Source organism: Nostoc sp. (assembly GCF_036919815.1).
In the GTDB taxonomy this organism is placed as follows: Bacteria; Cyanobacteriota; Cyanobacteriia; order Cyanobacteriales; family Nostocaceae; genus Nostoc.
Window position 1 is genome coordinate 1 of record NZ_JBALCE010000128.1, and the last position, 89,957, is coordinate 89,957.

Annotated in this window: 83 protein-coding genes, 2 tRNA genes, 3 pseudogenes, 1 CRISPR repeat array and 1 riboswitch; of the genes and pseudogenes, 48 read left to right on the forward strand and 40 right to left on the reverse strand. The window is 41.9% G+C overall.

Annotated features, from left to right (window positions below):
- The first annotated feature begins 135 nt into the window (after window positions 1-135).
- Together V7K15_RS29045 and rnc are read left to right on the forward strand one after the other, a co-directional pair.
- Window positions 136-744 carry a hypothetical protein gene (locus V7K15_RS29045; protein ID WP_334911344.1) on the forward strand — a complete coding sequence of 203 codons (609 nt, stop codon included), beginning with the start codon at window positions 136-138 and terminating at the stop codon, window positions 742-744.
- A 75-nt stretch (window positions 745-819) separates the two neighbouring features.
- Window positions 820-1,494 (forward strand): ribonuclease III, encoded by a 675-nt coding sequence (rnc, locus tag V7K15_RS29050; RefSeq protein ID WP_334911345.1) that lies wholly within the window; start codon window positions 820-822, stop codon window positions 1,492-1,494.
- Between the two features lie 216 nt (window positions 1,495-1,710).
- Here rnc and V7K15_RS29055 read toward each other — a convergent pair whose 3' ends face one another.
- Window positions 1,711-2,925 (reverse strand): sensor histidine kinase, encoded by a 1,215-nt coding sequence (locus V7K15_RS29055; RefSeq protein ID WP_334911347.1) that lies wholly within the window; start codon window positions 2,923-2,925, stop codon window positions 1,711-1,713.
- Window positions 2,926-3,168: 243 nt separating this feature from the next.
- On the opposite strand from V7K15_RS29055, the pseudogene V7K15_RS29060 reads away from it, so the two are divergent.
- Both V7K15_RS29060 and V7K15_RS29065 read left to right on the forward strand, forming a co-directional pair.
- Window positions 3,169-3,677: pseudogene (locus V7K15_RS29060) on the forward strand (ATP-binding cassette domain-containing protein); the annotation flags it as partial.
- Window positions 3,678-3,770: 93 nt separating this feature from the next.
- Window positions 3,771-3,964: riboswitch (cyclic di-AMP (ydaO/yuaA leader) on the forward strand.
- A gap of 200 nt (window positions 3,965-4,164) precedes the next feature.
- Entirely contained in the window at window positions 4,165-4,785 is a 621-nt protein-coding gene (locus V7K15_RS29065; RefSeq protein ID WP_334911487.1) for a universal stress protein, read from the forward strand.
- A gap of 395 nt (window positions 4,786-5,180) precedes the next feature.
- Here the strand turns inward: V7K15_RS29065 and V7K15_RS29070 are convergent, their stop codons facing one another.
- Complete coding sequence (locus tag V7K15_RS29070) at window positions 5,181-5,393, reverse strand: high light inducible protein (protein ID WP_292790206.1); 213 nt, start codon at window positions 5,391-5,393, stop codon at window positions 5,181-5,183.
- A gap of 42 nt (window positions 5,394-5,435) precedes the next feature.
- A complete protein-coding gene (locus tag V7K15_RS29075) occupies window positions 5,436-5,648 on the reverse strand; it encodes a high light inducible protein (protein ID WP_292790205.1) in 213 nt (70 codons plus the stop codon).
- A 591-nt stretch (window positions 5,649-6,239) separates the two neighbouring features.
- Here V7K15_RS29075 and V7K15_RS29080 point away from each other — a divergent pair.
- From V7K15_RS29080 to V7K15_RS29090, 3 genes are all read left to right on the forward strand, one after another.
- Complete coding sequence (locus V7K15_RS29080; RefSeq protein ID WP_334911349.1) at window positions 6,240-9,362, forward strand: MFS transporter; 3,123 nt, start codon at window positions 6,240-6,242, stop codon at window positions 9,360-9,362.
- Window positions 9,363-9,639: 277 nt separating this feature from the next.
- Entirely contained in the window at window positions 9,640-9,882 is a 243-nt protein-coding gene (locus V7K15_RS29085) for a hypothetical protein (protein WP_334911351.1), read from the forward strand.
- 373 nt (window positions 9,883-10,255) lie between these two features.
- Complete coding sequence (locus V7K15_RS29090) at window positions 10,256-11,131, forward strand: extracellular catalytic domain type 1 short-chain-length polyhydroxyalkanoate depolymerase (protein ID WP_334911353.1); 876 nt, start codon at window positions 10,256-10,258, stop codon at window positions 11,129-11,131.
- A gap of 29 nt (window positions 11,132-11,160) precedes the next feature.
- On the opposite strand, the gene V7K15_RS29095 is transcribed toward V7K15_RS29090, so the two are convergent.
- The 7 genes from V7K15_RS29095 to V7K15_RS29125 form a co-directional block, all read right to left on the reverse strand.
- On the reverse strand, window positions 11,161-11,991 hold the full coding sequence (locus V7K15_RS29095) for a dienelactone hydrolase family protein (RefSeq protein ID WP_334911491.1): 831 nt from the start codon (window positions 11,989-11,991) through the stop codon (window positions 11,161-11,163).
- Between the two features lie 232 nt (window positions 11,992-12,223).
- On the reverse strand, window positions 12,224-12,352 hold the full coding sequence (locus V7K15_RS29100) for a hypothetical protein (protein WP_334911355.1): 129 nt from the start codon (window positions 12,350-12,352) through the stop codon (window positions 12,224-12,226).
- Window positions 12,353-12,479: 127 nt separating this feature from the next.
- A CRISPR array of direct repeats spans window positions 12,480-14,062; the repeat unit is 37 nt; unit sequence ATTGCAATTGATCAAAATCCCTATCAGGGATTGAAAC.
- Between the two features lie 91 nt (window positions 14,063-14,153).
- Window positions 14,154-14,657 carry a DUF29 family protein gene (locus tag V7K15_RS29105; RefSeq protein WP_334911357.1) on the reverse strand — a complete coding sequence of 168 codons (504 nt, stop codon included), beginning with the start codon at window positions 14,655-14,657 and terminating at the stop codon, window positions 14,154-14,156.
- 5 nt (window positions 14,658-14,662) lie between these two features.
- Entirely contained in the window at window positions 14,663-15,184 is a 522-nt protein-coding gene (locus tag V7K15_RS29110; protein WP_334911359.1) for a DUF29 family protein, read from the reverse strand.
- Window positions 15,185-15,189: 5 nt separating this feature from the next.
- Window positions 15,190-15,711 (reverse strand): DUF29 family protein, encoded by a 522-nt coding sequence (locus V7K15_RS29115; protein WP_334911361.1) that lies wholly within the window; start codon window positions 15,709-15,711, stop codon window positions 15,190-15,192.
- A gap of 5 nt (window positions 15,712-15,716) precedes the next feature.
- Window positions 15,717-16,235, reverse strand: coding sequence for a DUF29 family protein (locus tag V7K15_RS29120; protein WP_334911363.1), 519 nt, complete (start codon window positions 16,233-16,235; stop codon window positions 15,717-15,719).
- A 201-nt stretch (window positions 16,236-16,436) separates the two neighbouring features.
- Window positions 16,437-17,060, reverse strand: a complete 624-nt coding sequence (locus tag V7K15_RS29125; protein ID WP_334911365.1) for a class I SAM-dependent methyltransferase — start codon at window positions 17,058-17,060, stop codon at window positions 16,437-16,439.
- 93 nt (window positions 17,061-17,153) lie between these two features.
- Between V7K15_RS29125 and hemH the strand changes: the two genes are divergently transcribed.
- Window positions 17,154-18,320: a ferrochelatase gene (gene hemH, locus V7K15_RS29130; protein ID WP_334911367.1), complete on the forward strand. Its 1,167-nt coding sequence runs from the start codon at window positions 17,154-17,156 to the stop codon at window positions 18,318-18,320.
- Between the two features lie 46 nt (window positions 18,321-18,366).
- On the opposite strand, the gene V7K15_RS29135 is transcribed toward hemH, so the two are convergent.
- Entirely contained in the window at window positions 18,367-18,906 is a 540-nt protein-coding gene (locus tag V7K15_RS29135) for a DUF4126 domain-containing protein (RefSeq protein ID WP_334911369.1), read from the reverse strand.
- Window positions 18,907-19,041: 135 nt separating this feature from the next.
- Between V7K15_RS29135 and V7K15_RS29140 the strand changes: the two are divergent.
- Together V7K15_RS29140 and V7K15_RS29145 are read left to right on the forward strand one after the other, a co-directional pair.
- Window positions 19,042-19,232 (forward strand): annotated as a pseudogene (locus tag V7K15_RS29140) (type II toxin-antitoxin system HicA family toxin); the annotation flags it as partial.
- Complete coding sequence (locus tag V7K15_RS29145; protein ID WP_334911371.1) at window positions 19,219-19,542, forward strand: type II toxin-antitoxin system HicB family antitoxin; 324 nt, start codon at window positions 19,219-19,221, stop codon at window positions 19,540-19,542. The pseudogene V7K15_RS29140 and the gene V7K15_RS29145, both read left to right, overlap by 14 nt.
- A gap of 81 nt (window positions 19,543-19,623) precedes the next feature.
- Here V7K15_RS29145 and purB read toward each other — a convergent pair whose 3' ends face one another.
- The 3 genes from purB to V7K15_RS29160 form a co-directional block, all read right to left on the reverse strand.
- Window positions 19,624-20,919: an adenylosuccinate lyase gene (gene purB / locus V7K15_RS29150; RefSeq protein ID WP_334911373.1), complete on the reverse strand. Its 1,296-nt coding sequence runs from the start codon at window positions 20,917-20,919 to the stop codon at window positions 19,624-19,626.
- 40 nt (window positions 20,920-20,959) lie between these two features.
- Window positions 20,960-21,511 carry a DUF421 domain-containing protein gene (locus tag V7K15_RS29155; RefSeq protein ID WP_334911375.1) on the reverse strand — a complete coding sequence of 184 codons (552 nt, stop codon included), beginning with the start codon at window positions 21,509-21,511 and terminating at the stop codon, window positions 20,960-20,962.
- Window positions 21,512-21,699: 188 nt separating this feature from the next.
- Window positions 21,700-22,710 (reverse strand): YihY/virulence factor BrkB family protein, encoded by a 1,011-nt coding sequence (locus V7K15_RS29160; RefSeq protein ID WP_334911377.1) that lies wholly within the window; start codon window positions 22,708-22,710, stop codon window positions 21,700-21,702.
- Window positions 22,711-23,088: 378 nt separating this feature from the next.
- Here V7K15_RS29160 and V7K15_RS29165 point away from each other — a divergent pair, with 378 nt between their 5' ends.
- The 3 genes from V7K15_RS29165 (at window position 23,089) to V7K15_RS29175 (ending at window position 26,873) form a co-directional block, all read left to right on the forward strand.
- Window positions 23,089-23,550 carry a tRNA (cytidine(34)-2'-O)-methyltransferase gene (locus V7K15_RS29165; protein ID WP_292802794.1) on the forward strand — a complete coding sequence of 154 codons (462 nt, stop codon included), beginning with the start codon at window positions 23,089-23,091 and terminating at the stop codon, window positions 23,548-23,550.
- Window positions 23,551-24,341: 791 nt separating this feature from the next.
- Window positions 24,342-26,633: a peptidoglycan DD-metalloendopeptidase family protein gene (locus V7K15_RS29170; protein ID WP_334911379.1), complete on the forward strand. Its 2,292-nt coding sequence runs from the start codon at window positions 24,342-24,344 to the stop codon at window positions 26,631-26,633.
- A gap of 166 nt (window positions 26,634-26,799) precedes the next feature.
- Window positions 26,800-26,873 (forward strand) — tRNA-Met (locus V7K15_RS29175).
- A 143-nt stretch (window positions 26,874-27,016) separates the two neighbouring features.
- On the opposite strand, the gene V7K15_RS29180 is transcribed toward V7K15_RS29175, so the two are convergent.
- Window positions 27,017-27,934, reverse strand: coding sequence for a DUF4351 domain-containing protein (locus tag V7K15_RS29180; protein ID WP_334911493.1), 918 nt, complete (start codon window positions 27,932-27,934; stop codon window positions 27,017-27,019).
- Between the two features lie 69 nt (window positions 27,935-28,003).
- Complete coding sequence (locus V7K15_RS29185; RefSeq protein WP_334911381.1) at window positions 28,004-30,148, reverse strand: amylo-alpha-1,6-glucosidase; 2,145 nt, start codon at window positions 30,146-30,148, stop codon at window positions 28,004-28,006.
- Between the two features lie 131 nt (window positions 30,149-30,279).
- Here V7K15_RS29185 and V7K15_RS29190 point away from each other — a divergent pair, with 131 nt between their 5' ends.
- From V7K15_RS29190 to V7K15_RS29200, 3 genes are all read left to right on the forward strand, one after another.
- Window positions 30,280-30,891 (forward strand): peroxiredoxin, encoded by a 612-nt coding sequence (locus tag V7K15_RS29190; protein WP_334911383.1) that lies wholly within the window; start codon window positions 30,280-30,282, stop codon window positions 30,889-30,891.
- A gap of 158 nt (window positions 30,892-31,049) precedes the next feature.
- Window positions 31,050-31,586 (forward strand): peroxiredoxin family protein, encoded by a 537-nt coding sequence (locus V7K15_RS29195; protein WP_334911385.1) that lies wholly within the window; start codon window positions 31,050-31,052, stop codon window positions 31,584-31,586.
- Between the two features lie 57 nt (window positions 31,587-31,643).
- Window positions 31,644-32,297: a glutathione S-transferase family protein gene (locus V7K15_RS29200; RefSeq protein WP_334911387.1), complete on the forward strand. Its 654-nt coding sequence runs from the start codon at window positions 31,644-31,646 to the stop codon at window positions 32,295-32,297.
- A 57-nt stretch (window positions 32,298-32,354) separates the two neighbouring features.
- Here the strand turns inward: V7K15_RS29200 and V7K15_RS29205 are convergent, their stop codons facing one another.
- The 6 genes from V7K15_RS29205 to V7K15_RS29230 form a co-directional block, all read right to left on the reverse strand.
- Complete coding sequence (locus V7K15_RS29205; protein ID WP_334911389.1) at window positions 32,355-33,350, reverse strand: DnaJ C-terminal domain-containing protein; 996 nt, start codon at window positions 33,348-33,350, stop codon at window positions 32,355-32,357.
- 120 nt (window positions 33,351-33,470) lie between these two features.
- The gene (locus V7K15_RS29210; RefSeq protein WP_334911391.1) at window positions 33,471-34,040 is read right to left on the reverse strand and encodes an AAA family ATPase; all 570 of its coding nucleotides are present in this window, start codon (window positions 34,038-34,040) and stop codon (window positions 33,471-33,473) included.
- A gap of 33 nt (window positions 34,041-34,073) precedes the next feature.
- Window positions 34,074-35,363, reverse strand: coding sequence for a glucose-1-phosphate adenylyltransferase (locus tag V7K15_RS29215; protein ID WP_334911393.1), 1,290 nt, complete (start codon window positions 35,361-35,363; stop codon window positions 34,074-34,076).
- Between the two features lie 258 nt (window positions 35,364-35,621).
- Window positions 35,622-35,921 carry a hypothetical protein gene (locus V7K15_RS29220; RefSeq protein WP_334911395.1) on the reverse strand — a complete coding sequence of 100 codons (300 nt, stop codon included), beginning with the start codon at window positions 35,919-35,921 and terminating at the stop codon, window positions 35,622-35,624.
- 633 nt (window positions 35,922-36,554) lie between these two features.
- Entirely contained in the window at window positions 36,555-38,282 is a 1,728-nt protein-coding gene (locus V7K15_RS29225) for a S8 family serine peptidase (RefSeq protein ID WP_334911397.1), read from the reverse strand.
- 274 nt (window positions 38,283-38,556) lie between these two features.
- Window positions 38,557-38,781, reverse strand: coding sequence for a hypothetical protein (locus tag V7K15_RS29230; protein WP_334911399.1), 225 nt, complete (start codon window positions 38,779-38,781; stop codon window positions 38,557-38,559).
- A gap of 155 nt (window positions 38,782-38,936) precedes the next feature.
- Between V7K15_RS29230 and V7K15_RS29235 the strand changes: the two genes are divergently transcribed.
- The 3 genes from V7K15_RS29235 (at window position 38,937) to V7K15_RS29245 (ending at window position 42,061) form a co-directional block, all read left to right on the forward strand.
- Window positions 38,937-39,332 carry a hypothetical protein gene (locus V7K15_RS29235; protein WP_334911401.1) on the forward strand — a complete coding sequence of 132 codons (396 nt, stop codon included), beginning with the start codon at window positions 38,937-38,939 and terminating at the stop codon, window positions 39,330-39,332.
- A gap of 331 nt (window positions 39,333-39,663) precedes the next feature.
- Window positions 39,664-40,431: an SDR family oxidoreductase gene (locus V7K15_RS29240; RefSeq protein ID WP_334911403.1), complete on the forward strand. Its 768-nt coding sequence runs from the start codon at window positions 39,664-39,666 to the stop codon at window positions 40,429-40,431.
- 157 nt (window positions 40,432-40,588) lie between these two features.
- Window positions 40,589-42,061 carry a glycoside hydrolase family 13 protein gene (locus tag V7K15_RS29245; protein WP_334911405.1) on the forward strand — a complete coding sequence of 491 codons (1,473 nt, stop codon included), beginning with the start codon at window positions 40,589-40,591 and terminating at the stop codon, window positions 42,059-42,061.
- Between the two features lie 204 nt (window positions 42,062-42,265).
- Here V7K15_RS29245 and V7K15_RS29250 read toward each other — a convergent pair whose 3' ends face one another.
- The gene (locus V7K15_RS29250; protein ID WP_334911407.1) at window positions 42,266-42,685 is read right to left on the reverse strand and encodes a fasciclin domain-containing protein; all 420 of its coding nucleotides are present in this window, start codon (window positions 42,683-42,685) and stop codon (window positions 42,266-42,268) included.
- 157 nt (window positions 42,686-42,842) lie between these two features.
- On the opposite strand from V7K15_RS29250, the gene V7K15_RS29255 reads away from it, so the two are divergent.
- The 7 genes and pseudogenes from V7K15_RS29255 (at window position 42,843) to V7K15_RS29285 (ending at window position 49,512) form a co-directional block, all read left to right on the forward strand.
- Window positions 42,843-43,079, forward strand: a complete 237-nt coding sequence (locus V7K15_RS29255; protein ID WP_292799821.1) for a DNA-directed RNA polymerase subunit omega — start codon at window positions 42,843-42,845, stop codon at window positions 43,077-43,079.
- A 23-nt stretch (window positions 43,080-43,102) separates the two neighbouring features.
- Complete coding sequence (locus tag V7K15_RS29260; protein WP_334911409.1) at window positions 43,103-43,735, forward strand: hypothetical protein; 633 nt, start codon at window positions 43,103-43,105, stop codon at window positions 43,733-43,735.
- Between the two features lie 64 nt (window positions 43,736-43,799).
- Window positions 43,800-44,165 carry a DUF1818 family protein gene (locus tag V7K15_RS29265; RefSeq protein ID WP_334911411.1) on the forward strand — a complete coding sequence of 122 codons (366 nt, stop codon included), beginning with the start codon at window positions 43,800-43,802 and terminating at the stop codon, window positions 44,163-44,165.
- 50 nt (window positions 44,166-44,215) lie between these two features.
- A tRNA-Pro gene (locus V7K15_RS29270) sits at window positions 44,216-44,289 on the forward strand.
- Window positions 44,290-44,615: 326 nt separating this feature from the next.
- A pseudogene (locus V7K15_RS29275) lies at window positions 44,616-46,003 on the forward strand (IS701 family transposase).
- Between the two features lie 177 nt (window positions 46,004-46,180).
- The gene (locus V7K15_RS29280; protein ID WP_334911413.1) at window positions 46,181-47,821 is read left to right on the forward strand and encodes a metallophosphoesterase family protein; all 1,641 of its coding nucleotides are present in this window, start codon (window positions 46,181-46,183) and stop codon (window positions 47,819-47,821) included.
- A 788-nt stretch (window positions 47,822-48,609) separates the two neighbouring features.
- Complete coding sequence (locus tag V7K15_RS29285) at window positions 48,610-49,512, forward strand: alpha/beta fold hydrolase (protein WP_334911415.1); 903 nt, start codon at window positions 48,610-48,612, stop codon at window positions 49,510-49,512.
- A gap of 30 nt (window positions 49,513-49,542) precedes the next feature.
- On the opposite strand, the gene V7K15_RS29290 is transcribed toward V7K15_RS29285, so the two are convergent.
- Both V7K15_RS29290 and V7K15_RS29295 read right to left on the reverse strand, forming a co-directional pair.
- A complete protein-coding gene (locus tag V7K15_RS29290) occupies window positions 49,543-49,884 on the reverse strand; it encodes a hypothetical protein (RefSeq protein WP_334911417.1) in 342 nt (113 codons plus the stop codon).
- Between the two features lie 57 nt (window positions 49,885-49,941).
- Complete coding sequence (locus tag V7K15_RS29295; protein ID WP_334911419.1) at window positions 49,942-50,754, reverse strand: Uma2 family endonuclease; 813 nt, start codon at window positions 50,752-50,754, stop codon at window positions 49,942-49,944.
- 120 nt (window positions 50,755-50,874) lie between these two features.
- Here V7K15_RS29295 and uvrA point away from each other — a divergent pair, with 120 nt between their 5' ends.
- A complete protein-coding gene (uvrA, locus tag V7K15_RS29300) occupies window positions 50,875-53,763 on the forward strand; it encodes an excinuclease ABC subunit UvrA (RefSeq protein ID WP_334911421.1) in 2,889 nt (962 codons plus the stop codon).
- Between the two features lie 89 nt (window positions 53,764-53,852).
- Window positions 53,853-54,032 carry a DUF4926 domain-containing protein gene (locus V7K15_RS29305; RefSeq protein WP_334911423.1) on the forward strand — a complete coding sequence of 60 codons (180 nt, stop codon included), beginning with the start codon at window positions 53,853-53,855 and terminating at the stop codon, window positions 54,030-54,032.
- Window positions 54,033-54,222: 190 nt separating this feature from the next.
- Here V7K15_RS29305 and V7K15_RS29310 read toward each other — a convergent pair whose 3' ends face one another.
- From V7K15_RS29310 to V7K15_RS29330, 5 genes are all read right to left on the reverse strand, one after another.
- Window positions 54,223-54,624, reverse strand: coding sequence for a helix-turn-helix domain-containing protein (locus tag V7K15_RS29310; RefSeq protein ID WP_334911424.1), 402 nt, complete (start codon window positions 54,622-54,624; stop codon window positions 54,223-54,225).
- A 43-nt stretch (window positions 54,625-54,667) separates the two neighbouring features.
- Entirely contained in the window at window positions 54,668-55,069 is a 402-nt protein-coding gene (locus tag V7K15_RS29315) for a type II toxin-antitoxin system VapC family toxin (protein ID WP_334911426.1), read from the reverse strand.
- Window positions 55,069-55,305 (reverse strand): hypothetical protein, encoded by a 237-nt coding sequence (locus V7K15_RS29320; protein ID WP_334911428.1) that lies wholly within the window; start codon window positions 55,303-55,305, stop codon window positions 55,069-55,071. Before V7K15_RS29320 ends, V7K15_RS29315 begins: the two co-directional genes overlap by 1 nt.
- 132 nt (window positions 55,306-55,437) lie before the next feature.
- A complete protein-coding gene (locus V7K15_RS29325; RefSeq protein ID WP_442949727.1) occupies window positions 55,438-55,872 on the reverse strand; it encodes a DUF2358 domain-containing protein in 435 nt (144 codons plus the stop codon).
- 6 nt (window positions 55,873-55,878) lie between these two features.
- Window positions 55,879-57,033, reverse strand: a complete 1,155-nt coding sequence (locus V7K15_RS29330; RefSeq protein ID WP_334911432.1) for a glycoside hydrolase family 10 protein — start codon at window positions 57,031-57,033, stop codon at window positions 55,879-55,881.
- A gap of 112 nt (window positions 57,034-57,145) precedes the next feature.
- Between V7K15_RS29330 and V7K15_RS29335 the strand changes: the two genes are divergently transcribed.
- The 3 genes from V7K15_RS29335 to V7K15_RS29345 all read left to right on the forward strand — a co-directional run bounded on the left by V7K15_RS29335 (window position 57,146) and on the right by V7K15_RS29345 (window position 59,814).
- Entirely contained in the window at window positions 57,146-58,009 is an 864-nt protein-coding gene (locus V7K15_RS29335) for an alpha/beta fold hydrolase (RefSeq protein WP_334911434.1), read from the forward strand.
- 306 nt (window positions 58,010-58,315) lie between these two features.
- A complete protein-coding gene (locus V7K15_RS29340) occupies window positions 58,316-58,771 on the forward strand; it encodes a pentapeptide repeat-containing protein (protein ID WP_334911436.1) in 456 nt (151 codons plus the stop codon).
- A gap of 230 nt (window positions 58,772-59,001) precedes the next feature.
- Window positions 59,002-59,814, forward strand: a complete 813-nt coding sequence (locus V7K15_RS29345) for a Uma2 family endonuclease (protein ID WP_334911438.1) — start codon at window positions 59,002-59,004, stop codon at window positions 59,812-59,814.
- 460 nt (window positions 59,815-60,274) lie between these two features.
- Here the strand turns inward: V7K15_RS29345 and pirA are convergent, their stop codons facing one another.
- On the reverse strand, window positions 60,275-60,430 hold the full coding sequence (gene pirA / locus V7K15_RS29350; RefSeq protein ID WP_292804990.1) for an arginine synthesis PII-interacting regulator PirA: 156 nt from the start codon (window positions 60,428-60,430) through the stop codon (window positions 60,275-60,277).
- 110 nt (window positions 60,431-60,540) lie between these two features.
- Between pirA and V7K15_RS29355 the strand changes: the two genes are divergently transcribed.
- Window positions 60,541-61,344 (forward strand): SAM hydrolase/SAM-dependent halogenase family protein, encoded by an 804-nt coding sequence (locus V7K15_RS29355; RefSeq protein WP_334911440.1) that lies wholly within the window; start codon window positions 60,541-60,543, stop codon window positions 61,342-61,344.
- A gap of 228 nt (window positions 61,345-61,572) precedes the next feature.
- Here V7K15_RS29355 and V7K15_RS29360 read toward each other — a convergent pair whose 3' ends face one another.
- Window positions 61,573-63,174, reverse strand: coding sequence for a peptide ligase PGM1-related protein (locus tag V7K15_RS29360; protein ID WP_334911442.1), 1,602 nt, complete (start codon window positions 63,172-63,174; stop codon window positions 61,573-61,575).
- 401 nt (window positions 63,175-63,575) lie between these two features.
- On the opposite strand from V7K15_RS29360, the gene V7K15_RS29365 reads away from it, so the two are divergent.
- Window positions 63,576-64,448, forward strand: a complete 873-nt coding sequence (locus tag V7K15_RS29365; RefSeq protein ID WP_334911444.1) for an SDR family oxidoreductase — start codon at window positions 63,576-63,578, stop codon at window positions 64,446-64,448.
- A 154-nt stretch (window positions 64,449-64,602) separates the two neighbouring features.
- Window positions 64,603-64,860 carry a hypothetical protein gene (locus V7K15_RS29370; RefSeq protein ID WP_334911446.1) on the forward strand — a complete coding sequence of 86 codons (258 nt, stop codon included), beginning with the start codon at window positions 64,603-64,605 and terminating at the stop codon, window positions 64,858-64,860.
- Between the two features lie 465 nt (window positions 64,861-65,325).
- On the opposite strand, the gene V7K15_RS29375 is transcribed toward V7K15_RS29370, so the two are convergent.
- The 3 genes from V7K15_RS29375 to V7K15_RS29385 all read right to left on the reverse strand — a co-directional run bounded on the left by V7K15_RS29375 (window position 65,326) and on the right by V7K15_RS29385 (window position 68,642).
- Window positions 65,326-66,876, reverse strand: a complete 1,551-nt coding sequence (locus tag V7K15_RS29375; protein ID WP_334911448.1) for a mercuric reductase — start codon at window positions 66,874-66,876, stop codon at window positions 65,326-65,328.
- A 235-nt stretch (window positions 66,877-67,111) separates the two neighbouring features.
- The gene (locus V7K15_RS29380; RefSeq protein ID WP_334911450.1) at window positions 67,112-67,885 is read right to left on the reverse strand and encodes a TVP38/TMEM64 family protein; all 774 of its coding nucleotides are present in this window, start codon (window positions 67,883-67,885) and stop codon (window positions 67,112-67,114) included.
- 46 nt (window positions 67,886-67,931) lie between these two features.
- Complete coding sequence (locus tag V7K15_RS29385; RefSeq protein WP_334911452.1) at window positions 67,932-68,642, reverse strand: TIGR04283 family arsenosugar biosynthesis glycosyltransferase; 711 nt, start codon at window positions 68,640-68,642, stop codon at window positions 67,932-67,934.
- Window positions 68,643-68,933: 291 nt separating this feature from the next.
- Here V7K15_RS29385 and V7K15_RS29390 point away from each other — a divergent pair, with 291 nt between their 5' ends.
- The gene (locus V7K15_RS29390) at window positions 68,934-69,512 is read left to right on the forward strand and encodes a Uma2 family endonuclease (protein ID WP_334911454.1); all 579 of its coding nucleotides are present in this window, start codon (window positions 68,934-68,936) and stop codon (window positions 69,510-69,512) included.
- Window positions 69,513-69,522: 10 nt separating this feature from the next.
- Complete coding sequence (locus V7K15_RS29395) at window positions 69,523-70,101, forward strand: Uma2 family endonuclease (RefSeq protein ID WP_334911456.1); 579 nt, start codon at window positions 69,523-69,525, stop codon at window positions 70,099-70,101.
- Window positions 70,102-70,104: 3 nt separating this feature from the next.
- Here the strand turns inward: V7K15_RS29395 and V7K15_RS29400 are convergent, their stop codons facing one another.
- From V7K15_RS29400 to V7K15_RS29410, 3 genes are all read right to left on the reverse strand, one after another.
- A complete protein-coding gene (locus V7K15_RS29400; protein WP_334911458.1) occupies window positions 70,105-70,695 on the reverse strand; it encodes a Uma2 family endonuclease in 591 nt (196 codons plus the stop codon).
- Between the two features lie 233 nt (window positions 70,696-70,928).
- The gene (locus V7K15_RS29405) at window positions 70,929-71,513 is read right to left on the reverse strand and encodes a DUF2808 domain-containing protein (protein ID WP_334911460.1); all 585 of its coding nucleotides are present in this window, start codon (window positions 71,511-71,513) and stop codon (window positions 70,929-70,931) included.
- 23 nt (window positions 71,514-71,536) lie between these two features.
- Window positions 71,537-71,974: a DoxX family protein gene (locus V7K15_RS29410; protein WP_334911462.1), complete on the reverse strand. Its 438-nt coding sequence runs from the start codon at window positions 71,972-71,974 to the stop codon at window positions 71,537-71,539.
- A 284-nt stretch (window positions 71,975-72,258) separates the two neighbouring features.
- On the opposite strand from V7K15_RS29410, the gene V7K15_RS29415 reads away from it, so the two are divergent.
- The 3 genes from V7K15_RS29415 (at window position 72,259) to V7K15_RS29425 (ending at window position 78,529) form a co-directional block, all read left to right on the forward strand.
- Entirely contained in the window at window positions 72,259-74,448 is a 2,190-nt protein-coding gene (locus V7K15_RS29415; protein ID WP_334911464.1) for a DEAD/DEAH box helicase, read from the forward strand.
- 560 nt (window positions 74,449-75,008) lie between these two features.
- Window positions 75,009-76,706 carry an ABC transporter ATP-binding protein gene (locus tag V7K15_RS29420; protein WP_334911495.1) on the forward strand — a complete coding sequence of 566 codons (1,698 nt, stop codon included), beginning with the start codon at window positions 75,009-75,011 and terminating at the stop codon, window positions 76,704-76,706.
- A 50-nt stretch (window positions 76,707-76,756) separates the two neighbouring features.
- On the forward strand, window positions 76,757-78,529 hold the full coding sequence (locus tag V7K15_RS29425; protein ID WP_334911466.1) for an ABC transporter ATP-binding protein: 1,773 nt from the start codon (window positions 76,757-76,759) through the stop codon (window positions 78,527-78,529).
- A gap of 467 nt (window positions 78,530-78,996) precedes the next feature.
- On the opposite strand, the gene V7K15_RS29430 is transcribed toward V7K15_RS29425, so the two are convergent.
- Window positions 78,997-79,935: an NAD-dependent epimerase/dehydratase family protein gene (locus V7K15_RS29430; protein ID WP_334911468.1), complete on the reverse strand. Its 939-nt coding sequence runs from the start codon at window positions 79,933-79,935 to the stop codon at window positions 78,997-78,999.
- A 259-nt stretch (window positions 79,936-80,194) separates the two neighbouring features.
- Here V7K15_RS29430 and V7K15_RS29435 point away from each other — a divergent pair, with 259 nt between their 5' ends.
- The 9 genes from V7K15_RS29435 to V7K15_RS29475 all read left to right on the forward strand — a co-directional run bounded on the left by V7K15_RS29435 (window position 80,195) and on the right by V7K15_RS29475 (window position 88,903).
- On the forward strand, window positions 80,195-81,337 hold the full coding sequence (locus V7K15_RS29435; protein ID WP_334911470.1) for a glycosyltransferase: 1,143 nt from the start codon (window positions 80,195-80,197) through the stop codon (window positions 81,335-81,337).
- Window positions 81,338-81,449: 112 nt separating this feature from the next.
- A complete protein-coding gene (locus V7K15_RS29440) occupies window positions 81,450-82,208 on the forward strand; it encodes a sugar transferase (protein ID WP_334911497.1) in 759 nt (252 codons plus the stop codon).
- A 243-nt stretch (window positions 82,209-82,451) separates the two neighbouring features.
- On the forward strand, window positions 82,452-83,678 hold the full coding sequence (locus tag V7K15_RS29445; RefSeq protein WP_334911472.1) for an RNA-guided endonuclease InsQ/TnpB family protein: 1,227 nt from the start codon (window positions 82,452-82,454) through the stop codon (window positions 83,676-83,678).
- A 625-nt stretch (window positions 83,679-84,303) separates the two neighbouring features.
- Window positions 84,304-85,383, forward strand: coding sequence for a GDP-mannose 4,6-dehydratase (gmd, locus tag V7K15_RS29450; RefSeq protein ID WP_334911474.1), 1,080 nt, complete (start codon window positions 84,304-84,306; stop codon window positions 85,381-85,383).
- Window positions 85,384-85,406: 23 nt separating this feature from the next.
- The gene (locus V7K15_RS29455; protein WP_334911476.1) at window positions 85,407-86,351 is read left to right on the forward strand and encodes a GDP-L-fucose synthase family protein; all 945 of its coding nucleotides are present in this window, start codon (window positions 85,407-85,409) and stop codon (window positions 86,349-86,351) included.
- 72 nt (window positions 86,352-86,423) lie between these two features.
- Window positions 86,424-86,999 carry a 5-formyltetrahydrofolate cyclo-ligase gene (locus V7K15_RS29460; RefSeq protein WP_334911478.1) on the forward strand — a complete coding sequence of 192 codons (576 nt, stop codon included), beginning with the start codon at window positions 86,424-86,426 and terminating at the stop codon, window positions 86,997-86,999.
- Window positions 87,000-87,146: 147 nt separating this feature from the next.
- Window positions 87,147-87,308, forward strand: coding sequence for a hypothetical protein (locus V7K15_RS29465; protein WP_334911480.1), 162 nt, complete (start codon window positions 87,147-87,149; stop codon window positions 87,306-87,308).
- Window positions 87,309-87,678: 370 nt separating this feature from the next.
- Complete coding sequence (locus V7K15_RS29470) at window positions 87,679-88,020, forward strand: hypothetical protein (RefSeq protein WP_334911481.1); 342 nt, start codon at window positions 87,679-87,681, stop codon at window positions 88,018-88,020.
- 46 nt (window positions 88,021-88,066) lie between these two features.
- Entirely contained in the window at window positions 88,067-88,903 is an 837-nt protein-coding gene (locus V7K15_RS29475) for a carbohydrate ABC transporter permease (protein ID WP_334911483.1), read from the forward strand.
- Window positions 88,904-88,948: 45 nt separating this feature from the next.
- Here V7K15_RS29475 and V7K15_RS29480 read toward each other — a convergent pair whose 3' ends face one another.
- A complete protein-coding gene (locus V7K15_RS29480; RefSeq protein ID WP_334911485.1) occupies window positions 88,949-89,602 on the reverse strand; it encodes a sugar transferase in 654 nt (217 codons plus the stop codon).
- Window positions 89,603-89,957: the final 355 nt, after the last annotated feature.

The window sequence follows — 89,957 nt, forward strand, 5'->3', positions numbered from 1 at the left end:
TACTTTTTAGTTTTCACCTAAAATCAGTGATATGGAAAAAGTTTTTGCCAAAAAGCTAGGGTTTTGCCGATACCAGAGATCCAAGTTATTAATTTGGGATAAAGTCGAGCTAAGACCAAGCAAAGAGTAATTTTTATGACTTATAGTGATTTCAAACTTATTGAAGTTATTGATTCTTTTGGTTTAGTTATTCACGAATCATCTGGACTATTTGCAAATATACAGGAGCAAGAATGTAGTGATTTATTATCTAGTATTCTTAAGGAAAATGTTGATTTAGCAGTAGCGATAAGTACAGAAAAAGCTCGAAGTGAAATGATAATTAGTCCAATTTTGTTAGAAATCAGACGCAAATTTAATTATGAAATCAGCTTTTTTTCTGGAGTTGATTTTACTGTTGATAGCCAACGAGGATTAAATGGCTTTTGTGATTTTATTTTGAGTCTTTCTTCAGAGCAGTTGCTTGTACGTAGTCCGGTGATTGTCTTAGTAGAAAGCAAAAATGAGAATTTAAGGTCTGGTTTAGCGCAATGTATTGCCGAAATGGTAGCTGCTCAGTTATTTAACGAGAGAGGTGGAAATCAAATCAAAGCTATATATGGTGCTGTTACTATCGGTACTATTTGGCAATTTCTCAAACTTGAAGGCAATGTAGTTTCGATTGATTTGAGTGAGTATTATATTAAGGATATTAAGAAAATTTTAGGTATTTTATATAGTGCGATCGCGCAAAGTAAACCGTAACCTATTGAAGAGAAAATAATCAAATGCTATGTAAACTTAGGGTAATTAATTCCTCTAACAATTGGAAACATAAAAATGTCCGAACTTCCAAAATTCGCTGATTCAACACTTCTAGTTCAAGCGCTTACTCACCGTTCTTATGTTAACGAACATCCCACAAGTAAGCATAATGAACGCCTAGAGTTTCTCGGTGATGCTTTACTTAATTTTTTAAGTGGCGAATATCTCTATAATAAACACCGAGAAAAGGGAGAAGATGAATTAACTCGTCGTCGTTCTGCATTGGTCGATGAGAAACAATTGGCAAAGTTTGCTGAGGATTTAGGACTAAATTCCAAGATGCGACTAGGGAATGGTGCTATTCGAGATGGAGGCCGTCAAAATCCTAATTTACTTAGCAGTACCTTTGAAGCAATCATTGGTGCTTATTATGAGGATAAAAAGTTCGATATTGAACCAGTTCGTCATTTTGTACAACAGTTCTTTAATTCTGTACCTGAGAATATTGTTGTGTCTCGCTCTAATGTAGATTCAAAAAATCGCTTTCAGGAATGGGTGCAAAGCAGAGGTATCACTACTCCACCGATATATAATACAAGACAAATAGGTGGTGAATCTCACGCGCCAAAGTACCAATCTGACGTATTTGTGGATGGACACGAAGAAGCATTTGGAACGGGTGAGGGACGCAATAAAAAAGATGCAGAAAAAGCTGCTGCTGAGGATGCGTTAGATAATTTGAAAAAATAAGGTTTCTTGTAGAGATGATTTTTATCTCACGTCTTACTGCAAAAACGATGCAGATAGCTAGACTCTGTGAAATACAAAATTTCAGTCCCCTTAAGTGGGCTTTAGCTATTAGCCCCGAACTTCAGTTCTGGGCGGGATATCGGTTAGCGCGACACTTTGACTATTAACATACAAGATATGCTGTTTCATCAGTTTTAAAAAAATACTATAAACTTTTCAAATCTTCACTTCTAAGGGCAAAATTACCGTAAAAGTAGAACCAACCCCTACCTCAGAGACGAGGTTAATTTGACCTTGCAATAGTTTTACTAACCGCGAGACGATCGCTAACCCCAATCCAGTACTATCAGGAAGATAGGAACGATCGCTAGAACTTACGCGAAAGTAGGGTTCAAATATCTGGGCTTGGTTTTCTGGTGCAATGCCAATTCCAGTGTCAGAAACTGCGATCGCCCATCTCTGATTCTCCAACACCTTACACCTTATAATAATAGTCCCCGACTCTGTATAGCGAATCGCATTACTAATAAGATTTGTAACAATCTGTTGGAATTTAAAAGAATCTGTGATTAATTCTTTAGGAGCGCGTTCGCCTTTGGCGTTGGCGAAGCCATCGCAATCTACTACGATTTTTAAATTTTTCTCAGCAGCTAAAGGTTCCAACATTTCACATACATTATTAATTAATTCACATACATCGGTAGGCCTTAGTTGGAATTTTATCTGGCCTGGATCATCCCGCGAGAATTCTAGTACATTATTAATTAGGTGCAGTAATTGTCTACCATTCCGTAACACGCGCTCAATGTGTTCTAAATTGGCAGAAGTGTCTTTCACCTGAGTCCTTCGCCGTTGTTGGCGTAAAAACAGATCCGAGTAACCAATAATAGAAGTTAGAGGTTGTTTAAATTCATGGGCTAAGTGAGAAAGATACTCTTGATTTGCGGTAACTAAGCGCGTAAGTTCCTCATTATGGAGCGTAACTACTGACTGCAACTGCTGTAATTCTCGCAACCGCTCTTCAACATAACTTTTAAAACATCGAGCGATCGCTTCATCTATGATAGCGTCAATCAAACGCATAGAACGAATTATCTCTACAGGTGTTCCACTCAATAAATCTACTTGTATAGCATCAAATATTAATGTTCGTAACAAATGATATTCTCTAGCTATTTCGATTGGCTCAAACCCTTGTTCGGCTCGAATAGCTCCATGCTGAAAACTCGCAGTAACTATCGACTGAATATCATTATCCTGAGATTTTGAAAGCACCGTTACCATTGCTTTCAAAACATCAGGGATGTGATCCTTTACGGCTGTATAAGATAAGTCATCAGCACTTTCAATCCGTCTATCCTTGCGAACTGCTGTAATCCATTTATCAAGGATGGTGTCCGCTTTTTCAGCCAGTACTTGACTAAAATCCATTATCTTAAATTCAGCGAGGAGATCGATGAGTAAACTTCACTACTATATGCAATTAGTTTACCGAGTGCAGGGGTTTTTTTTGCAAAATTAGCGATTTAATTAATCTACCAAAAGAAATAGATTTTATATTTTCTTTTACTTAATTAACTATCCGTATATAAAATTTACAAAAAAGTATAATATAGTTTTCATCTGAACGAGGAATTACAATAATCATTTGGTCTGCAAGTTTGGCGGATATTTTTTTATAACTATTCGCTGTTACCTTACTTAACAGTGCAATAAAATATCCGTTTAGCCGTGGATGAAGTGTTAAAAAATGCCAATACGGCTGAAGAAATCAGCATTGTAAATCAACACTTGGCAATGGTAAACTTGACGGCGGCGGCTGACAAATATCCTGATGAAATTTCTGGAGGTATGAAACAAGGAGTAGGTATTGCCAGAGCTTTAGCAATTCGTCCCAAAATGTTACTGATGGATGAATCTTTTGGGGCACTAGATGCGCTAACTTGTGGCAAATTGCAGCACCAAGTATTGGATATTTGGGAAAATAATCGTCAACCAGCGATGATGATTACCCACAATGTAGATGAAGCAATTTATATGCCCATCGCATCGTCTTGATGACCAATAGCCCAGATGCTAATATAGGAGAGGTATTAGAAGTTTCTTTTGAGCATCCACACGTTAGCGAAACTGCTCTGGAAGAGGTTTGCGCCGCCATGCGAAACTTAAAAGAGTATTTTTAACTCCGCAACCACGCACTGAATTCCCTTGATCGATATTTTGCCCAAGACGACTAAATTTAGATTATCATTTTTTCTAGTGGGTAGCCTAATTTAAATTCATGAAAGCTGAATTTGAAGCGGAGGAACCATATTGTGGGGCGTATCTCATAGAAAGTGAGGAGTTAAGAGTTAGGAGTTAGGAATCTATTAATCTTTAACTCAGCACTCACAACTCAGCACTCCTAAGAGAGAGACACCTTCCAGTCTTAGCCCGTCAGCTAACTCCGTAGGCAATGGAAGGAACCCCCAAGCCTTTGGCTGTAATACAGTTATTATTGGGGTTTCCTTGACTTATTTCAGATTTGAGATTTTGGTTATCGTCACTCAATCTAAAATCCAAAATCGTTCCACTGAGCGTAGCCGAAGTCCCAAAATCTCAAATTTCTCCCCCTGCTTCTCATGAGTAATTCATTTCATAAGGAGAAGTAAAGCTGTGCAAATTAAGCCAATGTTAGCACGTCTGCAAAGTGCCACAGGACGAGATGACTTAATTGAACAAATGGTACTGCTGCCAGAACCAAAAAAACCTTTTTCTAAAAAACCTCAAACAGAAAAAGCCGTTAACTTGATTGTTGCCTATGACGCATCTCCTAACAGTCATACGGCACTAGATATTGCCTTTTGGATTGCTCATCAAACGCGTTTAGCCACTAATGCCCAAGTCACAGTTCAACCCGTTTATGTGGTACAAGATAATCAAAGCAGTCAGTATCCAAATATCTTGAGCTTTCCAGAAAAACAGCCTTCATTGGAGTGTCAAATCAGTGAAGTATCAAAGTCTGTTACACTGGTATTAACTCAACCCAAATTGCAGACAGTGGTAACTCCCCTGCAACAAGCAGATATAATTCTCTGGCAAGCCCGAAGTCTAGCTGAAGAATGGCAGGGTTCTTTCAAATCTCATTTGCGGTTTGGCTGCATTGCCACAGAACTTAAGAAAGTTGTTGAATCAGAAGCTGCCGATATTTTGTTTCTAGGATGCACATCTGTCAATCATCCGATGATTGAAGCATTAGGTTCTAATTTCCCCTGTGCTGTTTTGGGCATTCCTAGTTGTATTGATGAATAATCGCTGTTCAGAATTTCAGTAATTTTGATCATAGATGAGTCACCTATAACTAGGTGGCTTTTTTTCGCTACTAAATAAACCTAATAGGTATTAAGCAATTAGAATCCTGGCAGGAAGTCCTTAAAATATCTTTAGATAAAGTTAATAAGGCTGAATAGAGCTAGCTCCATTAGCCATAGGCTCGAATATTTTTATTTTTACACCAGTCTCTTACATCGGCAACAGTAATGGAAAACTCGATTTTGGTTTCGCCTACCAAAACCGAGATTAATCAGGAGTTAAGAATTATCAGTTTTGAATTTTTAATTAATAGTATGTTCAAACTGATCAACACCAGCTGTTACAAGGGAGGAACCCCTGCAACGCAGTGGCTCATCCTAACTCCTTAGCTATTGCTAATATTTAATGATGTGTAGCACGTCACGAACAACGCTATAACCAGCTAAATCCCAAAGTAAATAGGCGAGAAAGCCAATAGCTGCCAAGCGACCATTCCAAATTTCGGTTTGGGGAGTCCAGCCAAACAAAAATGCATTCCGATCTACACCGTTGTATTCCGTTGCAACAGGTGGTAAATCAGTAGAAGGGCGAGTTTCTTGATTTGCCATTTTTTCCCTCCAAAATCTAATAGGTTTTCAGGTGTTAAATTTCTAATAGCCAATCAGATGTAAAACGTCACGCAGAACGCTATAACCAGCTAAATCCCAAAGTAAATAGGCGAGAAAGCCAATAGCTGCCAAGCGACCATTCCAAATTTCGGCTTGGGGAGTCCAGCCAAACAAAAATGCATTGCGATCTACGCCGTTGTATTCGGTTGCAACAGGTGGTAAACCACTAGAAGGGCGAGTTTCTGGAACTGCCATTTTTTTTGTCCTCAACGATTTGTTTGTTAAGTTTAATGTAGCTATCTACAACTCAGATCCTTTCTGTCTGTAGGCATAAACTACAGGCACTTCTTACGGAGGATAATCAACAACGCCTTGCTGCTGACAAATCCACCCTGAGAGGGTGATAAAAATCTAATTATAAATAAATGTAAAGTTATCGTGATTAAACTGCAATTTTTGCAAAATAAATAGTTGTTAGGACTTACGCACAAGTCTACGGAATAACGAACCACTCCAGGCGCAGAGGACACAGAGAAATCAGAGTTTGAGAGATATTTTGGGTAAGTCCTAGTTGTGACTTAAGTAATTAAAAATTAAAACGTAGCAGCCAATAATTAGCCAAGTTTTTCATCTGCTCAGAAATATTTTCCGCGTTAGATAGAAAAGTTATATCTTTGGCTGGATACGGTTTTCAACCTTGGGAGAGATGCTTTAAACAGGTAAATTCTACGATTCTGAGCTAACAGAGTTAGGTATTGCCATAGGTACAGACATAAATACATACTAAGAGTTGCTTCTCAAGAAATTCTTAATTCCCTAAATTTAAACTTAGAACAAGGAAATACAATGTTCCAAAGTACGGAAATCATGGTGGGACTCTACAAATCACTATTGTGGATAGCACAGATTCAAGGAGATGGCTCAAACGTCACGCCAGCACAGGCATCGGTTATCACTTCCGGTCCACGCTTTTTTGTGGCTTTAATCTCCGGTGTGATCTTAGCCTTTGCTTTCCAATTAGTTCTAACTAATCTCTCCCTAGCAGCCGGTATTTCCTACCTGGGGCACTCATCTGACTCGGATTCAGATAATAGTGGGGAAGTGGGAAGTTTAGGCGGTACTATTCGCAAAATTGGTACAGCAGTAGGGATTTGGACAGTAGTAACTGTAGCGATCGCCTTATTAATCGCTTCTTTCCTCGCGGTAAAATTGAGCCTTGTAATCTTAGATCCAGCATTGGGAGCAATTCTCGGCTTGGTGATTTGGGGTGCTTACTTCTTAATCCTCGTTTGGGTAAGTTCTACCACCGTAGGTTCCTTAATTGGCTCAGTCGTCAATACGGCAACTTCCGGGTTTCAGGCGATTATGGGGACAGCCACCGCCGCACTGGGCGCAAAAGCTGTAAATAACCAAGTGGTAGCAACGGCTGAAGCCGCCGCCGCCGCTATCCGTCGGGAGCTAGGAAGCGCCATCGACCCTACGAGTATCCGGGAGAATATAGAGGATTACCTAGATAAGGTACGTCCTCCAGAACTAGATGTGTCGAAAATTCGGAGCGATTTTGAAAATTTACTCAACGATCCGCAATTAAAAGCGATCGCAGGAACTCCAGATATTCGCAACATCGACCGGGAAAAGTTCATTGAGTTAGTCAGCAGTCGCACCGATCTTTCCAAAAAAGACGTTAGCCGAATTGCTGATACGTTGTATAAAGTTTGGCAGCAAGTGGTCAGTCAGCAACCACCCACGGAAGACCGTATGGGTGAGTTAATGGATTATCTGAAATCACTCCCAGCCGGACAAGCTAAAACAGATGAACTCAACGCCAAGCTTGATCGCTTAGTAACAGAAACACGTAATTCCAAAGAAGGTGAGCAAAAGGCGGCTCCAGGGGCAATTCAAAGTACAGTCCAACAAGGACTAGCTGCCTTAACCAGCATGGTGTTGGGACGCGCCGATTTGCCTGATTTGGATGTGGAAAAAATCTTGGGTAGCCTCACCACTGCCAAAGAAAAAGTCACCCAACAAGCAGATAAGCTAGGGTTGCCAACACCAGCACAACCCTATAGCCCAATTCGCGCTGATGTCGAAAACTATCTGCACAACACTTATGCTTGGCAACTAAGCCCAGAAAAAATCGCTCAGGAATTTCGTGATGTCATTTACGATCCAGCAGCTGACCCCGGAATAGTCAAGAGAGAAATAGAGCGACTATCCCGCAACGATTTTGTCAACATCCTGCAACAACGGGGACTGCTTACCCAAACCCAAATTCACCGCATTGCAGATCAGTTAGAAGCTGTCCGCCAAGATGTGCTGGCGACAGTGAAAGTTGTCGAAGAAACAGAGATAGTCCAAGACTTGCAACGTGCAGTCGAAAGTTATCTGCTCGTTACCCCGAAAGCAGATTTGACTCCCGAAGGCATTGAGCAAAATTTCAAACCACTGTTGCAAGACTCAGATGCAGATGATGAAACCCTGACATTGCGGCTGGCGCACCTGGAACGTCAGGAAATTCGGGAGATATTGCTGCAACGTAATGATGTCCAGCTATATGAAGTAGACAGCATTCTTGATGAGTTGGAAAAACAGCGCGATCGCGTCTTGGTAGAATCCAAAGGATTAGCAGAGCAGGCACAATATCAAGCAGAAACCCTGTGGCTAAATGTAGAATCATATCTGCGTAACACCGGAAAAGCCGAACTGAATCCTGATGCCATCCGCGCGGAGTTCAAAAAGTTACTGGAAGATCCCCAAGCTGGAATTAGCTCAATTCGCGCGCGTTTGTCTCGCTTTGACCGCGATACCTTGGTACAATTGTTGAGTCAACGGCAAGATTTGAGTGAAGATCAAGTTAATCAAATCATCAGTTCTGCTGAAGAGTCATGGCATAATATCCGCCACACGCCCCAAGCTGTAGTGGATAAAGCCAAAGATCAATACGACTCAGTTACCACCACGATCGCAGATTATCTGCGGAATACTGGTAAACAAGAACTCAACCCAGAAGGTATTGGGCGAGATTTGACCAGATTGTTTGAAAATCCCAAAGAGGGAGCTGTCGCACTGCGCCGTCGGTTGTCGCAGGTAGACCGAGATACACTCGTAAAGTTGCTCAGTCAACGCCAAGACTTGAGTGAAGAACAAGTCAATCAAATCATTGATTCCACGCAAACTTCGATTCGCAACTTTGTGCGTGCGCCTCGTCGCCTAGCTACCCGTACACAGCAAAGAATGGAAACATTCAAAGGTTATGTGGAAGAGTATCTGCGGCAAACGGGCAAAGAAGAACTTAACCCTGAAGGTATAAAGCGCGACTTACAACTACTGTTGCATGATCCGCGAGCCGGGGTAGAAACTTTTAGCGATCGCCTTTCCCATTTTGACCGTTCTACGATCATCGCCCTGCTGAAAATTCGGGAAGATATTTCTGATGAAGAAGCAGCACGGATTGCCGATAACATGGTATCCGTAAGGGAGCAATTTGTAGAACAAGTGCGGAACATCCAACGAGGGATTCAAGATGCAATTGACGGAGTTTTCGGCCGCATTCGCAACTATCTCAACGCCCTGGATCGCCCGGAACTCAACTATGATAGTATCAAGCGCGATGTTCGCACATTTTTTGACGATCCCCAGGCAGGGTTTGATGCCCTGCGCGATCGCCTGTCCTCTTTTGACCGTGATACCCTAGTGGCAATTATGAGTTCTCGTGAGGATATCTCTGAGGCAGATGCCAACCGGATTATCGACCAAATTGAACGGGCACGCAACACAGTATTGCAACGTGCAGAACGCATACAGCAAGAAGCCCAACGCCGCCTAGAAGACGTGAAGCGTCAAGCACAACGCCAAGCGGAAGAAACCCGCAAAGCCGCAGCTACAGCAGCGTGGTGGTTGTTTGCCACAGCATCCGTCTCGGCGATTTTCTCGGCATTAGGAGGAGCGCTGGGTGTACGTACATTGTAGTTTAACAAGCTGTCTCCGCTAACTTTTGAGCCTCCCGCAATGGGAGGCTTTTTTATATTTGGGATGTCTAAAATGTGACTAAAGTCATACTTAAATTGTGACTTTATTCCACTGTATCTTTTAATTTAGTATTTTAAACTGAGAGCAATACAGCGAATAAATGGAGTTGTGTAACAAATAAAACTTCCTGTAAAGCTAATAGGTAAGAATATGTGTTCACAAATTATTGATAAATGCTGTAGAAAACTCAAGTAAATTAATTGATGGAGATTTGAAGATGAAACGTATTCTATTAGGTACATTACTTGCTCTCCCATTTGCAATTTCCTCCTTGCCGTCACAGGCATCGGCAGCAGAAATCATTATCAGACCCAATGTTCATCAAGCTGGTATTGTGCATAAAACTGTTGTTGCCCGATTTCAACGAAAGTTAATTCCTGCACATTGGGAAAAAGTCCGACGCGGTAACAGGTGGGTTAAGGTTCGAGTTCCTGCTCGTTATGTAAATGTAAGAGTTTAAGATATAAATAGAGGCTAACAACCCTACTTAAGTTGTTAGCTTCTATTAGGTAGGTAAAAATTTGTTGCTAAACCGCGTCTATCTTGAAATCTGTAGTTCTTTCTTCGGTGATGAAAAGGATTTGCCCTCATCCCCCAACCCCTTCTCCCATATCTGGGATTCGGGGAGCCAGAATTTCAAAGACCCTCTCCCAGATATGGGAGAGGGATTTAGGGTGAGGGCAAAACTACGCTTCTCAACTTAGATGAGGTTTAAATAAGAATTGGAAAGGAAATAAAATTATCTGACATAAGTCAATTTAATTGACATGAATATATATCAAAATTCTCGGCTTTTTAAAAAACTTCTGATATTTCTACTGGGAATGACTTTAGTGACAGCCTGCAATTCAATTCAGGCTGAAGAAAAAAGTATAGTTAAAGAAAAAATCCTGAGTGGTGATAATTATGGAGAATTACATGACCAAGGAAAGTTACGTACTTACTATTTTTACACTCCAAAATCTTATAATCCAGACCGCCCGATGCCGTTAGTTTTAGTGTTTCATGGAGATGATGGTAATGGTCGGTCTATCAGTAATGTGACTCGCTTCAATGAATTAGCAGAACAAAAAGGATTTATTGTTGTTTATCCAGATGGAATTGACCAAAAATGGAGTCTTAGAGGTAACGTTCAAGGAAGGGTAGATGATGTTTTGTTTGTCAGTGCTTTGATTGATCATCTTCAGCAGCAAATCAATATTGATAGTCATAAAGTTTATGCCACCGGTTTTTCTAGAGGTGGCATACTTACCCAAGCACTGGCTTGTAAGTTACCTAATAAAATTGCTGGTTTTGCATCAGTAGCTGGTTCGCTTCCAGTTAGACTCAAACCTAATTGCCAGCCGAAAACTTCCGTATCAATATTAATGCTCAACGGTACAAACGATCGCGATGTACTTTATGAAGGTAATGACCACACTCAACGAGGAGCGCTGGTTTCTATCTCAGACATGGTAAATTTTTGGCGATCGCACGATCAATGTACCTCATCAAAAGAATCTCCGAAGTTTTCTAAAGATAAAGTGAAAACCGCTCTCTACACAGGTTGTAATGGCAACTCAGAAGTCTGGCAACTGGCGGTAGTAAACGGTGGACATTTCTGGCCTGGTGGTTCCTCAACTGACGAGAGCCTAAACAAATTCAATGCCAAGCTGGGGCTGAACGCCAGTGAAGCAATTTGGAACTTTTTTGAACGTCACAGTTCATAGACCGAAAACTTTTGCGAGTAGCTAATTTTTTAAACACCATTTTGCTTAAACCAAGCCAAAAGACGTTTCCAACCTTCTTTGGCTTCTTTCTCGCGGTAGGAGGGGCGATAATCGGCAAAAAAAGCGTGGGATGCATCGGGATAGACAATAATTTCAGATTTGCTGCTGCTGGATTTTAAGCGATCGCGCATCTGCTCTACTGTATCGAGGGGAATACTCGTATCCTTACCGCCGTAGAGTCCGAGAATAGGGACTGTCAGTTTTGATGCAATATCAACCGGATACTTGGGCGTTAGTTTGGTAGCATCGCCCACAAGTCGCCCGTACCAAGCCACACCAGCCTTCACCTGGGGATTATGTGCTGCATATAGCCAGGTAATCCGGCCGCCCCAGCAGAAGCCTGTAATCGCCAATTTATTGGCATTACCTTTAGCTGATTTCACCGCCCAGTGTACCGTGGCATCGAGATCGGATAGCACCTGGGCATCTGGCACTTTAGCGACAATTGGGCGAATTTCGTCTATGCTGCTTAATTTTGAGACATCGCCTTGACGCACAAATAATTCGGGTGCGATCGCTAAATACCCCAACTGGGCAAAGCGACGAGTGATATCCTGAATATGTTCGTGTACACCAAAGATTTCTTGGATCACCAGAACAATTGGGAAATTGCTACCAGTGGCAGGTGCTGCTCGATAGGCAGGAATTTCGCCATCTTTGACGGGAATTTTCACCGCACCAGCTACCAACCCCTTAGCATTGGTGGTGATGACTCCGGCAGAAATGGGTTGCACTGCTAGGGCAAAACCCGTTGCCAGGGTGGTTGTTGCGATAAATTTGCGGCGTGTTATTTCTTTCATCATCTCTACCTTAGAATTGGCAAAAACTTTATTGTTGGTTATCCGTACAGTACTTGGACAACAAATACTACAATTGATGAATCAGTTTACTGTAATATTAGCTTCCTTTGCTGTCCAAGCGTTCTTTGTCTGTGGCTGTTGTCAGGGAAAAGTCGGACGTATTGGCAAAGAAAAGCCACAGGACTAAACAATTTTCTGTGCTGAGTTTCCTTATAGTTAGGTTTCTGTATGGTCAAATGCGCGGAAAGGTAGGTGTACAAATTCCACAGCCGAAAAAAAGTGCTTCTATCTCAACCCCAGCAAGGGTTTCACCCAGCGATCGCCCAATTCTCATCCGCGCAATCTCTGAAATGCTTATCAAAATAGGGTTTTAGCTTTTAAATTTTTCTAGCACTCTTGCCAAACGAATTCTCTAATGCTATTATTGCTCTTGAATCGCGCAACCGCACCTTGAAAACTAAATACAGCTTGCCTTTCAGGCTCCCGCCATTGCAATTGATCAAAATCCCTATCAGGGATTGAAACATGTACCCACAGGTGTAAACTGTAGAATCATCATATTGCAATTGATCAAAATCCCTATCAGGGATTGAAACTTGATAGTGAAGACGAACAAAAAGCGATCGCCCAATTGCAATTGATCAAAATCCCTATCAGGGATTGAAACTCTTTGCTGATATCTTCCTCTTCTAAATCCAACTATTGCAATTGATCAAAATCCCTATCAGGGATTGAAACGACTGTATGGGCTGATAATTACCACCATGTAGAATATTGCAATTGATCAAAATCCCTATCAGGGATTGAAACCTGAAAATTCTCAGGGTAGAAGCCAAATTCTTTAAATTGCAATTGATCAAAATCCCTATCAGGGATTGAAACTAACGCTTGGTTTCTCCATAAAGACTTAAAATTTTAGCAGCAATATTGCAATTGATCAAAATCCCTATCAGGGATTGAAACAAAAGGGTTCGCTATTTTACTTTATATGCTGATGTATTGCAATTGATCAAAATCCCTATCAGGGATTGAAACCCATCGGCGCTCAATAAGTTCGTGGCGCAGGATTCATTGCAATTGATCAAAATCCCTATCAGGGATTGAAACGGGCAACTATTCTCCCGCTCCAAAAGCGGAAAGATTGCAATTGATCAAAATCCCTATCAGGGATTGAAACTGGCGGGTATGCCCCTCTGGGGAGAGGATAATTAGCATAAATTGCAATTGATCAAAATCCCTATCAGGGATTGAAACTAATTAAAAATGGTGGCTTGTTTTTTTTTTACAAGCCACAGATTGCAATTGATCAAAATCCCTATCAGGGATTGAAACCTTTACTTAGTGTGATATTGACGGTATATCGCTTACCCATATTGCAATTGATCAAAATCCCTATCAGGGATTGAAACAATGAAAAAGGAATTCCCCTCGCCACAACTAAATCATTGCAATTGATCAAAATCCCTATCAGGGATTGAAACGCATGGATCTAAGCTCTTTCTGCCCATAATCACTAATTGCAATTGATCAAAATCCCTATCAGGGATTGAAACATCGATTAATAAACGAAACGTCTGCCAGCATGAATTGCAATTGATCAAAATCCCTATCAGGGATTGAAACGTACATAACTGTAGTATCAGCAAAGGTGGCTCTTGCTATCATTGCAATTGATCAAAATCCCTATCAGGGATTGAAACGCGATTCCATCGAAGCAATGATTCAAAGATGCACAGCAGCCCAAAAATTGCAATTGATCAAAATCCCTATCAGGGATTGAAACCAAAACTGATGATGCGCTCGTTGCTCAATCTGCAATTGCAATTGATCAAAATCCCTATCAGGGATTGAAACAATTGCAAAATCCCCCCAGCAACAGTATTGCTGAATTGCAATTGATCAAAATCCCTATCAGGGATTGAAACTACTCTGCTTCATCTCCTCCCTCTAGCATCATTGGCATTGCAATTGATCAAAATCCCTATCAGGGATTGAAACCAGAGACAACACTAGCAATACAAGTACTCCAGGCTTATTGCAATTCATCAAAATCCCTATTAGGAATTGAAACTTAAAATTGCCAGATGTAGTCCGTTGAAACGGACTTTTGCTATTAGCCAGGCACTTGAGTCCCTGGCGGTTCAAGTATTTTAGCAAGAGGTTTAATCTTCACAACCAGCTAATTGACTGAGATAATCATCCATAATCGCTGGTAACTCCTTTGGCGAATAAGTATATGTTAAAGCCAGTAAACTAGTAGCTGTAGTGAAAATCTGGCTTTTATCTAGCATCGCTGATAACTGAGAGCGAGTAAATTTGCCATTCATTACTTCATAGCTGGTATCTGCGATCGCATCTTCAATAACTTCCTCCTCCATCAAACTTTCCCATTCATTTAAATTGATATAGTAAGATGTTTTATTGTCTTTGATATTTAGCTTTTTAATTTCTCGAATTGAATTCCGAATAGAAGCCGCCCACGAACCAGTTAATCGTTGTTCTACTTGGTTCTTAATCAAATGAATCAACAGAATGTTTAAATAAGCTTGGATATTTCGCAGAATAGCTTGTTTACTCATTCCCTCTAATTCATCTACAATTACCAAGGCATCTGCGTAACGTCCTTCCAAAATACTCTTTTTGAGGTCTATTAGTTCTTGCGTCATTTGTTTTACCGCCTACCTGCTTTCCAATCTTCTCCACCGGGTAACTGAATTAAATTTTCAGCCACAACTGTGGGTAACTCCTTAGCTGAATAAGAATAAGTTAGTGCCAAAAACTTCAAAGCAGTCTGAATAATCTGGTTTATATCTATCATTTCAGCCAATTGAAATTGATTATATGCTCCATTCATTACTTCATCGCTGGCATCTGCGATCGCATCTTCAATAACTTCCTCCTCCATCAAACTTTCCCATTCATTTAAATTGATATAGTAAGATGTTTTATTGTCTTTGATATTTAGCTTTTTAATTTCTCGAATTGAATTCCGAATAGAAGCCGCCCACGAACCAGTTAATCGTTGTTCTACTTGGTTCTTAATCAAATGAATCAACAGAATGTTTAAATAAGCTTGGATATTTCGCAGAATAGCTTGTTTACTCATTCCCTCTAATTCATCTACAATTACCAAGGCATCTGCGTAACGTCCTTCCAAAATACTCTTTTTGAGGTCTATTAGTTCTTGCGTCATTTGTTTTACCGCCTACCTGCTTTCCAATCTTCTCCACCGGGTAACTGAATTAAATTTTCAGCCACAACTGTGGGTAACTCCTTAGCTGAATAAGAATAAGTTAGTGCCAAAAACTTCAAAGCAGTCTGAATAATCTGGTTTATATCTATCATTTCAGCCAATTGAAATTGATTATATGCTCCATTCATTACTTCATCGCTGGCATCTGCGATCGCATCTTCAATAACTTCCTCCTCCATCAAACTTTCCCATTCATTTAAATTGATATAGTAAGATATTTTATTGTCTTTTAAATTCACTTCTTTAATTTCGCGTATGGCGTTGCGAACAGAAGCCATCCAAAAATTTGTTAATCGTCTTTCTACTTGATTTTTAATCAAATGAATCAGTAGAATCCTTAAAAACGATTTAATCTGACGCAAAATTGCCTTTTTACTCATTCCCTCTAGTTCATCTACAATTGCCAAGGCATCTGCATAACGTCCTTCCAAAATACTTTTTTTGAGGTCTATTAGTTCTTGCGTCATTTGTTTTACCGCCTACCTACTTTCCAATCTTCTCCACCGGGTAGCTGAATTAAATTTTCAGCCACAACTGCGGGTAACTCCTTAACTGAATAAGAATAAGTTAGCGCCAACAACTTCAAAACAGTCTGAATAATCTGGTTTCTATCAACCAGATCAGCCAATTGGAATTCATTATATATTCCATTCAAAACTTCCACACTGGCATCACGCACTGCTGCTTCTATTTCATCTTCAATATAACTATCCCATTCATTTAAATTAATATAATCAGATTTTTTATTGTCTTTGAGATTGAGCTTCTTAACTTCTATAAGTGAATTACGAATAGAAGCAACCCAAGAATTTGTTAATCGCTGCTCTAGTTGGTTCTTAATCAAATGAATCAGCAGAATCCTTAAATAAGCTTGAATATTCCGCAGAATAGCTTGTTTACTCATGCCCTCTAATTCATCTACAATTACCAAGGCATCTGCGTAACGTCCTTCCTGGATACAAGTTCTGAGGTCTATTAATTCCTGTGTCATTTTTATTAACCTCAAAATTTCATCATGCTAATTTCAATATATAGCGTTTATTAATCAGATGAGGTACATCATAGCCCCCTCCTCGCTTGCTCTTAGGGGGTTGGGTTCTTGTACCTCACAAAGGCCGAGAACCGCTATAAAAATCACATATACTTTATTAATAGCAGGGGATATTACCTACTATTAATAAAGCAATATTGTTCACTTCTTCGCCTGTATCACTTGCAAACTACCGCCAGCATATAAAGTTAGCTCACTCGCTTCAAATCCAGTCTCAGATAACAACTTAGCCAAATCAGTTTTCAACAGTTCCCAAGCTGTTTCCGTCTCAAATAACAGCAAAAATACTGACACTCCAGGCCAAAATATCGGATTCGTAGGAGCGTGAAAATCCACCAGGGTAAACACCCCTCCTGGCTTCAGCACCCGATAAACTTCATTAATAATTTTTCGTAATTGCTGAGGTTGCATCTCGTGTAGTGCGACGCTAGTATGCACGACATCAAACAGATTATCTCTAAATGGCATTTCTTCAGCAAAAGCTTCCACATAAGAAGCTAATGGTACATTTAGCCGCGCCCGTTGCAAAGACTTGGGTGAAGCGTCCAATCCTGTTACATTTTGTGAAAATTTTACCAAAAATTGCGTCGTTTGACCACTGCCGCAACATAAATCTAACACCTGAGTATCTGAGTGAATTGTTAAGCCTTGCAAAGCAAGCTGCCGAAAACGGGCTTCACCACCTAAACTTAAGGCTGCTAAACGAGAAATGCCATCATATAGCCACTGATAGCGGTAACTCCAATCTCTTAAAATTGTTGCCATTGCATATTTCCTTGCTATTAAGCTTTATATTTAATAAAGATATATTGTTAACATTAGTAAAAAACCTGAAAAGATTGGGGGAAAGTAACTGCTATGGGTCGTGTAGGCGTCTTATTACTCAATCTCGGTGGCCCTGATAAGCTAGAGGATGTCGGGCCGTTTTTGTACAACCTGTTTTCTGATCCGGAAATTATTCGCCTACCGTTTCGCTGGTTGCAAAAGCCCCTAGCCTGGTTTATTGCCTCAAGGCGAACCAGAACATCTCAAGCAAATTATAAGCAAATCGGTGGTGGTTCCCCACTGCGGCGGATCACAGAAGCGCAAGGGCAAGCTCTCAAAGAACAGTTGGGTTATTTGGGACAAGAAGCTAAAATTTACGTAGGAATGCGTTATTGGCATCCGTATACAGAAGAGGCGATCGCACAGATCACCCAAGATAATATAGAACATCTGGTAATTTTACCACTCTATCCCCAGTTTTCTATCAGTACCAGTGGTTCCAGCTTCCGGCTTTTAGAAAAGCTTTGGCAAGAAGATCCAAAACTTCAGCCCATTGATTACACCGTCATTCCTTCCTGGTACAAAGAACCAGGCTACCTGCAAGCAATAGCGGAACTCATAGCCCAGGAACTCGAACAGTTTCCTAATCCAGATGAGGTTCATATATTCTTCAGCGCTCACGGCGTTCCTAAAAGCTACGTTGAAGAGGCTGGCGACCCCTACCAGCAAGAAATTGAAGAATGTACTGCACTGATTATGCAGACCCTGAATCGACCCAATGTCCACACCTTAGCTTACCAAAGTCGCGTCGGCCCAGTAGAATGGCTCCAACCCTATACTGAGGATGCCCTGAAAAAACTAGGCGCAGAAGGTGTGAAAGATTTAGTTGTCGTGCCTATCAGTTTTGTCTCAGAGCATATTGAAACACTACAAGAAATTGATATTGAGTATCGGGAAATAGCGGAAGAATCAGGAATTCACAACTTCCGTCGTGTTCCGGCTCCCAATACCCATCCGGTATTTATTAATGCACTGGCAGACTTAGTAATTGATGCGCTGAAAAAGCCCAGTTTCAAGCTTTCGCAAGCTGCCCAAATGAAAAAAATGGTAAAAATGTACCCCCAAGAGCGTTGGGAATGGGGTCTGACTACTAGCGCTGAAGTATGGAATGGTCGGATTGCCATGCTGGGCTTCATTGCCTTAATCATCGAGCTGATTACCGGTCACGGCTTCTTGCACATGATTGGGCTTTTGCAGTAAATGAAAGGAGTTAGGAGTAGAGACGCGATTAATCGCGTCTCTACTCCTAAGTTTTCTGCCAATACCAGTCATACCACTGCTTGGCGCTACGAAGTGCAAACCAGAGCAGTATTAAAGCAATTAATCCTCCTTGCCAGGGAGCATCAAAGGCGAAAAGTACTAAAGCAATACATAAGGTATCTTGAAGAAAGACTGCCCACAACGGTAAGCCACGTAAGCGATAGAACCAACCAACTTGAACTAGCTGGAGTACTAAAGCTAACAAACCCCCAATTAAGGCAATCACCCAGTTTGGCGTTGCTGTTGCCGTAGCTACTGCTAACCCCATAATTGCGCCCACGATGGGAGACATGAATAACTGAATCAGTTGGAGCAATCTTTGCCCCCATACCTTTTTTGAGACTAATAATTCAATTAATGACCAACTGGTGAGGCAGCCTAATAAGATTGGTGGAGAAATGTGAGATAAAATTGGAACTTGTGACCACAAGTTACTACCCTGCAATAGTCCAATAATTAGCAAAGGTATACCTATTCTCATTCCTGCTGCCGCAGAGGCTGAAAGTGTGGCTAAGATTTCAATCATTAAGGCACTCGAAGCACTAATAAATAAGTAGATATTTGTTATTTATACTACCCATATATGGCAAAAAATCCAGCACCAAACTCACAATTTTCAGCAATAGAATACTTAAGATTTTTGGTATTTTAACGTGAGTTCGATATAGAGTCTTTACTAATTGCTCTTGGTGCAGAGGTTTCAGTTGGAAAAGGGTCAAGAGTTAGATTTGCTCTTAATGATATAAGAGCTACATTTCACAGACCACACCCGGAAAACAAACTGACAAAGGTGCTGTTAAGTCGATGCGTCGGTTCTTGACAGAAGCGGGAACTGAAAATGATGAAATATAAAGGATATGAGGCAATTGTAGAATTTGATGCTGAGGCAGAAATTTTGCACGGTGAAGTAATTAATATTCGGGACGTGATTACTTTTCAAGGTAGTAGCGTAGCCGAACTAAAGCAAGCTTTTTCTGATTCAGTGGATGATTATTTAGATTTTTGTAGAGAACGTGGGGAGGAGCCTGATAAGCCATTCTCAGGTAAATTCATGGTAAGAATCGACCCTGATTTACACAAAAAAATTGTAGTTAAAGCAAAGAAAGAGGGACAAAGCCTTAATTCGTTGGTTGAAAAAAGCTTGTACTTGTACGCTAGTTAAATTAACGTCAAAGCGTTTGCGTATTTTTTGGATAACAATTTAGTAGTAAGCGCTTAAGCGCTCACTACCAGCAAATTAATCTTAAATACCCAACCTTTGGTAAACTTCTTCTAAATGCCTCAGATGCTGCTGGGGGTCGAAACAGACCTCTAGTTCTGCTGGAGACAACTTTTGGGTAACGCGAGGGTCTTTGCTAATTAAGTCCTGGAAATTACCTTCTGGTTTGTTCCAAGCGGCGTGAGCGCTTTCTTGAACGATCGCATAAGCTTCTTCTCGGTTGCTTCCCTTGTCTATTAAAGCCAGTAGCACTTGTTGGCTGAACACAACACCGCCATAACAGTTGAGATTTCGTTTCATGTTCTCAGGATAGACCAACAGGTTTTTCACCAAGTCGGTTATTTCTATTAACATAAAATGCGTCAAAGTGCAAGCATCTGGCAAAATTACCCGTTCTACAGAACTATGGGAAATATCCCTTTCATGCCAGAGAGCAACGTTTTCCAAGGCTGCACCCGCATGACTTCTGACGAGTCGCGCCATTCCTGTCAGCCGTTCGGAACGGATGGGATTGCGCTTGTGTGGCATTGCTGAGGAACCTTTTTGACCTTTGGCGAAGAATTCTTCTACTTCCAGAACGTCTGTTTTTTGCAGGTTGCGAATTTCTACAGCAAAACGTTCGATGGATGCCGCTACCAAAGCTAATTGTTGCACGTAATCGGCGTGGCGATCGCGGGAAATAACTTGTGTTGAGGCTGTATCAGGTTTGAGTCCGAGTTTTTGGCAAGCGATCGCTTCTATACGCGGTTCAACATTGGCATAGGTTCCCACCGCACCAGAAATCTTACCCACAGCGATCGTTTGCCGGAGTATATTTAGACGTTCTTGGTGTCGCAACACTTCTGCTAACCAACCAGCTAGTTTGAAACCAAAAGTAATCGGTTCAGCGTGAATACCATGCGATCGGCCAGCCATCACTGTATGACGATGTTCCCCTGCTTTTTGGCGAATTACCTGAATCAAATCTTCCAGACGTTGCAATAATATATCCAGGCTGGCAACCAATTGCAATGCTAAAGCTGTATCCAAAACATCCGAACTAGTTAAACCCAGATGAATATAGCGTCCGGCATCACCAACATATTCGTTGACATTTGTCAAGAAAGCAATCACATCGTGGCGGACTACAGCCTCAATTTCTAGCACCCTATCGATGTCAAAATCTGCCTTAGCCTTAATTTCCTCAACCGCCTGAGATGGAATATAACCCAGTTCAGCTTGAGCCTCACAAACAGCAATTTCGACTTCCAGCCAAGTTTTTAGTTTATAGGCTTCACTCCACAGATTAGCCATTTCCGGCAAAGTATAACGCTCAATCACAGTTTGGCACAGAATACAACCGTCATATTTTACAGTCTAATTAATGTAGATCACTTTTTAGTGCAACTTTTTGCTCAGGGACAGAACTAGTTTTTGAGTCAAAGGTGATGATACTAATCCTACCGTCAGCCTCCATATATGCGAACTTCACATCTGCTAAAAATTCCACACCTTGCTGACGTAACTTGCTCATCAACTCATCGTCTGTAATTAACTCTCGTTGTAAATGGCGCTGAATCATCCGACCATTTTTTACCAATAGCAGTGGCGGCTGATTCAGAAAACGTTGAAACTGCGGTATTTTGTAACCTAACCAATTCAGCAAATAGCTCCAAAAAATCACAGTTCCTACCAGGATAGCCCCCTCAGTAATCGATGTATAATTACTTGCCATAGCATTTTGGGCAGCTTCCGCAAATAGCACAACTACGAGTAAGTCTGTAATTCCTAATGTTCCTAGTTGTCGGCTAGGAAGCAGGCGTAGTACTGAAAACAGCGCTAAATAGACCAGCGATCCCCGGATAATCAACTCAAAGATGCTGATGCTAGGAATAAAGATTGCCTGCCAATTAATAAAAAACCATTTTTCCATTAGCACTGATTTTCTTCCTTTTTAAATATATTTCTGGAAAAAATCCAGGATAAGGTTATTTATAAACACAGATTAATTATCTATGATTATATGTGGTTTCTTTGAGCAAACTGACTTTTGTTAGAGTTTAAACACTTTCATCTGGATCAGATTTAAAAATATAAAGCTTCCCCAAATATGGATTAACATTACTGATTTTTTCTTCTCTTTTTTAATCGCTTGGGCTTTTTAAAAGACTGGAATAAGCGATTAATAAAGCTAGAAGATGGCTTTTTATTAGGGGGCGATTGCTCCGTTGGATTCGTGCGATTATCTTTAGTGTTATCAGACAGAGGTATGGCATCCTTTGTTGGGACTATGCCGCTTCCGTACCTTCTGGCATAAACTTGGGTAAACTCTGCACCGAAGAAAAGAATCTGTGCGGCATAGTTAACCCAAGCTAAAACGACTACCAGTGAACCAGCAGCACCGTAGGTTGAACCAAAACTGCCATTACCTAGATATTGTCCTAATAAAAACCTACCGATAGAGAACAAAAATGAGGTAATAATAGATCCAATAAAAACATCATTCCAAGTAATTTTGACATCTGGTAGAACTTTAAAAATTAACCCAAATAGCGCTGTAGTGATCGAAAAAGATAGGACAAAGTTAACTATTCGCCAGAGGAAATCAACACCGGGTAGGATGTTGCTAAAGTATGTTACCAGTGCTGTCAATGCGGTACTAATTACTAGAGAAACTAAAAGTAAAAAGCCAATCCCGATCACCATTGCAAAGGATAAAAAACGTAGGCGAATCACATTGATTATGCCGCGTCCGGGTTTCGCTTTCACTTCCCAAATCGTGTTGAGAGAATCTTGCAACTCGGTAAATAAACCAGTAGCACCTAATACCAAAACTACAATACTAATAATCGAAGCGATCGCTCCTGTTTTTGGTTTGTTAGCATTCTGAATGGCTGTTTGGATAAGTGCTGCGCCATCTGGGCCGACTAAACCTTGAATTTGTCCCACGATTTGACCCCTTGCCGCCTCTTCTCCAAATACTGCTCCGGCGATCGCAATTACAATAATCAGCAAGGGTGCAATGGAAAAAATCGTGTAATAAGCTAACGCCGCCGCTAATCGTGAGGCTTTATCCTCACTCCATTCTTTGAATGTCTCTTGTAACAACTTCCAAATCGCCTGCAAATTCATCCAATCAGTCTCCTTGGGGGATGTCACCTAGTTCATGATATATTTGATACTTATTTCTTAAGTAACGGCATCCACCCAAGGGTGTTAGTGTAGCGTCCTGGAGGAGGAATTAAGAATTTTATCGTCACAACGTTTTAGTGTTATAAGAGCAGTTGTCAGTCCTACTCTCAACTTTTTCTACATAAAACTTAACATTTCCTGATTTTAGCCAAATATCCTCTCAGGTATTCCTCTGGGAGGGTTTGTGCTTGCTTTTAAAAATCTCATCAATGGAGGATGCTTGATTATTATTAACAAAACCTATGAATCGCCTCTACCTTTTGGTAGATTTAACATTGACAATAAATTGTTTTATACAATACGTAAATTATACGGATAATGCCTCAGGTAGTTTTAGTTAACCCCCAAATCCCGCCTAATACGGGTAATATTGCTCGAACTTGTGCAGCTACGGGTACAGAGTTACATTTGGTGGGACCTTTGGGATTTGAAATTAGCGATCGCTACCTCAAAAGAGCTGGTTTAGATTACTGGCCTTATGTCAAACTACATTATCACGAATCGCTAGAAGCCTTTAAGAGCGTACATCAGGAGCGTGGAGGCAGATGGTTAGGTTATACAGTTGGTGGAAATTGTAATTATGTCAGCTTTCAGTTTCAACCTGATGATTGGCTGCTGTTTGGTAGTGAAACCACGGGCTTACCACCAGCAATTCTGTCAGATTGCGATACTACTCTGTATATTCCTATGAGCCAACCGGGGGTTCGCAGCTTGAATCTGTCAGTCAGTGTAGCAATTGGCTTATTTGAAACCCGTCGTCAGTTAGGCTATTTACAATAGTTGTTTACCTCCAAAGGTATAAGTAATTATACTTAAGATAGCTCCAGGAATCTATTGTACGAGTTATTTGTAGCTAGAAACATTTTCTTGCTTACTGGAATAATTTGTAAACAAAGATACTTAAAATAGGATTTTTCCGCAAATTGTAGTGGAAGATACTTACAAGCACCGGAAGGTTATTATAAGAAATTTGTATATAAAACTTCGGACATTGCCAAATTTGAATGATAGATTTTGATGAATTTGAAACATCCTAAATTGGGGGACAAAAAGACTAAAACCCAGTCAGGTTTTACATTTGAGCTATCTTGGCTTAATGAACGCCAGAAAGCAGCCCAAAAGTAGCCGATAGTTAATACGGTTCTTTTTTAGGGAATAATCAAGGTAAAGTCTGGTGTTGAGAAGACGGATTCGGTAGAAATATCTTGAATATATCTACAGTAGGGAGCATAACTTTTCCAGAAGTCGTAGCAATTTAATTCTCAACAGCGACTATGGACTGAGGAAATAGTTTTCCAGTCCCCGCGATTGAGGCAAGACAAGCGCGGACAATGGTAAAGAGCAAAAGATCCTAAGTGGTGTTAGGAGTGGTTCGGACAAGTAAACACAGCAAACTTTAAGTTTTGCTAATATGTGCCAACTTGTCTAAATCAGAGAAGCAGGTTAATCTTGCGTAAGCATCTCTGGTGAGTGTGATCTTGATCTATCGTTAGTTGTGATCTAGATCATTGACTAGTATCCAACTGAAAAATCGAGATCAGTTAAGCGCTAGTGATCATAGGAGGTCGTCTTTGAAACGAGCATTGAAAAAGAGAGTAAAAGCTGTGTTGAAAAATAACTCCAGTAGCGATCATCCCCCGGTAGAACTGCAAAATGTGATGAATCCAAAAGTTAACCGCCGGGTGCGGACAAAAGCCGCCATGATTGGCTTGGCAATCTCTATGGGAGCAACCAGCCTTTTGGTGACTCGACAAAGCGATCAAGCCCAAGCAGCAGTGCCTGTAGGTAGCCAAAAGGCAACTTCAACGATTCCTGCTGTTTCTGACACTGAGGTGAAATTCGCCTCCACAAGGCTGAAGTCCCAAGCAGTCTCATCAGCGAGTGTGCCGGAAAATCCTGTGATCGTTGAACCAACCGCAGTTTCACAAGTGCCTGGGCTTGAAGCTAAATGGCAAGTTGCGGCAAGTGGAATGTCTTTGCAAGTTCCTGCATCAAAAACGTTTTCCCAAGCAACAACGGCTTATAAAAATTCCACCTACCCGAAGCCCCAAGTGGCACAGGGATTGAAGAATACCTTAGCCGAAACTAGTTTCCCAACAGTCAATAATCTATCTAATTCTAGTACTGATGGTGTTGGTAGTATAAATGCATCACTAACTGCCCAGCCACAAACAGTGGCAACATCTGGCGCAGCCGACAGTGAAATAAATGCAGAACTTAAGGCGCAACAAGAGTTCGCACTGAATCGCTTACAAGAAAAATCGAACCGTTTAAGAAAAAGTCTGGCACAGTTGCGGTCTGGGGAGACCAAAACTTTATCACAAGCTGATATGGGCTTGGTGCAGCCGACGACTGTGGTTGAGAAGACTATATTAGCCCAATCGGGCACTTCTGGCGATGCAAGCAAAGCGAACCTGATATCGCGGTTAAAACAGAAGACACAGACGAGTGCGTTTCTACCAGCCAAACCAACAGTTATTGCGTCTTCGACTCATACAGCCTACCAAGTTAAGCCTGGAGATACATTAGCAGCGATCGCCAGCAGATACAAGACTTCAGTATCACAACTAGTTAAGGCAAATAACCTCAATAATCCAAATCAACTGCAAATTAGTCAAAAACTAATTATTCCTGCTGCTCAAGTTGAGGCAACTGTAGCGAGTAACCCCACTTTTGTAGAGTCTAGCAATACTCCAAAAGTAGCCACCTCCCATGATGTGAACATTGGTAGTGCCAACTCATATCTACCTACTTCACAATCACCAACTATTGCCGAGAACACTAATGTTGCCGTCCCTACACCGGTAACTGTTCAAATTCAGGCAAATAGTGCGACCCACGACCAAACAGCCCCCACTGCTGTTACTTCTTATGGTGTCGGTGGTGACATTCCAGTGCCACAAGCTTTTGCCGAAATGCAACAGCCTAAAACACCAACAAATAGGGTAGCAAGGGTAAACAATAACAATAATGACCGTTTGCAGGGCTTACAAGCGGAAATCCAGAGATTACAGCAGAAATATCGCGATCAACAGTCTGGAAACTTAATTGTGCCAGCAGCTAGCGAAACTAATAATGCTGCAATGCTCACTCCTGTTTCTAGCCCCAATAATTTCACTGTACCCAAGTCTGTAGTTCGACCGAATAGTGTAGCGATACAAATTCCAGTTCCTACAGCTATTAGAGCTAACTATAGTTTTCAAGCAATTAAGTCCCAATACCGTGCTACTATGCCGGCTAACGAGCCAGTAAACCCAGATTTCTTACCCAATCTAGGCTCTCCTAGTCAGTGGACTCCATCTGGCAATCCATCTGGTACAAGGGTTAAAACGCCTACTGGAAGACTAAATGCCTCAGACTCCTTAGGAAAGATGCGGGGAACTACAGTTTCTCCACAGATGCGGATACCACCTTTGGCAGCAGTGGATCAATATCTGCCCAGACAAATTGACGAAACTATACCCCCTCCATCTAGCTCATCCATCGCTTACACATGGCCGGCCAAGGGTACTCTCACCTCTGGTTATGGTTGGCGCTGGGGTAGATTGCACAAGGGAATTGACGTTGCTAACTCCACTGGCACGCCAGTTGTCGCCTCGGCTGACGGTACGATCGAAAAAGCTGGCTGGAATAATGGTGGTTACGGCAACCTCATCGATATTCGTCATCCCGATGGCAGCATGACTCGCTATGGTCATAACAGCAAGATTCTGGTGCAACCTGGTCAGATGGTGCATCAAGGAGAAACAATTGCTTTAATGGGTAGCACTGGTCATAGCACTGGGCCACACAGCCACTTTGAAATTCATCCCACAGGTAAGGGTGCTGTTAACCCAATAGCCTTCCTACCAAATCGCCTGTAATTCTTGAGTTGTCTGTAACTAAATCATTGCCTTGTTAGTTGAGGGAGTTACCTCCCTCTTTTGCTTTCTATTACCTCAACAGGGATAGAAGTTCTAACAAAATTGCAAAAGGGGCTAGTCTTGAGCAAATTTGTATGCTATATTAGTTAATGATTTGAAGAATTCTGGCTCAGTAGCTCAGTTGGTTAGAGCACGGGACTCATAAGCCTGGGGTCGTTGGTTCAACTCCGACCTGAGCCATTTTAAAAGTTATAACTAGTGAGCGATAAAGTAACTTTGACTGCTCTGTAAGAGATAATTTTGGCCTCTAATATTCAGGACTCAGCGCTAACTGTTTGATCAGTTTGTAGCCAGTTGAGCAAATCAGCGATGTCTACGACGGGCTACGCCAACGCACTAAAATCTAACAAAGCCTCACCCAGTGCTTCCAATTGTTCTAGAGAAAGACCCTGAATCTGTTCTCGAACCTGTTGTGGTAACTCTCCTACCCGTTTTTGCAGCTGTCGTAGTACAAGTGTTTGTGCTTGTTCCTGTTGTCCTTTCTCGTAGCCAATGCGCTCGCCTGTGGTAATGTAACTCATGGTACGCTCCTGCTCGAATTGTTTAAACTCCTGCCAAAATTCTGCTTCTAATCCTTTTGGTAAAATCATAACCCAATCGATAAAACGATAGAGGTTACGAATATCCCTTTCTTGCAGCCCTTGTTCATACAATCGCCGAATTAAACTAAATTTCCACGTTTTCCTTTCTCCCAGTTGTTTAGTAGTTTGCTGGGTTTTCAAATGCGCCATTACCACCGTTGCAAAGGGATTATCGCTCTTTTCTAACTCTGTCCATCGATTTTGATAATCGAGCAGTTTGACGGTTCCAAATCTAAAATGCAGACCACAATCGGGATAATTATAACTGTATTGATTTGGTCTCCAAGTCGAGTCAGCATCGCACAAAATTGCTAGGCTAATGGCTGGTTTAGCAAATTTGTCAAAAATTCGCAGGTTGTAGGAAAACATCCTTTGAGCAAAATTATCTTCCGATTTTGCCTGAATTTCGACATGAATCAATAGCCAAATTTCCTCTCCTTGAATTTGCCAGACTTTGACCAATTTATCTGCATATCTTCTACCAAGTTCTGCTTCACGCGCTATTTGTTGAAATTCCTTATCAAGAAACTCGTGGGGACGTTCCCAATTAATTAGTGCTGCTGTTTGCGGAAAGAAAAATTGCATTGCTTGGGGGAAGTAAGCTTCTAGGATTTCTTTCCACGGGGAATCATTATCGGCTCTTTCTCGTTCCTCGCTCATGTGATTGGTAGATATCATGTTCTTGATCATTAAGATGTGAGCAGCTATAGCGATCTCTTATACTCAGCACTATTTAATGTGGCGGATTACTTCGGCGACTGACCAAGCTTGAGCGATCGCACCTCTGGGTGTATGAGGTGAATCGCCATCAAAAATCTCAGAAATAGAACCAAGACAAGCGTCAGATAGGAAGTGATCTAGTAGGGGTTGCCAATCAAAAGGCAGCGATCGCTGTGGATAAAAACGTTGCCAAGCCCGAATATATGGGCCAATTAGCCAAGCCCAAACAGTGCCTTGATGATAAGCGCGATCGCGTTGCTCTGAGTTGCCCTGATATTTCCCTTTGTATTCGGGATCTCCTGGATCGAGACTGCGAAGACCATAGGGGGTCAGCAAGCTGGTAGTTGCCAAATCTAGTATTTGACACCCTTGCTGAACAGAAAACCCACAATGTTGCAGTGACAGTGCTAAAACGGCATTGGGACGAATTTGAAAATTCCGGCGATCGTCCGGCTCAATAGTATCGTACAGATAACCCAGCTGGGGATTCCAGAACTTTTGCAGCGAGGTTTTTACGTGTTCTGCTTGTTGAGTATAACGCTGTGCTTGCTTAGTAAGACGCGCTGACGAACCGTAGTCAAGCTGGCTCAATCGTTCTGCCCACTGACTCAGCCAACATAAAGCAGAATACCACAGCGCATTGATTTCCACTGGCTTACCGTAACGAGGAGTAACGGGGTGTGACCCAATTACCACATCCATCCAGGTGAGGGCTACACCAGGAGCATCCCAACTAACTAGCCCATCGGTAGCATCGACCTGGATATTGAAATGTGTACCACCGACAAATGCTTTATAGATTTGCTGTACTACCGAGAATTGCTCTGCTAAAAAATCCCAGTCTTGGGTAGCTTCTAGATAAAGTCCTAAAGTTTCAATCCACCACAACGCCGCATCAACACTGTTATAAATTGGTTCGCCATCGACATCAGGAAATGCATTAGGAATCAGACCCTGGCGACAGTAATACCCAAAAGTTTGCAATACTCCTTTTGCTAGGTCAAAGCGCTGGGGAACTAGTGCCAACCCCGGTAAGGCAATTAAGGTGTCGCGTCCCCAGTCATTAAACCAGTGATAACCAGCAATGACCGTGGGGCCTGCAATTGAGGCTCGATAGACGATAAACTGATCGCTTGCTTTGAGTAGTTGTTGCCAGAGTGGGCTTGCCGTGAGCGTAGCCGAATGGGAGTGGGCTTGCCGTGAGCGTAGCCGAATGGGAGTGGGAGTTTTTGAATTTTGAATTTTGAATTGATTTGTCTGCTCTCCCTCTCTCCATCCAAAAATCTGTGAGAGCCGGTTTTGCTCTGCCTGCACGGCTTCTGCAAAGGTTTTGGCAGTGAGAACACTTAGCATTGAGTCAGGAAAACCTACTCGTGCTTCTAGAGTTACTGCATCTCCTGGTTGGAGTGTGACTATCAAGTAACCAGGACTGTAGAGGTCTTCCTTATCGCCTAATCCCCGTTTCGTCTCCTCAGGCAATCCATAATGCCAATACCAAACTGCATCTGGTTGATAATTTCCTTGTGTCCAGCGCAAGTGCCAAGGTATACCGAAGCGCCCAGAATTGATTGCTTGCAGACAGACTTGTTGTTCCCCTAGCAATTGTGAGAAGTGTAATTTGGCGCTAGCAGTCTGCTGGTGGTGAAAGTCACGTTCTGCGATCAACAGTCGCAGCCGTAAAATCGCTGGATGACTTCCCTCGTAGCGATAGTTGATTAAAATCCGATCGCAAAATTGGGAGTAGGGAGTGGGAGAGACGCGATTAATCGCGTCTGTACGGGAGTAGGGAGTGGGATTCTCTTCGCTACTCTCTCCCCAACCATAGGGCATTAGCAATTGTCTGGTTAACTGCCAGTTATCTTGCCCCCAAATCCATTTTGGAACTGGGTTAATATCAAAACAGCGTAGCAGTTGGTAGCCTGTCGGCTCAATCTGACCGTTACCCCAAAAGTTTGTCCCAAGTGCGACAACGCTGCCTAATACTTCCAAGCTAGCTTCTAGGTGCGAAAACAGCAGAGTCCGTCCAGAAGGCGGGTTTGTCGCGGTAAACAGCCAACCATGATAAGTGCGCGTGCGGACATCAGAAACTGTCCCACTAGCAAAACTTCCCAAGCCATTGGTAAGCAACCATTCTCTTGTATCTAAATCAGGCATTTGCTACTCAAAATCGTTATGAGTATGATATAGTCGTAACAGATCGTAATTAAACTGTGAGAGCGTGGATGGGTGAGTTTTACTTGACCCGAATTCTAACGCTACTAAACAAATAAAGGAGAATTAGGTTAATGTCCCTTACTTACGGAACCGAAGGAAGCCTCCGCGTTGGTCAACAAGCTCCCGATTTCACAGCAACGGCTGTGGTAGATCAGGAATTTAAGACAATCAAACTTTCCGATTATCGCGGTAAGTATGTCGTGCTGTTTTTCTACCCACTAGACTTTACCTTTGTTTGTCCCACTGAGATCACAGCATTTAGCGATCGCTACGAAGAATTCAATAAAATTAATACCGAAATCCTTGGGGCTTCCGTTGATAGTGAATTCTCCCACCTCGCTTGGATTCAAAGCGATCGCAAATCTGGTGGCGTTGGCGACTTGAATTATCCTCTAGTCTCCGACATCAAGAAAGAGATTAGCGCCGCTTACAACGTTCTTGACCCAGCAGCAGGCATTGCCTTGCGTGGTCTGTTCCTCATTGATAAAGATGGTATCATACAGCACGCCACCATCAACAATCTAGCTTTTGGTCGCAGCGTTGATGAAACCCTGCGGACATTACAAGCAATTCAGTATGTTCAGTCTCACCCCGACGAAGTTTGCCCAGCTGGTTGGCAACCCGGTGACAAGACAATGAATCCTGATCCAGTGAAGTCTAAAGTCTACTTCTCTGCTGTCTAAATTTCGCTAGCTAGCAAACTCTAATCCATCCTGTTGGAGTTGAGAGTAAAATTAATGAAAACCACAGATAAACAGAGATACACATTAAACAGTGTTAACCTCCGTATCTATCTGTGGTTTTCTCATAAAATGGTATTTAAATAATCAGGGCTAAAAGTATGCTTACTTCAACTGATTTTAGTGGCTTATTAAATGAGCGATTCTTCCGCAACTTTTTACCAGTTCCAGCTAGCAATCAACTCCGGTTGGGAGTGGGAACACCAGACTTTCAACTGCCAGATATTACTAACGGAACTTTAGTAAAATTGTCTGATTATAAAGGCAAGCAACCAGTGTTACTTGCCTTGACTCGGATCTTTACCGAAAAACAATATTGCCCTTTTTGTTTTCCTCACATCAAGGCTTTAAAGGAGAATTACGAGCAATTCAAAAATCGCGGTATCGAAGTTTTAATGATTACTAGTACTGATGAACGGCAGAGTCAAATAGTTGTGAAGGATTTAGGTTTACAAATGCCGTTGCTTAGTGATCCAAGTTGTCGAGTGTTTCGTACATATCAAGTAGGACAAGCTCTAGGAGCGCCTTTACCAGCACAGTTCGTATTAGATAAACAAGGAAAACTCCGCTACTGGCATTCATTTTCTTTTCTGGATCACAACGCTAGTGTTGAGACATTGTTAGAACAATTTAATTGAGTATAAGGTGTAAGATGAGCAATGTCCGCCCTAGTTATAAAGCTGTGAGGTTTTCTCATGTTGACACTTTATCACACACCGATTTCTCCCAACTCGCGCCGCGTTTGGATTACTCTCCTGGAAAAAGGACTTGAGTTTGAATTGGTAGAGATAAAACTGGATGGAGAGCAGTTTAAACCAGAGTTTTTGGCAATTAGCCCCTTCCATCACATTCCGGTGTTGGTAGATGACGGCTTGAATGTAGTGGAATCCTTAGCAATTCTGGAGTATTTAGAGGCAAAATATCCGACACCTGTGATGTTGCCTAAAGATGCCAAGGATTTAGCGATCGCACGGATGGTACAACTAGTAACTGTGAATGAACTTTTGCCAGCAGCCACTACCTTTCTACCTCAGCTTCTCGGTTTGCCTGGAGGAGATCCAGAAAAAATCGAGAAGGCAAAGCAGAAAATTGCTACAGTGCTGAAGTTTTTTGAAAATTTATTAGACGATCGCCCTTATTTTGGTAGTGAAAACCTAACTCTAGCTGAAGTTGTGGCTGGAACTGTAGTAGATGTGTTGCCAAGTGTAGGGATTTCCTTAACTGACTATCCCAAATTAAATGCTTGGTGCGATCGCTTGATTGTACGTCCAGCATGGCAAGCTACCGAGTCTACACCGGAGATAATAGAAGGCTTTAAGTCGATGATGGTGTCGAGAATGGCACAGTAAATTCATACCTAATTAATTTAGAGACGCGAAACTTCACGTCTCTAGAATCAAAAATATTTACAGCCTGACTTGCTGCAAATGACTGCGGGGATTATAAGTACGTATAGCCCGGATTTTTTCATAATATTCCCGCTCTTGTTGGCTGAGGTCTTTTGGTGGCACGATCGCTACCTTTACCAACTGATCGCCGCGTCCACCCTTGCCGAGAGGCCAACCTTTGCCACGTAAACGCAGCGATTGACCAGAACGTACCCCCGCAGGCAGCTTAACATTAACTGAACCATCGGGAGTTGGTACATCAATAGACGCTCCCAAAGCAGCTTCATCTGGTGTGATTGCCACTTCGCAAACCAGATTATCGCCTTCCATTTGGAAGAACGAATGCGGCTGAAGTTCGACTTTTAAGTATAAATCTCCCCGTTGTTGAGTCATCGGGTTGATTTGACCTTTGCCGCGCACACGTAGGCGAGTACCAGTTTTAGAGCCAGATGGGATGCGAACATCTATTGTTTCGTTACCTAAACTGAAGCGCTTTTGCACACCATTAAATGCTTCACCAAAAGTTAGAGCGATCGCAGCTTCACTATCTTGGGTAGCACCCGCACCTGCATCTTGAAACCCAAAATCGTTAAAGCCACCAAAACCACTTGGCGCACCTGTAGAAGTGCGATAAGAGTAATTTTGTCGCCCACTACGAGGGGTAGCACCACCAAAGCGTCCTAGCAACTCATTGATGAATTCATCAAAATTGCCGTATTGACTGAAGTCAAAGTTACCCATATCGGCACCAACACCGCCGGATGGGAAACCTTCACCAGCTTGTTTCCAATATTGACCGAATTGGTCGTACTTTTTGCGTTTATCTGCATCTGACACAACTTCGTAAGCTTCGCTAACTTCTTTGAAGCGTGCCTCTGCCTGTTTGTTGTTTGGATTAACATCAGGGTGATATTTGCGGGCTAGTTTCCGAAAGGCTTGTTTAATTTCCTCTGGAGTGGCAGTCTTACTAACTCCCAAAATAGCGTAATAGTCTTTGAAGTCGGTTGCAGCCATCTACCAGCCTCCTATATAAATTCCGGTTATGTTTTTTTTTAAGATGAGAGATGTTTAGTTTGCCTGGTATAGTGCCAAGCAAAAGGAATCTGATTTTAAATTAACAAACAATATAGAAAATCAAGTGTGGTTCTTGCTCACCGAGCGATCGCAATTTCCGTACTCCGATTTTTCTGATCTGCGGATCAGGTTGTCTAGTCCGTCTTCCAGGCTTGGGGGGGCATCCCGGAGTTGACGGTGCATCCGCAAAATAATTTCTTCTGGGACTTGGCGCGATCGCCTTTTATTGTGTGCTAAACACAACCAGACTGGCGTATCCACCCAAATTCCCCTAATGTCGGTAAAGCCCAGATTACGGGCTAAAGCAATGACTTCACGACGATGACGGCGCTGGGCATTAGTGGCGTCGAAAATGGCTGTATTACCTGTGGAAATAGCTTGCTGAAATTGCCGCTCAATTTCGCCCCAAATCAGCAGCCACGACCCCTGAATGGCTTGGGAACCGAACAATTGCCCCCGGATGGCATCTGTAGAAATCAGCGACATCTGGGGGCATTCTGCAAGTAATTGTTTTGCCAAAGTTGACTTCCCGCTACCCGGAAGACCAATCAGTAAAATGAGTGCTGAGTGCTGAGTGCTGAGTGCTGAGTAAGAAGTTAAGAGTGAGGAGTGATTAGATGTTGTACTCATAACTCCTAACTCCTAACTCACAACTCAGCACTATTAAATGATCGTTCCATCGGGAATTACAGCATTTTTCAGCACGACGACAATACCACTGCGGATGTAGAAACCTTGAGCTTCGCGGTCAGCTTCTTGCACGTTATCTTTATTGATAATTTTCACATCGTGACCGATGCTGGCATTTTTATCAATGATCGCACCACGAATCAGCGTGTCAGCACCGATGCCTACGGTAATGTCATCTTTTACTAAGATACCTTGGCGTTCCACAGAAGCTTGGTAAAAATCTGCACCCATGAGCAGAGATTCTTCGATGACGCAACCAGATTCAATCCGCGATCGCACTCCTACTACTGAATGTTTAATGTGACAATTTTTCAGAATACAACCTTCGCCGATAATTGATTCGGTGATGTGGCAATCTAAAAGTTTAGTCGGAGGTAAGTAACGAGCGCGGGTATAAATTGGCGCTTCTTCATCGTAGAAACTAAAAGGTGGCTGGGGTTGCTGAGTCAGAGCTAAGTTAGCATGATAAAATGCTTCAATTGTTCCAATATCTTCCCAGTAGTCATCAAATAAATAAGCTTGAACGTTGTAATCCTTAGAAGCATCAGGAATAATTTCTTTGCCAAAATCCGTCCGTTCTACAGATTCTTTTAACAACTTGATCAAAACATCTCTTTTAAAGACATAAATCCCCATTGAGGCGATGTAAGGCTGTAATTCGGCTTGTTCTTTTGTCAATCCCAGAATACTGGTATCAACGCGCATTTTAGTTAAGGCTTCGCCTTTGGGTTTTTCGCTAAAGTCAACAACCCTACCAGAATCGTCAATTTTCATTAAACCAAAATCTGAGGCGCGACGCTCATCAATGGGAATGACCGAGAGAGTAATATCAGCCCCCGTTTCTCTATGGCGCTGGATAAACAGACGGTAATCCATGCGGTAGAGGTGATCTCCTGAGAGGATCAGATATTCTTCAGCATTCCATTCTTCCAACAGCCATAGATACTGACGCACAGCATCGGCTGTACCTTGGAACCAGTTGGGGTTTTCTAACGTTTGCTGTGCGGCTAGCACTTCCACAAAGCCTTCGCTGAAGCCACTAAAATTGTAAGTGCGGGCGATGTGGCGATTCAGGGAAGCTGAGTTGAATTGTGTCAGGACGTAGATTTTGAATATTTCGGAATTTATGCAGTTACTAACAGGGATATCGATTAGGCGATACTTCCCCGCCACTGGTACTGCTGGTTTAGCACGTAGTTTGGTTAGTGGGTAAAGCCGAGTACCCGCGCCACCACCAAGGATGATTGATAATACTTTCTTCACAAAATTTCTCCCGACTGCCTTTCAACTCTCATCTTCAGTTTAGGACTGTATGGGGCAGCTGGTAAGGGGGATCTGATGATTCTTAGGAATGAATTTTAGAGAATGCTGGTAGTGATGAATGACACTACTAGCGAATAAATAATAATTAGAACATTTGTATTAATTGAAGTGAAAAGTTGGAGAGCGATCGCTACACCAACACCTTCGGCGATCGCTACAGCCCACAAATGAACAGAGAATTATTTTGGGAGCATCAGATCAAACACTGAAGCTACCTAAACTTTTTGTCTGATTTACCAAACGCAATTGCTGCGATCGCTTCAGACTGATCACCCAAGGTTGCTCTGACAACTGGGAAATGGCATTTGCTGACAGTATCGCCGTGAAAATATCTTTGCCACTAATAACACCACTCACGCCGAAACTTTCTAAAACAGCAATTGCAGCAGAGTCTAAAACTGGTTCAGTATGGATGAAAATTGCCAAACTCGCCTCTTCTGAATCTTGAACGTCATTCAGGGCTGTAGCAAGAGCGGCATCTAGTTTCTGATAATTCATCAGCAATTCCTTGGTAAAAAGGCTAGGCAATTTTTACCTAGCCTAACTTATCAAATTTATCGGTTGTTATCGCCTACCCTTGTACAGAAATAATTAGGACTTACACCGTTTCTTTGTGAAGCTGCATATATTTACCCCCCGGCTATGCCGTCCCCCCAAGGCATCGGGGGGACTACAGGGGGGTGTGTTATGTGCATCTTCATACAGAATTGGTATTACGCAAAACTATACGCACTCTGGGGTAATTCATGTAGCTTTAGCTGACCGCAGGGTATTGCCGCTACCTAAAAATCATTCTTTTCAGCTATTGTTTGCGTAAGTCCTGATAATAAGCTAATCGTCATTTATTTTTCCAGAATGATTCGCTTGTAGTAAGGGCTTTAGCCCTACTTTTATGCAACTTAAATGCTGATTAGCTTATCCATCTTTCTGAATCTAAACCTCATCTAAGTTGAGAACCGTAGTTTTTGCCCTCACCCTAAATCCCTCTCCCATATCTGGGAGAGGTACTTTGCCATTCTGGCTCCCCTTCTCCCAGATTTGGGATTCGGGGTTGGGGGATGAGGGCAAATCCTTTTGATCACCTTGATCACCGAAGAACTACAGGTTTTAAGATAGATAGACGCGGTTTAATTAGAGATTTAAGGCGTTAATCACTCCATAACCCCATTTGTCATCAAATGTGCCTGCCGGTTTTCCGGGAATAGCACTATTTTTACGTAGCAAGTCTTTCACAGCAGCCGGATCAAGCTGAGGATCACGTTGCAACAACAGTGCTACTAACCCACTAACCAACGGTGTCGCCATACTCGTACCAGCCTTGACCACAAACTTGGAATTAATCATTGATGCGCGGTCAAAATTTGCATCGGCGGAAAGCGTCGAAACAATCATTGCTCCCGGTGCTGTTACATCAGGCTTCTGTCCATCATTCCGTAGAGGTCCTTCACTACTGAATTCGGAAATAGTATTTAATTCTAAGCCCATTTCTCGCACTTGCTGATCAATATCTGTGTACGTGGCTTTAGTAGTATAGGCGGCAACTGTAACGGCACTGCTGGCGGCTCCCGGCGAACCAATTTTTACAGCATCTTTTACACTTTTACCTGTAAAAAACACTGAAGAACTATCATCTAGTGTCCACACATCTAAACGTGTGTCAGTTGAAGAAGTGTTGCGGACTCGTAGCTGCCAAATACCTCCCATTACTGGCGAGGGGTCAATACCACGTATTTGCACAAAGAAATTATGGTCGCTATTGGCTTTATCTGGCCCTGGTGTCGCTAATTGCACCCGTGCATCTGGTAACTGGTAATCTTGTGCAGCATTACCGTCAGCAATGATTTTTTGGAACGGGGTGACAAAACCGTTAGGACTCCGCAGCGACACTTCCAATTCGTTGTCTTTGGAATACCAACCGTTTAACCAAACTATGCCGACTTGATTCAAAGGAACATTAAAGCGCATCCCACGAGTCCGTCCACTGGATATCGTCGCTTGTCCATGAATGTTATCGTTTCCTTCGTTACCCGCAGCACAGCAAACAATTCTTCCAGCGCCAGTTTCGGCATCAATGACCTTTGATAACGAGTCGCTACCATCATGAGCATCAGCGTGTCCACCTAAGCTGAGATTTACCACTGCTGGGCGTCCCAACTCTTTAGCAACTCGGAAAATGTAACGAATGCCATCAGCAATGTGGGCATCTTGTAAATCTGATCTGACGACAATTAATTCTGCTTCTGGTGCTACACCGCCATAAATAGCATCGACACCGGCGGCAATACCAGCAACGTGAGTACCATGACCGCCAGTATCCTGAGAAATTGTCAGTTGCGCTCCCGTAAATTCCGCCCCATAGCCGCCCTCTGTGACTCCTGGGCCTGGCAGCGTTTGATCCCAAATGTGTAAAATTCGTTCAGCAAAAGCGGGGTGTTTCGGATCAATGCCACTGTCTATAATGCCGATGATTACTCCTTTACCAGTTAGTCCGGTTTGGTTCTTGAACTCCGGCACTTTCACTGTTCCTAGTGCTGTGTCCATCCTCAAATGAAGTTTGCGTGATGGTTTAATCCGGTGAATCACATCTTCTTCAGATAAGACATCTAAACTATCTATCGGTAAAAAAGCCGTCCGCACACTCCCAGAGTTTTGATTGACTTCAATATTATATTGTGATAAGTAACTCAAGTCTGCATCAGGGTCGCAGTAGATAAAAACGACGCTCTTAGTAGGCTTGACTGGGCTTTTGTGGGCAATAATCCCAAGGGATTTTTTGTGTTGAACTAAAGCTTGATCTCCTTCATTTTGATAGTCTTGAAATGCCAAAAGTAGTCCAGGAGAAAGTTTTTCGTGTCTCATTTCTACCTCCAATTAAATTTATTGGTGTCGTAGGGGCACAGCAATGCTCATTGGTGTCAACTTAACGTAGAAGTTAGGCTTGGCAAGCTTTCGAGGTTTAACCCTCACCCCCAGCCCCTCGACCAATTTTGGGAGAGGGGAGCAAATTATCTAGTTCCCCTTCTCCTAATTGGGATTCGGGGTTAGGGGATGAGGGTAAAACGTCTTCTCAAAGCAGATTTTTTCTGAAGTTGACACGTATGAGCTTTTTCTGTGCCCCTACCGCGTGGTCTATTTACCTGAAAACAGCTGTAAGTAAGTCTACATTCAAGTTGGAACCGTCTACGTTCAAGTTGGAACCGTCTACGTTCAAGTTGGAACCGTTTACGTTCAAGTTGGAACCGTTTACGTTCAAGTTGGAACCGTCTACGTTTAAGTTGGAACCGTCTACGTTTAAGTTGGAACCGTCTACGTTTAAGTTGGAACCGTTTACGTTCAAGATTTTATCAAGCTTAAACATATTATTTCTCTAAATACCAACATTTAGTAATTAAAATCCGAGAAATTACTGCTATGGCTTGAAAATTTTATTAAAAAAATTGCGAGTTCTGCTGAAGCCGAATGCAGTTAACTTGAGCCAAGCTAGCACTAGAAGCATCTTAAAGGACTAAATTTATGTCTCGGAGAAAACGTACCTCCCGCATTTTAGAAAAAGCTGAGTTAAGATCCACTGGACTTAAATCGATTGTTCCCAGCATCAAATTTGATGATAATTATAATATCGAAAAACTCCTTGAATCAATTGAGCAGTTACGTACAAAAATTAATGTTTATAATAGCGCTCTGTCTGTGATTGACTCTTCTAAAACTGAGATTGATGAAATGGAGAAAAACTTAAGCAGTCTTTCAGAGAAGATGCTAATGGTGGTTGCTATTAAGTACGGCAAAAACAGCCGTGAATATGAGATGGGCGGTGGTGTTCGCAATAGCGAACGTATTCGCAAAATCCGGTCGAGCCGTTTGAAAGCTAGTGCAGCACAAGCATTAGATGAAAATACTAAAACCGCTTAGGGTAATTCGTAATTCGTAATTCGTAATTCGTAATTCGTAATTACCTGTTTGCAACGGTTTCAGGCATTTAAAATAAGTAGTTTATTTACGCCGTGTTCTACTAGTACCGCAAGGCGTAATTTGTAATGACGCTCCTACGTTCGCGCAGCGTGTCGCAGACAGACGCTGGGCGTAGTTTGCTTTTTTGCAGAAGTACGCGGACTTGCTTTGCATGGCATTAACATAATAATTCGTAATTTGCAACATGGCAATTTTGATTGCAATCGTGCAAGTTATAATCGACCTAAGCAAATCTGCAAAGTGCCCTTGATACAGCACAGGAGAGTTTGAAGTGAGTCAATTACTGGAGAACAAAGTTGCCCTGGTGACGGGTGCGAGTCGTGGCATTGGTAGAGCGATCGCCCTGCGGCTTGCTCAAGATGGGGCATTGGTTGCCGTTCACTATGGGCGGAATGCCGATGCTGCTAACACCGTTGTCCAAGAGATTAAAGCGAATGGCGGAGCCGCTTTCTCAGTCCAGGCAGAGTTAAGCACCCTGGCAAATGTCTATGCGCTCTACGAAGCACTGGACGCTACACTGAACCAGCAAACCGGCACGAATCAGTTTGACATCCTGGTTAACAATGCTGGGATTGCTCCCAGGGTAACTATTGAGAAAACGACCGAGGCAATATTCGACGAACTGATTGCGGTTAATGTGAAAGCGCCATTCTTCCTAGTCCAGCAGGCAATCCCCCGACTGCGAGACGGTGGACGGATTATCAACCTCTCCTCTGGAGTGACGCGCATTGCCTTTCCTGATGTGGCTGCCTATAGTCTTACCAAAGGAGCCATCAACACCCTCACTCTTGTACTCGCTAAACAGCTTGGGGTACGCAACATCACGGTCAATTCACTCGCTCCCGGCATCATTGACACAGAGATGAATGCAGACATACTTGCGGACGAAGCCTCACAGAAATTTGCAGCCAGTCTATCAGCACTGGGTCGAGTCGGTCAACCCAGCGATGTTGCAGATGCGGCTGCCTTCCTCGCTTCATCTGACAGCCGTTGGGTGACGGGTCAATACCTTGATGTTACTGGCGGGTCGAATCTTTAACAGGTAGCAACCTGCAAAAGTATTGATCTCGATCAATCAATACTTTTCAAACATCCTATAATAACTACTAATAAATGACAGATTTTCTATCATAAGTAAGAGCCATAAAGAAGCTAATATTTGCAACGATCGCTTCTGAAGGTACAAAAATTTATTCATGCAAATTCAAACACCAGACTGGGTAAAACACGCGGTTTTCTACCAAATCTTCCCAGATCGCTTTGCCAGAAGCAAACAGCCGCGCAAACGGTTGTTGCACGAAGGCCGTTGGGAAGATTGGGAAGCTATGCCAACACTCCAAGGTTATAAAGGCGGCGACTTATGGGGCATCATGGAGCAATTAGACTACATCCATGATCTGGGGATTAATGCGATTTATTTCACACCGATTTTTCAATCCGCCAGTAATCATCGCTATCATACCCACGATTATTACCAAGTTGACCCAATGCTGGGGGGTAACGAGGCTTTTAAGGATTTACTCGACGCCGCCCATGAACGGAATATCAAAGTAGTTCTGGATGGAGTGTTTAACCATTCCAGCCGGGGCTTTTTCTTTTTCCATGACGTTCTAGAGAATGGCCCCCATTCCCCTTGGCTAAATTGGTTCAAAATAGATGGTTGGCCGCTTTCACCATACAATGGGGAATTCCCTGCTAACTACGGGGGTTGGGTAGGAAATCGGGCTTTGCCAGAATTTAATCACGATAATCCCGAAGTCCGAGAATATATTATGGAGATTGCCGAATATTGGATAAAATTCGGCATCGACGGTTGGCGATTAGATGTACCATTTGAAATAAAAACTCCTGGCTTTTGGCAGGAATTCCGCGATCGCGTTAAGGCAGTCAATCCTGAAGCATACATTGTCGGCGAAGTCTGGGGAGATTCCCGCCAGTGGTTGGATGGGACGCAATTTGACGGGGTGATGAATTATTTATTTGCTGGGCCGACAATTGCCTTTGCAGCTGGCGATCGCGTAGTCTTAGACCAAGTTCAAAGCCGCGACTATCAACCTTACCCACCCTTATTTGCTGCCGAGTACGCCACCAAAATCCAAGAAGTACTGCAACTTTACCCTTGGGAAATTCAGCTAACTCAACTCAATTTGTTAGCAAGTCACGATACAGCCCGATTAATGACCATTGCAGGCGGCGATAAAGCTAGTGTGGAATTGTCAACTCTACTGCTACTCACCTATCCTGGTGCCCCCAGCATCTACTATGGCGATGAAGTTGGTTTACCTGGTGGCATAGATCCAGACTCCCGCCGTAGCTTTCCTTTAGAAGCCAAGTGGGAGCGAGAAATTTTTAATACTCACCGTCAATTAATTGTCCTACGCCAAACTTACCCAGCATTGCGTACAGGTGATTACCAAGTCCTCCATGCTCAAGGACAACTTTATATCTTTGCGCGAACTTTGGGGACAGAGGAATTGATAATTGCCGTCAACGCTGGCACAAGTTCGGCAACAGCGAATGTAGATATCCCCAGTTTGGGTACTCAACCCAATAAGCAGTTATATGGTACTGCTGAGGTTGAGTGGAATGGTGAAGGAGAAACTCAGCAGTTAACGTTGAGTGTTCCCGCACGCAGTGGCTGCATTTTGGGAGTAGGGAGTCGGGAGTAGGCTTGCCGTGAGCGTAGCCGAATGGGAGTGGGGAGTGGGGAGTGGGAGGGGGACAAGGGGGACAAAAAGAATAACCAATGCCCAATGCCCCATGCCCCATGCCCCATGCCCAATACTTCTCTACGTTCGCGCAGCGTGTCGAAGACAGAGGCTGCGCCAACGACTTCGCTCAGTACAAGTGCCCCATGCCCAATGCCCCATCCATTAACTTCCGGCCACCATCGCAGGCATCAACACTGCATCAATAATATGGATCACGCCATTGTCTGCCAGAATATCTGTTTTGACGACATTGGCGTTATTCACCTTAAATTTACCATCGGCAGATTCAATGGCTACAATTGACCCCTCAATCGTTTCTGCCTCATTAATCTGTACCAAGTCATCAGACCTAACATCTCCACTAGCGATATGATATGCTACAATTTTCTTCAGCTTGGGGATATCTTGTAGTAGCGACTCTAAAGTTCCCTCTGGCAGCTTGGCAAAAGCTTCGTCAGTCGGTGCAAATAGTGTGAAAGAACCAGGACTTTTCAGAATTTCTATGAGATCGGCAGCTTTAGCAGCCTTCACTAGGGTAGTGAAGTTTCCGGCGTTGATAGCAGTTTCCAGAAGATCAGCCATAAGGGTGTGTAATTTTAGTCAGGTAATATTATAAGTAACTTATATTGATTAAAACACTCTCAACCTCTATCAAGAGAGAGGTTGCTAGCGATTAAATGCACAGCAGCAGATTTATTAGTACTGCTACACTGGGGAATGACCCCAAGAACCATTAATTATGCTAAAGCGTTCTAAGTTCGAGACAACTCAGTCTCAGATTATGCACCGTTCAGAGGAGCTGATTGGTGCAGCCTCAAATCGTTACCGCATTACGGTTCAGGTGGCAAATCGTGCTAAACGTCGGCGTTATGAAGACTTTGAAAGTAACGAAGATGTGATGATGAAGCCAGTGCTAAGGGCAATTATCGAAATGTCCGATGAATTGACTCAGCCAGAAATTATTGGCGAACTATAAAAAAAGGTTTTAGAGAAGGTAGGATGAGCAAACATTTATCGTTCATTCAACCCCTACTCAAGCCCTGGCAGACACTCACTGCCTTAATGGTAGTGGGTGTAATTGTTTTGGGTTCAGGGACGGGGAAATCAATACATACAAGTTTATTTTATATGCAAGGTGCGATCGCAGCGCCAAGGTCAAGTGCGATCGCTCAGAGAATCACTCCTAGCGATGTTTGGCAGCAAGTATATCAGCAATTGCCAGATTTCCCATGCGAAAATAAGTATATCAGCAAAGAAAATGGGAAAGTTGCCGAAAACAACACCTTAGTAAATCGCCTGATTAGATACCACATTTATACCAAAGGGCGAGCTCCAATTTATCGTTTGGATTGGAAGCTGACTTTAGCTGATTACCTGGGTGTGAATGAAATTATGTATGATAATAGCTATCCAGGGAATGATACACTACGGGAAAATCCGCTAGAAGGCGATCGTAAAGCCATTACCCGTCTCACCCGCAGCCAGCGAGATGCCCTAGTGCAAGTCTTAGTCAACATATTTAATCCTACTTCTCAAAATCCCCTACCCCCTAGCCCCAACAACCCACCCAGTCCGACTACATCCACTCCCCCACAGCCACCACAACGGGGAGGTGCGGAATTACTCAAGTAAATCAATAACTCCAAACTCCTGTACAGACGCGATTAATCGCGTCTCTCCAAACTCCTAACTTTTTATGGAACGTGTTGTCAAAAGCGGATTTGGTTGGCGTATTGGCTGGAACCCCGATGCATTCGAGTTTAAAGGTTTAGTCGGTACAGATGATTGGGCAATTGAGTTAACCGAAGCCGAGTTGAATGATTTTTGCCGTCTATTAGCACAGCTAGTAGACACCATGAAGCAACTCGCAACTGAATTAATGGAAGAGGAAAAAATTGCTTGTGAAGCCGAAAGCGATTTATTATGGATGGAGGTAGAAGGCTATCCTGATGATTACACTCTGCGCTTTATCTTGAATATAGGGCGATGTGTAGAAGGTAAATGGGATGCTTCTGCTGTTCCAGATTTACTGCAAGCTAGTGGGATGCTCAAGGTTTTTTAAGCTTGCCTCTTGATTATCCTCAAGTTTTGCTGTATGATAATAATTCTGACCGGGGCGTAGCGCAGCTTGGTAGCGCGCCACTTTGGGGTAGTGGAGGTCGTGGGTTCAAATCCCGCCGCTCCGATTGATGATAAGCCATACCTGCTACTCTTTTTAAAAGATTGGCAGGTTTTTCAATCAAATCTGTGAGAGGATACCAAATCCTTAGCAAAAAATCATTAGACATAGCCCTCTTCTGTCACTTTCCGGGTATTCTGAATAAAAGAATAAAAAAAGAAAACCCTCAAAGGTAAGTAGGGCAATGGATGTAGAATTACAAATCTTGAAACATTTGGCTGTCTTATGCTCACCCAACAGTTGCCACCATAGATGAATATCCCTCTTCTGTCACTTTCCGGGTATTCTGAATAAAAGAATAAAAAAAGAAAACCCTCAAAGGTAAGTAGGGCAATGGATGTAGAATTACAAATCTTGAAACATTTGGCTGTCTTATGCTCACCCAACAGTTGCCACCATAGATGAATATTGTGCAGAGTATAAAGACCTGTTTAAAGAAGTCAGAAATTATGAGTGCTTCAAATATTTACATCTGGGAATAATGTCCCAAATTCAAAGAAAATCATTACCAGAGATAGCGAAAGTCGTAAGCATAAACTCCGCACAGTCGTTACATCATTTTCTAGCCAATTCAGATTGGTCAGTAAATGAGTTAAAGCAACGAAGATTAAATAAATTGAAGAAAGAATTAGATGGTCAGGCAATTACAGTAGTAATAGATGAAACCGGAGATAGAAAAAAAGGTAAAAAGACTGATTATGTGGCTAGAGAATATTTAGGAAGCGTGGGGAAGGTAGATAATGGAAACGTTTGCAGTCAATGCTTATGGGGTTTACTCTAAAATAACTTTTCCATTAATTGTAAAAATATTTAAACCAAAAGGAACACTAAAGGAGTCAGATAAATACAAAACGAAAATAGAGTTAGCATCAGAAATTATTACAGAGTTAATTGAATCAGGGTTTAATATTGAATTAGTACTGGCTGATAGCTTATATGGTGAAAGTAGTCAATTTATTAGAAAAATAGCTGAATATAATTTAGCTTACGTTGTATCAATTAGAAATAATCATGGAGTCTGGTTGCCAGCAGGTCAAAGGGTTAGGGCGAATAAATGGTGTAAATTTGAAAGAACATTTAGCAATTCCCTAATCAGAAACTAGATACATTAGGGAAATAATTTATGGTAAAAAAAGAGCCGTAACTTACTGGGAAATAACTACTGACCCAGAAACTATGCCAGAGAATTATACAACATTTGTGATGACAAATCTTCAAGGTAATCTCAAGAAAACTTTAGGTGACTTATATGGATTAAGAACCTGGGTAGAATATGGTTTTCGACAGTGTAAACCGGAACTAGGCTGGACAGATTACCGTTTCACCAATTTCCAACATATTGAGAGGTGGTGAGCCAGCGCGTTGCGGGGGTTCCCCCCGTTGTAGCGACTGGCGAACCCGAAGGGTGGGAGATTATTTTTTGTGCTTACACGATGATTAGTTTAAATTCTCCAGTCTTCTTAGGCTTAAATCAATCTCGTCAAATTGAGACTGAGGCACAAAAAAATAGTTCTGTTGATTTTTCTAATCATCCACAATGGAACCATGAATACGGATGGAAGAATACTTTAAATAATCTGCGTCTCATCATCCAACCACTCTTACTATTTTGGTTGATTTATCCCTGGTTAAGTATTTTCCATAATTCACATTTATTGCTAGGATTAAATCATTTAATTGCTGCAATGAATCAATTTAAACCTGGTTATGCTTCTGGATAATTTAACTTATTTACTACCTGCTTATTTCGGAAAGTGACAGAAGAGGGATACCCTAGAAAATTTGGTATGTTACTCATGCTCAGACGCAAAAGCCGCCGTCAAATCTCCTTAGTGGCTATGCTTGTGCTTGTTATATGCTTTACTCTGGTAAGTGTGCGTTCATTTGGGCAAACAATTATGACATCAGCGCCGCAACTACTCACTGACCCATTTTTGCAACTCCCAACTGAAACCTCAGTGCGAGTAGTTTGGTTTACTGAGTTTCTTGGTGTTAATCACACAGTAACCTACGGGGAAAATCTCAAACAAACTGCTAAGGCAAATATTATCAAACTCAGTAGCACGCGTGAAGACCAAGAGTCAAGAGTTGCAAACCAAACCAAAGACGGCCAAGTTTATCAAAAACCTGTCCAGCGTGATATTTGGCGACATGAAGCTGAGGTGACTGGGTTAACTCCTGGTTTGCGGGTAAACTATCGGGTTACGAGTGTGCGAGAAGACGGCGAAAGTGTTAGCAGTGATGTTTTTAGCCTCGCAGCTACTCCAAAACCGGATACACCATTAAAAATTTTACTCACCTCTGACCATCAATTAAAGCCGATGACATCTGCAAATCTGCAAAAGGTGGTAGAAACGGTTGGACGAGTCGATGGAGTGTGGTTTGCCGGTGATTTGGTCAATGTTAGCGATCGCGCCTCAGAATGGTTTGATGATAATAGTGGTGGTGCGTTGTTTCCCGGTTTACAAGGTCGTGCTAAATATAACATCACGCACGACGGTATTAAGACAACCTATACTGGTGGCCAAATAATTCAATATGCACCCATGTTTACTTGCATTGGCAATCATGAGGTGATGGGGCGCTTTGGCAGGACGGAAAGTTTAAATGGTGAATTTGATGATACAATTGGGCGTGTTGTTGCTCAAAAAATCTACTCGGACAAGTCTTTAATAGATAATTCTTTTAATACTAATACCTACGAAGAGATTTTCTCTTTACCAAAAAGTAAAGAGGGGGGAAAAAGGTATTATGCAGTTAGTTTTGGTGATGTGCGTTTGGTGGTACTGTACGCTACGAATACGTGGCGCACTAAGAGCTTAGATGGAAAGCGTAAAGGTAGATATCAAGAAGCAGAAAAGGATTTAAATAATCCTGAAGATTGGGGTTATGGACAGTTGATTTATGAGCCAATTGCTAAAGGCAGCAAGCAGTATAATTGGTTAGAGGCAGAACTCAACAGCCCTGAGTTTAAACAAGCAAAATACAAAGTTGTGATGTTCCATCATCCGCCCCATACTCTGGGTGATAATATAGTTCCGGCTTATACAGAACCAGTACAAATAATTGAACGAGATAACGATAATATCAAAGCAGTGCGTTACGAGTACCCCAAAGACGCAGATTATATTATCCGCGATGTTGTCCCTTTACTAGAAGCGGCTAATGTGCAATTGGTATTCTATGGACATTCCCATTTGTGGAACCGGTTTGTTAGTGCCAGTGGAATGCACTTTCTGGAAACATCTAATGTGGGCAATACTTACGGCGCGGCTTGGGGTGACAAAAAGCGAGAAGTGCCAATTGGATATCAAGAAAATTATGTTAAGCTTGGTGATCCCAATGGTTTAGAACCGATAGTACCAACAATTGCTCCCTTGCTGGGTGAAGATGGCAAGCCGATGCCTTATATTGCAAGTAATGATATTACGGTTTTCAGTATTTTTGATACGGGGACAGGTACAATAAGTAGTTATCGCTTTGATACCCGCAAGCCGGATTCGGAAGTATTGAAGTTTGATGAATTTAAGTTGAAATAGGGAATACCTCCCGGCGTCTTGTTCATGGGGATTAGGGACTGACAAATAAAAAAATACTTAACTACTTCTTGTGGGGCGGGCGATACGAGGGACTTAAGCCAGAGGTGGGCAAGATGCCCACCCCACAAGATTGGGTAATTTATTTGTTGGAAGTCCCTTAGTTGAAAAATAGTGAGAAGTTTGGAAACAATTGGGCGAATAAAATGAGACTGTTGGTAAATTCACGATGGGTTAAATCATCCATCCCTAAAAGCTGGGTTTGGCGTTGCTTTCCCGCCCTGCAATTTATTGCAGGCTAATAGCTAAAGTACGTTGAAACGCACTGAAATTAAATAAATTAAGATGGATTGCAATACTGCGTAGGTTTTGCCTCAAAAATAAAAATGTGTAGGTTGGGGAGCTACTCACGCGAGTATTTTCACTCGTTCCCATGCTCTGATGGGAACGGCTGATTAGGGGCTGCTGCCTCCAGTTAAATATTTAGGACTTACGCATTGACAATAAATAGTAAATATGTATAACGTGAAAAACCACATCTTTCGTAGGGGTAAAGCGCATTGCTAAACCCCTACAATATGGTCTATTTACGATCAAAGGATAATTAATAAAAGCCTAAAACAACCTCAATATCCTTAATACACATCATGAGGAATTTGTACAGTGCATAAGTCCTAATATTGAGTCAGAATTGAATTGAGTCAGAGACTCAATGAATGCATTCCCATACGGAGTATAGGAACGAGGAATTAAGATTACTATAGTGAAGAAAGACTTTATAAATCTTATTAATGACTGTAACTACACAAGAGCTTGCAACCCAAGACGCCTTTGAAAAATTCTTTTGGAATTGGCAGGGCTACAAAATTCAGTATACTGTCATGGGTACAGGATGCCCTCTGATACTGGTTCACGGCTTTGGTGCTTCCATTGGACACTGGCGCAAAAATATCCCAGTTTTAGCTAATGCTGGCTACCAAGTATTTGCCATAGACCTTTTAGGTTTTGGTGGTTCTGATAAAGCGCCAATTGATTACACTGTGGAAGTTTGGGTGGAACTGCTGAAAGATTTCTGCACAGCACACATACACGAACCTGCTGTATTTATTGGCAACTCCATTGGCGCACTTTTGAGCTTGATAGTACTGGTAGAACATCCCAAAATTGCTGCTGGTGGTATTTTAATTAACTCTGCGGGTGGTTTGAGTCATCGTTCAGACGAATTGAACCCGCCGTTACGGATTGTGATGGCAGCTTTTAATCGGTTTGTGCGATCGCCAATTACAGGTAAATTTGTCTATAATCGCATCCGCCAAAAAGCCCAAATTCGCCGTACCCTCTACCAAGTTTACCGCGATCGGGAAGCCGTCACCGATGAATTAGTCGATTTACTTTATACTCCCTCTTGCGATCCGGGAGCGCAACAAGTTTTTGCCTCCATTCTCACCGCACCTCCTGGCCCAAGTCCAGAGGAACTATTGCCTAAAGTAAAATGTCCTCTTTTAATAATTTGGGGTGCTGACGATCCTTGGACACCAATTACCGGGGCAAAGATTTACGAAGAGGCGCGTGAGAATGGCAAAGAAATCAAAATTGTTCCCATTCCTAATGCCGGTCATTGTCCCCATGATGAAGTTCCAGATATTGTCAATGCCCAGATTGTCGATTGGCTAGCGCAACATCAAGAGTGCTAAGTCAGAAGTTTGGAGTTTGGAAAGACGCGATTAATCGCGTCTGTACAGGAGTGAGGAGTTATTGTAGCAATTCTGAATCATTCCTAAGAAAGTTGAAAATGCGATCGCCTGCTGTAATGCTGAGTTTAAATATAGAGTAAAAGGCGATCGCTTGATAAAAAAGAAATGCGATCGCAGTTCCAACCACGGAGTTTCGAGTTCCAATCTCGGAGTTCCGAGTTCCAAGCACGGAGTTTCGAGTTCCAATCTCGGAGTTCCGAGTTCCAAGCACGGAGTTTCGAGTTCCAAGCTCGGAGTTCCGAGTTCTAAGCACAGAGTTTCGAGTTCTAATCTCGGAGTTCCGAGTTCCAAGCACGGAGTTTCGAGTACCAATCTCGGAGTTCCGAGTTCCAAGCATGGAGTTTCGAGTACCGAACACGGAGTTTCGAGTTAAATCTCCGGTTCTACTCCCAGCGCTTTTAACTGAGCTGCTAATCTCTCTGCACGCTGGCGTTCTTGTTCTGCACGCTGACTTTCTTGCTCTGCACGCTGACTTTCTTGTTCTGCACGCTGACTTTCTTGTTCTGCACGCTGTTGAGCAGCGTTTTTCTCTTGCCGTTCTTTTGCTGCTAACTCCAAACCCCACAGTAATAGTTCGCCGTTGTCATCCCACCAACGTAACCAATAACCTGTGCGGTTATCTCGGCTTCCTTCCCATACGCCTAAAAACAAATTAATTTCGGCAATCCAGTGACGATCGCTTGAATCCGGCGTTTGCAGTTCATAATTTCCTAAATCATCTCGCCGATAAACTTCTAAAACTCCTTCGTCTGGTTCAAAAATTACATAGTTTGGCACTTGTAAAATTTGCTCATAATAAAACCACTTACCAGGGGGATAGGTCGGTTTACTAGAATACTCTCCACCTTCGGTATCTGAGATAAATTCCATCACAATTACGGGGATATCACCTTGCAGTCGTGGGGTATAACTGCGCTTGACTTCTTCTCGTGAGACTCGAATAGATGATACATATCCCCAATCTGGCGCTTTGATCACAAATCGATTATTTAAGGTGGCGCAGATGCCGTAGTTAGTGATGGTTAAAGCATCGGCGGGTAATCTGCTGGCAAGTTCTAAGCTTTCTGTTAAAGCAGCAGCCAATAGTGGCTGATTAATGTTATCCACTGGCTCGTTCTCTAAAACAAAATCATCAGGTAACTTTTGCCAAGTAACTTCATGGGTGGCGGCATTGGCTAGCATAATTCAGAATATGTCAAGTACAACTTCAATTTAAAACAGTACTATTGTTCTACTATAAACCAATTAAAGATAGTATTATTAAGGACTGTTTCATCAGAAACTCCCTCTTCGCCGCCCAATATGTCAGACCAACAGCTAGCAGCATCCTTGAATGGACATCTTCCGCACCCCAGCCACAACAGCCAGAATACGATTCGGATTCGGGGTGCTAGGCAGCATAATCTGAAAAATATTGACTTGGAACTGCCGCGCGATCGCTTGATTGTATTCACTGGCGTTTCTGGTTCTGGTAAGTCTTCCCTGGCCTTTGACACCATTTTCGCTGAAGGGCAACGTCGCTATGTGGAATCCCTCAGCGCCTACGCACGGCAATTTTTAGGACAGTTGGATAAGCCGGATGTGGAGGCAATTGAAGGCTTAAGTCCAGCAATTTCCATTGACCAAAAGTCAACGTCTCATAACCCCCGTTCCACTGTGGGTACGGTGACGGAGATTTACGACTATTTGCGGCTGTTATTTGGTCGTGCAGGTGAACCCCATTGTCCGATATGCGATCGCTGTATTGCACCCCAGACAATCGATGAGATGTGCGATCGGATTATGGAATTAAGCGATCGCACCCGCTTCCAAATTCTTGCACCCGTTGTCCGGGGGAAAAAAGGCACACATCGTAAGCTTTTGTCAAGTCTGGCATCTCAAGGTTTTGTCCGCGTGCGGATTAATGGCGAGGTACGCGAACTGTCAGATTCGATTGAATTGGATAAAAATTTTACTCACACCATCGAAGTCGTAATTGACCGTTTGGTGAAAAAGGCTGATATCCAAGAGCGTTTGGTTGATTCCTTGTCTACGTGTCTCAAACAATCGGGTGGTATTGCGACCATTCTTGTGAGTCTACTTGGTGACGACGGACAAGAAAAAGAAGAAGAATTAGTATTTTCGGAAAACTTTGCTTGTCCAGAACATGGGGCGGTGATGGAGGAACTATCGCCGCGATTGTTCTCGTTTAACTCACCTTATGGTGCTTGTCCGCACTGTCATGGAATCGGGACTTTAAGAAGATTTGCGCCTGATTTGATTATACCCGACTCGGAAGCGCCACTTTATGCGGCGATCGCGCCTTGGTCAGAAAAAGATAATTCTTATTATTTGGAATTACTTTATAGCGTAGGGCAAAGCTATGGGTTTGAGTTACAGACAAATTGGAGCAAGCTGACAGAAGAACAGCAGCAAATTGTTTTGTATGGAGAGAAAGATGAACGAATCGCAGAGGCACAGAGAAAGCAGAGTTTTAAAGGCGCTATTCCCATTTTGCAACGACAGTATGAGGGTGGTTCTGAATTAGTTAAGCAAAAATTAGAGCAGTATTTAATTGATCAACCGTGTGAAGTTTGTAAAGGAAAACGGTTAAAACCGGAAGCCTTAGCGGTGAAGTTAGGACAATATAGAATTTTAGAATTAACTAGCGTATCAATTCGGGATTGTCGGGAGAGAATTGATCAATTCCAGTTGAGCGATCGCCAGTTACAAATTGCTGATTTAGTACTCCGAGAAATCAAAGCAAGATTGCAATTTTTGTTAGATGTAGGTTTAGATTATCTCACCCTTGATCGTCCCGCAATGACGCTTTCTGGTGGCGAAGCCCAACGAATTCGTTTAGCAACGCAAATTGGTTCTGGTTTAACAGGAGTTCTCTACGTTTTAGATGAACCGAGTATTGGATTGCATCAACGAGATAATGGCAGGTTGCTGAAAACTTTAACTAAATTGCGCGATTTGGGTAATACATTAATTGTTGTTGAGCATGATGAAGAAACAATTCGTGCAGCCAACTACATAGTTGATATTGGCCCTGGTGCAGGAATTCACGGGGGAAATATTGTCGCCCAAGGTGATTTTCAGGCGTTGCTAGCAGCCGAAGATTCCTTGACGGGTGCGTATTTATCAGGAAGACGAGTAATTACCACACCACCAGAACGCCGAGAAGGAAATGGGCGCAGTTTAGGAATTAAAAATGCCCATCGCAACAATTTGAGAAATATAGATGTAGAAATTCCATTAGGTAAACTTGTCGCCATTACAGGTGTGTCGGGTTCTGGCAAATCTACCCTGATTAACGAGTTGCTGTTCCCATCTCTGCAACACCATTTAACTAAGAAAGTTCCCTTACCCAAACATTTGGATAAAATTCAGGGATTAAACGCGATTGATAAAGCGATCGTTATCGATCAATCTCCCATTGGACGTACACCACGTTCTAACCCTGCAACTTACACAGGAATTTTCGATGCTATTCGAGATGTATTTTCGCAAACAGTAGAAGCCAAAGCTAGGGGTTACAAACCTGGACAATTTTCTTTTAACGTTAAAGGTGGACGTTGCGAAGCTTGTAGCGGACAAGGTGTGAATGTTATTGAAATGAACTTTCTCCCCGATGTTTACGTGCAATGCGAAATTTGTAAAGGTGCGAGATACAACCGCGAAACATTGCAAGTGAAATACAAAGATAAGTCTATTTCTGATGTTTTGAGAATGACAGTTGAGGAAAGTTTAGACTTTTTCCAAAATATTCCCAAAGCGATCGCGCGTTTGCAAACTTTATTTGATGTTGGGTTGGGTTATGTCCAACTAGGACAACCTGCGACTACCTTATCTGGCGGTGAAGCGCAACGAGTGAAATTAGCCACAGAATTATCTCGACGCGCCACAGGTAAGACACTTTATTTAATCGATGAACCGACAACAGGGTTATCTTTTTACGATGTCCACAAATTGTTAGATGTGTTGCAAAGGTTGGTAGATAAAGGTAATTCAATATTAGTAATTGAACACAACTTAGATGTAATCCGTTGTTCTGATTGGGTGATAGATTTGGGGCCAGAAGGTGGCGATAAAGGGGGAGAATTGATTGCTGTGGGGACACCAGAGGAAGTTGCAAAAAATCCCCGGTCTTATACTGGGCAATATTTGCAGCAAGTGTTGAAACAATATCCGGTGATGAAATCTTAGTCTTTTCAAAGTGTTTGGATAGTGCGTAATAATGAAGGCTTCCCCCGCCTAGTTACCTGTTATATAATCTAAGCAATGAGGTAATACCAATGAAATTATTAGATGTGGTTGCCCTAACCGAAGACTTCCCAGAATTGGGATTGCATCGCGGTCAAGTAGGAACGATTGTAGAAGAATATGAACGTGGAGTTTTTGAAGTAGAATTCAGCGACTTAACAGGAAAACCTTATGCCGTAGAAACTTTAAATGCTAGCCAGCTAATGACTTGATATCATGGTATTTTTCACATAACAAAAACCCTCAGAATGCTTAGTCTTTGAGGGTTTTGTCGAGATTTGGCGGTATTGGGAAAAGTTAAAGAAGGCTATCGCACACTAAATTTCTTCTATAGTTTTATTACCTAGTAAATCATTTTATAATTCCTCTCTAGCTTTTTCTATACTTTTACCATCTAGAAAATCAACAAATAAACAAACTTGCATCAACGTGAAAAAGTTTTCCCAAAGCCTCAGCTTGTTCTTTAGTGATTCCTAACTCACCATTAATTACTTTAGTAACAATCTCGCTCGAACCAAAAATTTCTACCAAATCAGATTTTTCCAAACTCCTAGCTTCCATCAAATGCAAGAGTCTTGAGCGAGGTGTTGAAACATTAAGCTGATAGTGCTTCTCTTCAAAATCCTCAATCAGTTTTACCAATAATTCCAACAAAGTATCTTCTTCAAAAGTCAGATGAGAACGAGAAAGCAGTTCTTCAACAGTTTCCAAAAACTTCTCATTTTCCTCTTCTGTCTTAATAATCCGAGGTTGATATTGAGACAGCAATTGACTGTAAACGTCTGAGTTAAAAGTAAGGGTCATTTTCCAGTAGTCTTTGTCATACCCAATTACAAAGATTCTCATCCTACCAGATTATAGCTACCCCAGATAAAGGCATTCTAGTGTCTCTACTAATCAGGGGTAAACCTAAATACTTAGCTGTGGCTGCAATAATTCTGTCAGGCATATCAGGAACACTGTCTCGTGGTATTGTTGCCAATGCTGTAACTACCTCATCTGTAAGATTTGCTAGAATCATTCCACTAGTCCCAGCTATTAATGCAGCATCTAGCTGAGACTTCATATCCGCTGATATACGTCCTTTTTCCTGTAAATAAACAATTTCTACAAGGCAAATCGTTGGGATGTAAATAACAATTTCACCGCGATCGCACTCCTCAAAAGCCTGGTTAGCAGCAGGACTAAGACGCAAACTATCTTCTAAATACCAAATCAGAGCATGGGTATCCGTTACCAAATTAGACATCAAACGTCCTTTCCAGGGAAGTTTACCCACATTTGCTCTCTAATTTCTGAAATGTCTGATTCACTGATATTGCTACCTCGCCACAACCCTCTCAAAGACTTTCGCAGTTTAGGCTGAATCATTGTCAACTCTCTTTCGATTTGCGGTGCGACTTGCTCAATCAAGCGTACCTTATCTACTAGTGAAAGCCGCTTTACTAATTCAAGAGCTTCTTCTAACTTTACTGCTTTCTCCATTTTTATGACCTTAACTTTTATTAACAGCTTATCATTATCTTAGTCAAGAGAAAGAGTTGATTTAAACTAAATTTTACAACCTATTTCAATCTCAATTATTCTTCGTCTAAAAAACGAATATCTAGAAACTAATTAGCTCTCTCCTCCCCTTTGCCAAAACTGTCGTAAAATCTCCCCTGGTTTTCTATCCCAGGTGTCGATATGTTCATATATTAAATTATCTTCGTTGAGTTTATAGGTTGAATAGCCATTAAAAAGCAACCCAGCTTTCCAAGGAACACGCAACACTCCCCGCACTGTCCATTTTGCTAAAATCGTATCTTCGGCTGACTGATAAACCTCATGTACATCAAAGTAAATTTGGGTAAAAAATAGCCGAGCATGAAATCGCAAAGTCCAAAATATAATGCGATAGTTAAATTTATATTTGAATGTATTCACCGGGTCTTTAAAATAGATATCCTGTGTATAGATATCATAGGAAATATCTTTTTCAAAAAGTGTCGGTAAATCCTGTTTGAGAGTTTTAATTACCCGTTCCACCGATAATTGAGATTTCACGCGCATTTTCCCTTAAAAAATATTTTTTAACAACCTTTCTACTCCTCGCCAAATAGAAGATGTCCTCTTGTTACTCACACCACCCGCACTCAAATCTGACAGAGTGGGAAATGATGCAGACTTAGCATAAGGCCCATTTTGCAAAACTTTAGCTAGGGTATTGTTATTCTCGCGCAAACCTTCGTAAAAAAAGAATACCTCTCCTTGAATGCGAAGTTGACGATTGTATTCAATTGCCTGCACCAGATATTCTGGACTAATACAATAATTGCCAAGCTTCATTAATATTCCCGGTGCTAACTTGGGCAACGTCGTATCTGTGAACTGCTGAGTTACTAGTTTATCAGCGATCGCACGGTAACTCCTAAAGTCACGGCGATAAATCTGCGGCTGAATCATATCAACTATTCCCCGCTTCAACCATGCGGGTGAATCTTGCAGATATTCCTGGAATGCCCAATCATAGATATTAGGTGCGATCGCTACCAATAAGTTAGGATTCACCGCTTTCACCTCCCGATAGAGACGCGCTAAGAAGTCAGTGAGAATATCTGCACGCCACTGTAACCATTGTCTATCCTGGGGATTCTGTGGCGGATTGCGATTAAATTCCTGCCGATAGCGGCTGACAGTTCCCTCGTCATAGCCACCTTCACAGGGTAATGCAGGCAAGCGATCGTCACCTTGCACACCATCCACATCATAATTTTTCACAACTTCCAGCACCAATTTCAACAAAAATTCCTGCACTTGTCCGTCGAGGGCATTCAACCACTCAAAGCCGTTTTTCTTCAGTAAGTTGCCCTTACAATCACGCGCAGCCCATTCCGGTTTTTTCTGTAAAAGTACACCGCCATTCAAATTATAGGAACTGGCAAAACCGTATTCAAACCAAGGAATGACTTTCAACCCAACTCGCCGCGCCTCAACCACCACTTCTTCTAAAGGGTCGCGTCCTACACACATAGGGTCAATTTCGACTCCAAAAGTCTGCTGCATTGTTTGACTAGGATACTGAGTTACAGCCTTGTTCCAAACCACGGGAAACACCACATTAAATCCCGTCTCAGCAAGAAAATCCATCGCCTCAGCAATGCGTTGCTTTGACTTTAGAACTTTACTATCAGTAGTGGTTAACCAAATACCACGCGTTTCTATTGCACCCATTTTATTTGTGTCTCAAATAATCATCTTATTGCCCTTTTAAAACTATCTCTTAGCAGATGTTTTGACGAAACATATTACACATAATAACTATCACCTACAAAAAATCCTAGATATGTCTGTAATAGAAGTGACTTGGAAACACGAATATATAACTACTAATGGGGTGAAACTACACTACGTTACCGAAGGTGAAGGCCCCTTAATGTTGATGTTGCATGGGTTTCCTGAGTTTTGGTATTCTTGGCGGCATCAAATACCAGAATTTGCCCAAGATTTTAAAGTCGTCGCCCTTGACTTGCGTGGCTACAACGATAGTGATAAACCAACAGAGCAATCAGCTTATGTAATGAATGAATTTATCAAAGATGTTGAGGGAGTAATTAAAGGATTAGGATATCAAAAGTGTGTTTTAGTTGGACATGATTGGGGTGGTGCGATCGCTTGGAATTTTGCCTATGCTCATCCCGAAATGCTGGAGCAATTAATTATCCTTAACCTGCCTCATCCTGCCAAATTTGCCCAAGGGTTACGCACTCCCCAACAGTTGCTGCGTAGTTACTACGTGTTTGTCTTTCAACTACCGTGGATACCAGAATTACTTTTACAATCTTCAGACTACCAAGCTATTGAAACAGCTTTTAAAGGTACAGCAGTTAACAAGAGTGCTTTCACTAAAGCGGATATTGGCGCTTATAAAAATGCTGCTGCAAAACCCGGTGCCCTCACAGCAATGTTGAACTATTACCGCAATATTTTTCAACAGAGAATGCTAAATCCAAATTGGGGCGTTCTAGAAGTGCCAACGCTGATGATTTGGGGAGAAAATGACACTGCACTCGGCAAAGAACTAACCTACGACACTGTAGCCTATGTCAGGGACTTTCAAATCAAATATATTCCTAATTGTGGTCATTGGGTGCAGCAAGAACAGCCTGAGTTGGTGAATCAGTATATGCGAGAATTTCTGAAGACTTAACTTAACACTATATGTTATGGAATCAATTCATCAAGTATTAATACTTATGAAAATAGCCAAATTATGGCGAGTAGTCCAAGCTTTTAAAAAGATTTAACAGTGATTTAACATTGGCAGGTTTTCCGGTTTATTGACTAAAAATCGTCAAAAAACAAAAGAAGTGACATTTTTTCCTTCGCTAGGATAGCTATTTCAGATCGCAACCAACTTCTGAGGGCATAGATAGATTGACCTTACGAAGTTTAGTGAGATAATAGAGTCGTGAGGGACAGAACGGACGCAACTTGATTATTAAGGGGGAAAATTATGAAACTCCAGCTATTAGCGGCCATGGCCTTAGCAACTCCCCTATTTTTCACTAGCTCGGTTAGAGCCGGGAATCCGCAGGACTTACAAAAGCTGCTTTCAACTGGGGAATGTGTCAAGTGTGAACTATCGGGAGCTAACCTCAGTGGCGCTCATTTAATTGGTGCTGATTTGAGAGGCTCGAAGCTCCAAGGAGCCAACCTTGTAGGGGCTAACCTCGAAGGTGCTGACTTAACTGGTGCAAACTTGGCAGGTGCTAATCTAACATCGGCTTATGTAACCAATGTGAATTTGAAGCAAACTAATCTCAACGGCGTAAATTTTACTCGCGCTACGATTAACGATTCTAATGTGTATCAAGCATCAATGAATGATCTCAATCTGACTGATGCGAAAATATATAACACTGGAATCGGTATTGGTGGAGAAGATGCCGAGATTCCTGATTGGAAATAGGTTTAACTGAGTAGGCAGGTTAAAATAAACACAACATAGGTTTTTGCCGGCTTTAAATCAGAGAAACTGGTTTTTTGCCAGCATTATCCTTAAAATTTGCCTATACAAAAATAAAAAATGAACCCTCTCTGCCTTGTAATCACTTTACTATGACCAAAGCAGAGGGGGTTTTTTATGGGAATTGATCCTGCTGCCACAATAGAATTAAGCTGCTATCCCCAGAATTCCTTATGAGTGAATCTATCACCTTGACAGACGCTGGCTTATTACCAGAAGATTTGTTACCAGATATTAATCATTTGGTAACAGAGGACGATGAACCCTTGGATAATCTACCATCTGAAAAACAACAACGGCTACTGACAGAAACCCTTTACAGTTCTTGGAACGGCGCAAGTAATGCCCAAGGGTTTCTCGTGGCGGCCAATGTGGGGTTATTTCCCAGTAGTAAGCAACCGCCGATTGTGCCTGATGTATTCTTGAGCCTGGATGTACAAGTAGCTGAAAACTGGTGGGAAAAACGGCATCGTTCTTATTTCTTCTGGGACTTTGGTAAACCGCCAGAGGTGGTAATTGAAATTGTTTCAAATCGAGAAGGCAATGAAACAGGACGGAAAATCTTAGAGTATGCCAGGATGCGGGTAATGTACTACATTATCTTTGACCCAACTCGGCAACTTCGTGGTGAAGTTCTACAGATGTACGAGTTGCGAGGGCGGCAATACATACCCATGAGTGAGCAATGGCTGACTGAAGTTGAGCTAGCTTTATGTTTGTGGGAAGGTGCGTATGAAGGTAAGCGGGATGTTTGGCTTAGGTGGTGTGATGCTACAGGGAATATGATTCCGACTGGTGCAGAACGAGCTGAGCAAGAACACTTACGAGCCGAGCAAGAACGTTTACGAGCCGAGCAAGAACACTTACGAGCCGAGCAAGAACGCTTACGAGCCGAGCAAGAGCGAGAAGCCAAAGAAACTGCCCTGCAACGGGCTGAACGCTTGGCAGCACAGTTACGAGCATTGGGTGTTGAGCCGGAAGTCTGAGAATGGGGAGTGAGGAGTCGGCTTGCCGTGAGCGTAGTCGAATGGGAGTGGGGTAAGGGACTTCAAAATAAAAAAATACTCAACTACTTATTGTAGGGTGGGCGACACGAGAGCCTTTGGCTATAGGTGGGCAAGACTTTCCTGCGAAACGCTACGCGAACGGCGTGAGCGCTCGGTCGAACGCTGCTCACCTCACAAGATTGAATAATTTATTTTAGGACTTACACAAACAATAGCTGAAATCCTGATTTTTAGGTAGGGGCAATTCATGTAGCTTTAGCTGACCGCAGGGTATTGCCCCTACCGCGTGTAGTTTTGCGTAAGTCCTATATTTGTTGGAAGTCCCTAATTCAATTAATTGAAAAACGCTTTTAGAGCGAAATTGCTAGGAAACCCCATAAAAACAAAAAACCCGCCGTAGCGGGTTACACAACAAAACTATGAACAATGAAAACTTGATTTAGCTGAAATGCGTCATCTCAGCTTCTAGTTGACGAATCAGTTGTTCGTCGCCCTTTGCTCTGGCTACTTGCAAGCGATGCTCTAGGCTTTTTTGAATATTCGCTCTGTGAACTTCTTGTCCTTTGCTCACACTTTGTAGTCTATTCTGACTCATAGTGATTACCTTTTTAACTTTTCGCTTTATGTCTTGTTTTCTTAACATAGCACATATTTTGTAACTGTTGCTACAGAAAAATTTTTTTATATAATTAGTTTCACCAAAATATGTCTAAGAACCAGATAAATCAACAACCACTCGTGACTTTACTGAGCGATTTCGGCGATCGCGATGTTTATGTGGGCATAATGAAGGGAATCATAGCCCAAATCAACAGAAGACTGACGGTGGTAGACTTAACGCACCAAATTAAGCCGCAAGATATCGCCGCAGCCAGGTTTTGCCTGATGAATGCTTATCCCTATTTCCCGGTTGGGACAGTATATGTGGCAGTAGTAGATCCGGGTGTGGGAAGCAAGCGACGAGCGATCGCAGTAGAATTTGCTCAAGGGTTTCTCGTCGGCCCAGATAATGGCATCTTCAGTGGGATACTAAGTCAAAGCCCAGCGATCGCAGCTGTCGAACTCACAAATCTTAACTATTGGCGAACTCCTCAACCAAGCAAGACTTTTCACGGTAGAGATATCTTTGCACCAGTGGGAGCTAATCTTGCTAGTGGCATCCTTCTCAAACAGCTAGGACAAGAAATTGATCCAGCAAGTTTGGTAAAACTGGATATAGGCGAGTGCAAGCAGATAACCACAGGTGTAGTGGGTTGCATTCAATATATTGACAATTTTGGCAACTTAGTCAGCAACATTCCAGGAAGTTACGTACAAGGCAAAACTTGGTGTGTGCAAGCCGCCGGGTTAAGTATACTAAGCGGTGAAACTTACAGTGATGTCAACGTCGGAGAGATAATCGCTTTAGTTGGCAGTCACGGCTGGGTAGAAATTGCCATTAATAGCGGCAATGCTCACTTACAGTTGCAGTTAGATTGGCAAGAAACGCTGCAAGTTGTCCTAACTTAAATACCGCACTTCGTGAGTGCCGCATCAAGAGAAACGGTAAGAGCAGTGTTACAAGGCATATAGCGCGTAAAGTACCATCTGAAAATTGATGGGGTCAAAATACCCTATCTGACTTTTTTTCTTGCCAATTGAGAATGACACGATTAGATGCATCTGGCTCAAGAACAAAACCCACAGACTTCTAGTAGAGTATTATTTTGATTTTGCAAATAGAAAATCTGAAAAACCTTAACTATATTCATCCCAAACCACGGGAAAGGAATAATCTGAAAACGCCGAGAAATCATGATTATTGCTACGGGTTTCTTCATCCAAAACTTTGACAACTTTGTTATAAATGTCTTGTGCTTGTTGCGGGGAATCACCGATGCTGGTTAATCCCAATTTGCCAAACTGCGAAAGGCAACCCATGAGATGAAAGACTGTACCCGTTTCAGTACCACTGTCAAAGTGTAGTCTCTGGTGAGCGATGATATCCATCAAATCATTAGGTAATAATCCTTGATAGCGCTCTTTTTGGAGATTGTCAGTGGCAATGTAGTATTTTGGACGACCTTGTTGACTATAAAATAAGCCCGTGGAAAGGTCATAACGACCGTTCGTTAATAATTTTAGGGTCATGAATGGATGAGTTGTGCCGCCTTTACGCAGGTTAATTTCGATCGCCTGAATATCCCACTCTCCATTACCCTTGTCAACGGCGATAAAATCTACACCAAATCGCTCTAAAGTGCCTTTCTCTGCTAGCTTTCGGCCAACTTGTAATCCCAATTGCTGTAATTGCAACCGATACCTTTCATCAGCCGGAAAGCGACAACCAAGATAAATTTGACCGTCTGGGCCTCCGAGAATTTGATCGTGGGTTGAAAGAATTTCGACTTCGCCATTGGGTGTGATCCGTCCTTGGACACTGGGCGATCGCTTAATTTCCCCTTCCACAAATGCTTCAGCGATCGCCCCTAATTCCCCGATTCTTCCCGAAAAATTGTCCCAACTCTCTTGCTTTGCTTGAAAGCGCATTGTTGAGAAGCGATCGCTAATTGCTGCTACCCTTTGGGCATGAGTACCTTTACTTGGTGCTAAATTCTCAATCGGTCTAAAGTCAAGCAATGCATTCCCTTCTCCAGAAATGCCTTCGTTGAGTTTTACCACTACCCGTTGTAATGTTGGTTGTCGTTCCCACAAATCACCGGTAGCTTCTGCCAAATCTGGATGATTCCAAACTTTTTCGGTGCCATCTGGATGTGGTACTCCGCTTTCCTTGAAGATTTCCCGACTGCCACTTTTTGTCCCCCAAATCTGTAAATCTGGTGCGGCAGCATACAGTGGTACACCTAATTTTACAGACAATTCGCCTTCCCAGTCCGAAGAGTTGTAGCAAATCATAAATGATTTATCTAGCCTCAAAGATTGATGAATCCGCTCTAGCAGGCGGGGGCGTTCTAAAATCTTTTGGCTGAGGGGCTTAAGAGAGGAATCGTAAGTAGAAAGTAGCAGTAAGCGATTCCGAGCATGAGAAAAGGGAATTCCTGGCAACAGTTGCAGATAATAATCAATAATACTAGGATGCAACGGTACTGATGTTACATAAACTAGCCGAGTCCGGGGATTTTGTAACCGAATTAAGGAAAATAGTAATCTTTCTTCATAATGTTCGCAGCCTTCGATCTTTTGGAGTTCGCGCTGGTCGATACTCAGAGAAGGAATAATTAAAATATCCGCTTCACTATTGTCAAATAGCTCGATCGTTTTCCAGCGATCGCGCAGAGTTGATTGTAAGTGGCGAAACTTTTCAACCTGCTCTAACTCGGAAATATTTAGTGTTGCCATAACCCTTGCTCTCTAATAATCTCAATGTAGCGCACCACGCAGACTTTTGGACGTTTAGTTTGGAGGTATAGCCCAGGTGTCAGGATTCAGGTAGTTTTGCAATAATTTTAATGAAGTCGGCAAGAATAAATCAAACTATAGCAATCCTACTTGATTTGTGATAATTGCAACCCATAGATCCGCGATTTCTTTAAGAAGTCGGGAATCTTGTTTCTCACTATTTCCTTAATTTCTTTTCCGTCTTAAGGTTGAGCAAATTCCAGCTTACTTTACCTCTAGGGAGCGATAAAGTACAGCGACATAATAGTTAACTTGAAAGCAGATGAAAAGTAGAAATCTTTCATCAGATGAGACTTGTGTACTTGTTTTTCGTGGTTAGGTGAATTATCAAGATAAAACCTATGGCTAAATCAAAAGAGCAAAAAGAAAAAAAATTACAACCGCCACAGCAACAAGAAGCACCAGGGGTTGAATCAGAAATGACGCCAAAACCCAAGGCAGATGATGCCAATTATCGGGGTAGTGGCAAGTTACAAGATAAAGTAGCATTGATTACGGGTGCAGATAGTGGTATTGGTCGTGCTGTAGCGATCGCATTTGCTAAAGAAGGTGCAGATGTGGCGATTCTTTACCTCAATGAACACGACGATGCCAAAGAAACAAAAGATTTGGTAAAAAAACAAGGGCGTCGTGCAATAACCATCGCAGGCGATATTGGCGATGAAACTTTTTGTCAGCAAGCTATACAACAAACAGTTGATGAGTTTGGCAAACTCGATATTCTCATCAACAATGCTGCCGAACAACATCCGCAAGAAAGTATTGAGGAAATTACCAAAGAACAACTAGAGCGCACTTTCCGCACTAATATATTCTCGATGTTTTTCATGACTAAAGCTGCACTCAAGCATTTAAAAGCAGGCAGTTCTATCATTAATACCACATCAGTGACAGCTTATAAAGGGAACCCACAACTACTAGATTATTCCTCTACAAAAGGTGCGATCGTTGCCTTTACTCGCTCCTTATCACAAAATTTGGTGTCAAAAAAAATTCGCGTTAACGCTGTCGCACCAGGGCCAATTTGGACACCTTTAATCCCCTCAACTTTTCCCAAAGAGAAAGTTGAAACTTTTGGTAAACAAGTACCAATGGAACGAGCCGGACAACCAGAAGAAGTTGCTCCCAGCTACGTTTTTTTAGCCTCTGATGATTCTTCTTATATGTCTGGACAAGTATTACACGTCAATGGTGGAGAAGTTATCAATGGCTAAGTAAATATAGTTTGGAGTTAGGAGAGACGCGATTAATCGCGTCTCTCCTAACTCTTAACTCCACCCTCATTGTCTTCCATTGGAGGGATGAGTCAATGGTAAAATCTTGATAATCTATCTAGCAGCAAACATTTAAGAAATAATAACTACGTCTATGGCATCTCCTACACCACTGCATGGCACGGAACTAGTAGATTGTGCTAGAGCAAATGCCAAGCAAGGGATTGAAACTGCTGCTCATCAATGTGGCTATGGTCAAGACCTCAACAAATTTGCACAAGAACTGAGACAAGCTTGTGAAGACATGAATTTACAAGTCAAGGAACTCAGCGGATTAATTACTGACCAAGACATGATACTGGAATTGGGTACTGGCGAAATTGTTGCTCCAGACACGGCATCAGAATTGTAAAAGTTAGTCATTTGTACCTAACGTTCCTCGCAATAATGCCCCTCAAGAGACAACTATCACTATTCTCGATTAGGACTTACGTAAAACTACATTCTGGGGCAATTCATATAGCTTTAGCTGACCGCAGGGTATTGCCTCTACCTAAAAATCATTCTTTTCAGCTATTGTTTGCCTAAGTCCTATCGATTGTCATTAGTCGGTTTTAACCCAATACAGTTCAGTTAAGCAATTTTTTCCTTCTCTTTCTTCTCTCTCTGTGTCGCGCCAGTTGCTACAAGTCTCTTAACCCGCCCAACGCACTGGCTTCTCTGCGCCTCTGTGGTAGCCTGCGGCAAGCCGCTCCGCGTCTACGTTAAAAAAAACGACTTTGACAAAGAGTGCTAGCCTTAACCCAAGCGTATTGGGTTTTAACCGATTTCAGCTATAAGAAAAGGAAATTTATTTCCCTGCGGGTGCTGATTTTGGTTAAGATAACTTGGTGAGAAATCCCAACAATTTTTTGGTATTTGATGTTAGGAGTGTACGACGATAAGTATCAGCTGCTTTTTTAATAGCTTCGGCTTGAGTCGGATAAGGATGAATTACACTGCTTAACTTACTCAAACCAATTTTATTCACCATTGCCGTAGTCACTTCTGATATCATCTCACCCGCATGACTGGCGACAATAGTTGCACCAATAATTTCATCAGACCCCTTTTTATGGTGGATTTTGAGAAATCCTGACTCTTCACCATCTGCGATCGCTCGGTCTACACTATTAAAAGGTATCTTGATTGTCGTCACCTCAATACCCAATTTCTGTGCCTCGTGTTCGTACAACCCTACATGGGCAATTTCTGGGTCAGTATAAGTTACCCAAGGCATCACCAGATTACTGAGTTTCGAGCGTCCTAAGCCAAAGGGAGAAAACAGCGTATTTTTAATCACAATCCGCGCTGCTGCATCAGCTGCATGGGTAAACTTCCAGTTCATACAGATATCGCCAGCTGCATAAATTTTGGGATTGGTCGTTTGGAGATAATCATTTACCTTCACACCTTGGCGCTTGTCGTATTCTACACCCACTGCTTCTAAATTTAAACTTTCCACATTCGGTGATCGCCCCGCACCGACTAAAATTTCATCTACTGTCACCGAATCTCGATGACCATTGGCGGAAAAGTAAAGCCGTTTCCCCTCGGTGACAGTTACCACTTCTTCTAATTCGGAATTCAGTACCACGCGAATTCCTTCGCTAATCAAAACCTTTTGGAGAATTTCAGCCGCCTCAGCATCTTCTTTATTTAAAACATGAGAACCGCTATGGAAAAGTACCACCTCACAACCCAAGCGCCCAAAAGCCTGCGCCAATTCACAACCAATGGGACCGCCACCAATTACCGCCAAACGTTCCGGTCGTTGAATCAGCGAAAAAACTGTCTCATTAGTTAAATAACCCGCCTTTTCAATTCCCGGAATCGGGGGTTGTGCAGCTCTTGCGCCAGTCGCAATTACAGCTTTTTTAAAGCTGAGGGTTTTATCGCCAACTTCCACGGTATTTTTACTTGCAAATCGACCGCTACCCAAAAAGACATCGACACCCAACGATGAGAACCGTTCCGCCGAGTCATTATGGCTGATACCAGCCCTTACCCGCCGCATCCTCGCCATGACTTTGGGAAAATCAACATCAATATTATGTTGGGGAATATTAACTCCCAAATCTTTGGCGTTCCAAATTTCGCCAACAACGCGAGCAGAACGAATCACAGTTTTAGATGGTACGCAACCAACATTTAAGCAATCTCCACCCATGAGATGCTTTTCAATTAACGCCACTTTTAAACCCAAATCCAGACCCGCCGCGCCAGCCGCCACCACTAATCCCGCCGTACCAGCACCAATTACTACCAAATCGTAAACATCGGCGGGTTGAGGATTAACCCAATTTGGCGGATGCACGTAAGACACCAACTTTTGGTTATACTCATCCATTGGGCGAACTGTGACTCTCTCGAATTCTGAATTGGTCATTGGTGATACCTCATTTGAGAATTAAAAATGCTCAAGTCAACGCCTTTGCGGTATTCAAAATTAAGAATCCCGATAAATTTAGGCGGCTCAATCTTTTATTTTTAATGCTTATTTAACAATGAATATAGCCTTTGAACTGTTTTGTCCGTCTGGAATTGACAGATACTATTAAAGCTTTCCTGTATAAAGGTTTCAGCAAGGGTTAATTTATCTTTAGCAGAACGCGTTTGAATTTTTAATTGCTACTTACCTTTTCTTCCAAAGCTTTCCGTGCAATCTGGGTTACATAAACTGTCACAGCGACTGTAGCAATCAAACCCAAAATCCGAATTACCCATTGTAAAGTAGGGTTAGTAAATTGAGCCTCAGTGCTAATCATGGCCAGATTACCCGCAAGGGAACCAATATAAACATACATAATGGTTCCGGGAATCATGCCTACAGAGCCGATAAAGTAATCTTTAAGTGAAACTCCCGTAATCCCAAAAGCATAGTTCAGCAAATTGAAAGGAAATATGGGGGACAGTCGCGTTAACAGGACAATTTTTAATCCTTGTTTACCAACAGCTTGGTCAATGGCGGCAAATTTTTTGTTATCTGCGATTTTACCAGCAACCCAGCCCCTTGCTAAATAACGTCCGACAAGGAAAGCAGCAGTAGCGCCAAGGGTTGCACTAATGAACACGTAGAGAGAACCCCAAGCTGCACCAAAAATCACACCAGCCCCCAAGGTGAGAATAGAACCTGGGAAAAAAGCGACGGTAGCGATAATGTAAAGGGCAATAAAAGCTATAATTCCCAACGTACCGAGGCTATCAATCGACTGCAAGGCTTCGCGTAAAATAGCTTGGGGATTGAAAGAATTTGGATTTGCAGATTCTTGTGCTAAAGCTGGGTCTGTGTTTAATGAAAAAGCAAAGCTAAGTACTAGTAATATTAATACAATCAATCTAAAAAACTTCCACAAGTCTCCAGGATTAAATCGATTTGCTATAAATTCCTTGTTCATAACTTGCACGGGTAAGAGAAATTTTTAAATCAGTTAAAAGAACAGCTTAAACCCTCTTAAATTTTTCTCGGCGATACCAGCGACAAATTCGTTCAGGTGAAACACCGAGTAAATAAGCAATAATTACTAATTGATTAAGTAGCGTAGTTTTGAATACTCCCTTTTGCAACCATCTACGGGCTGAAGTAACAACTGGTGTAGGAATAATTACAATGCATCCGGTGCGTTTTAAACGACGCATGAGTTCAAAGTCTTCCATGATGGGCAATTCAGGAAAACCACCCATTTGCTGAAACATTGCTTTTGTTAAAAAAATTGCTTGGTCGCCATAGGGCATTTGGTAAAAATGCGATCGCATTTTTACTCCCCACTCCACCCATCGTAAACTTAAAAGTAATGCATCAATCCGCAAGTTAAACGCACCAGCCACAGTCCCAGGCTGTTGTAGTGCTGTGCGAATCATCTCATCAAACCCAGCAGGTAAACGGGTATCTGCATGGAGAAATAACAGAATATCACCACTAGCAGCTAAAGCACCCGCGTTCATTTGCACAGCCCGACCGGAAGACGATGAGATAACTTTGATACCTAATAACTGAGCCATTTCTACTGTGCCATCCTTTGAGCCAGCATCTACGACAATTATTTCTATATTTGTACTGGGTTGAGTAGTTGCAATTGCTTCTTTGATATTCCCCGCTTCATTGAGAGTTGGAATAATAATAGAAATTCTCACACTTCCAATATTCTGATTCATACCTTGACTGACTGCATAAGCTAATCGCCTGTTTTAAATTATGTGCAATAATCCACAATAAATCTATTTTCCATAGGTGTGTGGTAGTTCACTCTATTGGTTCTCAATAGACATCTCCAGAAATTAAATATGCGTTACCCACAACCCTTGTAGAGACGAAGCACTGCTACGTCAAAACAATTCTTTTTCACTCCTATGTCTAATGAGGTGATCTATCATTGAAAAGCGACCGCTACCTACAAGTTCGCTTACAATCTAGCTAAAGTTGATGTTATCCCCAACATAATTACTATGACAGCGATCGCCATTAACTTAAACCCGATCATCCAACTCACCGACAACCAATTTTATCAACTCTGTCGGGAAAATCCGGAAATCAAATTTGAACGCAATGCAGAGGGAAAACTACTAATCATGCCACCCACAGGCGGAGAAACTGGAAATCGTAATATTGAAATTGCAGCAGATTTTGTGATTTGGAATCGCCAAACTCAATTAGGAGTTTGCTTTGATTCTTCCACCTGCTTTAAACTTGCCAATGGTGCAAACCGTTCTCCTGATGTCGCTTGGATAAAAAAAGATCGATGGAATGCACTCACACCCGAACAACAAGAAAAGTTTCCGCCGATCGCACCAGATTTTGTTTTAGAGTTAATGTCACCAAGCGATACTTTGCGGGAAACACAAGCGAAAATGCAGGAATATATAGACAATGGAGTGAAATTAGGTTGGTTAATTAATCCCAAAATGTGTCAAGTACAAATCTATCGGCTTGGTCAACCGGTGGAAATATTAACATCTCCACAACAATTATCAGGAGAAGATGTTTTACCAGGATTTATTTTAAATTTACAAATAATCTGGAGATAAATACTTATTTATGACAGCGATCGCCATTAACTTAAACCCGATCATCCAACTCAACGACAACCAATTTTATCAACTCTGTCGGGAAAATCCGGAAATAAAATTTGAACGCAATGCAGCCGGAGAACTTCTGATCATGCCACCCACAGGCGGAGAAACTGGAAATCGTAATTTTGAAATTTCTGTTGAGTTCGGAATTTGGAATCGCCAAACTCAATTAGGAGTTTGCTTTGATTCTTCCACCTGCTTTAAACTTGCCAATGGTGCAAACCGTTCTCCTGATGTCGCTTGGATAAAAAAAGATCGATGGGATGCACTCACACCCGAACAAAAAGAAAAGTTCCCGCCGATCGCCCCAGATTTTGTTTTAGAGTTAATGTCACCCAGCGATACTTTGCGAGAAACGCAAGAGAAAATGCAGGAATATATTGATAACGGAGTCAAATTAGGTTGGTTAATTAATCCCAAAACGCGTCAATTAGAAATCTATCGTGTTGGTCAACCAATGGAAATATTAACATCTCCACCACAATTATCAGGAGAAGATATTTTACCAGGGTTTATTTTAAATTTACAAATAATCTGGAGATAAATATTATTGATTTCGGATCACGTGCTCAAATTCAATAATAGCATCGTACTGGTCAGGCATTGCGATATAACGCAGCAGTAAGGCGGGGTCTAAATTGGGAAAAAACCCACTCCGGTTTACTTCTTCATACTCGTCACTCTCGCTAAGACGGAATATTTTTATTTCATTAGATTTCCAAAACCAAACTTCCGGCACTTTTTTGGGCTTGTATAAATCCTTCCTGTTAATGGTTCCACTGGTGACAATAATTTCAATAACAATATCAGGAACTTCTTTTTCTGTGCCAATGCTGTAAGATTCATCTGGAGTACCAGAAGCATAGCCAGGTTCTTCCAAAGTGAAACCACCACGTCTGTAAAACCGGATGCCCAACTCTTTCATGTAAGCTTCTAACAGCAAGCCAAGAGTACTTTTCACTTTTTCATGTTTATCTCCAATAGGCGACAGAATTTCTAAGATTCCTGACAAATAAGATAATCTGACATTGCGGTTTTCCTGAAGTTGTGTTTCGATACCTTTAAATTGCTCCCAAGAAACATTCTTGAGAGTTACCAGTTTTTCTTCTGTAGGCTGGTCTACAAGTGGGATGCTCATAAAAACACTTTCCTTATAGCGGTTCCCGACCTAGTAAGGTACATCATAGCCCCCTCTCGAAGAGCGGGGAGGGGGTTGGGGGTGGGGTTCTTGTACCTCACTCAACTGAGAACCGCTATATACGCTCGCTAATTCTACTATTTAGATATAGAGTTATTCTCAAGTTTTGCGATCGCTTACTGTATTAGTTCTCAATCAGATTAAGCGATCGTGATTACCAAAACTTCCCTTGTTTATGGAAACCAGCTTCCCCAATTGCTGTAAAACTGAAACCGTCCAAAACCAAGAAATTGACCGTGGGATTTCTCACCCACCGGGAACGCTGTGACACCTAATAAGTAGACACCAGAAAAGCTGGGATTACTCACAGGGCGGAGGGCGATTGTAATTGTCTGTCCCGGAGTTACAGGCGGGTCAAAGTTCACAGAAACCGTGCGTGTCTTGCGCTCGTTTGTGACTGGGCCTAGTTTTAGTCGCGTTTCTTTGCGTAGGCGTAGCCCGCCGTAGGCATCGCTTGTTCCGACAAAGGCGCGGGTATCATTAAGATTGTAGTCGATGTTTTCTACTCCCTCTTTCTGTGCGATCGTTACCTTCTGGAGGGATTCTCCAGCATTCTCCGGCAAATTAATAGTAAAATAATAAGTCCCGCCCCAAACATTCACATCTTTGTAAGTAGTTGTCGCTTTAACAAGTTTCGGCGGTTGGACAAAGTAGACAGTACCATCTCTGAGCTGCACTGCTTGAGTCACCGTCACGGCAACTCCTCCAATACTTATTGCTAACGAGAGTGTTATCCCAAACAAAGTTGTAACGCGCATGATTCAAATATAAAAAAACGCACTTATTTCAATTTTAGCCCTTTGGGAATCAGTGATTTAGGAATGATAGAAGCTTGTTTTTCCCAATCAGAAGATTTCGTGTACCACCAAGCCCAAGCAATTAAAACTGCTTGAAAGGGAAGTCTGACTACGTGTAACCAAGGTGAATTTGGTATATGTTCTAGCTTAATATGATTAACCGCCATGTTGATATTGGCAGGGAAAACCGCAATAAAAAGAGCAATAAGTCCCCAAGCAGCAGCTTGACTTACAGGCGGGACTAATAGGCCGATACCACCCAAAATTTCATAAAAGCCACTGAGATAAACTAATCCTAAAGGGTAAGGAAGTTGCGGCGGCATAATTTTGACAAATGGTTCTGGAATAACAAAGTGTGTCACTCCAACCACAATGATGGATATAGCAAGGACTACACGTAAAATTTCCTTATACTTCTTCATGGTTTTTGCCTGATTATATACTTACCCCTATTACTTCAGTTTGACTGACAGATATTAATCTGCCTTGAGTCAATAGGAGGAGAAATCGACAGGTACTGTTAACCTCACCCTGATAAAGCTATACTTCATCTCCCCTCTCCTTAATAAGGAGAGGGGTTGATATGTACTTCATGTATCTGGCAACCGCCATAATATGATATTATTTCAACTTTATCGGTGTAATAAATAATCAGTAATAATTTAGTAGTCAATTCATTACCTGTTACTAATTATTCATAAAAAATATGAGCGATGCCTTTAGCCGACTTGCACCCTTTATCCAAGAATATATTTATCATCACCAGTGGACTGAATTACGACCAGTTCAAATTGCCGCTTGTGAAGTTATATTTGACACCGATGCTCACTTGCTAGTTACTGCTGCAACTGCTGCGGGTAAAACAGAAGCAGCCTTTCTGCCAGTTTTAACTCTATTACATACTAACCCGGCTGCAACTATCGGGGCATTATATATTAGTCCAATCAAAGCTTTAATTAATGATCAATTTGAGCGCCTCAACGACTTACTCAAAGAAGCAGATATTCCAGTTTGGCACTGGCACGGTGATGTTTCTCAAACTCGAAAAAACAAGCTTTTAAAGAATCCTCAAGGCATTTTACAAATTACACCAGAATCTCTAGAAAGTTTGTTAATCAACAAAAATAACGACCTACTTCGCTTATTTGGTGATTTAAGATTTGTAATTATTGATGAAATTCATGCCTTTATGGGTTCAGAACGCGGTTGTCAAATTATTTGCCAATTACAACGTTTAGCAAAGTTGACGCAAAAACAACCGCGCCGTATTGGTTTATCAGCAACTCTTGGTGATTACTCAATAGCTGAAGAGTGGTTGCGTTCTGGAACAGATAAGCCAGTGATTACACCGCAAATTGACGGGATAAAACGCCAAATAAAACTAGCTGTAGAACATTTTTATATTACTGATGAAGTAGATGAATTAGAGGCGACAGCTGATGAACAATATATTTTTAACCTCAGCAAATCTCGCAAATGCCTGATATTTGCAAATAATCGGACGCGTACCGAATCTGTAATCGCATCTTTGCGACAAATTGCCACAAAACAAGGACTACCAGATATATATCATGTGCATCATGGCAGTATATCTGCTAGCTTGCGGCAAGCAGCTGAAAATGCGATGCGTGAACCCAACAATCCAGCTGTTACCGCCGCTACTCTGACTTTAGAATTAGGCATAGATATCGGTCATTTAGAGCGAGTTATTCAGTTAGAATCACCCTTGTCTGTAGCTAGCTTTTTACAGCGCTTAGGACGTAGTGGTAGAAGAGGTGAAGCTGCCGATATGCGCTTTATCTGTGCCGAAGATAAACCATTACCAGAACCTTCTGTACCAGAGCAAATCCCCTGGCAACTTTTGCAGTGTATCGCTATCATTCAACTTTATTTAGAGGAGCAATGGATTGAACCAATCAGACTAATTAAATATCCTTTAAGTTTGCTTTATCACCAAACAATGAGTATCATAACAGCAATGGGGGAAATTTCACTTAATGCCCTAGCTAAACAAATTTTTAGTCTGCCGCCCTTTGCTGCTATTTCTAAAGAGGATTTCCAACTATTGCTACGCTATTTAATTGATATTGGTCATATTCAACATACCGAACAAGGTAAATTAATCCTGGGTTTGGTAGGAGAAAAGATTGTAAGAAAATTTCAGTTTTATGCTGTCTTTGCTGAACAGCAAGAATATATTGTTAAACAAGGTGCAACGGAAATTGGCAGTATCGTCACGCCACCTGCTGTTGGTAATCAATTTGCTTTAGCTGGAAGAACTTGGGAAGTCGTAGAAGTTGACTTTAAAAAGAAGGCTATTTTTGTTAAACAAGCTGAGGGTAAAGCTAGTATTTATTGGCGTGGTAGTAGTGGTACTATTCATACCAAACTTTTGCAACGAATGCGGCAAGTTTTATTTGAGAATGTCGAGTACAGCTATTTGCAAAAAAATGCTTTGCAACGTTTACGTAAAGTTCGCCAATTGGTGCAGCAAGTTGGATTAGATAAACATAATATCTTGCAATTGGAAAAAGGTAAATGCTGTATTTTTCCCTGGATGGGTACGGTTGCTTATCGGACTTTAGAAAGATTACTTAACTCCTATTGTCGAGAATCCTTGGAAATTACAAGTATTAGCGGAGTAAATCCCTATTATTTAACAATTAAATTAGGTAAGGATAAATTTAAATATCTTTATCATGAAATTGCTTCCTTGTGTGAGCAAAGAATTACCCCAGAAGATTTAGTCAGTACTTCAGAAGCACCGGAAATCCAAAAGTATGATAGATTTATTCCTCATCCACTTTTAGGAAAAGCTTTTGCTAGCGATTATTTAGATATCAGAGAACTCAAACAGCAAGTAGCACTGTGGAGAGAATATAACGCTTCTCAGTGAAATACAGACCTAACAAGAACAGCCCCTTCCCTACTAGCGTTAGGGAGTAAGATTCAAAGCCTCTCTCTTTTTAGGAGAGAGGAATGGAAGTGAGGTCAAACTGTATTGCATTCAAATGAAAACCGCTATAGGTGGCAATACTGCTCGGTTAAGAATATTCGTAGTAGGACTTACGCACAAGTTATGGAATAACGTAGACGCTTCGGCTTGCCGCAGGCTACCACAGAGGCACAGTATTTCGACTTCTCTGCGAGACGCTCCGCGAACGCTCAATAACCGGACACAGAGAAATCAGAGTTTGAGAGATATTTTGCGTAAGTCCTACGTAGGTTGGGTTGAAGAACGAAACCCAACCTACATATTTTTCTTTTTTAGGCATAAACCTACGCAGTATTGGAATAGGTGGCTATCAGCAAGCAGCAGATGAGATGAGATTTTACGGTTTAGAGAATTAATTACCAAAGAAACGAGGTACAACGTTGCTTAAACAAGATGTCGGTTCCCCTTCACAAATCCAATCACTCAAACGGGCTTTGGGGTATCTGAACGGGTATCGCTGGATGGGTATAGGTGCTTTGCTGAGTTTGTTACTCCTGATTGCTGCCAATGCTTTGACTCCACAGCTTTTCCGGTGGGGAATTGACCAAGGTATTGCTAAAAAAGACTTAGATGTTGTTTTTCAAGCAGGCAGTTTGTTAATTTGTGTGGCGATCGCTAGAGGAGTGTCAAATTTTGGACAGGGTTTTTGGGCAGAAGCAGTTGCTCAAGGAGTCGCCTACAGATTGCGAAATCAGGTTTTCCACAAAATTCAAAACCTCAGTTTTAGCTATCACGATCGCGCCCCAACTTCACAACTATTGACGCGGATTACCAGAGATATTGAACAAATACGCACCTTCATTGGTACTACTTTACTTCAGGTCATCAGTTCCATCTTGACTTTAGTTACAATTACTGTGATTTTGCTAGTAATGAACTGGCAATTAGCATTAATTACACTAACTGCTGTACCGATCGCCGCGTTTTTATTGATCCGGTTTTTCTCGAAAGCGGGAATGCTATTTGGCCGAGTACAACAACTATTGGGAGAACTTAATGCAGTTTTGAAAGAGAACCTGATCGGTGTTCGTTTAATCAAAGCTTTTGTTCGAGAAGACGCTGAAATTGAACGTTATAACCACAGAGATCAGGAAGTAATCACTGCTAACCTGAAAGCAATTTGGGCAATTTCTAATCTTTTCCCCTTTATATTTTTGTTAAACAATTTAGTAACCTTAGGGGTGCTTGGTTATGGTGGTAGCATTGTCATTGGGAAACAATTCTCGGTTGGGGAATTAGTAGCTTTTAATTCCTATTTAGCTGTGGTTCTCCAACCAATTTTCCAGTTGGGCTTCGCTGCGGCAGGAATTGCACAGGCGGCGGCTTCGGCTAAACGAGTATATGAGGTAATTGATACTGAAGAGGAAATTAGCGATCGCCCTCATGCGATTCCTTTTCACACCAGCAGTATCAGAATTACCTTTGAGGATGTGTCTTTTCGCTATCCTGGGGCGACTAATTATGCCCTTAAAGGCGTTTCCTTTGAAACCAAACCTAACGAACTAATTGCAATTTTAGGGAGGACAGGTTCAGGAAAAAGCACCCTTGTCAACCTGATTCCTCGCTTTTATGATGTGACAGAGGGAGCAATTCGCATCGACGGTAATGATGTACGTGATTTTACACTTCATAGTTTACGCACGCATATTGGGATGATTTTCCAAGAAACGAGGCTATTTTCAGGTAGCATCCGCGATAATATTACCTATGCCATACCCAATGCTCCCTTAGAACTAGTGATGGAAGCCGCTAGAATTGCCCATATTCACGAATTTATTATCAGTTTACCAGATGGCTATGAAACAATTGTGGGGGAACGCGGGGTAGGTTTATCAGGAGGGCAAAAACAACGGATAGCGATCGCTCGCACGTTTCTGACTGATTATCGAATTTTAATTTTAGATGATAGCACATCTGCGGTCGATGCCAAAACCGCAAGGCAAATTTACGCATCTCTTGATAAATTAATGAAGAGTCGAACTTGTACAGTATTTGCGATCGCTCAACGTATCAGTACAGTCAAGAATGCTGACCGGATTCTTTTGATTGATGGAGGAGAACTAGTTGCTCAGGGAACCCATGAAGAGTTGATGCTGGGGAGTCCCTTGTACGGTTCTATTTTAGAATCACAAGTTAAACAAATAAACTCGGTTTCTTAAATAAATCAGGTTTATGGAGTTCTCGTTTTAGTATAAATATTGAATTTAAAGTGATTAAAAAAAATATTTTTAGAGTAAAAGATACTTTGCCTTCTTACCAAACACTGCGACGATTTCTGCAATACTTTCTCCCTTATCGCCAAGATATTTTGATGACTATGGGATTGGTAATTACTGGTGCTGTGTGTCAAGCCACAGGTCCATTTCTTGTCGGTTGGTCAATTGACAATTTGATTATACGTGGGAACTGGCGGGGTTTAATGCAGATGTTAATTCTGCTAGCAGTTGTCTATGTTACTGGTAGTTTGATTATCAGAAGTCAAATTAGGCAGATTGGCTGGATTATGCAGCGTCTTTTGGGTCAATTACGTCGTGATATTTTCACAAAAATTCAAAGCTTACCCTTGGGATTTTTTGATCGTAGCCAATCGGGTGACTTGATGAGTCGTTTGTTGAATGATGTCAGTACTGTAGAGCAGACATTTGGAATGGCAATCGCCCAAATTATTGGTAATGTGTTCGGCTTAATTGGGATTATCATTGCCATGCTTTTGCTCAACTTGCAATTGGGATTGATGAGCAACTTAGTTGTACCCTTAATGATTTTTGCCACAGGATTGTTTGCTTCATGGGCAAAAACAAGATTTCGGGTAACGCGACAGACTATCGGTCAACTTTCAGCGAGGTTCGAGGAAGATATTAACAGTGTTCGGGAAGCACAAGCATTTAATCGCATAGAATATAATATGCAGCAATTTGATGCTCTCAATGCTGCAAATCGGGATGCGAATGTACAAGCTGTAGCAATTACCTCTGCCTTTTTACCCTCAATAGATTTTCTTAACACTGTAGGAACAGCAGGGGTGCTAGTTTATGGGGGGTATCTGACAGTAAAAGGTGAGGCAACAGTAGGAACTGTAACTTCATTCCTAATTTACGTTCAGCAATTTTTTCAGCCGATTCAAATTCTTAGTCAATTTTACACCCAAGCCCAATCAGCGATCGCAGGATTAGAACGAATTTTTCTCCTATTCGATGAACCTGCATTGCTGCAAAATGCGCCTGATGCAATAGAAATGCCAGCAATTCAGGGTGAAGTCAAGTTTGAGGATGTGACATTTGGCTATGCTCATAACCAGTTAGCTCTTAAGGGCGCTAATTTTCATGCCAAACCAGGACAAATGATTGCCTTGGTGGGTGCAACTGGAGCAGGGAAAAGCACAATCATCAACTTAATTTTGCGCTTCTATGATGTCTTGGGTGGTATGATTACTGTTGACAATATTGATATCCGACGTGTCACACAAGCAAGTTTAAGGCGTCAGATTGGGATAGTTTTACAAGATACGATATTGTTAAGTGGCACAGTTGCCGAAAATATCGCCTTTGGTCGAAAAGATGCCACCCAAGCAGAGATTGAACAAGCAGCACAAATTGCCAATGTTCACGAGTTTATCACTAGTTTACCCCAAGGGTATGCAACTCGTTTAGGAGAGCAGGGAACTAGCCTGAGTCAAGGACAACAACAACTAATTAGTATTGCGCGAGCGGTCTTAATTAACCCTCGAATTTTGATTTTGGATGAAGCCACCAGCAGCATTGATACTCGTACCGAAGCCCTAGTTCAGGAAGCACTTGCTCGGCTGTTTAAGGATCGCACCAGCTTTGTCATTGCTCACCGCCTTAGCACAGTTATTAACGCTGACCAAGTACTGGTAGTTGAGCAAGGTAAAATTGTTGAGCGTGGAACCCATGCAGAGTTGATTGCTAAACAGGGTGTATACGCCAATTTGTATGGTCTACAATTTGGGACATTTGTTTAGTTTTCCGAAAACTCAGTAAATTGAAACCTTTTGGAATTCAAGGAAATAATAAGCTTTTCAGGCTACGTTTTAAGTCTTGCTTAGGAATGTAGATTAAATAAAATGGAAAACTTCATCCTTTCTCTAGCTTCCCTCTCCTTTATAAGGAGAGGGATTGAGGGTGAGGTAAGCCAGGGACATAAATTGTATGTTATGGCAACGGACAGGGAGCTTAGGACAGCAATAAAATCACAAAGTACGCTCTTGAAGGCGCGTTTCCCGCGAACTGTCCTAACGGCTTTGGCGACTGCCATATTTAATTCTTATTCTTTAGGGACTCACAAATAAAAAAATACTCAACTACTGATTGTGGGGTGGGCATAGCGAAAGGCGGGCAAGATGCCCACCCCACAAGATTGGATAATTTATTTGTTGAAAATCCCTAATTCAGAAGCCAGCTATGGTTTAGAAAAGTCGGAATCTTGTTGTTAAACAGCTTGTAAAATCTCCTCATCTACAGAGAAATCTACTTCGGCTTTGTCTTTTGCATTCGCCAAATAATCATTTTCCAAAGAGTCATTCAACCCGGAAATCAAATCATATTCAGGATGCCAATTTAATTCTGTTTGCGCTTTGTTCACCGAAGCAAAGAAATGTTGCACCCGCATCGGAAAAGCTTTGCGCTTGCCAAAATCAAACTTTTTCGGGTCGTAATGGACGATTTTTACAGCATCGGGTGATTTACCAGCCGCGATCGCACTAGCACGGGCTAAACCATCAAAAGTGACAAAGCGATCGCCAGATATATTATAAATCTGTCCTATGGCTTGTTTATTACCCAAAACCTGAGTCAAAGCCTTTGCTAAGTCTTTTACATGACCTAGCTGGGTGATATGCAAGCCATTTCCAGGGATGGGAATCGGGCGATCGCGCACAATTCTGTCAAAAAACCAGCCTTCCAACTCATTATAATTACGTGGTCCGTAAATATAAGTCGGACGAATAGAGGTAAAGGGCAATCCCAATTGAGTCAGATAAGCCTCTGTTTCATGCTTACCCTTGTGGCGACTTTTGGGATCTACTAGATCACCTTCTATGTGGGGCAATTGGTCAGATTTGAGATATACCCCCGCAGAACTCATATACACAAAATGTTGCACTCGGTCTTGAAAAATCTCTGCCAGTGGTTGAGTATCAGTAAGTTCCCGTCCATTATTGTCAAAAATGACATCAAAGCTTTCTGGCGATAATTTTGCTTTTATTTGGGTAGCATCCGTGCGATCGCCTATAATTTGTCCTACTCCCTGTAAAGCAGGTGCTGGCCGATTCCCACGATTGAACAGCACCACCTCGTGTCCTTGTTCCACTAGTAGTTGAGTCAAATAGACACCAATGAACCGAGTACCACCCATAATCAGAATTCGCATAAATTCACCCTTTCTATATCAGTTGTTGTCAAGGGAGTAGGGGAGATGACGGAGCAGGGGAAGAATAATAATGCCCAATGCCCAATGCCCCATGCCCCATGCCCCAATCTGAGGTTATCATCCATCTGGAACCTCTGAAAGAAAGATTGCGTCTTCTGTGCTAATCTGGGGCGCTTCCCGTTAATTAATCACAAGGGGAAACTTTTCTAATTAACGTCATCAAGTTGGCCTTTGTATTTTCCATTTATTCAAGTTAGCTGTGCCCTTGAAATATGCTCTAGTCCATGAGTGGCTGACGCCCAAAGCCACCGGTGGTTCAGAACTCGTTGTCCGAGAAATTTTGAATCATATTGATGCTGATTTATATGCTCTAATTGATTTTGAATCCAGCAATAGAGAAAGTTATTTATACAAGCGTCAGATTGGCAAGACGTTTCTCCAGCACTTTCCCTATGCCCGCAACGGCGTACAAAAATATTTGCCTTTGTGGCCGTTGGCAATTGAACAACTGGATTTGCGGCATTATGACGTAATTCTGTCATCATCCCACGCTGTTGCCAAAGGAATCCTTACCACTTCCGAACAGATGCATATTTGCTACTGTCACAGCCCGATGCGCTATGCGTGGGACTTAACCTTTGATTATCTGCGCCACAGCAAACTGGGTAGTGGTTTACCTGGGTGGGGAACGCGATATTTATTACATCGTTTACGTCAGTGGGACGTATTGAGTGCCAATCGCGTTGATTACTTTATTGCCAACTCCCAGCATACAGCTCGGCGGATTTGGCGTTGCTATCGGCGAGAAGCAACAGTCATTTACCCACCAGTGAATATTGCGGAATTTCCGTTTCTGTCTGAGAAAGAGGACTTTTATCTGATAGTTTCCCGGTTAGTGAGTTACAAGCAAGTATCGTTGATTGTCAACGCTTTTAATCAACTAAAACGACCATTAGTAGTCATTGGTACAGGAGATGAAATGGAAAAAATCCGCGAGATGGCAAACTCCAATATCGAAATACTGGGATGGCAACCCGATAATGTGGTAAAAAAATATATGTCTAGGGCTAAGGCATTTGTGTATGCAGCTTGTGAAGATTTTGGTATTGCCCTAGTCGAGGCACAGGCTTGTGGCACGCCAGTGATTGCCTATGGTGCAGGAGGTGCTTTAGAAACAGTGCGAGATATCCGTTCTTGTGTGGATACAGGGACAGGTATATTTTTCAGGACACAAACAGAGGCGGCTTTGGTGGAGGCAGTAGAAAAATTTGAAATGTATGAGGGTTCTTTCAGTTCTGAGTATATGCGATCGCACGCCGCCCAGTTTTCACCGCAAATCTTTGCAGATCGTTATCTCGGTTTTGTAAACAAGTGCAACGAAAAAAGACCGTTTTTGGAATGATGGTCTTGGTTAATCTCTTATTTTTTTAGGCTTTTGGCAATTTCCCCCCAGAAGCACCTCATTTTGGCTTTAATATTGGGACTATGTGTGGTGTGGATTATTAAGGAGTATGATGACTGCCCAGAGCTCACTCCTCTCCGGCAAGCGAGGCGTACGGCAAGACACTAGAGGGTCTACGCGTACTGTCTTAAAACGCGGTCAAAAAACAAAGACGCCAAAAGTTAAACCCAAAGGTTTATCTTTTCAGGGTTTAAACGGAGAGTTTGCCAAACGACTGTTCGATATAGTGTTTTCGCTGTCGGTGTTAATTTTGTTCTTCCCCGTCTACTTAATCTTGGCCTTGCTGATTGCTTTGAGCTCAGATGGTCCAATTTTTTATATCCACGAACGGGTAGGGAAAAATTACAAAGCGTTTTATTGTATTAAATTCCGAACAATGGTGAGCAATGCAGACGAAATCCTCGTGCAAATGATGGAAACATCGCCCCAGTTGCGACAAGAATTTGAGAGCAGTTTTAAGCTGAAACAAGACCCCCGGATTACCAAAATTGGTCGATTTTTGCGAATTACTAGCTTAGACGAATTTCCCCAGTTCTGGAACGTTTTAAAAGGGGACATGAGTGTAGTCGGCCCCCGACCCTTAGTAGCAGAAGAACTGCCAAAATACGGTTGTCACATTGATGAGATTTTAACAATCCGTCCAGGAATTACTGGATTGTGGCAGGTGTCTGGGCGTAATGATATTCCCTACCCTCGGCGAGTCCAAATAGACCTGCATTATGTGAAATTTAGGAACTTCTGGCTTGATTTATGGATCATCTTGAAAACTGTTGATGTGGTCATTCTGCCCAAAAATAACGGGGCATACTGAGTAACTACTTAGGGTGGATTCTGGGGGGCAGTTAATGCCCCTAAGTACCAATTCTTGCCCTAGACTAAACGACTGTTCATCTTTGCTTTATATAGTTATCTCTATTTAACTTTCTTTGCCGGAAGTCCCGCACTATAACTGTACTCAGTTTGTGTCGGGATGGATAGGCAGGTAATGACCCATAGGGAATTACCAAATCCAGATTTATTCTACCATGAATAAAATTTGTGGTATATTTAGGGAATGAGAAACGTTGCCAAAGTCCGAATTTATCCGACACAGGTGCAAAAAAAGCGATTTTCGCAATCTTTTGGGTGCGCTAGGTGGTGGTGGAATTGGGCTTTGAATCTAAACAACCAGACTTATAAAGCAACAGGGAAGGGATTATCTCGACAAGGATACAACGATCTGTTGCCAGCACTCAAAATAGAGTTTCCTTGGCTAAAGGATTGTTACTCGCAAGTGTTGCAATCAGTTAGTCTCAACCTATCTAGAGCATTCATCAATTTTTTTGAAGAGAGAGCAAAATACCCCAACTTCAAAAGCAAGCAGGGTAAACAGTCTATTCAATACCCGCAATCAGTTAAATTATTAGCAGGAGCTATCAAGCTTCCTAAGATAGGTGTTGTAGAAGCAAAACTTCATCGCACATTTGACGGGGATTTAAAAACAGTAACAATTAGTATGAGTTGCACAGGCAAGTATTATGCGGCTCTACTGTTTGATGATGGATTACCGACTGCCACGCCAAAGGTTGAGGGGAAAGCAATAGGTGTTGATCTAGGATTGACTCACTTTGCGATTACGAGTGATGGCTCAAAGTTTGAAAATCCGAGACATCTAAAAAAGCGAGAAAAGAACCTCAAACGCAAACAACAAAAACTATCTCGCAAGGCAAAAGGTTCTAATCGTCGCAAGAAAGCTCGTAAAATAGTTGCACGGGTACATGAACGGATAACGAATACTCGCAAGGATTTTCAACACAAACTATCTCGCAAGCTGGTGAACGAAAACCAAGTCATCGTTGTCGAGAATTTGGCAGTCAAAAACCTGATAAAGAACCATAATTTAGCATCATCTATTAGTGATTCTGGTTGGTCAGAATTTACCAGACAACTAAAATACAAGTCAGAAAAAGAGGGAAAGACATACCTAGAGGTTAGCAGGTTCTTCCCTTCAAGTAAGACTTGTCACGTATGCCTAAATCAAATTAGTAGTCTGCCTCTAGATGTGCGTAGCTGGACTTGCTCCAACTGCCACACTAAGCACGATAGAGACATAAATGCAGCTACTAATATTCGAGATGAAGGCAAGCGTTTACTTCGACAAAGCTCAGTACAAGTACTAGCGTTAGGGACTAGCGCTACTGCCAGTGGAGAGAGTGTAAGACCAAAACGGGGTCGTAAGACATCTGTAGAGGCGACTGTCTATGAAGCTGGAAGCCCACACTATATTGCTCTTAGCAATTAGTGTCGGGTAGTTCACACTCCATCTATTTTGAGAACCATAGTTTTAAAAGTAGCGGCAGCATCTTGCTAAAATGCGGGTAGTAGCGGGCAAGACTTTCCTGCGGAACGCTACGCGTAGCTTGCTTCTCCGGAGGGGTACGGCGTGAGCGCTACTTCTCTTCTTAGGCTGCGCCAACGACGTCGCTCAGTACAAGTCAGTACAAGTCAGTCGAACGCTACCTGCACTACTTCAGTTTTCAAAATGGACAAGGTTTATGTCTTTCTACCTAGCTGAAACTTCTCTCTGTGGTTCGTTTTGCTCATATTCAGATTTTTGCCAGAAGTCTAATTTAAAATCCTATTTTATTGAATCTTCACAAAACCAGAGATATATGAAGTTTTGACAAAAAACAACGTACACAAAAAGAATCTTCATCTAAAAAAATATACATAATTAAACAATCTTCATCTATCTCAGGTTGGCTTACGTGTTAAATTCCTTTTTGTTAAGTATATTTATTTAGGCGAAAAGTCTCCTAACAACAAGAACGCGTAGGTTTCCCATTAGGCAATTGAGCAATTAGCTGCTAGGTTGTATCAGATTGCCTGTAACTTTTTAATCAAAGAACAATAAGGGATAATTGAGCATGACGCAACACAAACGAGCGTTGATTACTGGTATTACTGGTCAAGATGGTTCATATCTAAGTGAGTTTTTGCTAGAAAAAGGTTATGAGGTTCATGGCATCATTCGCCGGACGTCTACCTTCAACACAGACCGCATCGATCATATTTACGAAGACCCCCACAAAGAGGGAGTACGGTTGTTTCTTCACTACGGTGACTTGACCGATGGTACGACGTTGCGGCGGATTTTAGAAGATGTCAAGCCAGTAGAGATTTACAACCTCGGCGCTCAATCTCATGTCAGAGTCAGTTTTGATTCACCAGAATACACGGTGGATGCTGTAGGAATGGGCACGCTGCGTCTGTTGGAAGCAATTCGGGACTACCAACAGCGTACCGGAATTCAGGTGCGATTTTACCAGGCGGGTTCTTCAGAAATGTACGGTTTAGTACAAGCAATACCTCAAAGTGAGACAACGCCCTTTTATCCCCGCAGTCCCTATGCCTGTGCTAAAGTTTACGCCCACTGGCAAACTATAAATTACCGTGAGTCTTATGGTTTGTTTGCTTGTAACGGCATACTTTTTAACCACGAGTCACCACGGCGCGGTGAAACCTTTGTAACCCGCAAAATTACTAGAGCAGTGGCTGGTATCGTTGCTGGGAAGCAGAAAAAAATTTACATGGGTAATCTAGATGCCAAGCGAGATTGGGGCTATGCGAAGGATTACGTTAAAGCAATGTGGTTGATGTTGCAGAAAGACCAAGCAGAGGATTACGTAATTTCGACTGGTGAAACCCACTCGGTGCGAGAGTTTTTGGAACTGGCATTTAATTATGTAAATCTCAATTGGGAAGATTATGTAGAGTTTGATGAGCGTTACCTCCGTCCATCTGAGGTAGAGTTGTTGATTGGCGATTCTACCAAAGCACGGCAGAAGTTGGGCTGGACAACATCAGTAACCTTTGAAGAACTAGTTTCCCTAATGGTAGAAGCAGATTTACAAGCATTGGGTCACACTTCACCCAATGGAAATGGCTCGCAATTTCCACATGATATTGCTACTACTCGTCAAGAACTAGGCGCTCTCCATTTCTGATTCGCACCACAGAGGATAAAAATATGACCGCCTTAGAACTAAAAAATCAACGTATTCTGGTCACTGGTGGGTCGGGGTTTCTAGGTCGTCAGGTGATCGATCAACTGTGTAAAGCAGGGGCTGATCGTGAGAAGATTACAATACCGCGATCGCGCGATTGCGATCTACGTGTCTGGGAAAATAGCCAACGTGCAGTTGACCAGCAAGACATAATCATCCACCTAGCAGCTCATGTCGGTGGCATTGGTCTAAACCGCGAAAAACCCGCAGAGTTGTTTTACGATAACTTGATTATGGGAACCCAGCTAATTCACGCTGCCTATCAAGCTGGAGTACAAAAATTCGTATGTGTTGGGACAATCTGCGCCTATCCTAAATTTACGCCAGTGCCATTCAAAGAAGATGATCTTTGGAATGGCTACCCAGAGGAAACTAACGCCCCCTACGGAATTGCTAAAAAAGCACTTTTAGTCCAATTGCAATCTTACCGCCAGCAGTACGGTTTTAATGGGATTTACCTACTGCCAGTAAATTTATATGGCCCAGAAGATAACTTTGACCCTGGAAGTTCTCACGTCATTCCCGCATTAGTTCGCAAAGTTCACGAAGCCCAAATTAAGAGAGAAAAGCAACTTCCAGTTTGGGGTGATGGCAGTCCTACCCGCGAGTTTCTCTATTCTGAAGATGCAGCGCGGGGGATTATTATGGGGACTCAATTCTATAACGAATCGGAACCAGTTAACTTGGGAACGGGTGAAGAAATCTCTATCCTTAATTTAGTAACTATAATCTGCCAATTGATGGAGTTTAAGGGTGAAATTGTTTGGCAAACTGACAAGCCTAATGGTCAACCCCGCCGTTGTTTAGATACTGAAAGGGCAAGACAAGCCTTTAATTTCACGGCTCAGGTGAGCTTTGAGGAAGGGTTAAAGAATACCATTGAGTGGTATCGTCAACACGCTGCATAACGATGTACTAATGAGTGTAGAGTACTTAAGCTGGGTAATGCCCAGCTTATTTATTTGACGCTATAAATTTTTATGGGCAAAGTTAATTATCAACTAAATAAAGCAGAACTACGCCGCACTTTACTCAAAACACGTCAATCAATGTCCGTCGGAGAGTGGAGAGAAAAAAGCGATCGCTTATGCTCCCATTTACAAAACTCTACTTTGTTTACCCAAGCAAAAACAATCCTCGCTTATTTCAGCTTTCGTCAAGAACCTGACCTCAGCCCACTATTTGCAGACACCAAATACCGTTGGGGATTTCCTCGCTGCGTTGATAAATCCCTAGATTGGCATATTTGGACACCGAATGATTCTGTGCAAAATGGCGCTTATGGCATTACTGAACCACAACCAGACGCTCCAATCTTAGATGCTGCTGAAGTAGATTTGATTCTCGTCCCCAGTGTAGCTTGCGACTATCAAGGATATCGTTTGGGTTATGGTGGCGGATATTACGATCGCTTGCTCAGTTTACCGCAGTGGCAGACAAAGCCGACTATCGGAATTGTCTTTGATTTTGCCTATTTGTCCCAAATACCGATTGAAGTTTGGGATAAACCATTACAAGCTGTTTCTACAGAAACCGGATTGACTCAAAAAGATTGAAGAATTCAGGATGATGAAGACAGATCATCAAATGTTTTATAACTAATTCCAACGTCATCTACCACTGAACAGGAAGCAATGGCTCAAAAAATCTGATAATATTTCAATTTATGCAACACAATGCCTTTTCTCAATTGGAGATAAACTATGGATAAAGATAATGAACTAACTGAAAAGCTGAATAATATGTTGAATGAATCCGCAGATAAAGAATCTGTTATTAAGTTCTTGAGATTGAGTAATTATTCAAAAGCCAAATCAATTGAAATTTTAAAAAAGGCTTTTGGTATTTCTTATTATGAAGCATAAGATATCATTCACAATAGTTAAATATGGACTGATGTAAAATAATTTGACGCAAAACTCATGAATGACTTCTTTGATATTCTGGAAGAATTAGGGAGTTCGGAAAGTGAAGAAACTTAATTATACGACTAGTATTTGATTTCTGAAACACACGTAGGGCGCTTTACGCTATCGTTAACACACCCTACCAGGCCTTTGGTGCCGTATCTTCCTCTAACACACCCTACAAGACTACTTAGATTTTTTCAAAAACAAATTACGATCCCTATATATTAATAGATGAATAAATTCAATAACAGAATTAGGTGAATTACTTTAACCAAATTTTTGATGATAGGTTAGCATAAAATCAATAAAATTCTCAACTAAAGCCATGTCTGACTCAGTTCAGTATGTCACTAACCCACAGGGAGAAAAAGTAGGAGTACTGTTAGATTTAGAAACTTACCAACAGTTAACCAACTTGTGTGTAGATTCTGAATTATTAATTAGTTTAAATATAGATGAGTTGCAAGCTTTAGCAGAAAGTTCTTTATCTCCCAAAGCTCAGATACAATTACAGGAGTTATTAATTAAAAATTCTGAAAATTATTTGTCAAATGAAGAAACTGAAACTTTAGACAGATTATTGACACAAGTTGACCAATTAAATATTCTTAAAACTAGAGCTAGATATACCTTAAATATTTTTCAAAATAAACAGCAAGTAGCTTGAGTGTTTACATTTCTGTTGAATTACAAAATAAAATTTGCAAAATCAAATGCTGAACTGGAAAAAACCACGATCGCAAATTCTGCTAATGTATATGCTATTGGGAGCGATCGCACTGTTGATGCTCTTTCCCTTACTATGGCTAATTAGTACATCCTTAAAATCGCCTACGGAAAATATTTTTCAGTCGCCGCCACAGTTGTTACCCAGTCAACCAACACTAAATAACTTCTTTAGTGTGTGGAATTCTTTACCTTTTGCACAATACCTGTATAACAGTACTTTAGTGTCAGTCCTGACTGTGGGCTTAAATGTGCTATTTTGCGCTTTAGCTGCGTACCCGTTGGCAAGATTGTCATTTGTGGGGCGAGACTGGATTTTTGTAGCGATCGTCTCTACGATTATGATTCCTTTCCAAATCGTGATGATTCCCCTTTATATTTTGACAGTCCAGTTGGGTTTGACAAATAGTTATTTAGGGATGATTTTTCCGAGTTTAGCTTCTGCCTTTGGCATTTTTCTGTTGCGCCAAGCTTTCATGAGTGTCCCCAAAGAGATAGAAGAAGCCGCCCGGATGGATGGCAGCTCGGAGTTAGGTTTGTGGTGGCATATAATGTTACCAGCAGTTCGCCCAGCACTGGTAACTTTAGCTATTTTTGTATTCATTGGTGCTTGGAGTGACTTTTTGTGGCCTTTAATTGTCATCCAAGACGAAAATTTATACACTCTTCCCTTGGGAGTCGCAAAGCTAGCAGGGACATTTTCCCTTGACTGGCGGCTAGTAGCTGCTGGTTCAGTGATTGCGATCGCCCCAGTATTATTATTATTTTTGTTTTTACAACGTTACATTGTGCCAACAGAAACTGGTAGCGGCGTAAAGGGTTAAAAATCTTTCTCCCAATGCCCAATGCCCAATGCCCAATGCCCCAATTCAATAAGCACCAGTCTTTTTCAATACCACCCAGATAGTTTTAATAATCAGACTTAGGTCATAAGTTAAAGACCACTTCTGCTGATAATCTATATCCATCTTGACAATGGTTTCAAAGTCTGTAATGGTAGATCGTCCATTAGCCTGCCATTCTCCGGTAATGCCTGGTTTGACTCGCAATCTATCCCAGTGGTGTAGATCGTAATGGCTGACTTCATCAAGAGTAGGTGGACGAGTACCAACTAAACTCATGTCGCCTAACAAAACATTCCAAAATTGGGGTAATTCGTCTAAGCTAGTACGCCGCAAAAACTTACCCACAGGAGTAATGCGAGGATCGTCAACAGATTTAAAGATGTGACCTTTGGCTTGGTTTTCAACCAAATGCTTGAATTTATCAGCATCGACGATCATGGAGCGGAATTTCCACATGCGGAAAGTTTTTCCGTTCAAACCACAGCGAATTTGGGAATAAAATATTGGACTAGGCTCATCTATAAAGGTAACAATTACTACGGGAATTGCTACTATAAATGTAATAATCAGCCCCACAATCGCTCCAACAATGTCAATTAATCGTTTTCTGGCGCTTAAAGTTGATGGGTGTAAAGGCTGTTCTGAGGAATTAACTGAATAAAGATAAAGATTATTCACAAAGATTAACTTATCTACAACAGGACTTTTTGCATTAGTAGTGTAGACATGGACATAATTTTTAGGCGGTTTTTACTGCTTTTGTCGCTCCTACCGAGTGTTAACATACACAAAATTTAAACAATATAAAAACCGAAAACCCAAAATTTACAGAATCTTTCAATTAAGATGGTAGATTATAAATTTACAGTATTTTTTCCATCAAATAAAAAAGATAGTACTCTACTATGGTAAGAATCCCAAAAATTATTGTGCTGAAGTACTAGGGCGTGTCATCAATTAAGCCAGATAACAGTAGCAGCAAGATAAATTGCACCAAGAAAGTTTATTGCTCGCTTATCATAACGTGTAGCGA

Bases quoted from the DNA above. Each gene is read 5' to 3' on its own strand.
- V7K15_RS29375 (WP_334911448.1), bottom strand. From the start codon at position 66,876: ATGACCAATTCAGAATTCGAGAGAGTCACAGTTCGCCCAATGGATGAG.
- V7K15_RS29310 (WP_334911424.1), bottom strand. From the start codon at position 54,624: ATGACCCTTACTTTTAACTCAGACGTTTACAGTCAATTGCTGTCTCAA.
- V7K15_RS29305 (WP_334911423.1), top strand. From the start codon at position 53,853: ATGAAATTATTAGATGTGGTTGCCCTAACCGAAGACTTCCCAGAATTG.
- V7K15_RS29135 (WP_334911369.1), bottom strand. From the start codon at position 18,906: ATGATTGAAATCTTAGCCACACTTTCAGCCTCTGCGGCAGCAGGAATG.
- V7K15_RS29395 (WP_334911456.1), top strand. From the start codon at position 69,523: ATGACAGCGATCGCCATTAACTTAAACCCGATCATCCAACTCAACGAC.
- V7K15_RS29245 (WP_334911405.1), top strand. From the start codon at position 40,589: ATGCAAATTCAAACACCAGACTGGGTAAAACACGCGGTTTTCTACCAA.
- V7K15_RS29165 (WP_292802794.1), top strand. From the start codon at position 23,089: ATGCCTCAGGTAGTTTTAGTTAACCCCCAAATCCCGCCTAATACGGGT.
- V7K15_RS29185 (WP_334911381.1), bottom strand. From the start codon at position 30,148: ATGCCTGATTTAGATACAAGAGAATGGTTGCTTACCAATGGCTTGGGA.
- V7K15_RS29440 (WP_334911497.1), top strand. From the start codon at position 81,450: ATGACTGCCCAGAGCTCACTCCTCTCCGGCAAGCGAGGCGTACGGCAA.
- V7K15_RS29055 (WP_334911347.1), bottom strand. From the start codon at position 2,925: ATGGATTTTAGTCAAGTACTGGCTGAAAAAGCGGACACCATCCTTGAT.
- V7K15_RS29380 (WP_334911450.1), bottom strand. From the start codon at position 67,885: ATGAACAAGGAATTTATAGCAAATCGATTTAATCCTGGAGACTTGTGG.
- V7K15_RS29075 (WP_292790205.1), bottom strand. From the start codon at position 5,648: ATGGCAGTTCCAGAAACTCGCCCTTCTAGTGGTTTACCACCTGTTGCA.
- V7K15_RS29235 (WP_334911401.1), top strand. From the start codon at position 38,937: ATGTCTCGGAGAAAACGTACCTCCCGCATTTTAGAAAAAGCTGAGTTA.
- V7K15_RS29390 (WP_334911454.1), top strand. From the start codon at position 68,934: ATGACAGCGATCGCCATTAACTTAAACCCGATCATCCAACTCACCGAC.
- V7K15_RS29255 (WP_292799821.1), top strand. From the start codon at position 42,843: ATGCTAAAGCGTTCTAAGTTCGAGACAACTCAGTCTCAGATTATGCAC.
- V7K15_RS29325 (WP_442949727.1), bottom strand. From the start codon at position 55,872: ATGCGCGTGAAATCTCAATTATCGGTGGAACGGGTAATTAAAACTCTC.
- V7K15_RS29250 (WP_334911407.1), bottom strand. From the start codon at position 42,685: ATGGCTGATCTTCTGGAAACTGCTATCAACGCCGGAAACTTCACTACC.
- V7K15_RS29155 (WP_334911375.1), bottom strand. From the start codon at position 21,511: ATGGAAAAATGGTTTTTTATTAATTGGCAGGCAATCTTTATTCCTAGC.
- V7K15_RS29335 (WP_334911434.1), top strand. From the start codon at position 57,146: ATGTCTGTAATAGAAGTGACTTGGAAACACGAATATATAACTACTAAT.
- V7K15_RS29115 (WP_334911361.1), bottom strand. From the start codon at position 15,711: ATGACGCAAGAACTAATAGACCTCAAAAAAAGTATTTTGGAAGGACGT.
- V7K15_RS29405 (WP_334911460.1), bottom strand. From the start codon at position 71,513: ATGCGCGTTACAACTTTGTTTGGGATAACACTCTCGTTAGCAATAAGT.
- V7K15_RS29095 (WP_334911491.1), bottom strand. From the start codon at position 11,991: ATGAAAGAAATAACACGCCGCAAATTTATCGCAACAACCACCCTGGCA.
- V7K15_RS29465 (WP_334911480.1), top strand. From the start codon at position 87,147: ATGGATAAAGATAATGAACTAACTGAAAAGCTGAATAATATGTTGAAT.
- V7K15_RS29470 (WP_334911481.1), top strand. From the start codon at position 87,679: ATGTCTGACTCAGTTCAGTATGTCACTAACCCACAGGGAGAAAAAGTA.
- V7K15_RS29200 (WP_334911387.1), top strand. From the start codon at position 31,644: ATGTTGACACTTTATCACACACCGATTTCTCCCAACTCGCGCCGCGTT.
- hemH (WP_334911367.1), top strand. From the start codon at position 17,154: ATGGGTCGTGTAGGCGTCTTATTACTCAATCTCGGTGGCCCTGATAAG.
- V7K15_RS29110 (WP_334911359.1), bottom strand. From the start codon at position 15,184: ATGACGCAAGAACTAATAGACCTCAAAAAGAGTATTTTGGAAGGACGT.
- V7K15_RS29105 (WP_334911357.1), bottom strand. From the start codon at position 14,657: ATGACGCAAGAACTAATAGACCTCAAAAAGAGTATTTTGGAAGGACGT.
- pirA (WP_292804990.1), bottom strand. From the start codon at position 60,430: ATGAGTCAGAATAGACTACAAAGTGTGAGCAAAGGACAAGAAGTTCAC.
- V7K15_RS29455 (WP_334911476.1), top strand. From the start codon at position 85,407: ATGACCGCCTTAGAACTAAAAAATCAACGTATTCTGGTCACTGGTGGG.
- V7K15_RS29410 (WP_334911462.1), bottom strand. From the start codon at position 71,974: ATGAAGAAGTATAAGGAAATTTTACGTGTAGTCCTTGCTATATCCATC.
- V7K15_RS29295 (WP_334911419.1), bottom strand. From the start codon at position 50,754: ATGCTAGCCAATGCCGCCACCCATGAAGTTACTTGGCAAAAGTTACCT.
- V7K15_RS29160 (WP_334911377.1), bottom strand. From the start codon at position 22,710: ATGAATTTGCAGGCGATTTGGAAGTTGTTACAAGAGACATTCAAAGAA.
- uvrA (WP_334911421.1), top strand. From the start codon at position 50,875: ATGTCAGACCAACAGCTAGCAGCATCCTTGAATGGACATCTTCCGCAC.
- rnc (WP_334911345.1), top strand. From the start codon at position 820: ATGTCCGAACTTCCAAAATTCGCTGATTCAACACTTCTAGTTCAAGCG.
- V7K15_RS29230 (WP_334911399.1), bottom strand. From the start codon at position 38,781: ATGTTTAAGCTTGATAAAATCTTGAACGTAAACGGTTCCAACTTAAAC.
- V7K15_RS29345 (WP_334911438.1), top strand. From the start codon at position 59,002: ATGAGTGAATCTATCACCTTGACAGACGCTGGCTTATTACCAGAAGAT.
- V7K15_RS29065 (WP_334911487.1), top strand. From the start codon at position 4,165: ATGTTAGCACGTCTGCAAAGTGCCACAGGACGAGATGACTTAATTGAA.
- V7K15_RS29280 (WP_334911413.1), top strand. From the start codon at position 46,181: ATGACATCAGCGCCGCAACTACTCACTGACCCATTTTTGCAACTCCCA.
- V7K15_RS29360 (WP_334911442.1), bottom strand. From the start codon at position 63,174: ATGGCAACACTAAATATTTCCGAGTTAGAGCAGGTTGAAAAGTTTCGC.
- V7K15_RS29085 (WP_334911351.1), top strand. From the start codon at position 9,640: ATGAAACGTATTCTATTAGGTACATTACTTGCTCTCCCATTTGCAATT.
- V7K15_RS29220 (WP_334911395.1), bottom strand. From the start codon at position 35,921: ATGAATTATCAGAAACTAGATGCCGCTCTTGCTACAGCCCTGAATGAC.
- V7K15_RS29320 (WP_334911428.1), bottom strand. From the start codon at position 55,305: ATGGAGAAAGCAGTAAAGTTAGAAGAAGCTCTTGAATTAGTAAAGCGG.
- V7K15_RS29125 (WP_334911365.1), bottom strand. From the start codon at position 17,060: ATGGCAACAATTTTAAGAGATTGGAGTTACCGCTATCAGTGGCTATAT.
- V7K15_RS29365 (WP_334911444.1), top strand. From the start codon at position 63,576: ATGGCTAAATCAAAAGAGCAAAAAGAAAAAAAATTACAACCGCCACAG.
- V7K15_RS29420 (WP_334911495.1), top strand. From the start codon at position 75,009: ATGGGTATAGGTGCTTTGCTGAGTTTGTTACTCCTGATTGCTGCCAAT.
- V7K15_RS29315 (WP_334911426.1), bottom strand. From the start codon at position 55,069: ATGTCTAATTTGGTAACGGATACCCATGCTCTGATTTGGTATTTAGAA.
- V7K15_RS29070 (WP_292790206.1), bottom strand. From the start codon at position 5,393: ATGGCAAATCAAGAAACTCGCCCTTCTACTGATTTACCACCTGTTGCA.
- V7K15_RS29225 (WP_334911397.1), bottom strand. From the start codon at position 38,282: ATGAGACACGAAAAACTTTCTCCTGGACTACTTTTGGCATTTCAAGAC.
- V7K15_RS29355 (WP_334911440.1), top strand. From the start codon at position 60,541: ATGTCTAAGAACCAGATAAATCAACAACCACTCGTGACTTTACTGAGC.
- V7K15_RS29080 (WP_334911349.1), top strand. From the start codon at position 6,240: ATGTTCCAAAGTACGGAAATCATGGTGGGACTCTACAAATCACTATTG.
- V7K15_RS29400 (WP_334911458.1), bottom strand. From the start codon at position 70,695: ATGAGCATCCCACTTGTAGACCAGCCTACAGAAGAAAAACTGGTAACT.
- V7K15_RS29415 (WP_334911464.1), top strand. From the start codon at position 72,259: ATGAGCGATGCCTTTAGCCGACTTGCACCCTTTATCCAAGAATATATT.
- V7K15_RS29370 (WP_334911446.1), top strand. From the start codon at position 64,603: ATGGCATCTCCTACACCACTGCATGGCACGGAACTAGTAGATTGTGCT.
- V7K15_RS29195 (WP_334911385.1), top strand. From the start codon at position 31,050: ATGCTTACTTCAACTGATTTTAGTGGCTTATTAAATGAGCGATTCTTC.
- V7K15_RS29460 (WP_334911478.1), top strand. From the start codon at position 86,424: ATGGGCAAAGTTAATTATCAACTAAATAAAGCAGAACTACGCCGCACT.
- V7K15_RS29430 (WP_334911468.1), bottom strand. From the start codon at position 79,935: ATGCGAATTCTGATTATGGGTGGTACTCGGTTCATTGGTGTCTATTTG.
- V7K15_RS29260 (WP_334911409.1), top strand. From the start codon at position 43,103: ATGAGCAAACATTTATCGTTCATTCAACCCCTACTCAAGCCCTGGCAG.
- V7K15_RS29120 (WP_334911363.1), bottom strand. From the start codon at position 16,235: ATGACACAGGAATTAATAGACCTCAGAACTTGTATCCAGGAAGGACGT.
- V7K15_RS29475 (WP_334911483.1), top strand. From the start codon at position 88,067: ATGCTGAACTGGAAAAAACCACGATCGCAAATTCTGCTAATGTATATG.
- V7K15_RS29285 (WP_334911415.1), top strand. From the start codon at position 48,610: ATGACTGTAACTACACAAGAGCTTGCAACCCAAGACGCCTTTGAAAAA.
- gmd (WP_334911474.1), top strand. From the start codon at position 84,304: ATGACGCAACACAAACGAGCGTTGATTACTGGTATTACTGGTCAAGAT.
- V7K15_RS29330 (WP_334911432.1), bottom strand. From the start codon at position 57,033: ATGGGTGCAATAGAAACGCGTGGTATTTGGTTAACCACTACTGATAGT.
- V7K15_RS29210 (WP_334911391.1), bottom strand. From the start codon at position 34,040: ATGAGTACAACATCTAATCACTCCTCACTCTTAACTTCTTACTCAGCA.
- V7K15_RS29340 (WP_334911436.1), top strand. From the start codon at position 58,316: ATGAAACTCCAGCTATTAGCGGCCATGGCCTTAGCAACTCCCCTATTT.
- V7K15_RS29265 (WP_334911411.1), top strand. From the start codon at position 43,800: ATGGAACGTGTTGTCAAAAGCGGATTTGGTTGGCGTATTGGCTGGAAC.
- V7K15_RS29385 (WP_334911452.1), bottom strand. From the start codon at position 68,642: ATGAATCAGAATATTGGAAGTGTGAGAATTTCTATTATTATTCCAACT.
- V7K15_RS29205 (WP_334911389.1), bottom strand. From the start codon at position 33,350: ATGGCTGCAACCGACTTCAAAGACTATTACGCTATTTTGGGAGTTAGT.
- V7K15_RS29045 (WP_334911344.1), top strand. From the start codon at position 136: ATGACTTATAGTGATTTCAAACTTATTGAAGTTATTGATTCTTTTGGT.
- V7K15_RS29180 (WP_334911493.1), bottom strand. From the start codon at position 27,934: ATGAGCGAGGAACGAGAAAGAGCCGATAATGATTCCCCGTGGAAAGAA.
- V7K15_RS29445 (WP_334911472.1), top strand. From the start codon at position 82,452: ATGAGAAACGTTGCCAAAGTCCGAATTTATCCGACACAGGTGCAAAAA.
- V7K15_RS29190 (WP_334911383.1), top strand. From the start codon at position 30,280: ATGTCCCTTACTTACGGAACCGAAGGAAGCCTCCGCGTTGGTCAACAA.
- V7K15_RS29145 (WP_334911371.1), top strand. From the start codon at position 19,219: ATGATGAAATATAAAGGATATGAGGCAATTGTAGAATTTGATGCTGAG.